This is a genomic window from Pseudoxanthomonas suwonensis, assembly GCF_010093235.1.
Taxonomy (GTDB): Bacteria; Pseudomonadota; Gammaproteobacteria; order Xanthomonadales; family Xanthomonadaceae; genus Pseudoxanthomonas; species Pseudoxanthomonas suwonensis.
Window position 1 is genome coordinate 1 of sequence record NZ_PDWP01000005.1, and the last position, 114,172, is coordinate 114,172.

97 protein-coding genes, 1 tRNA gene and 1 pseudogene (1 of these 99 cut by a window edge) are annotated in these 114,172 nt (G+C 70.1%); 41 read left to right on the plus strand and 58 right to left on the minus strand.

Annotation, left to right across the window (positions count from 1 at the left end; genetic code table 11):
• Positions 1-480: 480 nt before the first annotated feature.
• Positions 481-2,211, minus strand: coding sequence for a M28 family metallopeptidase (locus tag CSC68_RS03150; RefSeq protein ID WP_162202051.1), 1,731 nt, complete (start codon positions 2,209-2,211; stop codon positions 481-483).
• A gap of 72 nt (positions 2,212-2,283) precedes the next feature.
• Entirely contained in the window at positions 2,284-2,946 is a 663-nt protein-coding gene (locus CSC68_RS03155) for a DUF4097 family beta strand repeat-containing protein (protein WP_162202052.1), read from the minus strand.
• A gap of 161 nt (positions 2,947-3,107) precedes the next feature.
• Here CSC68_RS03155 and CSC68_RS03160 point away from each other — a divergent pair, with 161 nt between their 5' ends.
• Positions 3,108-4,310, plus strand: coding sequence for a murein hydrolase activator EnvC family protein (locus CSC68_RS03160; RefSeq protein WP_162202053.1), 1,203 nt, complete (start codon positions 3,108-3,110; stop codon positions 4,308-4,310).
• Between the two features lie 77 nt (positions 4,311-4,387).
• The gene (locus CSC68_RS03165; protein ID WP_246193429.1) at positions 4,388-5,803 is read left to right on the plus strand and encodes a S41 family peptidase; all 1,416 of its coding nucleotides are present in this window, start codon (positions 4,388-4,390) and stop codon (positions 5,801-5,803) included.
• A 15-nt stretch (positions 5,804-5,818) separates the two neighbouring features.
• Here the strand turns inward: CSC68_RS03165 and CSC68_RS03170 are convergent, their stop codons facing one another.
• Both CSC68_RS03170 and CSC68_RS03175 read right to left on the minus strand, forming a co-directional pair.
• Positions 5,819-6,139 (minus strand): DUF1820 family protein, encoded by a 321-nt coding sequence (locus tag CSC68_RS03170; RefSeq protein ID WP_162202054.1) that lies wholly within the window; start codon positions 6,137-6,139, stop codon positions 5,819-5,821.
• A gap of 66 nt (positions 6,140-6,205) precedes the next feature.
• On the minus strand, positions 6,206-6,910 hold the full coding sequence (locus tag CSC68_RS03175) for a rhomboid family intramembrane serine protease (protein ID WP_162202055.1): 705 nt from the start codon (positions 6,908-6,910) through the stop codon (positions 6,206-6,208).
• Positions 6,911-7,119: 209 nt separating this feature from the next.
• Between CSC68_RS03175 and CSC68_RS03180 the strand changes: the two genes are divergently transcribed.
• Positions 7,120-8,571, plus strand: coding sequence for an outer membrane protein transport protein (locus CSC68_RS03180; protein ID WP_162202056.1), 1,452 nt, complete (start codon positions 7,120-7,122; stop codon positions 8,569-8,571).
• A 74-nt stretch (positions 8,572-8,645) separates the two neighbouring features.
• Here the strand turns inward: CSC68_RS03180 and CSC68_RS03185 are convergent, their stop codons facing one another.
• From CSC68_RS03185 to ttcA, 4 genes are all read right to left on the minus strand, one after another.
• On the minus strand, positions 8,646-9,695 hold the full coding sequence (locus tag CSC68_RS03185) for an SMP-30/gluconolactonase/LRE family protein (protein WP_162202057.1): 1,050 nt from the start codon (positions 9,693-9,695) through the stop codon (positions 8,646-8,648).
• Positions 9,696-9,769: 74 nt separating this feature from the next.
• A complete protein-coding gene (locus tag CSC68_RS03190; RefSeq protein WP_162202058.1) occupies positions 9,770-10,555 on the minus strand; it encodes a M48 family metallopeptidase in 786 nt (261 codons plus the stop codon).
• A gap of 52 nt (positions 10,556-10,607) precedes the next feature.
• Positions 10,608-11,513 carry a recombination-associated protein RdgC gene (locus CSC68_RS03195; protein WP_162202059.1) on the minus strand — a complete coding sequence of 302 codons (906 nt, stop codon included), beginning with the start codon at positions 11,511-11,513 and terminating at the stop codon, positions 10,608-10,610.
• An 83-nt stretch (positions 11,514-11,596) separates the two neighbouring features.
• Complete coding sequence (gene ttcA, locus CSC68_RS03200) at positions 11,597-12,517, minus strand: tRNA 2-thiocytidine(32) synthetase TtcA (protein WP_162202060.1); 921 nt, start codon at positions 12,515-12,517, stop codon at positions 11,597-11,599.
• 52 nt (positions 12,518-12,569) lie between these two features.
• Between ttcA and CSC68_RS03205 the strand changes: the two genes are divergently transcribed.
• Positions 12,570-12,773 carry a YdcH family protein gene (locus tag CSC68_RS03205; RefSeq protein WP_162202061.1) on the plus strand — a complete coding sequence of 68 codons (204 nt, stop codon included), beginning with the start codon at positions 12,570-12,572 and terminating at the stop codon, positions 12,771-12,773.
• A 25-nt stretch (positions 12,774-12,798) separates the two neighbouring features.
• Here CSC68_RS03205 and CSC68_RS03210 read toward each other — a convergent pair whose 3' ends face one another.
• From CSC68_RS03210 to CSC68_RS03235, 6 genes are all read right to left on the minus strand, one after another.
• Entirely contained in the window at positions 12,799-15,525 is a 2,727-nt protein-coding gene (locus CSC68_RS03210; RefSeq protein ID WP_162202062.1) for a protein kinase domain-containing protein, read from the minus strand.
• A gap of 573 nt (positions 15,526-16,098) precedes the next feature.
• Entirely contained in the window at positions 16,099-18,747 is a 2,649-nt protein-coding gene (gene plsB, locus CSC68_RS03215; protein WP_162202063.1) for a glycerol-3-phosphate 1-O-acyltransferase PlsB, read from the minus strand.
• Positions 18,748-18,754: 7 nt separating this feature from the next.
• Positions 18,755-19,699, minus strand: a complete 945-nt coding sequence (locus CSC68_RS03220; RefSeq protein ID WP_162202064.1) for a hypothetical protein — start codon at positions 19,697-19,699, stop codon at positions 18,755-18,757.
• Between the two features lie 224 nt (positions 19,700-19,923).
• Positions 19,924-20,643 carry an orotidine-5'-phosphate decarboxylase gene (gene pyrF / locus CSC68_RS03225; protein ID WP_162202065.1) on the minus strand — a complete coding sequence of 240 codons (720 nt, stop codon included), beginning with the start codon at positions 20,641-20,643 and terminating at the stop codon, positions 19,924-19,926.
• Complete coding sequence (locus tag CSC68_RS03230; protein WP_162202151.1) at positions 20,640-21,518, minus strand: 5'-nucleotidase, lipoprotein e(P4) family; 879 nt, start codon at positions 21,516-21,518, stop codon at positions 20,640-20,642. Before CSC68_RS03230 ends, pyrF begins: the two co-directional genes overlap by 4 nt.
• 51 nt (positions 21,519-21,569) lie before the next feature.
• Positions 21,570-22,100, minus strand: a complete 531-nt coding sequence (locus CSC68_RS03235; protein WP_125112010.1) for a DinB family protein — start codon at positions 22,098-22,100, stop codon at positions 21,570-21,572.
• Between the two features lie 378 nt (positions 22,101-22,478).
• Between CSC68_RS03235 and xylB the strand changes: the two genes are divergently transcribed.
• The 3 genes from xylB (at position 22,479) to CSC68_RS03250 (ending at position 26,889) form a co-directional block, all read left to right on the plus strand.
• On the plus strand, positions 22,479-23,969 hold the full coding sequence (gene xylB / locus CSC68_RS03240) for a xylulokinase (RefSeq protein WP_162202066.1): 1,491 nt from the start codon (positions 22,479-22,481) through the stop codon (positions 23,967-23,969).
• Positions 23,970-24,009: 40 nt separating this feature from the next.
• Entirely contained in the window at positions 24,010-25,344 is a 1,335-nt protein-coding gene (xylA, locus tag CSC68_RS03245; protein WP_162202067.1) for a xylose isomerase, read from the plus strand.
• 99 nt (positions 25,345-25,443) lie between these two features.
• Positions 25,444-26,889 (plus strand): sugar porter family MFS transporter, encoded by a 1,446-nt coding sequence (locus CSC68_RS03250; RefSeq protein ID WP_162202068.1) that lies wholly within the window; start codon positions 25,444-25,446, stop codon positions 26,887-26,889.
• Positions 26,890-26,912: 23 nt separating this feature from the next.
• Here CSC68_RS03250 and CSC68_RS03255 read toward each other — a convergent pair whose 3' ends face one another.
• Positions 26,913-27,974 (minus strand): LacI family DNA-binding transcriptional regulator, encoded by a 1,062-nt coding sequence (locus tag CSC68_RS03255; RefSeq protein WP_162202069.1) that lies wholly within the window; start codon positions 27,972-27,974, stop codon positions 26,913-26,915.
• Positions 27,975-28,144: 170 nt separating this feature from the next.
• Here CSC68_RS03255 and CSC68_RS03260 point away from each other — a divergent pair, with 170 nt between their 5' ends.
• From CSC68_RS03260 to CSC68_RS03305, 10 genes are all read left to right on the plus strand, one after another.
• Positions 28,145-30,286 (plus strand): alpha-glucuronidase family glycosyl hydrolase, encoded by a 2,142-nt coding sequence (locus tag CSC68_RS03260; protein WP_162202152.1) that lies wholly within the window; start codon positions 28,145-28,147, stop codon positions 30,284-30,286.
• Positions 30,283-32,262 (plus strand): sialate O-acetylesterase, encoded by a 1,980-nt coding sequence (locus CSC68_RS03265; RefSeq protein WP_162202070.1) that lies wholly within the window; start codon positions 30,283-30,285, stop codon positions 32,260-32,262. The genes CSC68_RS03260 and CSC68_RS03265 overlap by 4 nt, the downstream gene beginning before the upstream one ends.
• A gap of 9 nt (positions 32,263-32,271) precedes the next feature.
• Positions 32,272-33,528 (plus strand): D-mannonate dehydratase ManD, encoded by a 1,257-nt coding sequence (gene manD / locus CSC68_RS03270; RefSeq protein ID WP_162202071.1) that lies wholly within the window; start codon positions 32,272-32,274, stop codon positions 33,526-33,528.
• Positions 33,529-33,554: 26 nt separating this feature from the next.
• On the plus strand, positions 33,555-35,294 hold the full coding sequence (locus CSC68_RS03275) for a glycoside hydrolase family 43 protein (protein ID WP_162202072.1): 1,740 nt from the start codon (positions 33,555-33,557) through the stop codon (positions 35,292-35,294).
• A gap of 131 nt (positions 35,295-35,425) precedes the next feature.
• Positions 35,426-38,107 carry a glycoside hydrolase family 3 protein gene (locus CSC68_RS03280; RefSeq protein WP_246193432.1) on the plus strand — a complete coding sequence of 894 codons (2,682 nt, stop codon included), beginning with the start codon at positions 35,426-35,428 and terminating at the stop codon, positions 38,105-38,107.
• Between the two features lie 151 nt (positions 38,108-38,258).
• Entirely contained in the window at positions 38,259-39,731 is a 1,473-nt protein-coding gene (locus tag CSC68_RS03285) for a mannitol dehydrogenase family protein (RefSeq protein WP_162202073.1), read from the plus strand.
• A 39-nt stretch (positions 39,732-39,770) separates the two neighbouring features.
• Positions 39,771-40,589, plus strand: a complete 819-nt coding sequence (locus tag CSC68_RS03290) for a fumarylacetoacetate hydrolase family protein (protein ID WP_162202074.1) — start codon at positions 39,771-39,773, stop codon at positions 40,587-40,589.
• Positions 40,586-42,184: an aldehyde dehydrogenase family protein gene (locus CSC68_RS03295; RefSeq protein WP_162202075.1), complete on the plus strand. Its 1,599-nt coding sequence runs from the start codon at positions 40,586-40,588 to the stop codon at positions 42,182-42,184. The genes CSC68_RS03290 and CSC68_RS03295 overlap by 4 nt, the downstream gene beginning before the upstream one ends.
• Before the next feature lie 8 nt (positions 42,185-42,192).
• Positions 42,193-44,199 (plus strand): YjhG/YagF family D-xylonate dehydratase, encoded by a 2,007-nt coding sequence (locus tag CSC68_RS03300; RefSeq protein WP_162202076.1) that lies wholly within the window; start codon positions 42,193-42,195, stop codon positions 44,197-44,199.
• A gap of 75 nt (positions 44,200-44,274) precedes the next feature.
• A complete protein-coding gene (locus CSC68_RS03305; RefSeq protein WP_162202077.1) occupies positions 44,275-45,588 on the plus strand; it encodes a gluconate:H+ symporter in 1,314 nt (437 codons plus the stop codon).
• Positions 45,589-45,627: 39 nt separating this feature from the next.
• Here the strand turns inward: CSC68_RS03305 and CSC68_RS03310 are convergent, their stop codons facing one another.
• From CSC68_RS03310 to CSC68_RS03325, 4 genes are all read right to left on the minus strand, one after another.
• A complete protein-coding gene (locus CSC68_RS03310; RefSeq protein ID WP_162202078.1) occupies positions 45,628-46,623 on the minus strand; it encodes a type VI immunity family protein in 996 nt (331 codons plus the stop codon).
• An 82-nt stretch (positions 46,624-46,705) separates the two neighbouring features.
• Positions 46,706-48,388, minus strand: coding sequence for an NAD(P)/FAD-dependent oxidoreductase (locus tag CSC68_RS03315; protein ID WP_162202079.1), 1,683 nt, complete (start codon positions 48,386-48,388; stop codon positions 46,706-46,708).
• Positions 48,389-48,457: 69 nt separating this feature from the next.
• Positions 48,458-49,324, minus strand: coding sequence for a ribonuclease H-like domain-containing protein (locus tag CSC68_RS03320; protein ID WP_162202080.1), 867 nt, complete (start codon positions 49,322-49,324; stop codon positions 48,458-48,460).
• Positions 49,321-51,732 carry a DEAD/DEAH box helicase gene (locus CSC68_RS03325; RefSeq protein ID WP_162202081.1) on the minus strand — a complete coding sequence of 804 codons (2,412 nt, stop codon included), beginning with the start codon at positions 51,730-51,732 and terminating at the stop codon, positions 49,321-49,323. The genes CSC68_RS03320 and CSC68_RS03325 overlap by 4 nt, the downstream gene beginning before the upstream one ends.
• Before the next feature lie 159 nt (positions 51,733-51,891).
• Here CSC68_RS03325 and CSC68_RS03330 point away from each other — a divergent pair, with 159 nt between their 5' ends.
• Positions 51,892-52,314, plus strand: a complete 423-nt coding sequence (locus tag CSC68_RS03330) for a hypothetical protein (RefSeq protein WP_162202082.1) — start codon at positions 51,892-51,894, stop codon at positions 52,312-52,314.
• A 13-nt stretch (positions 52,315-52,327) separates the two neighbouring features.
• On the opposite strand, the gene CSC68_RS03335 is transcribed toward CSC68_RS03330, so the two are convergent.
• From CSC68_RS03335 to CSC68_RS03355, 5 genes are all read right to left on the minus strand, one after another.
• Positions 52,328-53,470, minus strand: coding sequence for an endo-1,4-beta-xylanase (locus CSC68_RS03335; protein WP_162202083.1), 1,143 nt, complete (start codon positions 53,468-53,470; stop codon positions 52,328-52,330).
• A 76-nt stretch (positions 53,471-53,546) separates the two neighbouring features.
• The gene (galB, locus tag CSC68_RS03340; RefSeq protein WP_162202084.1) at positions 53,547-56,315 is read right to left on the minus strand and encodes a beta-galactosidase GalB; all 2,769 of its coding nucleotides are present in this window, start codon (positions 56,313-56,315) and stop codon (positions 53,547-53,549) included.
• 48 nt (positions 56,316-56,363) lie between these two features.
• Positions 56,364-57,788 carry a glucuronate isomerase gene (gene uxaC / locus CSC68_RS03345; protein WP_162202085.1) on the minus strand — a complete coding sequence of 475 codons (1,425 nt, stop codon included), beginning with the start codon at positions 57,786-57,788 and terminating at the stop codon, positions 56,364-56,366.
• A gap of 45 nt (positions 57,789-57,833) precedes the next feature.
• Positions 57,834-60,692 carry a glycosyl hydrolase 115 family protein gene (locus tag CSC68_RS03350; protein WP_162202086.1) on the minus strand — a complete coding sequence of 953 codons (2,859 nt, stop codon included), beginning with the start codon at positions 60,690-60,692 and terminating at the stop codon, positions 57,834-57,836.
• Between the two features lie 74 nt (positions 60,693-60,766).
• Positions 60,767-62,059 carry an MFS transporter gene (locus tag CSC68_RS03355; protein WP_162202154.1) on the minus strand — a complete coding sequence of 431 codons (1,293 nt, stop codon included), beginning with the start codon at positions 62,057-62,059 and terminating at the stop codon, positions 60,767-60,769.
• Between the two features lie 430 nt (positions 62,060-62,489).
• Here CSC68_RS03355 and CSC68_RS03360 point away from each other — a divergent pair, with 430 nt between their 5' ends.
• The 4 genes from CSC68_RS03360 (at position 62,490) to CSC68_RS03375 (ending at position 69,016) form a co-directional block, all read left to right on the plus strand.
• Complete coding sequence (locus CSC68_RS03360) at positions 62,490-65,369, plus strand: TonB-dependent receptor (protein ID WP_162202087.1); 2,880 nt, start codon at positions 62,490-62,492, stop codon at positions 65,367-65,369.
• A gap of 288 nt (positions 65,370-65,657) precedes the next feature.
• A complete protein-coding gene (locus CSC68_RS03365) occupies positions 65,658-67,139 on the plus strand; it encodes an MFS transporter (protein ID WP_162202088.1) in 1,482 nt (493 codons plus the stop codon).
• Between the two features lie 37 nt (positions 67,140-67,176).
• On the plus strand, positions 67,177-68,196 hold the full coding sequence (locus CSC68_RS03370; protein ID WP_162202089.1) for a glycoside hydrolase family 43 protein: 1,020 nt from the start codon (positions 67,177-67,179) through the stop codon (positions 68,194-68,196).
• The gene (locus CSC68_RS03375) at positions 68,186-69,016 is read left to right on the plus strand and encodes an aldose 1-epimerase (RefSeq protein WP_162202155.1); all 831 of its coding nucleotides are present in this window, start codon (positions 68,186-68,188) and stop codon (positions 69,014-69,016) included. The genes CSC68_RS03370 and CSC68_RS03375 overlap by 11 nt, the downstream gene beginning before the upstream one ends.
• Positions 69,017-69,031: 15 nt before the next feature.
• Here CSC68_RS03375 and CSC68_RS03380 read toward each other — a convergent pair whose 3' ends face one another.
• Complete coding sequence (locus CSC68_RS03380) at positions 69,032-71,005, minus strand: UvrD-helicase domain-containing protein (protein WP_162202090.1); 1,974 nt, start codon at positions 71,003-71,005, stop codon at positions 69,032-69,034.
• 132 nt (positions 71,006-71,137) lie between these two features.
• Here CSC68_RS03380 and CSC68_RS03385 point away from each other — a divergent pair, with 132 nt between their 5' ends.
• Positions 71,138-71,758: a thymidine kinase gene (locus tag CSC68_RS03385; RefSeq protein ID WP_162202091.1), complete on the plus strand. Its 621-nt coding sequence runs from the start codon at positions 71,138-71,140 to the stop codon at positions 71,756-71,758.
• Here the strand turns inward: CSC68_RS03385 and CSC68_RS03390 are convergent.
• The 5 genes from CSC68_RS03390 to CSC68_RS03410 all read right to left on the minus strand — a co-directional run bounded on the left by CSC68_RS03390 (position 71,674) and on the right by CSC68_RS03410 (position 77,756).
• The gene (locus CSC68_RS03390) at positions 71,674-72,030 is read right to left on the minus strand and encodes a hypothetical protein (RefSeq protein WP_162202092.1); all 357 of its coding nucleotides are present in this window, start codon (positions 72,028-72,030) and stop codon (positions 71,674-71,676) included. The genes CSC68_RS03385 and CSC68_RS03390 overlap by 85 nt on opposite strands.
• 74 nt (positions 72,031-72,104) lie before the next feature.
• Positions 72,105-73,232, minus strand: a complete 1,128-nt coding sequence (locus tag CSC68_RS03395) for a hybrid sensor histidine kinase/response regulator (RefSeq protein WP_162202093.1) — start codon at positions 73,230-73,232, stop codon at positions 72,105-72,107.
• Positions 73,229-73,816, minus strand: coding sequence for a chemotaxis protein CheB (locus CSC68_RS03400; protein ID WP_162202094.1), 588 nt, complete (start codon positions 73,814-73,816; stop codon positions 73,229-73,231). The genes CSC68_RS03395 and CSC68_RS03400 overlap by 4 nt, the downstream gene beginning before the upstream one ends.
• Entirely contained in the window at positions 73,813-74,637 is an 825-nt protein-coding gene (locus CSC68_RS03405; RefSeq protein WP_162202095.1) for a CheR family methyltransferase, read from the minus strand. Before CSC68_RS03405 ends, CSC68_RS03400 begins: the two co-directional genes overlap by 4 nt.
• On the minus strand, positions 74,634-77,756 hold the full coding sequence (locus CSC68_RS03410; RefSeq protein ID WP_162202096.1) for a response regulator: 3,123 nt from the start codon (positions 77,754-77,756) through the stop codon (positions 74,634-74,636). The genes CSC68_RS03405 and CSC68_RS03410 overlap by 4 nt, the downstream gene beginning before the upstream one ends.
• A 175-nt stretch (positions 77,757-77,931) precedes the next feature.
• Here CSC68_RS03410 and CSC68_RS03415 point away from each other — a divergent pair, with 175 nt between their 5' ends.
• Positions 77,932-78,300: a response regulator gene (locus CSC68_RS03415; protein WP_162202097.1), complete on the plus strand. Its 369-nt coding sequence runs from the start codon at positions 77,932-77,934 to the stop codon at positions 78,298-78,300.
• Between the two features lie 37 nt (positions 78,301-78,337).
• Here CSC68_RS03415 and CSC68_RS03420 read toward each other — a convergent pair whose 3' ends face one another.
• The 3 genes and pseudogenes from CSC68_RS03420 to CSC68_RS03430 all read right to left on the minus strand — a co-directional run bounded on the left by CSC68_RS03420 (position 78,338) and on the right by CSC68_RS03430 (position 81,765).
• Entirely contained in the window at positions 78,338-79,927 is a 1,590-nt protein-coding gene (locus CSC68_RS03420) for an OpgD/OpgG family glucan biosynthesis protein (protein ID WP_162202098.1), read from the minus strand.
• A gap of 182 nt (positions 79,928-80,109) precedes the next feature.
• Positions 80,110-80,922, minus strand: a pseudogene (gene mutM, locus CSC68_RS03425) (bifunctional DNA-formamidopyrimidine glycosylase/DNA-(apurinic or apyrimidinic site) lyase); the annotation flags it as partial.
• Positions 80,923-80,925: 3 nt separating this feature from the next.
• Positions 80,926-81,765 carry an ABC transporter ATP-binding protein gene (locus CSC68_RS03430; RefSeq protein ID WP_211365679.1) on the minus strand — a complete coding sequence of 280 codons (840 nt, stop codon included), beginning with the start codon at positions 81,763-81,765 and terminating at the stop codon, positions 80,926-80,928.
• 136 nt (positions 81,766-81,901) lie between these two features.
• Between CSC68_RS03430 and CSC68_RS03435 the strand changes: the two genes are divergently transcribed.
• Positions 81,902-83,101, plus strand: a complete 1,200-nt coding sequence (locus CSC68_RS03435; RefSeq protein ID WP_162202099.1) for a DesA family fatty acid desaturase — start codon at positions 81,902-81,904, stop codon at positions 83,099-83,101.
• Between the two features lie 44 nt (positions 83,102-83,145).
• Positions 83,146-83,478, plus strand: coding sequence for an EF-hand domain-containing protein (locus tag CSC68_RS16010; protein ID WP_425501196.1), 333 nt, complete (start codon positions 83,146-83,148; stop codon positions 83,476-83,478).
• Between the two features lie 10 nt (positions 83,479-83,488).
• Here CSC68_RS16010 and CSC68_RS03445 read toward each other — a convergent pair whose 3' ends face one another.
• A complete protein-coding gene (locus tag CSC68_RS03445; protein ID WP_211365680.1) occupies positions 83,489-84,319 on the minus strand; it encodes a glycosyltransferase family 2 protein in 831 nt (276 codons plus the stop codon).
• A gap of 97 nt (positions 84,320-84,416) precedes the next feature.
• Here CSC68_RS03445 and CSC68_RS03450 point away from each other — a divergent pair, with 97 nt between their 5' ends.
• Entirely contained in the window at positions 84,417-85,448 is a 1,032-nt protein-coding gene (locus CSC68_RS03450; protein ID WP_162202101.1) for a CDP-glycerol glycerophosphotransferase family protein, read from the plus strand.
• A gap of 12 nt (positions 85,449-85,460) precedes the next feature.
• Here CSC68_RS03450 and CSC68_RS03455 read toward each other — a convergent pair whose 3' ends face one another.
• The 3 genes from CSC68_RS03455 to CSC68_RS03465 form a co-directional block, all read right to left on the minus strand.
• Positions 85,461-86,963, minus strand: a complete 1,503-nt coding sequence (locus tag CSC68_RS03455; RefSeq protein ID WP_162202102.1) for a PH domain-containing protein — start codon at positions 86,961-86,963, stop codon at positions 85,461-85,463.
• Positions 86,960-87,481, minus strand: coding sequence for a PH domain-containing protein (locus CSC68_RS03460; protein ID WP_162202103.1), 522 nt, complete (start codon positions 87,479-87,481; stop codon positions 86,960-86,962). The genes CSC68_RS03455 and CSC68_RS03460 overlap by 4 nt, the downstream gene beginning before the upstream one ends.
• Before the next feature lie 77 nt (positions 87,482-87,558).
• Positions 87,559-88,458, minus strand: a complete 900-nt coding sequence (locus tag CSC68_RS03465; RefSeq protein WP_162202104.1) for a lauroyl acyltransferase — start codon at positions 88,456-88,458, stop codon at positions 87,559-87,561.
• A 103-nt stretch (positions 88,459-88,561) separates the two neighbouring features.
• Here CSC68_RS03465 and dtd point away from each other — a divergent pair, with 103 nt between their 5' ends.
• A complete protein-coding gene (gene dtd, locus CSC68_RS03470) occupies positions 88,562-89,002 on the plus strand; it encodes a D-aminoacyl-tRNA deacylase (protein WP_162202105.1) in 441 nt (146 codons plus the stop codon).
• A 122-nt stretch (positions 89,003-89,124) separates the two neighbouring features.
• The gene (rpoD, locus tag CSC68_RS03475) at positions 89,125-90,984 is read left to right on the plus strand and encodes an RNA polymerase sigma factor RpoD (RefSeq protein ID WP_162202106.1); all 1,860 of its coding nucleotides are present in this window, start codon (positions 89,125-89,127) and stop codon (positions 90,982-90,984) included.
• Positions 90,985-91,294: 310 nt separating this feature from the next.
• Here rpoD and CSC68_RS03480 read toward each other — a convergent pair whose 3' ends face one another.
• The 13 genes from CSC68_RS03480 to CSC68_RS03540 form a co-directional block, all read right to left on the minus strand.
• Entirely contained in the window at positions 91,295-94,369 is a 3,075-nt protein-coding gene (locus CSC68_RS03480; RefSeq protein ID WP_162202107.1) for a tape measure protein, read from the minus strand.
• Between the two features lie 2 nt (positions 94,370-94,371).
• Positions 94,372-94,944: a hypothetical protein gene (locus CSC68_RS03485; protein WP_162202108.1), complete on the minus strand. Its 573-nt coding sequence runs from the start codon at positions 94,942-94,944 to the stop codon at positions 94,372-94,374.
• Positions 94,941-95,387, minus strand: a complete 447-nt coding sequence (locus tag CSC68_RS03490) for a hypothetical protein (protein ID WP_162202109.1) — start codon at positions 95,385-95,387, stop codon at positions 94,941-94,943. Before CSC68_RS03490 ends, CSC68_RS03485 begins: the two co-directional genes overlap by 4 nt.
• A 335-nt stretch (positions 95,388-95,722) precedes the next feature.
• A complete protein-coding gene (locus tag CSC68_RS03495) occupies positions 95,723-96,913 on the minus strand; it encodes a phage major capsid protein (RefSeq protein WP_162202110.1) in 1,191 nt (396 codons plus the stop codon).
• Between the two features lie 226 nt (positions 96,914-97,139).
• Complete coding sequence (locus CSC68_RS03500; protein WP_162202111.1) at positions 97,140-97,367, minus strand: hypothetical protein; 228 nt, start codon at positions 97,365-97,367, stop codon at positions 97,140-97,142.
• 9 nt (positions 97,368-97,376) lie between these two features.
• Positions 97,377-97,643, minus strand: a complete 267-nt coding sequence (locus tag CSC68_RS03505; RefSeq protein ID WP_162202112.1) for a hypothetical protein — start codon at positions 97,641-97,643, stop codon at positions 97,377-97,379.
• Positions 97,640-97,780 carry a hypothetical protein gene (locus CSC68_RS03510; RefSeq protein ID WP_162202113.1) on the minus strand — a complete coding sequence of 47 codons (141 nt, stop codon included), beginning with the start codon at positions 97,778-97,780 and terminating at the stop codon, positions 97,640-97,642. The genes CSC68_RS03505 and CSC68_RS03510 overlap by 4 nt, the downstream gene beginning before the upstream one ends.
• Before the next feature lie 155 nt (positions 97,781-97,935).
• Positions 97,936-98,787: a helix-turn-helix domain-containing protein gene (locus CSC68_RS03515; RefSeq protein ID WP_162202114.1), complete on the minus strand. Its 852-nt coding sequence runs from the start codon at positions 98,785-98,787 to the stop codon at positions 97,936-97,938.
• Positions 98,777-98,977 carry a hypothetical protein gene (locus CSC68_RS03520; protein ID WP_162202115.1) on the minus strand — a complete coding sequence of 67 codons (201 nt, stop codon included), beginning with the start codon at positions 98,975-98,977 and terminating at the stop codon, positions 98,777-98,779. Before CSC68_RS03520 ends, CSC68_RS03515 begins: the two co-directional genes overlap by 11 nt.
• Entirely contained in the window at positions 98,974-99,240 is a 267-nt protein-coding gene (locus CSC68_RS03525; RefSeq protein WP_162202116.1) for a hypothetical protein, read from the minus strand. Before CSC68_RS03525 ends, CSC68_RS03520 begins: the two co-directional genes overlap by 4 nt.
• A 35-nt stretch (positions 99,241-99,275) precedes the next feature.
• Entirely contained in the window at positions 99,276-99,506 is a 231-nt protein-coding gene (locus CSC68_RS03530; protein ID WP_162202117.1) for a hypothetical protein, read from the minus strand.
• A complete protein-coding gene (locus tag CSC68_RS03535; protein ID WP_162202118.1) occupies positions 99,503-99,721 on the minus strand; it encodes a hypothetical protein in 219 nt (72 codons plus the stop codon). The genes CSC68_RS03530 and CSC68_RS03535 overlap by 4 nt, the downstream gene beginning before the upstream one ends.
• Before the next feature lie 69 nt (positions 99,722-99,790).
• A complete protein-coding gene (locus CSC68_RS03540; RefSeq protein ID WP_162202119.1) occupies positions 99,791-99,997 on the minus strand; it encodes a helix-turn-helix transcriptional regulator in 207 nt (68 codons plus the stop codon).
• 106 nt (positions 99,998-100,103) lie between these two features.
• Here CSC68_RS03540 and CSC68_RS03545 point away from each other — a divergent pair, with 106 nt between their 5' ends.
• The 3 genes from CSC68_RS03545 to CSC68_RS03555 all read left to right on the plus strand — a co-directional run bounded on the left by CSC68_RS03545 (position 100,104) and on the right by CSC68_RS03555 (position 101,778).
• Positions 100,104-100,532, plus strand: coding sequence for an Arc family DNA-binding protein (locus CSC68_RS03545; RefSeq protein ID WP_162202120.1), 429 nt, complete (start codon positions 100,104-100,106; stop codon positions 100,530-100,532).
• On the plus strand, positions 100,529-101,692 hold the full coding sequence (locus CSC68_RS03550) for a tyrosine-type recombinase/integrase (RefSeq protein WP_162202121.1): 1,164 nt from the start codon (positions 100,529-100,531) through the stop codon (positions 101,690-101,692). Before CSC68_RS03545 ends, CSC68_RS03550 begins: the two co-directional genes overlap by 4 nt.
• A 10-nt stretch (positions 101,693-101,702) precedes the next feature.
• Positions 101,703-101,778, plus strand: a tRNA-Ile gene (locus CSC68_RS03555).
• Here CSC68_RS03555 and CSC68_RS16125 read toward each other — a convergent pair.
• A complete protein-coding gene (locus tag CSC68_RS16125) occupies positions 101,735-102,205 on the minus strand; it encodes a helix-turn-helix transcriptional regulator (protein ID WP_425501199.1) in 471 nt (156 codons plus the stop codon). The two genes, CSC68_RS03555 and CSC68_RS16125, sit on opposite strands and share 44 nt — an antisense overlap.
• A gap of 655 nt (positions 102,206-102,860) precedes the next feature.
• On the minus strand, positions 102,861-103,592 hold the full coding sequence (gene arsH, locus CSC68_RS03565) for an arsenical resistance protein ArsH (RefSeq protein ID WP_162202122.1): 732 nt from the start codon (positions 103,590-103,592) through the stop codon (positions 102,861-102,863).
• A gap of 17 nt (positions 103,593-103,609) precedes the next feature.
• Between arsH and CSC68_RS03570 the strand changes: the two genes are divergently transcribed.
• Genes CSC68_RS03570 through CSC68_RS15885 form a run of 4 tightly spaced genes read left to right on the plus strand, consistent with a single transcriptional unit; the run spans position 103,610 to position 105,777 of the window.
• Positions 103,610-103,942: an ArsR/SmtB family transcription factor gene (locus tag CSC68_RS03570; RefSeq protein ID WP_162202123.1), complete on the plus strand. Its 333-nt coding sequence runs from the start codon at positions 103,610-103,612 to the stop codon at positions 103,940-103,942.
• Between the two features lie 54 nt (positions 103,943-103,996).
• The gene (locus tag CSC68_RS03575) at positions 103,997-104,509 is read left to right on the plus strand and encodes an arsenate reductase ArsC (protein WP_162202124.1); all 513 of its coding nucleotides are present in this window, start codon (positions 103,997-103,999) and stop codon (positions 104,507-104,509) included.
• A 13-nt stretch (positions 104,510-104,522) separates the two neighbouring features.
• Positions 104,523-105,560, plus strand: coding sequence for an ACR3 family arsenite efflux transporter (gene arsB / locus CSC68_RS03580; RefSeq protein WP_162202159.1), 1,038 nt, complete (start codon positions 104,523-104,525; stop codon positions 105,558-105,560).
• 22 nt (positions 105,561-105,582) lie between these two features.
• On the plus strand, positions 105,583-105,777 hold the full coding sequence (locus tag CSC68_RS15885) for an ATP-binding protein (RefSeq protein ID WP_281353784.1): 195 nt from the start codon (positions 105,583-105,585) through the stop codon (positions 105,775-105,777).
• A gap of 1,044 nt (positions 105,778-106,821) precedes the next feature.
• Here CSC68_RS15885 and CSC68_RS03585 read toward each other — a convergent pair.
• The 3 genes from CSC68_RS03585 to CSC68_RS16015 all read right to left on the minus strand — a co-directional run bounded on the left by CSC68_RS03585 (position 106,822) and on the right by CSC68_RS16015 (position 109,455).
• Positions 106,822-107,487, minus strand: coding sequence for a hypothetical protein (locus CSC68_RS03585; protein WP_162202125.1), 666 nt, complete (start codon positions 107,485-107,487; stop codon positions 106,822-106,824).
• Positions 107,488-107,701: 214 nt separating this feature from the next.
• The gene (locus tag CSC68_RS03590) at positions 107,702-108,082 is read right to left on the minus strand and encodes a response regulator (protein WP_162202126.1); all 381 of its coding nucleotides are present in this window, start codon (positions 108,080-108,082) and stop codon (positions 107,702-107,704) included.
• Complete coding sequence (locus CSC68_RS16015) at positions 108,079-109,455, minus strand: sensor histidine kinase (RefSeq protein WP_162202127.1); 1,377 nt, start codon at positions 109,453-109,455, stop codon at positions 108,079-108,081. Before CSC68_RS16015 ends, CSC68_RS03590 begins: the two co-directional genes overlap by 4 nt.
• 213 nt (positions 109,456-109,668) lie before the next feature.
• Between CSC68_RS16015 and CSC68_RS03600 the strand changes: the two genes are divergently transcribed.
• Entirely contained in the window at positions 109,669-110,187 is a 519-nt protein-coding gene (locus CSC68_RS03600) for a ferritin-like domain-containing protein (RefSeq protein WP_162202128.1), read from the plus strand.
• A gap of 38 nt (positions 110,188-110,225) precedes the next feature.
• Complete coding sequence (locus CSC68_RS03605) at positions 110,226-111,122, plus strand: manganese catalase family protein (RefSeq protein WP_162202129.1); 897 nt, start codon at positions 110,226-110,228, stop codon at positions 111,120-111,122.
• A gap of 66 nt (positions 111,123-111,188) precedes the next feature.
• On the opposite strand, the gene CSC68_RS03610 is transcribed toward CSC68_RS03605, so the two are convergent.
• From CSC68_RS03610 to CSC68_RS03615, 3 genes are read right to left on the minus strand one after another with little or no spacing between them, the layout of a single operon-like run.
• Positions 111,189-111,767, minus strand: a complete 579-nt coding sequence (locus CSC68_RS03610; RefSeq protein ID WP_162202130.1) for a cysteine hydrolase family protein — start codon at positions 111,765-111,767, stop codon at positions 111,189-111,191.
• Positions 111,748-111,921 (minus strand): hypothetical protein, encoded by a 174-nt coding sequence (locus CSC68_RS15775; protein ID WP_170296330.1) that lies wholly within the window; start codon positions 111,919-111,921, stop codon positions 111,748-111,750. Before CSC68_RS15775 ends, CSC68_RS03610 begins: the two co-directional genes overlap by 20 nt.
• Positions 111,918-112,085, minus strand: coding sequence for a hypothetical protein (locus CSC68_RS03615; protein WP_162202131.1), 168 nt, complete (start codon positions 112,083-112,085; stop codon positions 111,918-111,920). The genes CSC68_RS15775 and CSC68_RS03615 overlap by 4 nt, the downstream gene beginning before the upstream one ends.
• A 179-nt stretch (positions 112,086-112,264) precedes the next feature.
• Here CSC68_RS03615 and CSC68_RS03620 point away from each other — a divergent pair, with 179 nt between their 5' ends.
• The 3 genes from CSC68_RS03620 to CSC68_RS03630 all read left to right on the plus strand — a co-directional run.
• Positions 112,265-112,567, plus strand: a complete 303-nt coding sequence (locus CSC68_RS03620) for a hypothetical protein (protein WP_162202132.1) — start codon at positions 112,265-112,267, stop codon at positions 112,565-112,567.
• Positions 112,568-112,676: 109 nt separating this feature from the next.
• Positions 112,677-113,993: a sigma-54-dependent transcriptional regulator gene (locus CSC68_RS03625; RefSeq protein WP_162202133.1), complete on the plus strand. Its 1,317-nt coding sequence runs from the start codon at positions 112,677-112,679 to the stop codon at positions 113,991-113,993.
• 133 nt (positions 113,994-114,126) lie between these two features.
• Positions 114,127-114,172, plus strand: partial view of an FAD-dependent oxidoreductase gene (locus tag CSC68_RS03630; protein WP_162202134.1) — the 5' portion only. 1,481 nt of this gene lie beyond the right edge of the window; the window shows 46 of its 1,527 coding nt (coding positions 1-46); it begins with the start codon at positions 114,127-114,129; its stop codon lies off the right edge, out of view.

Here is a 114,172-nt window from a genome sequence, read left to right on the forward strand (position 1 = left end):
CGCAGCTCCCGGGGCGAACAGGAACGGATGCGTAGCCCGGACAAGGCCACATCCGCGGAAGGCCACGTCCCCGAGTCCGCTGGAGATGCCGCAGCGCGTGGCAACGCGCCGCGCTCCTGCACCGCCCCGGTACCACGACGTTCGAACCGGGTCGACCACGGCTCCGCGTTCAACCGCGTTTTCCCTGCACCCCGATGGAGGGAGTGCCGTAGCCCGGATAAGGCCGCAGGCCGCATCCGGGAAAGGCCACGAGGCGCCCGGGCGAAAACAGCGCGTGGCAGTGAGCCGCCCGCCAGCAGCCGGCCGCCGCAGCGAATGGTGCGCTCCACCCGCCCGGCGACGCACCCATCGGGAATGTCGGTCGCATGGGCGCCTTCTTACCAATCACCAATCACCAATCACGAATCACGCATCACCACGACAGCAAAAGGCCGGCCGCTTGCGCGGCCGGCCTTCTGTTTTCCTGTCCCGTCGGAGCAGTTACTGCGCCGCTGCCGGTGCCGTAGCAGGCTGGCGGGCCTGCATCATGCGGTCGCGGGTCGCCTTGAACGGATTGCCTTCGTACCAGTTCGGCCAGCGGTCGCCACCGGCAAGCTCGCGGCCGACCGCGTGCAGCGCTTCCAGGTCCTCGACCACGCCGTCGAGGTTCCAGGACGGATCGAACTCGTCCGACGGCTGGTGGTAGTTGCCGGCATAGGCTTCCGAGGCAGCCTTGCCTGCCGCCTTGCCGCCCTCCACCAGGTCGTTGCCGCCCTTGGCGTACAGGGCAGGCACGCCGGCCTTGGCGAAGTTGAAGTGGTCGGAACGGAAGTAGAAGCCGCTCTGCACCGAGGCCTCGCCCTCCAGGCGGCGTCCCTGCATGGCAGCGATGGGCTTGAGGATGTCCTCCAGCTCCGAGCTGCCGATGCCGGTCACGACGAAATCGCGCGAGCGGCCGGCCACCGACATGGCGTCGAGGTTGATCACGCCCGCGATCTTCTCCAGCGGGAAGGTCGGGTGGGCGACGTAGTACCGGGAGCCCAGCAGGCCGGATTCCTCCAGGGTCACGGCCAGGAACACCACCGAGCGCTCGGGGCGCTGCTCCTGGCTGGCGAAGGCCTCGGCGATCTCGAGGATGCCGGCCACGCCGGTGGCGTTGTCGACGGCACCGTTGTAGATGGTGTCGCCTTCGCCCTCGTGCTTGCCCAGGTGGTCCCAGTGGGCCATGTACAGCACCGCCTCGTCGGCGCGGCTGGCGCCGGGCAGCACGCCGACCACGTTGCGCGAGGTCTTGCGGGTGGTGGTGCTGTTGAGGTCGACCGACAGCGTGGCCTTCAGCGGCACCGGCTTGAAGCCCGGCTTGCCGGCCTTGCGGTAGGCCTCGTCCAGATCCAGGCCCGCCGAGGCGAACAGCTTGCGGGCCACGTCGGCGGTGATCCAGCCCTGTACCGGCAGGCGCGGATCGGGATCGTCGCTGGTCGGCAGGTCGTACTGCGGGCCGGACCAGGAGTTCCTCACCACTTCCCAGCCGTAGCTGGCGCCGGGGGTGTCGTGCACGATCAGGGCCGCGGCGGCGCCCTTGCGGGCGGCCTCCTCGAACTTGTAGGTCCAGCGGCCGTAGTAGGTCATCTTGCGGCCGTCGAACAGCTTCTCGTCGTTGCTGTGGAAGCCGGGGTCGTTGACGAACATCACCACGGTCTTGCCGGTCCAGTCCTGGCCGGCATAGTCGTTCCAGCCGCGCTCGGGCGCGTCCACGCCGTAGCCCACGAACACCATCTCGCTGTCGCGGACGGAAACCCGGGGCTCGCCGGTGCGGGTGCCCACCACCATGTCGCTGCCGAAGGCCAGGTCCAGGGTCTGGTCGCCGGTCTTGATGGACAGACGGGTAGCCGCGTCGGCGGTGGTCTCCACCATCGGCACTTCCTGGAAGTAGCTGTCGCCGTTGCCGGGCTGCAGGCCGATGCGCTGCATCTGCGCGCGGATGTACTCGACAGTACGCTCCTCGCCGACCGAGCCCGGGCCACGGCCCTCGAACTCGTCGGAAGCCAGGGTGCGGGTCAGCTCGGCGAAGTCGGCCGCGGTGATCGCCGGGTCGAACGCATGGTCGGATGCGGGCGCCGGGACGGTGGCGGAGGCATCGGGGGCGGTTGCGGTGGGTGCCTCGGCCTGCTTGCCGCAGCCGGCCAGCAGCAACGCACCAACGGCAACGCCGATCATGGATTTGCGGTACATCGGGACTCCGTAGCGGACGGCGGAGTCCCGATTCTATAAGCAAGCGCGCCGCGGCGAGGGCGGCGGGGCGGATCAGTCCTGCGGCGCGGTGTCGGTATCGAACACGACCGGCTCGGCGCCGGTGATCTTGCCGGTGCGGGCGCTGCGGTGCACGTACAGGCGCACCTCGCGCTCGAACTCCAGCGGACCATGCACCACCGCGCGCGGGCCGATCACCACCCGCGGCTTGCGGCGCGGCGTGCTCTGGAACCAGCCGGAGGCGCGGCTGATGGTGATGCCACCCCCGACGACCGAGCCGATGCCCACGGTGACATCGCCGTTGACGGTCTCGATGTCGCCGCTGACCTGGGTCTCGACCAGGCCGATGGCGCCGTTGACCGTTTCGATGCCGCCGCCGATGGTGCTGCCGCGGTCGACGAAGATGCTGCCGTTGACGGTCTCGATGCCGCCACTGGTCTGCACGCCGCGCTCGAGGCGGATGGCGCCGTTGACGGTTTCCAGGCTTCCCACGCGGGCGCCGGCGCCCACCTTGATGCCGCCGTTGACGGTGCTCGCGTCGCCGGTCTGCGCCCGTTCGCCGATCGAGATACCGCCGTTGACCGTATCCAGGTCGCCATAGGCCTTGCCTGCGGAGACCTCGATGCTGCCGTTGACCTTGCTGATGTCCTCTGCCCAGGCCGCGGGTGCGGCGAGCAGCAGGGACAGCGCGATGGCTGGGAAAGGAAAACGGGCCATGGCGGGCTCCTTGGACGTCTGTACGCGCCATGGGACCACGCTTGGCTACAATCCGCACCTGTCTGAAGTCACTGGATCCCCCAGGCGTGCCCCAACCGCGCGAGCGTCGCCAGTCCACCGGGCCCGGGCCCCGGCCCAGTCGCTGGGCATGGCGCCTGTCGTTGGCGGTCCTGGTGGCGCTGGCCTGTGGCGCCATCGGGGCCCAGGAGCGCCGCGACCCGGGCGCGGCCGAGCGCGAACTGCGCAAGGTTCGCGCCGAACTGCAGGAAATCTCCCGTGAACGCCGCAGGCTGGAAGGCCAGCGCGGCCAGGCCGAGACGCGCCTGCGCCGGGCCGAGGGCCAGCTGCGCCGTGCCGAGCGCGAACTGGCCGGGACCGAGGAGGCGCTGCAGCGCGAAACGCAGGCCCTGGCTGGGCTGGAACGGCGCCGCGACCAGCTGCGGGCCGAGCAGGCCGGCAGCCGCGAGCGCCTGGCCCGGCTGCTGCGCGCGTCCTACACCCTGGGTGGCCAAGCCCCGCTGAAGCTGCTGCTGGCGCAGGACCGCGCCGCCGACGCCCAGCGCGCCCTGGCCTACCACCGCTATGCCCAGCGCGAACACGCCCGCCAGGTGCGGGCGCTGTCGGAATCGCTGGCGGAGCTTTCCGCGGTCGAGGAAGGCATCGCCCAGCGTCGTGCCGAACTGGAATCGCTGCGCGCCAGGCAGCAGGAGACGCTGGCGGAGCTGCAGCGGGACCGTGGCCAGCGCCTGGCCCTGCTGTGGGACCTGGACAGCCGGTACCAGGACCGCCAGCAGCGCGAGAAGGCGCTGGGCAAGGATGCGCAGGCGCTGGAGCAGCTGCTGAAGACCCTGCGCGCCGCCGCCGCGAGGGCCGCGGCCGAGAAGCGGGCCGCCGAGCAGCGTGCCCGCGAGCAGGCGCAGGCATCGCGCGGAGAGCCCGCGAAGCCGCGTGGCCCGGTTGCCGCCGCCACGCCGCCGCCCAAGGTCGGCGGCCTCGGCTGGCCCGCCAGCGGCGACCTGCTGGCGCGCTACGGCGGCAAGCTGCCCGACGGACGCACCAGCAGTGGCGTGCTGATCGGCACCGCCGCCGGCGCGCCGGTGACTGCGGTGGCCGACGGCACCGTGGTGTTCTCCGAGTGGATGACCGGCTACGGCCTGATCCTGATCGTCGACCATGGCAACGGCTACATGAGCCTCTACGCGCACAACGACGCGCTGTTGCGGAAGGTCGGCGAACGCGTGCGCAAGGGCGACACGCTGGCGCGCGTGGGGACTTCGGGCGGACATGGGCGCCCGGCGCTGTACTTCGAGCTGCGCCGCGACGGCAAGCCGGTGGATCCGGCGGGGTGGCTGCAGCGGCGCTGAGCGCGGTTCAAGCCGCATTTACAACGCGGTGCAGCATAATCGACCGACGCGCACCGTCCGCGCGTCCGGAGTCGTCGATGCGTCCTGCCCCCGTCCTGCTGCCCTTCCTGCTGCTGCTCGCCATGCCGCTTGCCGGCCTGGCCCAGGTTGCCCCGCAGGAACCGCCACTGCCCGCGCCGCAGGCGGAGCCGGCCGAAGACGGGGAAGAACCGCACGGGCATCCGCAGGAGGGCGACGACGCCGCGCCGGTGCCCGCCACCGATGATCCCGACGCGGCCGATGCCAGTGGTTCGAAGATCCCGCTGGCCGAGATCCAGCGCTACGTTGCCGTGTACCGCGCGATCAGGGAGGCCTACGTCGATCCGGTCGACGACCGCTTCCTGATGCAGTCGGCGATCGAAGGCCTGCTGCTGGACCTGGACCCGCACAGCGCCTACCTCAACCGAGACGAGGCCGAGTCCTTCGACGAACAGACCACCGGCGCCTACGAGGGCATCGGCGTGGAGCTGCAGCAGCAGCAGGACCGCACGCTGAAGGTGGTCGCGCCGATCGACGGCACCCCTGCCGCGCGCGCCGGCGTCCTGGCGGGCGACGTGATCGTGGCGATCGACGGCAAGCCGATCGCCCAGGTCGAAGGCAGCGAGCCGCTGCGCGGCGCCGCAGGGACCAAGGTCACCATCACCATCGTGCGCGAGGGCCGCGAGCGGCCGTTCGACGTGGAGATCCGGCGCGAGACCATCCGCGTCACCAGCGTCCGCAGCCGCATGCTCGAGCCCGGTTACGGCTACGTGCGGGTGAGCACCTTCCAGGCGGATACCGGCGCCGACTTCCGCAAGCACCTGGACGACCTGCAGGCCCAGGCCGGCGGCAGGCTGCGCGGCCTGGTGCTGGACCTGCGCAGCAACCCTGGCGGCCTGCTGACCGCTGCGGTGCAGGTGGCCGACGAGCTGCTGGACAGCGGCGCCATCGTCAGCACCCGCGGCCGCGCGCCGGCCAGCGATACCCGCTTCGATGCGACCGCCGGCGACCGCCTGCACGGTGCCCCGGTCGTGGTGCTGGTGGATGCAGGCTCGGCCAGCGCGGCCGAGGTCCTCGCCGGAGCGCTGCGCGACAACGACCGCGCCCGCGTGGTCGGCAGCCGCACCTTCGGCAAGGGTTCGGTGCAGACCCTGCTGCCGCTGGGCAACGGCGATTCGGTCAAGCTCACCACCGCGCGCTACTACACGCCCAGCGGGCGCTCCATCCAGGCCAGCGGCATCGTCCCGGACGTGGAGCTGCAGCCGGACGCGAAGCTGACCGGCGCCACCGTGCCTGCCACCGCCATCCGCGCCGTCACCGAGGCGGCACTGCCGGGCCACCTGCGCGGCGACGAGGAAGGCGACGAGTACCAGCCGGGCTCGCCGCTGCCGGGCGATGCGCCGATCACGGCCGCGCTGGCGGAGCTGAAGAAACTGGCCGGCGTCGCATCCGCGCCGGCGCCGCGCCGGGATTGAGCCGCCGGGCCGCGCTCAGCGCGGCTTGGCGGGCAGCGGGAATGGCGTCACCACCTTCTCGCCGGTGGCGGCGTCGCGGATGGCCGACTGGCCTTTCCGCTCGACTTCCTCGACCCGGATGATGCTCTGCATCGGCAGGTGCAGCACCTTCGTGTTGCCGAACTCGTCGCGCAGGCGCTCCTCGGTCGGGTCCACCACCACGCCTTCGTGCAGGTCGAAGACCAGCTCGCCCACCTCGGTGAAGCCCCACAGCGAGCTGCCGCCGACGTGGCGGGCATAAAGCTCGTAGACCTTTCCGTGGTTGAGGAAGGTGACCTTGTACAGCGGCTTGGCCATGGAAGTGCGTTGCTGTTGGGACGGCTGCAGGATGGGGGCGGCGCGTGTTTTTCCAAGGGCCGCCGGTCAGTAGCCCTTCTGCCGCCGCATCCGCCGGGCGATGCCCGCGCGCACCAGCAGGGCGAACAGCACGCCGAACAGGAAGCCGGTCACGTGCGCGGCCCAGGCCACCGCGCCGAACGCCGGGCCGATATAGGCGAACACCACCTGCAGCGCCGCCCAGATCCCGATCAGCAGGAACGCCGGCGCGCGCACGAATTCCAGGAACAGCCCCAGCGGCAGCACCACGCCCAGTCGCGCGCCGGGGAACAGGGCGAGGTAGGCGCCGATCACCGCCGAAACCGCGCCACTGGCACCGATCACCGCGCGGTACGGGTCGTCGATCGCCACCACCGCGGCGAGGTTGGCGATCGCGCCACCGGCCAGGAACAGCAGCAGGAACCGCCAGGCGCCCATCGCCCGCTCCGCGGGCAGGCCGAAGATCAGCAGGAACACCAGGTTGCCCAGCAGGTGGGCCCAGTCGGCGTGCAGGAAGAGTGCGGTGAACAGCCTCAATACGCTACCGTCCTGAAGCGCTCCCACCCACGCGTCCCACGCATTCGTGCCGCCGGCGAGCCCACGCCCGAGGGCGCCCCAGGCCAGCCAGAGGCTGCGCCGCGCCTCGTCCGGACGCCCCAGCATCCAAAGGAATGCCAGCCACAACGCCGCGAAAAGCAGCGGCGTCGCCCAGCGCATCGAGGGTTTGCGGCGTGACGGCAGTGAAACGAACATGCAGCAACTATCGCCTATTGGTACCAAGCGTGTCCGCTGCAGCGCGGCAATTTTTCCGCAGTGCAGCGTTATTTCCGGGTTAAAGGCGTGCTTATATTCCAGTACGGCGTCGTATGTCGGGAAGGGAGTTCGACCGCCGGCAGACCGGGGGGTGCTGCCGCCGACGCTGCGAACAACAACAACCAACGTCTTTCCGGAGAAAGCGCAACATGCATTACGCCCACAGCATCACCCGCATTTCCGTGCTGGCCCTCGGCATCGCCGGCGCGCTGGCCTGCGGCAACGCCCACGCTGCCGCCTTCCAGCTGAAGGAGAACAGTGCCAAGGGCCTGGGCCGCGCCTTCGCCGGCTCGACCAGCGCCGAGGGCGACGCCTCGGTCGTGGCGACCAACCCGGCCTCCATGCGCCTGCTCGACGGCCGCCAGTTCCAGGCGGACCTGGCCGCGATCAGCTTCTCGGCCGAGTTCGACAAGTCCAGCGCTCGCTACAACGGCGCCGCCGGCCCGGGCACCGGCGCCGAAGTCGGTGGCGGCAACGGCGGCGACGCCGGCATGATCGCCCCGGTCCCGGCGGCCTACTTCCACGTGCCGTTCGGCGAGAACGACAACATGCACTTCGGCCTGTCGCTGCAGGTGCCGTTCGGCTTCAAGACCGAGTACGACTCCAACTGGGTGGGCCGTTACCACGGCATCAAGACCGACCTGAAGGCGATCGACCTGGGCGCTTCGTTCTCCTACGACGTCAACCCGTACGTGTCCTTCGGCGCCAGCGTGTTCGTCGAGCACCTGACCATCGAGCTGAGCAGCGCGATCGATTTCGGCACCGCGATCAACGGCGCCGCCCAGCAGCAGGCCGCGGCCCTCGCCCTGGCCGGTGGCGCTACCCCGCAGCAGGCCGCCCTGGCCGCGCAGCAGGCCGCCCTGACCATGGCCCAGATGGGCTTCGTCCCGGGCTCGGCCGATGGCCGCATGACCATCTCCGGCGACAACAACGCCATCGGTTACGTGCTGGGCGGTACCTTCAGCCCGACCGACCACACCCACATCGCCCTGAGCTACCGCTCCAAGGTCGAGCACAAGATCACCGGCGGCGACGCCGAGTTCGACGTGCCGGCCAACGCCGCCGCGGTGCTGTCCCAGTCCGCTCCGGGCCAGTACATCGACACCTCCGGCCGCGCGACCGTGACACTGCCGGCTTCGGCCAGCCTGAGCGTGACCCACAAGGTCAACGACCAGTGGACGATCATGGCCGACATCAGCCGCACCGCCTGGGCCAGCGCGTTCGACCAGGTGACCGTGGACTTCGGCTCCAACCAGGCCGACGCGGTGCTGGAGTTCTCGTACAACGACACCACCTTCGGCTCGATCGGCACCGAGTACCGCCTGTCCGATACCGTCACCCTGCGCGGCGGCATCGCCTACGACGAGACCCCGACCAGCTACGCCCACCGCGACGTGCGCGTGCCGGACGTGACCCGCAAGTGGCTGTCGTTCGGCATCGGCTGGACCCCGTCGAAGAAGGTGGAATACAACTTCGGCTACACCCACCTGTTCACCAACGACCCGGCCATCAGCCTCGTCTCGCCCACCGGCAGCACCCTGCAGGGCAAGTACGACGTCGGCGGCGACATCCTGGCTGCCTCGATCAACTACAAGTTCTGATCGGACGCACCACGCAGCAAAGAAAAGCCCCCGCATCCGCGGGGGCTTTTTCTTTTGCGTGGATGGAGCGCCGCTCAGTAGGGCAGGCCGGCCACGTCCAGTTCGATCGACCACACCGCGCCGGCGCCGGTCAGGTAGAGCGTGCGGCGCTGCGGGCCGCCGAACGCGGCGTTGGTGACGTTGGCGTCCACCCCGATGGTGGCCAGCGCCTCGCCCTGGGGCGACAGCACGCGCACGCGGCGGCGCTCGTGCTCGGTCAGGTAGATGTTGCCCAGGCAGTCGACCGCCATGCCATCCGGAACCTCGGTACTGGCCAGGTCGCGGCCGGCGCCGGCCTGGCCGGAGGCATCCAGCGGATACGCGCGCAGCACGCCCTGGTCGCCGCCACCGGCCACGTACAGGGTGCGGCCATCGGGCGACAGGGCGATGCCGTTGGGATTGGCGATGCCGTCATCGACCACGGAGACCACGCCGTCGGTGCCGACGCGGTAGACGCGGGTCTTCGGCTGCCCGCCCGGGGCGGCCGCGCGCTGGAAATCCGGGTCGGTGAACCAGATCGTGCCGTCGCGGCCGATCACCAGGTCGTTGGGCGAATTGAACGGCTGGCCCTCGAACTCGCCGACGATGCGCATGCGTGAGCCGTCGCCGAGGTCGTAGCGGGACAGCTCCTTGCGGTCGTGGGTGGCGGCCACCAGCGCACCGTCGCTGCCCAGTGCCAGGCCGTTGCTGCCGCTGTCCTCGATCACCGTCTCCACGGTGCCGTCGGCGTTGAGCCGGCGGATGCGCGATGGAAAGCCCTCGCTGAAGCGGAAGTCGGAGAAGTACAACGCCTGCCCATTCCACACCGGGCCCTCGTAAAGGCCGTTGGCGCCGTCGCCATTGGCGCCGGGGATGCGTTGCGCGACCAGCTCGCCGGACGGCGCGGTCCCGGCCTCGCCGCTGCAGTAGGGATTGGACGCGGCCGCGGTGGCCGGCGCATCCGCATCGACGTCCGTCGCCTCCGCACCGCTGGCAGGGGTAGGGGGCGTATCTGCGGCAGGCGCGGCGTCTTCGCCGCGCTGGCAGGCGCCCAGCACGAGCGCGAGCACGGCGGCGGAAAGGACGGTACGGGTCGGCTGGATCATGGCGGCTCCGGTCTGGATGTCCGCTGCATCCTAGCCGTCCCCGGGCGTGCCCGGGATCGCCGGCGTATGGAGCCTCAGCCGAGCAGGCCGCGCAGGCGCGCCTTCAGTCGCCTTCCCTCGCGGTGGAAGTACTCGCGTTCCTCGCGCCAGGCCGGGAAGCGCTGCTCGACCTCGCGCCAGAACGCGGGTGAATGGTTGGCCTGCAGCAGGTGGCACAGCTCGTGGACCAGCACGTACTCGAAGGCCGAAGGCCGTCCGAGCACGAGGGCGATATCCAGCGCCATGCTGCCGTCCGGGGCCAGCGAGCCCCACAGCGAGGACAGGACCTTGAGCCGGATCGTGCGTGGCGGGCGCGGAAGCCCCGGCAGGTAGGCCGGCAGCCAGCGGCCGATGTCGGCGCGCGCCTCGGCCTCGTAGAACGCGCGCAGCGCGCGGGCCAGCGACGCCGCCGACGGCGCACGCGGCGGAAGCTGCACGTGGACGCCATCCTCGCGGCGCTCGATGCGCAGGTAGCGGCCCTCGCTCCAGTGCAGCGGCACGTCCTCGCCGCGCAGGGGCAGATGGGTGCTGGTGGCCGGATCCAGCGGGCCGCAATCGCCGGCCGGCTGGTGCCGCGCCAGCTGCGCCTGCAGCCAGCCGCGGTGCTCGGCCAGGAAGCGTTCGCCGGCGACGAGGCTGGCACGCGGCGGCAGGGTCAGGCGCGGGCCGCGCTCGTCGATGCTCAGCTTCAGCCGTCGCGCGCGCGGATCGCGCACGCGCTGCACGGTGATGCTGCTGCCGTCGTCCAGCGCCAGGTCGACCGTGTCGCGCTCAACGCGCTGCGGGGCGCGGGCGATCAGGCGGCGTGGCGAGGCAGGCATGGAGTCATTCTACGCCGGTGGCCGCGGACGCCCGCGCCCATCGCGGCCAGGCTCAGGCCTCGGCCCTGGAGATCTTCAGCGCCGATTCCAGCACCAGGAACAGGCGGCGGGCCTCGCCGGCCATCAGGGTGAAGCGCGCATCCAGTTCGGCGCGCAGGTCGTCGCGCTCGGTGCTTTCGAGCTGGTCGACCGCGCCTTCCAGGAACTTCAGCTTGCGCACGATCAGGTCCTCGCCGAGTACGAAGGACAGGTGGTCGTCCAGGTTCAGCGCCAGCTTGGTCACCTGCTTGCCGGACTCCAGGTGCTTGGCGATCTCGTCGCTGACCAGCTCCTGGTTCTGTGCCTTGACCACCGCGCCGCCGTCCATCGCGTCCTTCAGCTCGCACTCCTCGCCCAGCGACATGCCTTCCGGCAGCGGCTCGCCGGCGATCCAGCCGGTCAGCACGCTGCGCGGGGCCACTTCCGCGTTCGGCGGGATCGCGGGGAAGCTGCCGAGCGCGCGGCGGATCTCGGAGGCAACCATCTCGGCGGTCTTGCGCGAGGAGGCGTCCACGGCGAGGAAGCCGTGTTCCAGGTCCAGCAGGGCATCGGTGCGTGAGGTCTTCACGAAGGCGCGCGGCAGCAGTTCGTGCAGCAGGTCGTCCTTGAGCCGCTTGCGCGCCTTGCCGCCGAGCTTGCGGCCTTCCTTCTCCTCGATCTCGGCCACCTTCTGCGCCAGCAGTTCGTTGACCACCGAGCCGGGCAGGATCTTGTTCTCGCTGCCCACCGCCAGCCAGATCGCGTTGCCGACGCGGTGCGACAGCGCCTCCTCGCCGCGGCCAAAGGGCGAGATGAAGCCGATGGAGTTCATTTCCAGCGGACCGACCGGCTTGAGCGCGGCCTCGGGCAGGAGTTCGTCGAGCTGGGAGAAATCGTGGGAGGCAGGAAAGCGGAAGAACGTCAGGTTGCGGAAGAACATGCGGTTGCTCGGTGCGTGACGGCGGCGCGGGCGCGCGCCGTGCAGGAGATCAGGAGGCGGTCGCAAGCACTGCGACCGCGAGGTCAGGTTGCCGCGGACGGCGGCTCGGCTGCGGCCTCGCCGTGCGGCTCGCCGGCCAGCCAGGCGTGGGCGTCGGCGCGGGCCGCGCCCTCGCGGTGGCCCAGGGAGGCGAAGTCGAACAGCTTCGGGTCGGCCAGCTGCGAGGGACGGATGTCGGCCATGGCGCGGGCGATCTGCTCGATCCGGCCCGGGTGCTCCTTCTCCCACTGTTTGAGCATCAGCCCGACCTGGCGGCGCTGCAGGTTCTCCTGGCTGCCGCACAGGTTGCAGGGAATGATCGGGAACTGGCGCGCGGCCGCGTACTGCACGATGTCCTCCTCGCGCACGTAGGCCAGCGGCCGGATCACCACGTGGCGGCCGTCGTCGGACAGCAGCTTGGGTGGCATGCCCGAGATCTTGGCGTGGTGGAACAGGTTCATGAAGAACGTGGCCACCATGTCGTCGCGGTGGTGGCCCAGCGCGATCTTGGTGAAGCCGTGCTCGGCCGCGTAGGAGTACAGCGCGCCGCGGCGCAGGCGCGAGCACAGCGAGCACATGGTCTTGCCCTCGGGCACCACGCGCGTGACCACCGAATAGGTGTCCTGCTCGATGATGTGGAACGGCACGCCCAGGCCGCGCAGGTACTCCGGCAACACGTGCTCGGGGAAGCCCGGCTGCTTCTGGTCCAGGTTCACCGCCACCAGCTCGAAGCGCACCGGCGCCTTCTTCTGCAGCTGCAGCAGGATGTCCAGCAGGGTGTAGCTGTCCTTGCCGCCGGACAGGCAGACCATCACCTTGTCGCCGTCCTCGATCATGGCGTAGTCGGCGATCGCCTGGCCGACCTGGCGGCGCAGGCGCTTGGCCAGCTTGGCCTGTTCGCGCTGGGCCACGCGCGGATCGGTGCGGCGGGAGGCGGGGTCGGGGAGGGGCAGGACGGCGTTCATAGGGGCGCCATTCTACCTTCGGGCGCCCGGTCGCCCGCGTTATGCTTGGGCGGTGGATACGACCAGCCCGTCCGAACTGGCCCTGAAACTGGCGGAACTGCGCCAGCAGCACCGCATGCTGGACGAGCGCATCGCGCAGCTGGCGGCCAATGCCGGCGACGAGCTGGAGACCAAGCGGCTGAAGAAGCGCAAGCTGCAGCTGAAGGATTGCATCGCCAGGCTGGAAAGCCTGCTGATCCCCGACGAGCCGGCCTGACGACGGCCCCGGGGCGCCCCGCGGTTCAGCGCGTGGACGCGCCGGCTGCCGCGCCGCGGGTCGCCTGCAGGTGCTGCAGGCGCGGGTCGGTGGGGGCGTAATAGCGCGCCATGCCGGCCTGGCAGGCCACGACGCGTTCCCGCGCCCCGGCCGCCTCGCCGAGCAGCGCCCGTTCCGCATGCAGGCACTGCGCCTCGCTCCGCAGTGGATGCGGAGCGGGCAGGTCCGTGGCCAGGTCCTCGTCGAACAGTTCCAGCAGCTCGCCGGCGCGATCCAGCTCGCCCAGGGCCAGTGCCACCCGTGCCCAGCGCAGGGTGCGCCACGCGCTGGGACGCGCGGCCCCCGCCGGCACCGGATCGCCGCGGCGCGGCACGGTGGCCAGCGCCGCGGCCGCCTCGGCGGTGCGGCCTGCCATGGCGTCGGCCCAGGCCAGGCTGGCGCTGATCCGCTGCTGCTGGGCGTGCCCGGGTGGCAGGCGGCCATCCCAGGCCTGGCGGATGCCTCGCAGGATCGCGGCAGCCTCGTCCCACTGCCCGCGCATCAGCCGGATCTCCGCGCGCCAGGCTTCGGGCATCCGGGTCTCGTTCTGGTCCTCGCCCTGGGTGCGGGCGAACACTTCGCGCGAGCGCAGCAGCATGGCGTCGGCGCGGTCGTATTCGCCGGTCTCCACCAGCACGCTGCCCAGCGAGTTGTAGGCCCAGCCCAGCCACGAGGTTTCCTCGCCCATGGCCCTGGCCACCTCCATCAGGCGTTCGAAATGCGCGCGCGCTGCCGGATGGTCGCCACGGGCGCGTTCGGCCAGGCCCAGCGCCCAGTACAGCTCGCCCTCGAGCCGGGGATTGCCGTCCAGCGCGCCGCTTTCCTGCAACGGCGTGAGCAGCTCCAGGCTTTCCCGGTAGCGCCCCTGCTCGCCGCGCAGCTGGCCGAGCTTGAGCGTGGCCAGGTGCCTGGCGGCCTCGCCGGCGCGGCGCGCGTGCGTGACCGCGCTGGCGCAGGCGCTTTCAGCCGCATCCAGGCGGCCGCCGATGCGGTGCACGTCGCACAGCGTGGTTTCGATCCTGACCAGCCCATCAGGATCGGCGATGCCGCCGGCCAGTGCGTACGCGCGCGCCTTCTCCAGGTGGGCGATCGCGCGGTCGTGGGCGTCCTGGGCGAAGTAGATGCTGCCGAGCATGCCGTGCACTGCCGCCGCGGCCAGTGGATCGGCCTGCAGCCGGCTGTCCACGCGCGCGGCCGCGCGGTCGACCGCGGCGCGGGTCCCACCGGCGGCCGCCCCGGTGCTGCGGCTGTCGTATGGATCGGCCTGGCCGAGGATGTCGCGGGTGACGAAGGCCAGCATCGCGTCACGCTGCGCGATCGCGGTCTCGGCCTGCTGCCGGCGGTGCTCGGTGTGCAGGTACATGCCGCCGGTGGCCAGCAGGGCGGCGGCGAGCGCCAGGGTGACGCCCAGTCCGATCCGTCGCCTGCGCAGCTCGCGCCGGCGGCGCCAGGCCTGCTTGCGCGACTGCAATGCCTGTTCGCGCGCATTGCGGCGCGCCGCGCGCCGCGGCTCCAGATCGCGCAGGGCGGTGGCGAGGGAGCGGGCGTCGAGGCTGCGCTGCCGTGGATCGATCGCCGCTGCCCGGGCAATGTCCTCGCGCAGCAGCGGGTCGTCGATGCGTGATTCCCAGCCGGGGCCAAGTGCGCCGCGCAGGTCGCCGGCCATCAGCTGGAACACCAGCACCCCCAGGGCGTAGACGTCCGAACGCTGGGTCGCCGCTTCGCCGGCGATCACTTCCGGGGCGATGTACAACAGGCTGCCGGCCGCCGGACTTTGCCCGGTCCCCGCCACCAGGGTCATGTCCAGCGCCGGCGCGATGCCGGCCAGCTGCGGCGACAGCACGGTACCGCCGGCGCCGAGGTCGGCCAGCACGATCCGGCAGTGGCCGCCCTGGACCACCGGGTACAGGTTCTCGGGCTTGAGGTCGCGGTGGATGATGCCCAGGTCGTGGATCGCCGCCACCGCGTCGCACAGGGCCACGCACAGCTCCAGGCGGGTGGCCCTGTCCAGCGCGCCGGGCACGCCGCGGGCGCGGATCCACTCGTGCAGGTTGCCGCCCGGGAAGTAAGGCAGTCCCAGGTAGCAGGGCGGTTCCTCCAGGTTCCAGCCCAGGACCGGCGCCACGTGCTGCTGCCCCGGCATGGCGCTTTCGATGTACCGGGCCAGCTCGATTTCCCGGCGCAGGCTGCGGAGCCCGGCCTCGTCGTGGGCCAGTTTCACCACCCGCTCCCCCAGGCTGGACGAACGGGCGAGGAAGGTGACGCCGGTGCCGCCTTCGCCCAGATGGCGCACGAGGGTCCAGGCCGCCTCGCCGGGGAGGGTGTCGCCGACCTCCGGGGGCCGCGGGGGGGCGGACGTCGCCGGGGACGGAGCCGCGGATGGCTCGAAGTGCGCCGGGCAGGCCAGCCGGTAGCCATAGCCGTGGACCGCGCGGATGCCGGCGGCGTTGCCCAGCGCCGCCCGCAGGCGGCCGATCGCCTTGGCCAGCGAATTCTCGGCGACCACCCGGCCGGGCCAGCCGGCCTCCAGCAGCTCGTCCTTGGTGACGACCTCACCGGAGTGCTGCAGGAGCAGGCGCAGCACCTGCAGGCTGCTGTGGTCCAGGGGACGGATCTGGCCTCCGACCCGGAGCCGGCCTTCCCCTTCCAGCAGTTCCGCCTCGCCGAACCTCCACGTGCCGGGAGCCACGGTCCTGCGTTCGACTTGCGGCATTGTGGCTACCTCTACGTCCGGCCGATTGCCGCAACCATCTGTTTCTGCGGCACCAACCCGGTGCACTTTAGCTTCCGGTTCATAACTTTTCAGGATTTTTCCACCGCCGGCAAAGACGCCGCAGGGGGGGCGCGGCAAGGTGGCGGGGTACAGCGCGGCCTCGCGGCCGCTTCTGCCCGGAAGCCGGTGTGGGGGCATCGGCGGGCAGACGGCTCAGGCCCGTGGGGGACGGGCAGGAGCCGGCGGACAAGGAGGTCGGGACGACGCCCGTGCGAGGTCTCGCACGGGCGTCGTGCCTTTTCGGGTACCCGCATCCCGTCCCGCAGCCGCGCACCGGCCGGCCTGTCCGGCGCCGGATGGCGCTCCCGCAAAGTCCAGGCAACCGTTTGGAGCGGTCTGGCACGGCCGCGGTCGCGCAGCTGCCGGCCGTGCACAGGCATCGCCGCTGGCAGCGGCTGTGGCCGCAGATACGCGCGGATGAAGCTGGCTACGGGTGGGCCTGCCTGGCCCGCCGGGAACGCCTGCCTGGAAGGGGCGGATGACCGGCAGGCCGGCCATCCGGCGCACCGCCGGTCAGTCCGCCGGCGGCACCTCCGCCTCGGCGGGCTGCACCGCTTCCGGGCTGACGCGCTCGATGGTGTGGCGCAGCTCGCGGCCGAGGATCAGCTTGGCGTCCTTGGCCCAGGCATCCAGCCGCTCGTCGAACAGCAGCTTGCTGTTCTGGTCCGGCCACACCAGGCGCATCTCGCGCAGCTTCTGGATGAAGCCGCGGAACAGGCTCTTGTCGAAGAACTCCGGTGCCGCCGGCGCGTACAGCAGGCTCAGCCGCTGCGCCGCCAGCTGGCACAGGCTCTCCAGCTCGGCCGCGCCCAGCGTGCCGGGGCCGTTCTTCACCAGCACCGAGATGGCGATGTAGTAGCGCTCGAACGCCTGCTGCAGGGTGTGGCCGATCGCGCGCAGGCGGAACACCTCGTCGCTCTGGCCCGGGCTGCGCTGCAGGATGCCGCCTTCCTCGTCGCTGGCCTGGGACAGCAGGCCCTCGCGCACGAACACGTCGGCGATCCGCTCGATCCGCGCGGCGAACTCGTCCTCGTCCCACGGCAGGAACAACTCGGCCTGCAGGAACGGATACACGGTGCGGCCCAGCCGCACCAGGGTGCGCCGGCTCATGCGCCGGTTGTGCTGGAAGCAGCAGGCGATCCACGACGAGGGGGTGAACAGGTGCGCCACGTTGTTGCGGAAGTACGACAGCAGCACCGCGGTGTCGTCGTCCACGCTCAGCACGTCGCCCAGCGGATGCGGGATCCGCCGCAGCACGCCGATCTCCTCGCCGTGGGCGATGATCTCCTCCGGCGTGTGCGGGGTGACCGTGGTGCGGTCCGAATACGGCAGCTCCGCCAGCAGGGTCTTGGACAGGGCGATCTGCGCCAGCAGGTCGCGCTCGCCCATGGCGTGCTTGGGCGTGGACAGCAGGGCCAGCGCCAGCAGGTTGATCGGGTTGACGTCGGCGGCGCCGTTGATGCGCACCTGGATGCGCTGGGCCAGGGCGTCGACGGTGTCGGCCAGCCACGACGGCTTCTCGTCCTCCGCCAGCGGGCGGCCGTCCCATTCCGGGGCGTGGCTGGACAGCACCTCGCCCAGCCGGATCGGCTCGCCGAAGTTCACCACCACCTGGCCGTAGTTGCTGCGCAGCACCTTGGGAATGCCCATCAGCAGCGACCAGATCGACTCCTTCTCCTTGGGCTTGCCCGACAGCTCGTCCAGGTAGCTGTTGCCCTCCATCAGCTTCTCGTAGCCGATGTACACCGGCTGGAACAGCACCGGGCGGGTGGGCTGGCGCAGGTAGGCACGCACGGTCATCGCGATCATGCCGCCCTTGGGCTGCAGCAGGCGGCCGGTGCGCGAGCGCCCGCCCTCGATGAAGTACTCCAGCGAGTAGCCGCCGGACACCAGCTGCGCCACGTATTCGGTGAACACCGCCGAGTACAGCGGGTTGCCGCGGAAGCTGCGGCGCATGAAGAAGGCGCCGCCCTTGCGCAGGATGGTGCCGACCACCGGCAGGTTGAGGTTGATGCCGGCGGCGATGTGCGGCGGCACGATGCCACGTTCGTACAGCAGGTACGACAGCAGCAGGTAGTCCATGTGGCTGCGGTGGCAGGGCACGTAGACCACTTCGTGGCCCGGCGCTGCCTCCTTGAGCCGGTCGAGGTGGTGCACCAGCACGCCGCGGTAGATCTTGTTCCACACCGGGGTGAGGATGAAGCTGGCCGAGCGCACCACCGGGTGCGAGTAGTCGGCGGCGATCTCCCAGGCGTAGGCGTGGGCCTTCTTCCAGGCCTCGGCCGGGCGGGTGCCGTCGCGGCGCGCCTGGTCGGCGATCGCCTCACGCACGGTGTCGGCGGCCAGCACCTTGTCCACCAGCAGGCGCCGGGTGGACAGGTCCGGGCCGATCACCGCGGCACGGATGCGGCGGAAGTGGGCGCGCAGCACGCGCTGCAGCTTGCGCACGGTGCGCTCCGGCGGCAGGCCCTCGTCCACGCTCTCGCGCAGCGAGATCGGATCGGCGAAGCGCACCAGGGTGTCGCGGCCGTTGAGCAGCAGCGCCAGCAGGCGGCGGAAGCGGCCGACGATGGCCCAGTTCTCCGAGAACAGCACCGAGAACCAGCCGCTCTGCCGGTCCGGGGCGCGGCCGACGAAGATCGACACCGGCACCAGGCGCACGTCCATCGCCGGGTCGGCGCGGTGGGCCTGCAGCAGCCGGGCCAGCGAGTCCGAATGGGTACGCGAGCCCGGGCGCTGGTCGGGGATCAGCGGGGTGACGTTGCGCCGGGACAGGGCCACGTAGGCACGGCGGCGGCCCAGCGGGTCGCCCGCCAGGGGGACCAGCGGCGAGGGCAGGCCGGCCTGGCGGCAGGCCTTGTCCAGGATCAGCGCATTGGAAAGGCCGTAGTTCTCCAGCACGTAGCAGATCGGCCGCGGGTCATCCTGCGGCTGCTGCGCCGGTTCGAGCTTCAGCTCCAGCCACGGATCGACCACCCGGCCCAGCAGGCGCGCCCACAGGGGCCGGCGGGCAGTGGCGGCCGGCCGCGGGGCGGGCGGGATGCGCGGCGGTTCGCCGTCCGGGAGGCCGTGGCCGGGCTGGCCGGGTTGCGGCGACGCCTGGCCGGCGGCGGGACCCTCGGCACCGGGGGCCGGGAAAGGCAGCGGGTTCTGTTCTGGCATTGGGCGATTATCGCCCACCCGGACCGGCAGGGGCGGCGGGCGGCTCCGGCAGGTCCCCGGCCGGGGTTGCGGCGGCCAGCACCCGCGCGGCCTCCTCCAGGTAGCCGTCCAGGTACCAGTGGCCGCGGATCCGGGTCAGGCGCAGGGTGGTGTCGATCTCGCGGCCGCCCAGCGGGTAGTGCAGCAGCACGGTGGCCTGGTCGCCGTCCTCCTGGACCAGGCCGGTGCGCAGGTCGGCCAGGCTCTGGTCCAGGTCCAGGCCGTAGTCGGCGGTGGTGGCCTTCACCGCGGCCAGGAACGGCCCCAGCCGACGCAGGCTGTCCTCCATGCCGGCCTCGCGCAGGTCCTCGTCGCTGGCCAGCCCGGTCTGGCGCGCGGCCGCGGCCAGGCGGTCGATCGCCGCATGGCCCAGCTCGCGGTCGCCCAGCGGGGCCTGGCCGGCCCAGGCGCCCAGCGCCTCGACCGTCTGCACGTAGTGGGCGCGCTCCTCGTCGGTGTAATGCGCCTGCTGGCGCAGGTACTGCACGCCGAACAGGGAAAGCGAACGTGCCGCGTCGCGCAGGGCGGTGTCCTGCCCGGCCAGCTGGTGGTCGAAGCGGCGGCGCAGCTCGGCCTCGGCGCCCGGCCCGCCCAGGCTCGCCAGCAGCGAGGGCAGCTGGTCGTCCAGCGGCAGCTCGGTGAGCGGCCAGCGGCTCTGGTCGCGCCGCCAGGCTTCGGCCAGGGCCGCGTGCGTGTCCGGCGGCAGGGCGTCGCGGGCGAAGGCGACCAGGTCGTTGTCCTGCAGGTGCCCGGCCAGCTGGCGCACGGCGCCGGCCGGTTCGCTCCCCGCGCCGGGCAGCTCGCCGGGCGCGGAAGCATCCCGGCTGCAGGCGGCCAGCAACAGCAGCGCGGCCGGAAGCAGCACGCACAGGCGTGCGCGGGTGATGGATCGGGCGAGGCTCGATCGGTACATGCGGTCTTGGTCCTGGGGCCCCCTGCCCCTGAGTGTGGCCGCTGGGGGGTTGCCACGGCAACGACCCCCGACACAAAACGGGGAGGCCAAGGCCTCCCCCAATCCGGCAGGTGCCGGAGGACATCGTGTTGTGGCACGGCGCCGGCAAGGCCGGCTGCGGGCGACTCTAGCCCGCCCGTGAATCTAATGCAATACGTTAGGTTACATATTGCAAGCGACTGATTTTATTTGAGCGAATCGCGGATCTGCTGCTGGATCAGCGCGGCGGCGGCCGCCGGATCGGCGGCATTGCGGATCGGGCGGCCGACCACGATCGCGTCGGCACCGGCGGCGAAGGCCTCGGCCACGCCCACGCTGCGCTTCTGGTCGTCGCCACCGCCGCCATCGGGGCGGATGCCCGGGCAGACGATCGAGAAGCCGGCGCCGGTGGCGCGGCGGATCGGCCCGGCCTCGCGCCCGGAGGCGATCACCCCGTCGATGCCGGCGGCCTGGGCGGCCAGCGCGCGCTGGACCACCACCTGTTCGGGCTCGCCGCCTATGCCCATGGCGCGCAGGTCGGCCCCGTCCATCGAGGTCAGCACGGTCACTGCCAGCAGGCGCATGTCGCCCTGGTTGGCCTCGGCGGCGGCCTGCATCATCGCCGGGTGCCAGCCGTGGATGGTGCAGTAGTCCACCTTCCAGCGGCCCAGGCCGCGGATCACCCCGGCCACGGTGGCCGGGATGTCGAAGAACTTCAGGTCCACGAACACGCGCTTGCCGCGCTGGCCCAGCAGGTCCAGCACCTGGAAGTACTCGCCGGAGGCCAGCAGTTCCATGCCGATCTTGTAGAAGCGCACGCTGTTGCCGAGGCGGTCGATCCACTCGACGGCCTCGGCGCGGCCGGGCACGTCCAGGGCGAAGATCAGGCGCTCCTCTGGCGCCAGCGGCAGCGGGGCGCGGCTCACGGCGCGGTCTCCAGGGCGGCGCGCTTGGCGGCGCGCCGGGCCTCGCGCGGCTGCTTCCAGTTGTTGTCGAACAGCGCAGGTTCCCAGCCGCCGTAGGTCGGGTTGGGCAGGATCCACCAGCGGCTGCCGAACCAGTCGCGATGGCGCTCGAGCAGGGCCTGGTGCCGGGCCGGGGTGTTGTCCCCGATCCTGACGAAGTCGCCGAGCTGGTCGCCGAACTGCATCAGTACCCGGTACTTGCGGCTGGCCAGGATGCGGCGGCAGTCCTTCTCGCTGCCGTGCTGCTCGCAGCCGGGCACCTTCAGGCCCAGGCCCAGGAACACGTCCTCGCCCTCGACCGGCAGGCCTTCCGCGCGCAGGTTGTCCAGGGTGGCCTCGGTCAGGTGCACGGCGCGGTTGGAGATGTAGACCAGGGTGATGCCGCGGGCGTTGGCGGCGCGGGCGAACTCGACCACGCCGGGCACGGCGCGGGCCTTGCGCTCCTCGACCCAGGCGTCCCAGGACGGATCGCTGTACTCGCCGCCGTCGCGCACCAGGCGCGCCTGGTAGGGCGAGTTGTCGAGCACGGTCTCGTCGATGTCCAGCACCACCGCCGGCTTCAGCCCGGCGCCATCACCCTCGCGTTCGCCTTCCACCAGGGCGTTCCACTGCGGATCGGCCAGCGCCGCGTCCAGCTTGTCGGTGGCGGCGCGGTAGGCCTGCTCCAGCAGGGCGCGGTACTCGGCCGAGCGCTGCACCCACAACACCGCATTGAGGTTGTCATCGGCAGGAACGGCGGCGGTGGCCGCCGCGGCGGGCGGGGCATCGGGCCGCACGGGCTGGCAGGCGGCAAGCGCCAGCACGAGCATGGTGGCGCAGATCGGGGCAGGGCGCATGGAACGGTCTCGCAACGGCAAACGCGCATTCTAGCGGCTCGCCGGGCGGGCTCATGCCGCCGGCAGGCGCAGCAGCAGGTCGGTCGGACCCACGTCCACGCCCAGCTGGTGGAACAGGGTGGTGGCCTGGCCGCGGTGGTGGGCCTGGTGGTTGAAGAAGTGCAGCAGCAGGTGCGACAGCCGACGCCGGTGCGCCTGGCCGGCCATGTTGCGGTATTCCAGGATGCGTTCCGGATCGCCGGGCTGCAGGGTTCGGATCCACGCGGAGATCGCCTGGTCCAGCAGCTGGCGGCGAACCCACCAGGCGTCCAGGTCCGCGCACGCGGCTTCGTCGAGGCGGCGCGGCGGCGGCAGGGCGGCGACCGCCCGCAGTGGCTGCCAGTGCCCAGGGTCGTTGGCGGCGAAGCGTTGCAGCCAGATCGTGTCGGCCACCACCAGGTGGTTCAGCGTGCCCAGGATCGAGCCGAAGAACGCGCCGCGCGGCTCGACCAGCGCATCCGCGCCGAGCTGGCCGGCGGCGGCGTGCAGGGACGTGTTCATCCACTGGTTGTAATCGGCCAGCAGGGCGAAGTGGTCGCGCACGTCAGGAGCAGCCAGCGACAGGGGATCCGAAGCTTCGCATGGCGCGCCGGCTCCGGGGTCGAACCTGAACAGGCAGGGGGGCAGGTTCCCGCCGCTGTGGAGGGTGAACGGCGTCGCGGTGCGTGCGCACCCGCAGCATGCGCGCGTGGGCTGATCATGGTAGAAAGCGCAAAATGATACCGCTAACTTGGCGCCCGGACGGGGCGTAGGACCCGCCCGGGCCAGGTCGTGGCCGAAGCATTTGTTGCGGTGCAACAACCTTTGGCTGGCGGGACCTTGGCGAAGTTTCCGCGCAACGGAGCGCTCCATGAGCAAAGCCCCTGCAAGCTGTCCAACCCCGCGGCCGCAACGCCGCGCGTCCGCGCACGGGGTGCGCGCATGAGCCTGTACGTCGGCCTGGATGTAGGCACCCAGAGCGTCAAGCTGGTCGCCTACGACCCGGAAGCGCGCCAGGTCGCGGCCACCATCGGCCATGCCCTGGAGCTGGCCGCCGGCGACGACGGCAGCCGCGAGCAGCGCGCCGAGTGGTGGATCGAGGCGATCCGCAGCTGCTTCGCGCGGCTGGATCCGGCCCTGCGCGAGCGCGTGGTCGCCATCGGCGTGTCCGGCCAGCAGCACGGCTTCGTGCCGCTGGACCGCGACGGCAACGTGCTGGCCCCGGCCAAGCTGTGGTGCGACACCAGCACCGCGGCCGAGTGCGACCTGATCATGGACGCCGTCGGCGGCGCCGCCCGCAGCATCGAGCTGGCCGGCAACCCGATCCTGGTGGGCTACACCGCCTCCAAGCTGCCGTGGACCCGCAAGCACCGCTCGCAGGCCTATGCGCAACTGGCCTCGATCATGTTGCCGCACGACTACGTCAACTTCTGGCTGACCGGCGAGCGCTGGATGGAGTGCGGCGACGCCTCCGGCACCGGCTGGCTGGACGTGCGCAACCGCCGCTGGTCGGCGGAGATGCTGCGCGCCACCGATCCGGACCGCGACCTGGCCGCGCTGCTGCCGCCGCTGGTCGAGGCCGACGCCACCTTCCCGATCGCCGCGCACATCGCCGACGCCCTGGGCCTGCCGCGCAACGTGCGCGTGTCGGCCGGCGGCGGCGACAACATGATGGCCGCCATCGGCACCGGCAACGTGACCCCGGGCGTGCTGAGCATGAGCCTGGGCACCTCCGGCACGCTGTTCGCCTACTCCGACCGCGCCATGGTGGACGCGGCCGGCCGCTGGGCCGCGTTCTGTGATTCCACCGGCGGCTGGCTGCCGCTGATCTGCACCATGAACTGCACCGTCGCCACCGAGGCGGTGGGCAAGCTGTGCAGCTTCTCGACCAAGGAGGGCGACGCCCTGCTGTCCGGCACCCGCCCGGGCGCCGACGGCCTGCTGATGCTGCCGTTCCTCAACGGCGAGCGCACCCCGAACCTGCCCAACGGCCGCGGCAGCCTGTTCGGCATGACCGCCACCAACTTCACCGTGGCCAACCTCTATCGCGCGGCGATGGAAGGCGCGGTGTACAGCCTCAAGAACGGCTACGACGCCTTCGTCGATGCCGGCATGCGCTTCGAGGCCATCCGCCTGACAGGCGGTGGCAGCCACAGCGCGGTATGGCGGCAGATGGTCGCCGATGTGTTCGGCCTGCCGGTGGACGTGCCCGAGCAGGCCGAGGGCGCTGCCTTCGGCGCCGCCCTGCAGGCCCTGTGGGCCACCGGTCGTGCCCAGGGCGGAAGCTCCGACCTGGCCGCGCTGGCGGCCGCGCACGTGCGCCTGGAGCCGCGCCTGTCGGCGCACCCGCACGCCGAGGCAACGGCCGCCTACGCGGCGCAGTACGCCCGATTCCTTTCCCACCTCGACGCGATCCGGCCGCTGTACGCCTGACGCATCCCAGCTGCACGAACTCCCAAACGGAACCCCGAAAATGAGCAAGCCTTTCATCGGCGCCACCGAATACTTCCCCGGCATCGGCGCGATCCCCTACGAAGGTCCGGAATCGGACAACCCGCTGGCGTTCAAGGTCTACGACGCCAACAAGGTGATCGGCGGCAAGACCATGCGCGACCACCTGCGCTTCGCGGTCTGCTACTGGCACACCTTCTGCAACGCCGGCGCCGACCCGTTCGGCCCGGGCACCCGCCGCTTCCCGTGGGAGAAGGGCGATGCGATGGCCACCGCCGAGGCCAAGGTCGACGCCGCGTTCGAGTTCTTCACCAAGCTGGGCGTGCCGTACTGGTGCTTCCATGACGTCGACCTGGCGCCGGACGCCGACGACATCGGCACCTACGAGAAGAACCTCAAGCACCTGGTCGGCCTGGCCAAGGAGCGCCAGAACGCCACCGGCATGAAGCTGCTGTGGGGCACCGCCAACCTGTTCTCGCACCCGCGCTACATGAACGGCGCGTCCACCAACCCGGACTTCGCCGTCGTCGCGCGCGCCGCGGTGCAGGTGAAGAACGTGCTGGACGCGGTGGTCGAGCTGGGCGGCGAGCACTACGTGTTCTGGGGTGGCCGCGAGGGCTACGCGACCCTGCACAACACCAACATGAAGCGCGAGCTGGCGCACTTCGCCCGCTTCCTGACCGCCGCCCGCGACTACGGCCGCAGCATCGGCTTCAAGGGCCAGTTCTTCATCGAGCCCAAGCCGATGGAGCCGATGAAGCACCAGTACGACTTCGACAGCGCCACCGTCGCCGGCTTCCTCAAGGAGCACGGCCTGGAGAAGGACTTCTCGCTGAACATCGAGGCCAACCACGCCACCCTGTCCGGCCACACCTTCGAGCACGACCTGCAGGTGGCTTCGGACCACGGCCTGCTGGGCAGCATCGACGCCAACCGCGGCAACGCGCAGAACGGCTGGGATACCGACCAGTTCCCGACCGACCTGTACGACACCGTCGGCGCCATGATGGTGGTGCTGCGCCAGGGCGGCCTGGTCGGCGGCCTGAACTTCGACGCCAAGCCGCGCCGCGAGTCCACCGACATGGAGGACCTGTTCATCGCCCACATCGGTGGCATGGACGCTTTCGCCAAGGGCCTGGAAGTGGCCCACGCGCTGCTCAACGATTCGCCGTGGGAGCAGTGGCGCAAGGAGCGTTACGCCAGCTTCGACTCCGGCGATGGCAAGGCCTTCGAGGAGGGCAAGCTGGGCCTGGCCGACCTGGCCTCGCTGGCGGCGAAGATCGGCGAGCCGAAGCAGACCAGCGGCAAGCAGGAGCGCTACGAGAACCTGCTGAACCAGTACCTGCTGCGTCGCTGACCCAGCCAGCGCCGGGGCGCGTGGTGCGCCCCGGCGACCGCACCGTGCCCGCCAGCCGTTCGCCGGCGGGCGCACGGATTCTCGAGGGAGGGGCCCCCGATGGCGGTTGTAGAGACCACGCAGCCTGGCGCGACGAGCATCGAAGCGGCCGGCGGCGAGAACACGCGTTTCATCATCCTGATCAGCCTGGTGGCCACGATCGGTGGCTTCCTGTTCGGCTACGACAGTGGCGTGATCAACGGCACGGTCGATGGCTTGACCGCGGCGTTCCAGTCCGACGCGGCGGTGACCGGCTTCAACGTGGCCTCGATGCTGCTGGGCTGCGCGGTCGGCGCCTGGTTCGCCGGCACCCTGGCCGACCGCTACGGCCGGCGCACGATGCAGCTGTGGGCGGCGGTGTTCTTCATCGTATCGGCCTGGGGCTCGGGCATCGCCACCTCCTCGGCCGAGTTCGTGGTGTACCGGGTGATCGGCGGCTTCGCCGTGGGCGCGGCCAGCGTGCTGTCGCCGGCGTACATCGCCGAGGTGGCGCCGGCGCGCTACCGCGGCCGGCTGGCGACGCTGCAGCAGATCGCGATCATCTCCGGCCTGTTCTTCTCGTTCCTGAGCAACTGGTGGCTGGCGCGGCACGCCGGCGCGTCCACCGAGGTGCTGTGGTGGGACTACGAGGCCTGGCGCTGGATGTTCTGGGCCGAGCTGGTGCCGGCGTTGCTGTTCCTGGTGGCGCTGTTCTTCATCCCGGAGAGCCCGCGCTACCTGGTGGCGCGCGGCCTGAAGGAGAAGGCAGGCAAGGTGCTGGCGCGGCTGTACGGCGAGCAGGGCGGGGCGCGCAAGCTGGCGGAGATCGACGCCTCGCTGGCGACCGACCACCACCGTCCGCGGCTGTCGGACCTGATCAGCAAGGCCACCGGCAAGGTGCGGCCGATCGTGTGGGTAGGCATCGGCCTGGCCACGTTCCAGCAGCTGGTGGGCATCAACGTGGTCTTCTACTACGGCGCGGTGCTGTGGCAGGCGGTGGGCTTCTCGGAGAACGACGCGCTGCTGATCAACGTGCTGTCCGGCGCGCTGAGCATCGGCGCCTGCCTGGTGACGATCGTCCTGGTGGACAAGGTCGGTCGCAAGCCGCTGCTGTGGGTGGGTTCGGCGGGCATGGCGGTGACCCTGGGCATCGTGGCCTGGGCGTTCTCGACCGGGACCCTGGATGCGGCCGGCAAGCTGCAGCTGCCGGGGCAGATGGGCCTGGTGGCGCTGGTGGCGGCCAACGCCTACGTGGTGTTCTTCAACGCCTCGTGGGGCCCGGTGATGTGGGTGATGCTGGGCGAGATGTTCCCCAACCAGATCCGTGGTTCGGGCCTGGCGGTGGCGGGGCTGGCGCAGTGGGTGGCGAACTTCGTCATCACCTGGACCTTCCCGATGCTGCTGGCGGGCATCGGCCTGGCGGCGGCCTACGGGCTGTATGCGGCGGCGGCGGTGCTGTCGGGGTTCTTCGTGCTGCGGTTCGTGCGCGAGACCCGCGGCCGCGAGCTGGAGCAGATGGAAGGATGATCCTGCCGGGACCCAAGCCCGTTTCAGCTCCCGGCGACGGGCGGGGCCACCGAGTCCCGCTTGACCAGTTCGTGGGCGACGACGTGGTCGACCACCATGTGCACGTCCTTTTCCCTGCGGTTGATCGCGCGCACCAGAATGTCCATGGCCGAGTCGGCCATGGCGGCGATCGGCTGCCGCACCGTGGTCAGTTCCGGCCACACGGTGGTGGCCGCGGAGGTGTCGTCGTAGCCCACCACCGACAGGTCGCGCGGGACGTCGAGCCCGCGCCGGTGCGCGACCGAGACCACCGCGGCGGCCATGTCGTCGTTGCTGGCGAAGATCGCCGTCGGCGGCTTCTTGCGCGACAGCAGCTTCTCGGCTGCCTCCAGGCCGGAGCGGTAGGTGAAGTAGCCCTGCTGCACCAGTCCGCTGTCCTGGGCGATGCCGGCCGCGGCCAGCGCCGCCTGGAAGCCTTCGTAGCGCCGGGCGCTGGCGGTCTGGTTGGGATGGCCCTTGATGTAGCCGATGCGGGTGTGTCCCAGCGCGATCAGGTGTTCGGTGATCTCGCGGCTGGCGCGGAAATCGTCGATGCGCACGTGCGAGACGTCGTCGCCGAAGCGGGCCGAGGCCAGTGCGACCACCGGCACGTCGGCGGCCACCAGTTCTGCCACCACGCCCTTGGATTCGCACAGCGGCGGCGGCAGCAGCACGCCGGCCACGCTGCGTCCGAGGGCGCGCGCGGCGGCGCGTTCGGCCTCGGCATTGAGTCCATCCCAGCTGTCGACCACCAGCTGGACGGCCGAGCGCGCCGCGCCGCGCAGCGCGCCGACCAGCAGCTCGCTGAGGTAGGCGCCGGAGGGATTGGTGTAGATCAGCGCGATCCGCGTGCCCTGCGCCGCGGCCAGCGAACGGGCGGCAAGGTTCGGGGTGTAGCCCAGCTCGCGCACCGCGCGCATGACCTGTTCGCGGGTCTCCGGGCGCACGTTGGCGTTGCCGTTGATCACCCGCGACACGGTCATCGGCGAGACCGCGGCCGCCGCGGCCACCTCGTGGATCGTTACCGCCCGTCCCTTGCGGCGTGCGGACTTGCTGGTGGTGGCCAAAAGCGTTCCCTCCCCATGGACTGCGGCGCCGCCGCGCTCTGTGGCTTCACCCCTGCGCCCGGACTGGGCGCAGGCACGGGCCATGGCCCGCGAAACCCGGGTATTCAAGAGTGATATCGATAGCACGATCCGCGTTCGCAAAACATCCCGCGCGCCGCGTGGGCCTGCACATGCTGGTGCTCCTGCTGCTGTCCTGGGGGGCCGCGCTGCCGGCCATGGCCGAGGACGGCTACGACCTGTGGCTGCGCTACCGCCCGCTGCCGGCGCCCGTGCTCAAGCAGTACCGGGACCTGGGCGGACAGGTCGTGGCGCCGGCCCAGACCGGTCCCCAGCGCGCCACGCGGGACGAGCTCGTCCGTGGCCTGGCCGGGCTGCTGGGTCGCGAGCCGGGGCAGGCCGCACGGGTGCAGCGCAACGGTGCGATCGTGGTCGGCACTCCGGCCTCCGTGCCGCAACTTTCCGCGCTGCAGGGCGACCTGGAAGGCCTCGGCGAGGAGGGCTACCTGATCCGCAGCACCCGCCTCGACGGGCGCGCGGCCACGGTGGTGGCCGCCAACAGCGACATCGGCGCGCTCTACGGCACCTTCCACCTGCTGCGCCTGCTCCAGGCGGGCGAGCCGCTGGCCGGCCTGGACCTGCGCGAGGCGCCAAAGGTGAAGGTCCGCGTGCTCAACCACTGGGACAACCTGGACCGTTACGTCGAGCGCGGCTACGCCGGCGAGTCGATCTGGGACTGGCACAAGCTGCCGGACTGGCTGGACCCGCGCTACACCGACTACGCGCGTGCCAATGCCTCGATCGGCATCAACGGCACCGTGCTCAACAACGTCAATACAAGCGCCCAAGCATTGACACCGATGTACCTGGAGAAGGCGGCGGCGCTGGCCTCCGTGTTCCGCCCGTATGGCATCAAGGTGTCCCTGAGCCCCCGCTTCAGCGCGCCGATCGAGATCGGCGGCCTTCCGACCGCCGATCCGCTGGATCCGGCCGTGCGCCGGTGGTGGAAGGACAAGGCGGACGAGATCTACCGCACCATCCCGGACTTCGGCGGTTTCCTGGTCAAGGCCAACTCCGAGGGCCAGCCCGGACCGCAGGACTACGGCCGCAGCCACGCCGACGGCGCGAACATGCTGGCCGAGGCGCTGGCGCCGCATGGCGGCATCGTGATGTGGCGTGCCTTCGTGTACTCGCACGAGGAACCGGACGACCGTGCAAAGCAGGCCTACACCGAGTTCGCGCCGCATGACGGGGCGTTCGCGGACAACGTGCTGGTGCAGGTGAAGAACGGCGCGATCGACTTCCAGCCGCGCGAGCCCTTCCATCCGCTGTTCGGCGCCATGCCGAAGACGCCGCTGATGATGGAGTTCCAGATCACCAAGGAGTACCTGGGCTTCGCCACCCACCTGGTGTACCTGGGCCCGATGTACGAGGAGGTGCTGCGCGCCGATACCCACGCGCGCGGCCCCGGCTCGACCGTGGCGAAGATCGTCGACGGTTCGCTGGAAGGGCACGCGCTGACCGGCATGGCCGGCGTGGCCAACATCGGCGTGGACCGCAACTGGAGCGGTTCGCACTTCGACCAGGCCAACTGGTACGTCTTCGGCCGCATGGCCTGGGATCCGCACGCCAGCGCCGAGACCATCGCCCGCGACTGGGCGCGCATGACCTTCTCCACCGATCCGGCCGTGGTCGAGCCGGTGGTGGCGATGATGATGGGCTCGCACCAGGCGGTGGTCGACTACATGACCCCGATGGGCCTGCACCACCTGATGGGGCGTGGCCACCATTACGGTCCCGGCCCGTGGGTCGAAGGTGGCCCGCGCGCGGACTGGACCTCGGTCTACTACCACCGTGCCGACGCGCGCGGCATCGGCTTCGACCGCAGCGCCACCGGCAGCAACGCCGTGGCCCAGTACGCGCCACCGGTGGCGGAACAGTTCGGCAGCATCGATACCGTGCCGGAGGAATTCCTGCTGTGGTTCCACCACGTGCCCTGGGACCACCGCATGCCTTCCGGCCGCAGCCTGTGGGACGAGCTGGTCGTGCGTTACGGCCGTGGCGTGGACTACGTGCGCGGCATGCGCCGCACCTGGGCCGGCCTCGAGGGCAAGGTCGATCCGGAACGGCACCACCAGGTCTCGGTGTTCCTCGGCGTCCAGGAGAAGGAAGCGCAGTGGTGGCGCGACGCCAGCATCGCCTACTTCCAGACCTTCTCGCAGCGTCCGTTGCCGGCCGGCGAAGCGCCGCCGCCGCATGACGTGGAGTACTACAAGTCCCTGCAGTTCCCGTTCGCACCCGGAGACGGCAAGTGAAGCAACGCAAGCTGATCCATCTCGCCGCCGCGCTGGGCCTGGCCCTGGCGCCGCTGGCCCAGGCCCAGGACGCCACGGCGCCGGCCACGCCGCTGCTGCATTCGATGTTCCAGGACCACGCCGTGCTGCAGCGCGACCAGCCGCTGCGGGTGTGGGGTCGCGCCGAGCCCGGCGTGCAGGTGCAGGTGGAGATCGCCGGCAAGCGCGCACGCGTGCGCGCCGGCGGCGACGGCTACTGGGAGGCCAGCCTGCCGGCGATGAAGGCCGGCGGCCCCTACGTGCTCACCGCACGGGCCGGCCAGGCCAGCCAGCGCGTGTCAGACGTGATGGTCGGCGACGTGTGGTTGTGCTCGGGCCAGTCGAACATGGAGCTGCAGGTGTGGCGTTCGCTGGACGCGCGCGCCGAGCTCGCCGGCGCCGGCAACGACCGCATCCGCCTGTTGACCGTGCCGCAGGTGGCGCAGGTCGAGCCGCAGCGCGAGTTCACCCAGCCGGTGGCATGGAACCCGGTCGATACCGAATCGGTCCGCGACTTCTCCGCCGCCTGCTATTTCTTCGCCCGCGAGCTGCAGAAGACCGTGGACGTGCCCATGGGCCTGGTCAACGCTTCCTGGGGCGGATCGAAGATCCAGCCCTGGATCAGCGCCGATGGGCTGAAGGCGCTGTCCTGGTACGACGGCGAGCTGGCGGTGCTGGACACCTATGGCAAGGACGAGCTGGCCGGCCTGGGCCAGTGGGGCAGCTTCTGGCAGGACTGGTGGAGCCGCGCCGCCGGCAGCGAGGCCGCCGAGCAGCCCTGGACGGGCGAGGGCGGTGGCTGGACGCCGGCCCCGGCGCAGCTGGGGCCGTGGGAGCACTGGGGCGTGCCGGCCCTGGCCGAGTACAACGGCATGGTCTGGTACCGCACCACCGTGACCCTCAGCGAGGCGCGGGCCGCGCAGGACGCCGTGCTCGAGCTGGGTCCGGCCGACGAGGTCGACATGACCTGGGTCAACGGCCAGGCCGTGGGCAGCACCTATGGCGCCGGTGGCGGCCGCGAATACCGCCTGCCGCCCGGCCTGCTGAAGCCCGGCCGGAATACGGTGGTGGTGAACGTGCTGGATACCTACCGCGAAGGCGGGCTGTCCGGCCCGGCCTCGATCCACGCCGTGCGCCTGGCCGATGGCACGCGCCTGCAGCTGGATGCGCGCTGGAGCTACCGCATCGCGCCGGCAGGCATCGCCGAGCCGCCGCGCGCGCCGTGGCAGAGCGCCGCGGGCATGACCACCCTGTACAACGGCATGATCGCGCCGCTCGGCAGGCATGGCTTCAAGGGCGCGCTGTGGTACCAGGGCGAGTCCAACACCGGCGAGCCGGAGCGCTACGCGGACCTGCTGCGTGCCCTGCGCGACGACTGGCGCCGCCAGTTCGGCAAGGACCTGGGTTTCCTGGTGGTGCAGCTGGCCAACTACGGCCCCGCACCGACTCGTCCCACCGAGAGTGGCTGGGCCGGCGTGCGCGAGGCCCAGCGCCTGGTGGCGGCCGAGGACGCGCGTTCCGGCCTGGCCGTGGCGATCGACATCGGCGACCGCTACGACATCCATCCGGCCAACAAGCAGCAGGTCGGCAAGCGCCTGGCACGTGCCGCACGCAAGGCGGTGTACGGCGAACGCATCGCGGCATCCGGTCCGGTGCCGCGCTCGGCCAAGCGCGAAGGCGAGGCCGTGGTCGTCGAGTTCGGCGACGCCACCGGTGGCCTGGTGGCCTACAGCGCCGAGTTCCCGATCGGATTCGAACTGTGCGGCGCCGATGCCGGCAGCTGCCAGTACGCGCGCGCGGAGATACGCGGCGAGCGCGTGGCCCTGCAGGCATCCAACGCGGCGCAGGCCACGCGCGTGCGCTACTGCTGGGCCGACAGCCCGGTATGCACCCTGTTCGACGCCGACGGCATGCCCGCCGGCCCCTTCGAAATCCCCGTTGCCCCGCAGGCGAAGTGACGAGCACCCATGAGCACCCAGATCCCCACTGAAACCAATACCCACGGTTCGAAGAACGATCGCGAGATCGTCGACGCCAAGGTCATCGTCACCTGCCCGGGACGCAACTTCGTCACCCTGAAGATCACCACCCGCTCGGGCGTGTACGGCCTGGGCGATGCGACCCTCAACGGCCGCGAGCTGGCCGTGGCCTCCTACCTGCAGGACCACGTGGTGCCCAACCTGATCGGCCGCGACGCCGGTCGCATCGAGGACATCTGGCAGTTCCTGTACCGCGGCGCGTACTGGCGCCGCGGGCCGGTCACGATGAGCGCGATCGCCGCGGTCGACGTGGCGCTGTGGGACATCCTGGGCAAGATGGCCGGGCTGCCGGTGTACCAGCTGCTGGGCGGCCGCTCGCGCGAGGGCGCGCTGGTCTACGGCCATGCCAATGGCCGCGACATCGCCGAGGCCTCCGACGCGGTGGGCCGCTTCATCGAGCAGGGCTTCCTGGCGGTGCGCGCGCAGTGCGGCGTGCCCGGCGTGAAGAAGGCCTACGGCATTTCCAGCGGCAAGGCCTACGAGCCGGCCGAGAGCGAACTGCCGGCGGAGACCGTGTGGAACACCCCGCGCTACCTGGACGTGGTGCCGAAGCTGTTCGAGCAGCTGCGCCGCGACCACGGCCCGGACGTGGAGCTGCTGCACGACGTGCACCACCGCCTGACCCCGATCGAGGCCGCGCGCCTGGCCAAGTCGCTCGAGCCCTACCGCCTGTTCTGGCTGGAGGACGCGACCCCGGCCGAGAACCAGAAGTCGTTCGAGCTGATCCGCAAGCACTCGGTCACCGCGCTGGCGGTGGGCGAGGTGTTCAACTCGATCTGGGACTGCAAGCACCTGATCGAGAACCAGCTGATCGACTACATCCGCACCACCATCGTCCATGGCGGCGGCATCACCCACCTGCGCCGCCTGGCCGACTTCGCCGCCCTGCACCAGGTGCGTACCGGCTTCCACGGCGCCACCGACCTGTCGCCGGTGACCATGGGCGCGGCGCTGCACTTCGATACCTGGGTGCCCAACTTCGGCATCCAGGAGTACATGTTCCATACCGACGAGACCGACGCGGTGTTCCCGCACGACTACGTGCTGCGCAACGGCCGCCTCTACGTGGGCGACACCCCGGGCATCGGCGTGGACATCGACGAGAAGCTGGCGGCCAGGTACCCGTACTCGCCCAAGCAGCTGCCGATCGCCCGCCTGGAAGACGGCTCGATGTGGGACTGGTAAGAAACAGGACGAAAAGGGAGCAGACGATGAGCAAGCGCAGCGCCGGCCGTACCGGCACCACCTTCCGCCTCCTGGCCACCGGCGTCGTGGCCGCGCTTGCGCTGGCCGCCTGCGGCCGCGGGCCTGCCGGCGAGGCCGCCACGGCCGACGGCCCCGCCGCGCCGGTGTACTTCGACTGGTTCGAGTACACCGGCCGCGATGCCGCGTTCGAGGCGCCGCTGCCGGAAGGCCACTTCCGCAACCCGGTGCTGGCCGGTTTCCATTCCGATCCCAGCGTCACCGCGGCCAATGGCAAGTTCTACCTGGTGGCCTCGACCTTCGCCTTCTTCCCCGGCATCCCGGTGTTCGAGAGCGAGGACCTGGTGCACTGGAAGCAGGTGGGCAGTGCCATCCACCGCCCCGGCCAGCTGGATTTCGACGGGCTGGGCATGTCGCGCGGCGTGTTCGCGCCGGCGATCGAGTACCACGACGGCACCTTCTACGTGGTCAACACCTCGGTCGACGCCGGCGGCAATTTCTTCGTCACCGCCAAGGACCCCGCCGGCCCGTGGTCGGACCCGGTTTGGCTGCCGACCATCGGTGGCATCGATCCGTCGCTGTTCTTCGACGACGACGGCAAGGTCTACATCCTCAACAACGACGAACCGGAAGTGCCGGTGCGCTACGACGGCCACCGCGCGATCTGGATCCAGGAGATCGACATCGCCAACGGCAAGCCGTTCGGTCCGCGCAAGGTGCTGATCGACGGCGGCGTGAAGCCGGAAGAGAACCCGATCTGGATCGAAGGCCCGCACATCTACAAGGTCGATGGCTGGTACTACCTCAGCGATGCCGAGGGCGGCACCGGCCCGCAGCACTCGCAGGTGGTGCTGCGCAGCCGCAACGTCTGGGGCCCCTACGAGCCCTATGCCGACAACCCGATCCTCACCCAGCGCGACCTCGATCCCAAGCGCGAGCTGCCGATCACCAACGCCGGCCATGCAGACCTGGTGCAGGGACCGGACGGCAGCTGGTGGGCAACCTTCCTGGCCAGCCGCAACTACGGCGTGGACCACTACAACACCGGCCGCGAGGCGTTCCTGCTGCCGGTGACCTGGAAGGACGGCTGGCCGGTGATCCTGCCGCACGGCGAGAAGATCCCGTACGTGCTGCCGGGCCCGTCCTTCATGAAGAAGCCGGTCGACCAGGCGCCGATGACCGGCAACTTCACCTGGCGCGACGAGTTCGACACGGTCGAATTGGGCAAGGGCTGGATGACCCCGCGCGTGCCGAAGACCGAGTGGTACGACGGCAGCTCGCGACCGGGCTGGCTGGCGGTCACGCCGCTGCCGGAGCGCCTGGACGCCAGGACCAACATGGCCTTCTACGCGCGCCGCCAGCAGCACTTGGTGTTCGAGGCCAGCACCGCGCTGGAGCTGCCGGCGCCGGGGGTGGCCGCCGGCCTGGCCGCGTTCCAGGGCGACGACCACTGGTACTTCCTGGGCGTGCGCCGCGGCGGCGACCAGGGCGTGGAGGTGTTCCTGGAGAAGAAGGCCGGGGGCGAGGTCGAGGTCGTGGCCAGCCAGCCGGCGCAGGAAGTCGAACTGCTGACCCTGCACATCAAGGGCAACGAGGGCAGCTACGGCTTCGGCTTCGATGCCGGCAACGGCGAGGGGGTGACGTGGCTGGTGGAGGATGCCGACGGCACCATCCTCAGCACCGACGTGGCCGGCGGCTTCATCGGCGCCACCCTCGGTCCGCATGCCCGCCTGGAAACCACGCGCTGACACCCGTACCCATCACCCGCACGACCACCAGTCCGCCAGCAGGCGGGGAGGAGCGAACGATGCACGTCGACAAGCGAACTGCCCGGAACGTCCGAACCGCCACCCAGGCGCACGCCGGCCTGCGCCGGCGCATGCTCGCCCGCGGCTGCGCCCTGGCCCTGCTGGTCGCGCTGCCGGGCGTCCACGCCCAGGCCGACGATGCGCGGCCCTGGCTGGACACCTCGCTTGGCTTCGAGGAGCGCGCCGCCGCGCTGGTCTCGCGGATGACGCTGGAGGAGAAGGCGGCGCAGATGCAGAACGACTCGCCGGCGATCGAGCGCCTCGGCCTGCCGGCCTACGACTGGTGGAACGAGGCGCTGCACGGCGTCGCCCGCGCCGGCGGCGCCACCGTGTTCCCGCAGGCGATCGGCATGGCCGCGAGCTTCGACGTGCCGCTGATGGACCAGGTGTCGGCGGCGATCAGCGACGAGGCCCGCGCCAAGCACCACGAGTTCCTGCGCAAGGGCGAGCATGGCCGCTACCAGGGCCTGACCTTCTGGTCGCCGAACATCAACATCTTCCGCGACCCGCGCTGGGGCCGCGGCCAGGAGACCTACGGCGAGGATCCATTCCTGACCACGCGCATGGGCGTGTCCTTCGTGCGCGGCCTGCAGGGCATGGACCCGCGGACCGGGCAGCCGCTGGATCCGAAGTACCGCAAGCTCGACGCCACCGCCAAGCACTTCGCCGTGCACAGCGGCCCGGAAGCCGACCGCCACACCTTCGACGTGCATCCGTCGAAGCGGGACCTTTACGACACCTACCTGCCGGCGTTCGAGGCACTGGTGAAGGAAGGCGACGTGTACGCGGTGATGGGCGCGTACAACCGCGTCTACGGCGAGTCGGCCAGCGGGTCGAAGTTCCTGCTGCAGGACACCCTGCGCCGCGACTGGGGTTTCGACGGCTACGTGATGTCCGACTGCTGGGCGATCGTGGACATCTGGAAGAACCACAAGATCGTGGAGACCCCGGAGGAGGCCGCCGCGCTGGCGGTCAGGAACGGCACCGAGCTCAACTGCGGCAGCACCTACGCCGGCAACCTGCCGGTGGCGGTGAAGAAGGGCCTGATCAGCGAGGCCGAGCTGGACGAGGCCCTGACCCGGTTGTTCGTCGCGCGCATGGAACTGGGCATGTTCGACCCGCCGGAGCAGGTGCGCTGGGCACAGGTGCCGTATTCGGTGAACCAATCGGCCGAGCACGACGCGCTGGCGCGGAAGATGGCCCAGGAATCGCTGGTGCTGCTGAAGAACGACGGGGTGCTTCCGCTGTCCAAGGACATCCGCCGCCTGGCGGTGGTCGGCCCCACCGCCGACGACACCATGGCGCTGCTGGGCAACTACTACGGCACCCCGGCCGATCCGGTGACCATCCTGCGCGGCATCCGCGAGGCGGCGCCCGATGTCGACGTGGTCTACGCGCGCGGCGTCGACCTGGTCGAGGGCCGCGACGACCCGGCCGCCACCCCGCTGATCGAACCGCAGTACCTGCGCCCGGAGGCCGGCTCCACCGAGCGCGGCCTGCGTGGCGAATACTTCCGCAACAAGGACCTGTCCGGGGAGCCGGTGCTGGTGCGCGTGGACCAGCAGATCGCGTTCCGCTGGGATCGCGGCTCGCCCACCGACAACCTGATGGCCCGAGGCGAGGCTGGCCCGGACAACGCCGTGCCCAACGACGGCTTCAGCATCCGCTGGAGCGGGCAGCTGCTGCCGCCGGTGAGCGGCCGCTACCGGATCGAGGCCGCGGCCAACGACGGCATGCGCCTGTACGTGAACGGCAAGCTGGTGCTCGACCATTGGGAGGACGCCGAGCGCCTGCGCGCCGACAGCGTGAGCCTGGACCTGGAGGGCGGCCGCGCCTACGACATCCGCCTGGAGTACTACGAGAACGAGCGCGACGCCGCGGTGCGCCTGGCCTGGGAACGGCCCGGCGCGCAGCCGCCGTTCGAACAGGCGCTGGAGGCCGCGCGCAGCGCCGACGCGGTGGTGTTTGTCGGTGGCCTGACCGGCGACGTGGAAGGCGAGGAGATGCGGGTCGACTACCCGGGTTTCGCCGGTGGCGACCGCACCGACATCCGCCTGCCTTCCACCCAGCAGAAGCTGCTGGAGGCGGTGCACGCCACCGGCAAGCCGGTGGTGCTGGTGCTGACCACCGGCTCGGCGCTGGGCATCGACTGGGCGAAGCAGAACGTGCCGGGCATCCTCCTGGCCTGGTACCCGGGCCAGCGCGGCGGCAACGCCGTGGCCGACGTGCTGTTCGGCGACTACAACCCGGCCGGCCGCCTCCCGGTGACCTTCTACAGCGCCGACGAGAAGCTGCCGCCGTTCGACGACTACGCGATGAAGGGGCGCACCTACCGCTACTTCACCGGCAAGCCGCTGTTCCCGTTCGGACACGGCCTGTCCTACACCAGCTTCGGCTATTCCGGGCTGAAGCTGGACCGCAGGCGCGCCGCGGCCGGCGACGAGGTCACCGTCAGCGTCACCGTGAAGAACCACGGCAAGCGTGCCGGCGACGAGGTGGTGCAGCTTTACCTGGCGCCGGTGAAGCCGCAGCGCGAGCGCGCGCTGAAGGAGCTGCGCGGCTTCCAGCGCGTGCACCTGCAGCCGGGCGAATCGCGCACGCTCAGCTTCACCGTGGTTCCGGAACGCGACCTGCGCGTGTACGACGAGGCGGCCGGGCGCTACACCGTGGATCCGGGCCGCTACGAAGTGCAGGTCGGCGCCTCCAGCGCTGACATCCGTGCCAGCGTACCGCTGGAGGTCGCCACGCGCTGACCGTCTTGTGCCCGCCGCCTTCTCTCTCCGCTGGCGTCGGGCACGGGGCGGCGGGACCGGTGCGACCTCCCAGGACACCGGTCCCGCCAGTCCCATTCCTTTCCGCGCGCGGCCATGCCCGCGCGGGCCTTATTCCCCCACCGGCAAGCAGATGAGTTCCACCGAAACCCCACGCCTTTCCCCCGCCACGCTGGGCCGGATCCCGGCCAATGTCGCGACTCCGGCCTACGACCGCGCGGCCACCCGCATCGGCATCGTCCATCTCGGCCCGGGCGCGTTCCATCGCGCCCACCAGGCGGTCTACCTGGACGACCTGCTGGCGATCGATCCGTCCTGGGCGATCAGTGCGGTGTCGCTGCACAGCGCCGGCGTGCGCGACGCGCTGGCGCCACAGGACGGTCTGTACACCCTGGTGCTGCTGGGCGAGCAGCCGCGGCTGCGGGTGATCGGTTCGATCCGCGAGGTGCTGTGCGCGCCGCGCCAGCGCGAGGCGGTGGCCACGCGCCTGGCCGATGCCGACGTGCGCCTGGTGACGCTGACCATCACCGAGAAGGGCTACTGCCTGTCCGCCGATGGCGTGGATGCCGCCCACCCCGACATCGCCCACGACCTGGCCCATCCGCGCGAGCCGGCCAGCGCGATCGGCTGGCTGGTCGAGGGCCTGCGCCTGCGTCGCGAGCGTGGCCTGCCGGCCTACACCGTGCTCAGCTGCGACAACCTGGCCGACAACGGCGGCCGCCTGCGCCGCGCGGTGCTGGACTACGCCGGACGCATCGATCCGGAGCTGGCGGCGTGGATCGGGCGCGAGGTCGGCTTCCCGCGCTCGATGGTCGACAGCATCACCCCGGCTACCGACGACGGCGTGCGCGCGCAGGTGCAGTCCGCGCTGGGCGTGGCCGACGCCTGGCCGGTGCAGCGCGAGCCGTACACACAGTGGGTGGTGGAGGACGATTCCCGCACCGGCCGCCCGCCGCTGGAACGCGCCGGCGTGGTGATGAGCGGCGACATCGCCGGCTACGACCGCGCCAAGCTGCGCCTGCTCAATGCGCCGCATTCGGCGCTGGCCTACCTCGGCTCGCTGATGGAGCTGGAGAGCGTGGCCGATGCCATGCGCGATCCGGTGCTGGCCGGCTTCGTCGAGCGCCTGATGCGGGAGGACATCGTGCCCTCGCTGCAGGTGCCGGAAGGCTTCGACCCGCACGCCTATGTCGGCGCCATCCTCGAGCGCTTCCGCAATCCCGCCATCCGCCACCTGCTGGCGCAGATCGCCTGGGACGGATCGCAGAAGATCCCGGTGCGCCTGCTGGGCACCATCGCCGAGGCGTTGGCTGCCGGCCGGCCGATCGACCGCCTGTGCCTGCCGGTGGCCGGCTGGCTGCAGTTCGTGCGCCGCCAGGCCGGACGTGGCGTGGCCATCCCCGATCCGCTGGCGACCGGGCTGGCGCGTATCGGCGCGGCCTGCAGCGGCGATGCAGCCCAGGACGTGAACGCGTTCCTCGCACTGGACGGCGTGTTCGGTACGCTGGCCGGCGATGCGCGCTTCGTCGCGGCGCTGCGCGATGCCTACGCCGCGCTCGACCCGGCCACGCCCGACCACCTGCGCCAAGTACTTGCCGCGGCCTGACCGGCCCGTTTCCCCCAACCGTCGAACAGTGGAGTGACCATGACCGCCAGTCTTACCCGCCACGCCACCGCCGATGGTCCCCGCTGGGCCCTGGACGGCCGCTACCTGCCCGCGGGCTTCAGCCTCGCCGCCTGGCTGGCCCTGCCGGCTGCGGCGGCGAAGGCGGCGCTGGAAGGAGCGGCCACCGACGAGCCCGCCAATGGCCCGCTGCTGGCGCCGATCGAGGATGTCCAGGAGGCCTGGGCCAGCGGCGTCACCTACCTCAGCAGCCGCATGGCGCGCGAGGCCGAATCGCAGAGCGCGGACGTCTACCAGAAGGTGTACGCCGCGCCGCGCCCGGAGCTGTTCTTCAAGGCCGCCGGCTGGCGCACCGTCGGCCATGGCCAGCCGATCCGGGTGCGGGCCGACAGCCACTGGAACGTGCCCGAGCCGGAGCTGGTGCTGCTGGTCGACACGGCCGGCGCGATCCGCGGCTACAGCGTGGGCGACGACGTGTCCTCGCGCAGCATCGAGGGCGAGAACCCGCTTTACCTGCCGCAGGCCAAGGTCTACGACGGTTCCTGCGCGATCGGCCCGGCGATCCGCCTGTGCCCGGCCACGGCCATGAACGACCTGGCGATCGGCCTGCAGATCCTGCGCGATGGCGCGGTCGCCTTCTCCGGCCAGACCCGCACCTCGCAGATCAAGCGCGGCCTGGACGAGCTGGCCGGCTACCTGTTCCGCGAACTGTCGTTCCCGTTTGGCGCCTTCCTGTTCACCGGTACCGGCATCGTGCCGGACGAATCCTTCACCCTGCAGTCCGGCGACGTGGTGCGCATCGAGATCGACGGCCTGGTCCTGGAGAACCCCGTGCAATGAGCAAGTCCAACCTGCAACCCATCCTGCTCGACGGCCGCTGGGCCGCGGCCGACTCCCCGGCCGGAAGCTTCCGCGCCTGGAATCCCTCCCAGAAGCTGGAACTCGACAGCCACGATTTCCCGGTCTCCGGCTGGGAAGACCTCGACGCCATGCTCGAAGCCGGCAAGCGCGCGGCTGTCGAACTGGCGCGACTGCCCGGCGAACGCATCGCGGAATTCCTCGAGGCCTTCGCCGCCGGCATCGAGGCGCGCGCCGAGGCGCTGATCGAATCCGCGCACCGCGAAACCGGGCTGCCGGCCGAGCCGCGCCTGCGCAAGGCCGAGCTGCCGCGCACCACCGGCCAGCTGCGCCAGGCCGCGCAGGCGGCGCGTGACGGCAGCTGGGCGCGCCCGACCATCGACACCGCCAACAACCTGCGCTCCATGCATGGTCCGCTGGGTGGCCCGGTGGTGGTGTTCGGCCCCAACAACTTCCCGTTCGCCTTCAACGGCGTGTCCGGCGGCGACTTCGCCGCGGCCATTGCCGCGGGCAACCCGGTGATCGCCAAGGCGCATCCGGCGCATCCGTACACCTCGCTGCTGCTGGCCCAGGCCGCGGCCGAGGCGGTGCAGGCCAGCGGGCTGCCCTCGGGCACGGTGCAGATGTTCTTCCACACCAGCAACGAGCTGGGCCTGCGCCTGGTCGCCGACCCGCGGACCGCGGCCATCGCGTTCACCGGCAGCCGCCCGGCAGGCATGGCGATCAAGGCCGCGGCCGATGCCGCCGGCAAGCCGGCCTACCTGGAGATGTCCTCGGTCAACCCGGTGTTCGTGCTGCCCGGCGCGCTGCGCGAGCGCGGCGCGGCGATCGCCGGCGAGCTCGCCGCTTCCTGCGCGATGGGCGCGGGCCAGTTCTGCACCCGCCCGGGTGTCACCGTGCTGCCGCCGGGCGAGCACACCGAAGCCTTCGTACAGGAGATGCAGCGCCTGACCGCGGCCACGCCGGCCGGCGTGCTGCTGACCTCGCGCGCGCCGGAGTCGGTGGCCGGAGCGGTGGCCTCGCTGCGCGCGGCCGGCGCCGAACTGCTGGCCGGTGGCGGCATCGCCGAGGACGCCGCCGGCTTCGCTTTCCAGCCGACCCTGCTGCGCGTGTCCGGCAAGCGGTTCCTGGAAGCCCCGCACGAGCTGCAGAACGAGGCCTTCGGCCAGGTATGCCTGCTGGTGCTGGCCGAGTCGGAAGAGCAGATGCTGCAGGTCGCGCATGCGCTGGAGGGCAACCTGACCGGTACCATCTACAGCGACACCGCCGGCTCGGACGATGCGCAGTACGACGTGATCGCGCCGGTGCTGCGCACCCGCGTCGGCCGCCTGATCAACGACCGCATGCCCACCGGCGTGGCGGTGTCGCCGGCGCAGAACCACGGCGGCCCGTATCCGGCCACTGGCCATCCGGCGTTCACCGCGGTCGGCATCCCGGCCTCGCTGCTGCGCTTTTCCGCATTGCACAGCTACGACAACGTGCGCCCGCACCGGCTGCCGCCGGCGCTGCGCGATGCCAATCCCACCGGCACCCTGTGGCGCCTGGTGGATGGCAAGTGGACCACCGCCGACGCATGAGGTGAACGATGCAGGCTGATGCCCTCGACGCGATCCTCGGCGACGGAACCGCCCTGGCGGAAACCCGTACCTCCGGCGAGGGTCCGCCCGGGCGCCTGCCGATCGACGACGCGACCCTGCGCCAGGCGCCCAGCGGCCACCTGTTCGGCATGACCCAGAATGCCGGCATGGGCTGGCGCGCCAGCGAGATCGCGCGCGATCCGTACCTGATCGTCAGCACCCAGGGCGGACTGCGCGCCGGGGACGGCCAGCCGGTCGCACTCGGCCTGCATACCGGCCACTGGGAGATCGACCGCCTGGTGCGCGCCGCCGCGGAAACGTTCGCCGGCCACGGCGGCCTGCCGTTCTCGGTGATGTGCTCGGATCCGTGCGATGGCCGCACCCAGGGCACGACCGGCATGTTCGACAGCCTGCCGGACCGCAACGACGCCGCGATGACCATGCGCCGCCTGGTGCGCTCGCTGCCCACGCGCCGCGGCGTGCTGGGCATCACCACCTGCGACAAGGGCCTGCCGGCAATGATGCTGGCCCTGGCCGGCTGCGGCGACCTGCCCAGCGTGATCGTGCCCGGCGGCGTGACCCTGCCGGCGCGCGGCGCCGAGGACACGGCCAAGGTGCAGACCATCGGCGCGCGCTATGCGCATGGCCTGATCGACCTCGAACACGCCGCGGCCATGGGCTGCCGCGCCTGCGGATCGCCCGGTGGCGGCTGCCAGTTCCTCGGTACCGCCGCGACCTCGCAGGTGATCGCCGAGGCGCTGGGCATCGCCCTGCCACACAGTGCGCTGGCACCTTCCGGCGAGCCGGTATGGCTGGACATGGCGCGGCGCTCGGCGCTGGCCCTGATGCGGCTGGCCCAGGCCGGCACGCCGCTGTCGGCCATCCTGACCCGCAAGGCAGTGGAGAACGCGCTGGTCGTGCATGCGGCCTTCGGCGGTTCCACCAACCTGCTGCTGCACGTGCCGGCGATCGCGCGTGCCGCCGGACTTGCCGCGCCGACGGTGGCCGACTGGACCGCCGCCAACCGCGCCACCCCGCGCCTGGTCGACGCCCTGCCCAACGGCCCGCGCCACCATCCCACGGTGCAGGTGTTCATGGCCGGCGGCGTGCCCGAGGTGATGCTGCACCTGCGCGACATGGGACTGCTGCATCTGGACATCCCCACGGTCAGCGGCCGCACGGTCGGCGAGAACCTGGAATGGTGGGAGCACAGCCAGGCACGCCGCATCGCGCGGCAGCGGCTGCGCGAGCTCGATGGCGTCGATCCCGGCAACGTGATCATGGGTCCGGACGCGGCCCGTGCCGCCGGGTTGACGTCTGCACTGGTGTTCCCGGTCGGCAACCTCGCGCCCGACGGCTCGGTGATCAAGGCCACCTCGATCGATCCTTCGGTGGTCGACGCGGACAACGTCTACCGCCACACCGGCAGGGCGCGGGTGTTCGCCAGCGAGCACGAGGCCATCGCCGCGATCAAGGCCAAGGGCGAGGGCGCGGTGGTGGCCGGTGACGTCGTCGTGCTGGCCGGCTGCGGCCCGGCGGGTACCGGCATGGAGGAGACCTACCAGCTCACCTCCGCGCTCAAGTACCTGCCCTGGGGCAAGCACGTGCCGGTGCTGACCGATGCGCGTTTCTCCGGCGTTTCCACCGGCGCCTGCATCGGCCATGTCGGGCCGGAGGCGCTGGCCGGCGGACCGATCGGCCGGCTGCGCGATGGCGACCTGGTGCGGATCGTGATCGATCGCAACACGCTGCAGGGGAGCATCGACTTCATCGGCACCGACGAGGCGAACCCGTTGTCGCCGGCGGAAGCTGCGCAGGTGCTGGCGTCGCGCCCGCTGCACCCGGCCATCGCCCCGCATCCGAAGCTGCCGGCCGACACCCGCCTGTGGGCCGCGCTGCAGGAAGCCAGCGGGGGCACCTGGGGCGGTTGCGTCTACGACGTGGATGCCATCGTCGAGACCCTGCGCGCCGGCCGCGAGGCGCTGGCGCAGCGTCGCGCGGCAACGGAGGGCTGATCCCGCGCACCCGCACGAACTGATCGCGCCGGCCGTGGCCGGACGTCGTACCACTCACTCCCGGGGAGTTGCTGGATGGTCACGTTCCTCATCATCGCCGCCGCCATCGCGCTGCAGATCTTCCTCACCGCGCGCAAGCTGAGCCCGTTCCTGTCGCTGCTGGTGGTGGCGATCCCGCTGGGCCTGGCGTTGGGGATCGCGCCGCAGGACCTGGTGAAGACCATCGACACCGGCGTGGGCAGCACGCTGGCCGGGCTGGCACTGGTGATCGTGCTCGGCGCGATCCTGGGCAAGGTGCTGGAGGAAAGCGGCGCGGCGGAGAAGATCGCCACCACCCTGATCGGCGCCTTCGGCGAGCGCAACATCCAGTGGGCGCTGCTGCTGACCGGCTTCCTGGTCGGCATCCCGCTGTACTTCAATGCCGGCTTCATCATCCTGGTGCCGCTGATCTTCTCGCTGGCGCGACGCACCGGCCTGCCGATCCTGCTGCTGGCCATCCCCACCGTGGCCTCGCTGAGCACCACCCACTGCTTCCTGCCGCCGCATCCGGGACCAGTGGTGCTGGTGAACGCCTTCGGCGCGGACATGGGCCGCACCCTGCTGTACGGCTTGGTGATGGCGGTGCCGGCGGTGGGGATTGCAGGCCCCTGGCTGTCGCGCGGGCTGAAATCGATCAACCCGCCGCTGCCGGACCTGTTCAACGGTCCGGAAGATGGTGCGCGCGGCGAGCTGCCGGGCGCGGCATGCTCGTTCCTGATCGCGCTGTCGCCGGTGCTGCTGATCAGCGTCTCGGTGGTTGCCGACGGCGTGCTGCCGGAAGGCCTGGTGCGCACCGCGCTGCTGTTCCTTGGAAACCCGACCGTGGCCCTGCTGCTGTCGACCCTGCTTGCGTTCTGGTTCCTCGGCCATCGCCGCGGCGTCGGCCTGGAGCAGCAGACACGCTGGCTCAATGCCGCCATCGGCGGCATCGCCGTGATCCTGCTGATCATCACCGCGGGCGGCGTGTTCAAGCAGGTGCTGGTCGACAGCGGCGTGGGCGCGACCATCGCCGCCCTGGCCGGGCAGTGGCAGATGCCACCGCTGCTGTTCGCCTGGCTGGCCACCGCGCTGCTGCGGGTGATGATCGGTTCCTCCACCGTGGCGGTGATCACCGCCGCCGGCGTGGTCGGCCCGCTGGTCGAGACCACCGGCGTGTCGCCGGAGCTGATGGTGCTGGCGGTGGGCGCCGGCAGCGTGTTCGGCTCCCACGTCAACGACTCGGCCTTCTGGATGTTCAAGGAATTCTTCAACCTGTCCATGGCGCAGACCTTCCGCTCATGGACGGTGATGGAATCCACCATCTCCGTGGTCGGCCTGGCCGGCGTGCTGCTGCTGGACCTGGTGGCCTGACGATGCGGCTGGCACGACCTTGGGACAGTGGTCCAGGGCTCAGTCCAGTCGCGCCAGCCAGGCGTTGGTGAGCGCGGTACTGTCGCCGGCCGCTGGACCGGGGGACCTGAGCAAGGACCAGCCGTCCGGGTACTGCATGCGCAGCGGCCGGAGCTTCCACGACAGCTGCTGGTAGGCCGCGGGAACTTCGTCGAGTTCGCGGTCACCCAGCTCCGGCATCGCGCCGGCCTGGACCAGGACGCCGCCGTCGTACTCGTGCAGCCCGAACCCGGCCCCCAGGTCGTCGAGCACGGTCGCGCGTCCCCCCAGCGCCCGCAGGACCTCATCGTCCAGCGCGGTCAGCCAGTTGGCGCTCTTGAGCTTCAGCGGCGGGCCGCAGCGGCGTGCCATCGAGGCCACGGACGAGGCATGGTCCACGTCCAGCCCCGGGAAGCGTTCGGCCACCATCGTGGCCAGGTAGCCGCTGCGCCGGAATTCGGCCTGGTCCAGGCTGGGCAGGGCCGCGTAGCCGGCGTAGCCATGGAACGGACTGAGCAGGGTGCACCAGTGGTGGACCAGCCGGGCGAACGCCTCCAGTCCGCCGCGCTCGCGCCACCAGCCCAGCGGGAACGTAGCGCGGAAGAAGGCCGGACGCGTGTGCAGGGGCGCGGCCTGGCTGCTTGCGGCGCCGAACTCCAGGTCGAAATGGCTGGCTATCCGTGGCTCCCTCTCGCCGTAAAACACACCACCGAAGGAATGGTTGTCGACGTCGTCGCCTGCGGCGATCGCCTCGGCCAGCCGCACGTCACCGGGACGGTAATCGCCAAGGGACGCATTGCGGACCGAGTCCATGCCGCTGGCAATCCGCCCGCCCACCAGGTCCAGGTAGTGGTCGGCGCAGCGGGCCAGCGCCAGCCGCGTCCGCGGGCACTGCGGATCGCGCATGTACAGGCTGCAGCCCAGCCCCATGCGCAGGCGCACATCCGGCTTGCGGTCCAGGGGGTTGGCCAGTTCGAACTCGTCCATGTGCTGGACGAGGAAATCCCGGGTGATCAATGCAGGCGTCCTTGCTGTGGCAGTGCGGACCCGTGCGGCGGTCACCGCCGGAGAGGGCTGGCCGCATTCTGCACCAGGAGGCTCAGGCTTCGGCGGCCGCCGGCGCGGCTTCCTCGAGCGGCGCGAACCAGTGCGGCGGCAGCATCGCCGGATGGGCGTCGATGTCATGCCCCGCCAGCAGCGCGTCCAGGCCATGATCGCCGATATCCGTGAAGGCATCGCGGGCCAGGGCCAGCACCTCGGCCGCCAGCTGGCGCATGCCCGCCACCCAGCGTGCGGTGCGGGCGACATAGGCGTCGTCGTCCAGCTCGTCGGCCAGCGCGCCATTCATTTCCCGGCACCACTCCACCTCGTACTGGTCGTAGGCGCGGGCCTGGGTGAGGTCGGGCGTGCTGTCACGCGTGCCCCACTCGCGCATCAGGTGCTGCATGGCGAGATTCAGTGCACGTCCTTCGGCGAAATGGGGTTTGAGCCGCGAGAGGATCACCAGGTCCGCCTGGCGCCGGCTGAAGAACAGCGGCGCCAGCAGCGCCCAGTAGAAGACGTAGTCCCACAGCACCTTGATCGGCATCACCTGCGGGTGGCCGAAGATCGGGTACTGGTCCTGGTAGAGGGTCAGCGTGTTCTCGTAGAACGAGAAGTACAGCTGCTGGTAGAAATCGGCATACGGGCCGATGCGCGTGCCGGCGCGGTCCAGCTCCACCAGCTCGCACACGTAGGTGTTGCTGATGGCGATGAAATCGCTGCCCGGGGAGTAGAACGGATCCAGGAACAGCCCGGCCTCGCCAGTCAGCGCCCAGCGGTGTTCGGAATAGACCTGCTTGCAGCCATGGGAGAAGTGGCGCAGGAACAGGAAGTCCTGCAGCTCGAATACGGGATTGTCCAGCGCCTCGTGCACGCGCGGCTGGTGCCGGCGCAGCCATTCCATCGCCCTGGCGTGGGTGTTCATCGTCTCCAGCGGATGCATCTTCGCGTCGCAGACGATGCCCAGCGAATGCGAGCCGGAGGCCAGCGGGATCAGCCAGAACCAGTAGCCCGGCCCGCACATGTGGTTGGTGGAGTTGATCCGGCGCGCAGGCTGGAAGCGCTGGCGCCACCATGGATCGTCCGACCACTGGTCCAGGTCGGTCTGCCCGTTGATCCGCCACCACACCGCGTTGGCGTCATGGTCGTTGGGCTGTGCCAGGTCGAGCTTGCGCTTGATCAGGCCGGCGCGGCCGGAGGCATCGACCACGAAGCGCGCCGCGAGCGTCTGCGACTGCCCATCGTGGTCGAACTTCACCAGGTGTGGCGCATCGGACTCCGACAGTTCCAGGGTGCGCACCACGGCCTGGTCGAGGAACTCGACGCCGGCCTCGCGCACCCTGTCGCCAAGGAAGTTCTCGAAGCGGCCACGATCCAGCTGCCAGGAGGGCGTGGGCAGCAGGTGGCTGACGCCCATCTCGCTGCAGTCCTCGACCCGGTGCTGGCCATCGCTGAAGAAGTAGCGCAGGCCGTACTTGCGCAGCTGCTCGCTTTCCAGGTGCTCGCGCAGGCCAAGCACATCGGCGAAGTAGTGCGCGCCGATCTCGACCGTGGATTCGCCGACCTTGTACGCCGCCTCGCGCACGGGATGTGCGCGGCGCTCGACCACGGTCACCGAAAGGTCCGGATCGCGCTGGCGCAGTTGCAGGGCAAGCGTGAGGCCGGCCAGGCCGCCACCCAGGATCACCACGTCCCTGTACTGCGGCCCGTCACCGGCGGATTCCTTCCCTTCAGTGTCCATTCGTCCAGCTCCCGGGCGCCGGTAGCGCCAATGCCTGCACTATGCCGTCAGCGTGGAGCCGGCGGCAATTTACCGACCCGCGCCTGCTTCACGCGCGGGTAACAACAATCCCTCGGTGGTGCCCACTCCCGACAGGCTGGCCAGCAGCCGCGACAGGGTGATCACGTCCTGGCGGTTGTGCGCCAGCACCCGGCGCAGCAGGCCGCTGCCGCCGCCACGGATATAGCTGAGCCAGGCCGCCGGCGCTTCCGATCCGGGCAGGTCGTCCTCGCGCACGATCTTCAGCACCTGGCGCTCGATCGTGGCCAAGCGGCAGTTCTCGTACACGCCGCGGTAGCTGCGGCGGGTCGGGTAGAGCAGGTCGACATGGCGCAGACCGGCCAGCGGACTGCCGCGACGGGCCAGGCGGTAGCGGGTGGCGAGCAGCGGGGCGTCGTAGCACTTGCCGTTGTAGCTGCACAGGATGCTGCGGGGCTGCAACCAGCTGGCGAAGACGTCGAGCATCGCCGCCTCGGCGCGCATGCTGGCCAGGGTCAGCTGGCGGATGCGCAACTGGCCGCCGCACCAGTCGGCCGCGCCGATCATGAAGGCGCGGGTGCCGGTGCCGCCGGCCAGGCCGGTGGTCTCGGTGTCGAAGAACAGCACCTCGCCGGTGGGAATGGGTTCGCCGCGGTCGAACGTGCCATCGAGAAGTTCCGGCACCTCCGGCGCCGGCAGGAACCCTTCCACCAGGAACAGTCCCCTGGCGATCTCGGTGCCGGGCAGGCTGCGGTCGCCGCCGACCGGCGCCGCCAGGGGACGCGCACGCACCCGCAGCAGCCGGCGCAGCTGGTCCAGGTCGGTGGCCGCTGGCGCGGCAGGCGATGCCGCGCGCTGTGGCGTGCTGGCGCCGGCCTGGCGCTTGAGCTGCTGCAGCTTGGCCAGGGTCAGGCTCATGCCGCCTCCAGCGCGCCAAGCACGCGCAGCGCCAGCGCCTTGGGCGTGGTCTCCTCGTCCTCCTGCGCGGCCAGCACCGGGCCGACGCAGGCCGGGCAGCCGGCACGGCAGTCGCAGCGTTCGACCAGTTCGCGGGCGCTTACCACCAGCTCGCGCTGGCGCTTCCACAGCGGCTCGCTCTGGCCCATGCCTCCGGGGTAGTTGTCGTAGAGGTAGACGGTAGGCACGAAGCTGTCGTGGCGGTCGGGATCGACCATGCTGCCGTCCAGTGCACGCAGCTGGCCGCGTCCGCGACCGTCGCCGCTGGCGAACCAGGCGCCATCGCCGCTGCCCACGGCCTTCTGCAGGTCGGCCGACTCGGCCATCACCGCCACCTTGGCCACCACGTGCAGGGCGTAGCCGGCGCCGAGGAAGCCATCCAGCGCGTCCTGGCGGCCGGCGAAGCGCGCCTCCAGCTCGGCCTGCGGTAGTTGCCACCACAGGGCAGAGGTATGCAGCTCCTGGTCCGGCAGGTTCACCGGGCCGTAGCCGATGTTCTCGTGGGTGTAGTAGCGGATCTTCTTGTAGCCGGACACGCGCCTCACCACGTGCACCTCGCCGTGGTGGCAGGTGCCGGTACCGGCGATCACGCCGTCGAAGCGCTCCAGCACCTTGAGCCTGGTGTAGTCGATCGCGTCGGTGTAGTAGTCGACGTGGGTGCGGGTGACGTAGGCCTTGCGCCCTTCCCAGTCCAGCCGCTCGACCTGGTAGGGCACGGACTGGACCATGTGGATCGCGCCTTCGTAGAGCATCAGCGGCGCGGAGCTGAAGTCGACCTCGGCGATGATCACCTGGCGGCCATCGGTGCGGTCGACCACCACGAAGTTGCCGTCGGCCACCGAGCGCAGGCTCACCGCGTTGGCCGGGTAGCTGTCGGCGATCCACTCCCAGCGCCCGCCATCCGGATGCACCACGCCGTCCTCGGCCAGCAGCTGCAGGTAGACCTCCGGTTCGACGTTGCCGAAGCGCTCGCCCTGCAGGAACGGCAGCTCGAACGCGGCGCAGCGGATGTGGTCGAGCAGGATCACCGGCTGGTCCGGGGCGATGCGTGCGTGCTCCGGCGGCGAGGCGGAGAAGAACTCCGGGTGGCGCACCATGTACTGGTCCAGCGGATCGGAGCTGGCCACCATCACCCCAAGCGAGGCCTGCTGGCGGCGGCCGGCGCGGCCGAAGCGCTGCCAGGTCGCCGCCACCGAGCCCGGGTAGCCGTTGAGCACCACCAGGTCCAGGCTGCCGATATCCACGCCCAGTTCCAGCGCCGAGGTGGAGACGATGCAGTCGATGCGCCCGGCGCGCATGGCCTGCTCGGCCTCGCGCCGTTCGGTGGGCAGGTAGCCGCCGCGGTAGGCGCGCACCCGCGCCGGCTTGCGCGGATCGCTGTCGAACACGTCCTTCAGGTACTTGGTGAGCACCTCGACCATGGTCCGCGACTGCGCGAACACCAGGGTCTTGAGCCCGGCCTTGAGCGCGGCGCGTGCGATGCGGTTGGACTGCGAGCGCGCCGAGGCGCGCAGGCCCAGGTCCGGATTCACCACCGGCGGGTTCCACAGCAGCACGTGGCGGTCGCCGCTGGGCGCGCCTGACTCGGTGATCGCGCGCACCTCGTCCTCCAGCAGGGCCTCCGCATGCTCCTTCGGATTGCCGATGGTGGCCGAGCACAGGATGAACTGCGGCTTCGACCCGTAGAACGCGCACACGCGCTTCAGCCGGCGCAGGACGTTGGCCAGGTGCGAGCCGAACACGCCGCGGTAGGTGTGGATCTCGTCGATCACCACGTACTCCAGCCCCTCGAAGAACTGCGCCCATTTGGTGTGGTGCGGCAGGATCCCCTGGTGGAGCATGTCCGGGTTGGAAACGACGATGTCGCCATTGAGGCGGATGGCCTGGCGCTGGTCGCCGGGCGTGTCGCCGTCGAAAGTGGCCGGCTTCAGGCCGAGGTCGCCGGCGCGGTTGAGCTCCAGCAGCTCGGCCACCTGGTCCTGCGACAGGGCCTTGGTCGGGAACAGGTACAGCGCCTTGGCCTTGCGCGTCATGACCGCGCTGACCACCGGCAGGGTGTAGCACAGCGACTTGCCCGAGGCGGTGGGCGTGGCCAGCACCACGTTGCCGCCGGCGGTCACCGCATCCCAGGCCTCGGCCTGGTGCGCGTAGAGCTGCTCGACCCCACGCGCGCGCAGGGCCGCGGCCAGGCGCGGCGGCAGGCCGTCCGGCAGCGGCGCATAGCGGCCTTCGCGGCCGGGCTGGACGAAATGGCCGGTGACGCGGCCCTGGTACTTGCCCGCCAGGCGCAGGGCGAAGCTGGCGCCGTCCGGCGCGGGAATGGGCAGCGCGGGACGGTCGAACGCGGTCAGGGGGGCGAGTGCAGGCATGGGTGCTCCATCGTGGAGCGCCGGGTTGTACGCGGTTGGTGTCTCAATGTGTGCGACGCGATGCCCGGTTGCCTGTCTGCTTCAGGCTGGCGATCGCGGGCGTGGCAGGGCACCATCGGGTTCCGGGCCCTTGGGGAAGGGCAGGGAATGGGGACGCGGATGCGGAAGTCGATGCGCGCGCTGTGCGTGCTGGCGCTGGGCATGGCCTGCGCACATGCGCAGGCGGAGACCTGGCGCTGCTTCAACGACGTGGAAGTGGCCTGCACCTGGGATGGCTGCAGCATCGCCGCCGACGGCGGGCTCACGCCGATGGACCTGGCCTTCTCCAGCGAGGGCGGCGTGTCGCTGTGCGCCTATACCGGCTGCTGGGACGGCAGCGGTGACGTGGTGGCGCGGCTGCCGTTCCTGGTGATCGCCGCCCGCCAGCTGCCATGGTCGGATCCGCATGGCGGCCCGGATCGCGAGCGCGACGTGCTCATCGCCTTCGATCCATCCGACCGGGTCGCGCTGGTCAAGGCCGGCGCCTGGGCGCTTCCGTTGCACTGCAGGCCGGGCGACGACGGCGGGGAAGGCACCGACTGAGGGCGCCGGCGGCTCACCTGTCGCGGGGCACCTGCAGCACTGCGTCGAACGCCGGCTTGGGCTGGCGCTGGCGGTCGAACAGCAGCGGGTAGTTGGTGCGGCCGGGAACCGGGTAACCGTTCTTCCAGGACATGTCGTCGGCCACGCCCCATACCGCCACCCGCGCCAGCCTGTCGCGCTTGCGGTGGAACAGCGCGAACAGCTCGGCGTAGCGGTCGGCCAGCTGGCGCTGTACTTCGTCGGGCAAACCGTCGCGGTACGGATCCAGGAAGCGCTTGAACTCGGGCAGCTGGAACTGCGGATGCAGCATGCCCTGGCCGATGACCTGGCCTTCCTTCGTCAGCGGCAGCACGTCCACGTCCAGCTCGGTGACCATCACCTTGACCCCGGCGGCGTGATAGGCATCGATCGCCGCCTCGATGTCGGCCAGCGCCGGATAGTTGAGGCCCCAGTGGCCCTGGATGCCGACCCCGTCGATGCGGATGCCATGTCCCTTGAGCATCCCGACCATGCGCACGATGCCGGCGACCTTTTCCGGCCGCCAGGCGTTGAAATCGTTGTAGTACAGCTCGGCATCGGGCGCGGCCTCGGCGGCGAAGCGGAAGGCGTCGCGCATCAGCGCATCGCCGTCGCCGCCGTAGGCGCGGACCCAGGTGGTGTCGCGGTACCGGCCGTCCTCGCCGATCTGCTCGTTGACCACGTCCCAGGCCTGCACCTTGCCGGCATAGCGCCCGGCCACGGTGTGGATGTACTGGCGCAGGCGCTCGCGCATCGCTTCCGTGCCGGCCGGCGCGCCGTCGGCATCCTGGAAGAACCAGGCCGGAGTCTGGTTGTGCCAGACCAGGGTGTGGCCGACCAGGAACATGCCGTGCCTGCGGCCGAACTCGACGAATGCGTCGGCACGCCCGAAATCCCACTTGCCCGGCTCCGGGTGGAGCACCTCGACCTTCATCGAGTTCTCCAGGGTGATGGCATTGAAATGCTGGACGGCCAGCGCCTGCTGCGCGGCGTCCTCGCCGCTGACGATGGCGTCGTTGACCGCGGTGCCCAGCAGGAAGTCCTCGCGGTAGGCCTCCCTGAGCGTCTGCGGAGCCGCGAACGCGCTGCCACAGGCCAGGGCGAGGGTGGCAAGCAGGACGGTGCGGGAACGGATCATGGGTTACCTCCGGCTTCGATCTGCGGGTTCGCGCACCAGGGCACGCGTCGGGTGGGGGCCACGGCGTGCGTGGCCATCAATGTGCATCGGCGCCCTGCTCCACGCGCAGCTCCAGCGTGGCGCCTTCCAGGCCGTCGGCCTCCACGCGCACGCGCGCCGGTCCCTCGTGCCCGGGCAGGCCGCGGACGATGGCCAGGGCCATCCCGCTGAAGGCATTGCGCTCCGCGGAGGGGAAGGGCACAAGGTCGCGCGGGTCGCCGTTGTCGGTGGCCACCAGTTCCGCGGTGCCTTCCACCTGGAAGCGTACGCGGGTATCGGCATCGGGGACCGGGCGCCCCGACGCATCGACCACGCGCAGGGTGACGAAGGACAGGTCGCGGCCATCGTTGCCGATCCGCGCGCGGTCGGCCTCCAGCGCCAGTCGCGCGGGTGCGCCGGTGGTCTCCACCGTGGCCGACGCCCAGGGCTTGCCATCGCGCCAGGCCTGCACGCGCAGCGTTCCCGGCTGGTAGACCACCTCGTCCCAGCGCAGGCGGTACTCGTAGGCCCCCTTCTTCTTCCTGCCCTGGGAGACGCCGTTGACGAACAGCTCGGCCTCGTCGCCGGAAGTGAACACGTGGACCGGCGTGACCTGGCCCTCGCGTCCCGGCCAGTTCCAGTGCGGCAGCACGTGGACCATCGGCAGCTCCGGGCGCCAGCGCGACTGGTACAGCCAGTAGCGGTCCTTGGGGAATCCGGCCAGGTCGATGATGCCGCTGTAGGAACTGCGCGATTCGTAGTACGGGGTCGGCTCGCCCAGGTAGTCGAAGCCGTTCCACACGAACTCGCCGGCCACGTAGGGATGCCGGTCGAGGGTGGCGAACACCTTGTCGGCACTGGAGCCGAAATCGACCGCGTGCAACTCATAGGCGCTGACCAGGCGTCGCTGCGAGTCGCCGCCGCCGTTCCGGACGCGGACCGGCGCGCTCAGCGCCGCGGTCACCGGGAACAGGTAGGTCCCGCGCGTGCTCAGCGCCGAGGCGGTCTCGCTGCCGAAGACCACCTTGTCCGGGAAGGCGGCACGGAACGCGGGATACGAGGGCGGCGTGCGGATGCGCTCGGTGCCCTCGAACTCCGGCTCCTGGCGGATGCCTTCGCCCTGGTAGTTGAGGTTGACCACGTCGAAGGCGGCGGGGAACGGCATGTCGGCCTTGGCCCAGTTCATCGAGGCGGTCGCCGGGCGGGTCGGATCCTCCTCGCGTACGATCCGGACCAGGCGCCGCCCGATCGCGGCACCGTCCTCGCCGTCGTACTGCTCGCCGACCTCGTTGCCCACGCTCCACAGGATCACGGACGGGTGGTTGCGGTCTCGGCGCAGCATCGCGCGCAGGTCGGCCTCGTGCCATTCCGGGAACACGAGGTGGAAGTCCAGCGGGGTCTTCTTCTTCTCCCAGGAATCGAAGATCTCGTCGACCACCAGGAAGCCCATCGCGTCGGCCAGCTCCAGCAGCTGCGGGTCGGGCGGGTTGTGCGCCAGGCGGATGGCATTGGCGCCCATGGCGCGCAGGATCTCCAGCTGCCGTCGCGCGGCGCGGACATTGAACGCGGCGCCGAGGGCGCCGAGGTCGTGGTGCTGGTTCACGCCCTTGAGCACGATGTGCTCGCCGTTGACCACCACGCCGCGGTCCGGATCCCATTCGACCTGGCGGATGCCGAAGCGGGTCTCGTAACGATCGACGACCTTCCCCTCCTGGCGCACCGTGGTCACCGCGACATAACGGTGCGGTTGCTGGCTCGGCGGGGGTCCCCACAGGCGCGGATGGGCGATGCGGGTGCCGGAGGTCGCGGCGCTGCTGCCGCCCGGCACGATCTGGAAGCCGATCGGCGCGATCCGCGCCACCGGTTCAGCGCCGTGCGTGCCATCCGCATCCAGCGCGTAGAACTCGCTCTCCACGGCGACCCGCACGAGGTCGTTGGTGGTGTTGTCCACCTCGACCCGCAGGTGCACCTCGGCCGATTCCGCCGAAACGCGCGGCGTGGTGACCGTCGTGCCCCACTGCGCCACGTGCACCGGCGCGGTGCTGAGCAGCCAGACGTCGCGGTACAGGCCGCCACCCGGATACCAGCGCGCCGATTCGGGCGGGTTGTCCAGGCGGATCGCCAGCGTGTTGTCGCCGCCGAACGCCACATGGGGCGTGAGGTCCACGCGCCAGCTGTTGTAGCCATAGGGCCAACCGCCGACCAGCTGGCCATTGAGCCAGACCGTGGCGTAGGACATGGCGCCGTCCAGGTCCAGGAAGATGCGGCGGCCGCGCTGGTCGGCGGGGATGTCGAGCTGCCGGCGGTACCAGCCCACGCCCCAGCTGGGCAGGCGGCCCATGCCGCCATAGGGGCCTTCGGCGAGGAATGGTCCGGCGATGGCCCAGTCGTGCGGCAGGGTGACCTGCTGCCAGGCCGAGTCGTCGTAGTCCGCGCGCAGGAACGGGATGTTCCCGACGTCCGGCCGGGCGGCCGGCCGCGCGTGGCGCTGCGCGGGGTCGCGGATGAAGCGGTTGGCCGTGGGCAGGATCCAAGGCTTGAGCACCGGACGGTCGGCGCGCACGCGCACCGCTTCGTCGGGGCGGCTGTCGGCGTCCTTGCCGTCGGCGCTGGCCTGCACCTGCGGGCGCACGTCGTAGTCCAGGCGCCCGTCCACCCCCGGCGGATCGCCCCGGTGGAAACGCCAGCCCTGGTCCAGGCGGATGCGCTCGCGCGGGGTCTCCGCGGCCACCAGTGGCAGGCCGGCGGCCAGGGAGGCCAGGCCCAGCAGGAGCGCGGCGATGCGGCGGGCGCGATGCCGCGCGGGCGGCAGGGACTCGGTCGTCATGCAGGCGATTCCACGGCGGCGGGCGCGGGGGATCCGCGTCCGCGGGGGTTACAGCTTGTAGGCGCGCTTGGGCAGGTTGTAGGCCAGGTCCACGGCGACTTCGGCGGCCTCGTCCTCTTCCAGACGGTGCTCGGCGACCAGCTTCGCCAGCACCGCGCAGTCGATGCGGCGGGCGACGTCGTGGCGCGCGGGGATGGAAAGGAAGGCGCGGGTGTCGTCGTTGAAGCCGACGGTGTTGTAGAAGCCGGCCGTGCTGAGGGTCTGCTCGCGGAAGCGCCACATGCCCTCGGGCGAATCGTGGAACCACCACGCCGGGCCCAGGTAGAGGCACGGATAGTGGCCAGCCATCGGCCCCAGCTCGCGCGAATAGGTGCTTTCGTCCAGGGTGAACAGGATGAAGGTGAAGCCCGGTTCGTTGCCGAAGCGGTCCAGCAGCGGCTTGAGGGCATGCACGTAGTCGGTGGCCAGCGGCAGGTCGGCGCCGACGTTGCGGCCATGACGGGCGAACAGCAGCGGGTTGTGGTTGCGATGGCAGCCCGGGTGCAGCTGCATCACCAGGCCATCGTCCAGGCTCATGGCCGCCATCTCGGTCAGCACCTGGCCACGGAACAACGCCGCTTCCTCGCGGCTGAAGCCGCCCTTGAGGATCTTCGCGAACAGGCGCGCGGCCTCGGCCTGCGACAGGTCCGCAGTCAGCGCGCTCTCGTGGCCGTGGTCGGTCGAGGTCGCGCCCAGCGACTTGAAGAAGGCGCGGCGGTTGCGGTGCGCGCGCAGGTAGCCGTCCCAGCTGTACACGTCCTCGCCGGTGATCCCGCCGAACCGCTCAAGTGCCGCCGCGAAGGCCTCGTGCTCCGGATCGACCACCTCGTCGGGGCGGTAGGCGGTCACCACCTTGCCCTTCCAGCCGCTGTCGCGGATGGACTGGTGGTGGACCAGCGGATCCAGCGGGCCTTCGGTGGTGGCGATCACCTCGATGTCGAAGCGCTCGAACAGGGCGCGCGGGCGGTAGGCCTCGGTCTGCAGCGCGGCGGTGATGGTGTCGTAGTACTGGTCTGCGGTGTCGGCGTCCAGGCGCACGCGCAGCCCGAACACGTCATGGAACACGTGGTTGAGCCACATCGACGAGGGCGTACCGCGGAACAGGTGGAAGTTCCGGGCGAACACCCGCCAGGCCTCGCGCGGGTCGACGGCGGCGCGGCTGCCGTCGGCATGCGGGATGCCCAGCGCGTCCAGACCGATGCCCTGGCTGTAGAGCATGCGGAACACGTAGTGGTCCGGCACCAGCAGCAGCTCGGTGGCGTTGGCGAAGTTGGCGTTGCTGGCGAACCAGGACGGGTCGGTGTGCCCGTGCGGGCTGACGATCGGCAGCCCCTCCACCTGCGCATAGAGGCGTCGCGCGATCGCGCGCTGGGTCGGATCGGACGGGAACAGGCGGTCCTGGTGCAGGTGGAGCGGGCGGCCGGTGGTGCTCATCGGGTCTTCCATGTAATTGCGTGCGGTCGGGGATAGCGCGTGCCTTCAGCGGCGCACGCTCTCCTCCGGGCCGAGGGTGGTCGGGGTGGCGCGGCGCACGAGCTCGATGCGCTGGAATACCAGCGCCGGATCGACCAGCCACAGCTTGACGGTGTTGGCGCCGGCGCGGACGCGATGGCGCGAGCGGGCCACGTGGACGTTGTCGATCACCGCCGCTTCCCAGGCGGTGAAGTCGGGATCACCGGGGGTGGGATCCAGGCGGATGTTGCCCAGCCGCGGCGCCTCGTCGTTGACCGAGACCGCGTAGCGCAGGCCGCCGCGATGGCGGATGTCCAGGGTCGGCGAGACCAGCACGCGCAGCTCGACTTCGCCTTCCTCATGCATCACCACCGGATATTCCAGGCGCGCGCCATCTCCGCCGGGCACCAGCGGCTCGCCGGTGGCGGGCCACGCCGTGACCGCCGACAGGGTGCGGCCCAGGTTCGGGATCACCTGCCACTGGCCCCCGGGCGGCGGCACGGCGCGGCTGTAATGCTCGGCCTCGATCGCGACCACGCCATTGCCCTCGACGAAGCCGCGCGCGCCGCGGTGGCGGGGGGGCTTGTTCACCGGCACGGTCACATAGACCTCGGTCCAGTCCTGGCCGCGGATGTAGATCACGCCTTCATGCCGGCCTTCCGGCAGGGCATCCCAGTCGATCTCCAGCCTGAGCGGCTGCTCGTCGGCAACCTCGCCGGCGGCCGGCGAGACCTTCAGCCACGGGGCGCGGCTGGTGGCGGTGAACGGAATCGGCGCCTGGCCACGGTTGAACACCACCACCTCGCGGGTCGGGGCGGCCACCGGATCCAGCTCCGGCAGCCGCGGCGCGCGCAGGCTCGCCGGCCAGCCGGTGGGATCGCCTTCGATCGCCACGCCCGTCACGCCCTTCTCCGGGGCATCGACACTCACCAGCGCCGGCAGGATGTTGCGCGGCGGCGACTGCCAGTGGGTATAGCCGATGCGCGGCTGGCTCATCATGTGCACCCACTTGCCGCCGGCGATGTCCTGCTCGTACACGCGCTGCAGCTCGGCATCACGCGCGAACAGTTCGCGCGCCTTCGTCGCCCAGGCATTGGCCGGGGCCCGGCCCTGCGCCGCGTACAGGCGGTTGCGGGCCACGGCCACGTGCAGGTGGTTGAGGTTGGCGCTGGCCAGCACCGGGTACTCGACCAGCTGGTACCAGGCGTCGCGGTGGCTGGCCGGGATCTTCGGTGCCAGCGCCTGTACCTTGGCGACCAGCGCATCCCATTCGGCCAGCACGCGATCGGCCTCGCGGTCGTGGACCAGGCTCCAGGTGGAGGCGTCGATCAGTTCCGGCTTGCGCCGCGCGTTGAGCCTCGTGTAGCCGGTGAGGATGTCGCCGATCGCCTGCGCGTGCACCGCTCCGAACTGCTCGGCCGCCCAGCGCGACGGATAGGCCTTGATCCATTCCAGGTCGGCCGCGTCCGGATCCCAGGCCTGGTCGAGGAAGGCGCTGATCGGCAGTTCCTGCGGCTTGATGTCGCCGACGTTGACCACCCACAGCCGCTCCACGCCGTGGGCCCAGGCCAGGCGCATCTGCTCCCAGGCGCGCTCGACCTGGGTGGTGTTGATCCACTTGTAGTTGCGCGGGCCGCCGACGTAGTCGAAGTGGTAGTACACGCCGTAGCCGCCGGGGCGCCGGTCGGCCGGGTCGGGCAGGCGGCGGATGTTGCCCCAGTTGTCGTCGGCGAACAGCAGGGTCACGTCGTCGGGCACGCGCATGCCCTTGTCGTAGTAGTCCTGCACTTCCTTGTAGAGCGCCCACACCTGCGGGGTCTGCTCGACGGGCTTTCCGGTGACCTCGCCGATGATGCGGCGCTGATCGGCCACGATCTGCTCCAGCAGGGCGGTGGCGGTCTCCTCGCTCATCGGCTCGTCGCCGTCGCCGCGCATGCCCAGGGTGACCACGGCCTCGCGACCCTGCAGCCGCTCCATGCCGCCGCGCCAGAACTCCTGCAGCGTCTTCGCGTTGCGGCGGTAGTCCCAGGGGCCTTTGCCGTAGCGCGACCACTCGTCGTGCGCGCGCATCATCGGCTCGTGGTGGCTGGTGCCGATGACCACGCCGTAGGCATCGGCGACCTCGGCGTTCTTCGGATCGTCGTCGTAGAACGCGCGCGGCAGCCACATTGCCGGCCACAGGTAGTTGGCCTTGTGGCGCATGATCAGCTGGAACACGCGCTCGTAGAAGCGGTGGTTGGTGCCGCCGAAGGTCGCCTTGCTCCAGCCACCGAGCGCCGGGTCCTCGTCGTTGATGAAGATGCCGCGGTAGCGCACCTTCGGCGCGTCGACGAAGCGGCCCGGGGCGATGTACAGGCTCGCATGCCTTGCCGGCGGCACGTCGGCCCACCAGGTCCACGGCGAGACGCCGATCCGGCGCGACAGTTCGTACAGGCCGTAGGCGGTGCCGCGGCGGTCGGCACCGACCACCAGCAGGGCGCGGTCGATGCCGGGCTCCGGCTTGTCCACGACCTGCAGCAGGTACGCTTCCCACACGCCCTCTACGCCACCGGTATCAATCCGACGATCGCGGACGATGCGGTCGATGCGCGGGCTGTGGCCCAGGGTTCCGGCGATGATCGCCAGCTTCGGCTGCGCCGTCGCCGCGTCCTTGCCGGCGACCGCGGCCAGGTCGGCGCGCAACGCATCGGCCGCCAGCTTCACCGCCTCGAAGTCGGCCTCGTCCACCAGCACGGGCAGCGGAACGCCGCGCTCGATCAGCGGCAGGCTGCCGGAGGTGCGGGCTTCGCATACGGTGGCGGGGCTGCGGCAGTCCGGCCGCGCCAGCGCGATCCCCGGCAGCAGGAACGCGGCGCCCAGCAGCAGGGCAAGGTGTCGCTTGGTCATCATCGGTCTCTCGCAATGGCGGCCACGGCCGGCACGCATGGCGCGGCCGTGGCGTCAGTGAGGCGCACGCCGGCTCAGGAGCCGTGCGCGCGCGGCAGTTCGAAACGGGCAGGATCCAGGCGCGGCGCCAGCAGGTGCACCACCAGCAGCGCGACCACGTAGGCCGATCCGGCGATCAGGAAGATCGTCCCGTAGCTGCCGGTGGCCTGGAGCTGGGCACCGGCGAACAGCGACATGGCCATGCCGCCGACCGCGCCGGCGAAGCCGCCGATGCCCACCACCGAAGCCACCGCCTGGCGCGGGAACATGTCCGAGGGCAGGGTGAACACGTTGGCCGACCAGCCCTGGTGGCCGGCCATGGCCAGGCCGATCAGGCCCACCGCCAGCCACAGGTTGTCGACCTGCGTCACCAGCACCACCGGTGCCACGCACAGCGCGCACACCAGCATCGCGGCCTTGCGCGCGCGGTTGAGGCTCCAGCCCAGGCGCATGAAGCGCCCGGCCAGCCAGCCGCCGGCGATGCTGCCGACGTCGGCCATCAGGTACACGACGATCATCGGCGGGCCGATCGTCGCAAGCGACAGTCCGTACTCGGAGGCGAGGAACTTGCCGAGCCAGAACAGGAACAGCCACCACACCGGGTCGGTGATGAACTTGGCCGCCACGAACGACCAGGCCTGGCGGTGCCGCAGCAACTGCAGCCAGGGCACCTTGACCGTGCTTTCCGGCGGATCGGAGCGGATATGGGCCAGCTCCGCGGCCGAGAGCCTGGGCTGCTGCTCCGGCGGGCGGTAGCGCGTGAGCCACAGCGCCAGCCAGATCGCGCTGAGCACGCCAGTGCACAGGAAGGCCGCCTGCCAGCCCCAGGCCGCGGCGACGACCGGCACGATCAACGGCGCGGCGATCGCGCCGATGTTGGATCCGGCATTGAAGATGCCTACCGCCAGCGCGCGCTCGCGCTTTGGGAACCATTCGGCCACGGTCTTGACCGCGGCCGGGAAGTTGCCCGCTTCGCCCAGCCCCAGGGCGAAGCGCGCGATGATGAAGCCGATCACGCTGGCGGCCAGTGCGTGGCCCATCGCCGCCAGCGACCAGATGCCGATCGCCAGCGCGTAGCCGATGCGCGTGCCGAAACGGTCGATCACCGCGCCGGCGCACAGCAGGCCGATCGCGTAGGCGGCCTGGAAGGCCGTCACGATGTAGCCGTACTCGATCTCGCTCCAGCCGATCTCGTCCTGCAGGAACGGCGCGAGCACGCCCAGCACCTGGCGGTCGATGTAGTTGATCGTGGTGGCGGCCAGCAGCATGGCGCACACGCGCCAGCGGTACCTGCCGACCTTGCCGGCGACCGGTGCCGGAGTCGCCATGTTCACCGGTTACCTCCGCGCGCGGCTGCGCTGCAGCGCAACATAAATACGCGATTATCGCAGTGCAGCATAAGCTCCCTTCCCGAGGTGCGTTGCTTTGATATCGGTATCATTAACACAGCACGATACTCGCCACCACCTCGAGCGCGAGTAATACCAGCGATGTCAGCGCTGTCATCCGCGAGTGCGGATCCCCCTTGAAATACAGGCTTTTTCATCGTGCAGCGCAACATGCGGCACCGCATTGAAATGCGGGTTGCGCATGCTTTTCTGTGAGCGCTACCATCGCCGCCGCTTGTGGGACCGGTGTCGCTCCATGAAAACAGCGATATCGCCCGGCAGCGAAATCACATACCAACAGCCAGAGACACCGGTGGACGTAACGCTCGCACGACGCGGCGCCCTGTCCACCAGAACGGGAGGGAATACGGTGAACAGGAAGCCTTGCAAGACAGAACTGTCGCGCGCATTGGGCCTGCTGTGCCTGGCGATCGCCAGCGGCAGCGCGTTCGCGCAGGAAACGGAGGCCGGGCAGGACGGCGACCAGGCGGTCCAGCTCGATACGGTGACCGTCCGCGGTTTCCGGCAGAGCCTGCAGTACTCGACCGAAGCCAAGCGTGACTCCACCGGCTTCACCGACTCGATCTTCGCCGAGGACATCGGCAAGTTCCCGGACACCAACATCGCCGAGTCGCTGGCGCGCGTGCCGGGCATCCAGCTCAACCGCGACGTCAACGGCGAAGGCCTGAACATCGCCATCCGCGGCCTGCCCAACAGCTTCACCAAGACCACCATCAACGGCGCCTCGGTGGCGACCGCCTCGATCGGCCTGGATGCGACCAACCAGAACCGCGAGGTCGACCTCAACATCTTCCCGACCGAGTTCTTCAACCAGCTGACGGTCTACAAGTCGCCGACCGCCAAGCTGCCGGAAGGCGGCGCCGCCGGCGTGGTCGACATGCGCAACATGCGCCCGTTCGACATGCCGGGCTCCCACCTGACCTACTCGCTGCAGGCCGACTACAACGACAACAGCGAGAAGACCAGCCCGCGCGGCACCGTGATCGGGTCCTGGACCAACGCGGACGGCACCTTCGGCGTGCTGGCCGGCGTGACCTCGCAGCGCGGCAAGCTGGGCGTGGAAGGCTACGAGACCATCGGCTGGACCAACCCGAACCTGACCAACGCCCAGTGCGGCAACGGCGGCGCCCCGGACGGCTGCCCGGCCCTGGGCCAGCCCTGCAATGTCACCGGTGGCAACGGCTGGCGCATCCCGGACAGCGTTCCGAACAACGGCTCGACCATCGCCGCCGGCCTGACCCCGGGCCAGGCGATCGACGCCGCGTGGCTGGAGGCCAACAACCCGGGCCTGTCCGCCGCGCAGATCGGCGAAGCGCTGATCCCGCGCCTGGGCCGTCCGGTGCACATGTCCGGCGACCGCGACCGCGATGCCTTCCTGGCTTCGGTGCAGTGGCGTCCGAACGACAGCGTCGAGGCCTACGTCGACGTGCTGTACACCGACGTACACCGCACCAACCAGCGCCTGGACATGAACCTGGTGGGCCGCAACGGCGCGATCATCCCGCTGGACATGCAGCTGGACGCGAACAACGTCGTCACCAGCGCCACCTTCACCAACGCCCAGTTCTTCCTGGAAGCGCGTCCGTACGTGGAGGACGTCAAGTACTGGCACGTGACCCCGGGCGCGACCTTCTGGTTCGGCGCCGACCAGAACATCAAGCTGGACGTGCAGGCCAACGCCAGCCGCAGCTGGATGTTCCGCGAGTCGCCGACCATCCTGTTCAACTCGCCGTTCACCACCCTGCAGTACACCAACAACGGTGACGTCCCGAGCTGGACCACCGGCATCGACCTGAACGACCCCAATCTGGGCTGGACCTGGGAAGGCGGCCGCGTGTGGGCGCAGAACGAGAAGCGCGTCACCGAGACCAGCGGCTTCCGCGCCGACCTGCAGCTGGGCGACGACCGCAACAACCTGACCGTCGGCGTGGCCTGGGACAACAACCAGCGCCGCATCCAGGGCTTCGGCGACACCGGCAGCGGCTGGCAGCCGTATGCGTTCGACCTGGTCGACGACGCCAGGCTGGCCGACTACATCGTGCCGGGCCCGGCGGGCTTCGTCTCGGTGGACTACAAGCGCTTCATGCGCGACACCAACTACGCCCAGTACCGCGACGCGGCGGACGAGGCGGGCGGCCCGAACACCGGCGGCTCCACCGGCGGCTTCGACGAGACCAGCAAGGCCGCCTACATCATGGTCAACGGCGAGTCGGACATCCTGGGCCGCGGCCTGCGCTACAACTTCGGCGTGCGCTACGTGACCACCGACCAGGAGGTCAGCGGGCCGGTGACCATCGGCGGCAACCGCGTCTGGCAGACCCTGGAGGGCGACTACTCCGAGTGGCTGCCGTCGTTCAGCGCGGCGTGGGACGTGACCGACAACGTGGTGCTGCGCACCTCGGCCTCGCGCACCATGACCCGCCCGAACCCGAGCTCGATGCTGCCGGCGACCACCTTCACCGACATCTCGGCGCAGGTGGCCAACCAGGGCAACCCGGACCTCACCCCGTACATCTCCACCAACTTCGACATCGGTGGCGAGTGGTACACCGGCGGCGAGGGCTTCGTCGGCCTGACCCTGTTCAACAAGCGCGTCGAGGGTTACACCTACCAGGGCGTGACCACCCGTCCGTTCCGCAGCCTGGGCATCCCGTTCGAGGGCCTGGTCGACTCGCAGCAGCGGGCGATCAACTCGCGCGGCGGCCCGGACGTGGCCACGGTCAACGTGCAGCAGCAGGTCAACGCCGACGCCGAGCTGGAGATCCGCGGCTGGGAGGCGATCTGGGTGCAGCCGCTGAGCGTGGTGCTGGAAGGCCTGGGCTTCATGGCCAACTACACCAAGCTGGACATCAAGACCCTGGGCCGCGACGCCGAAGCGCTGGCCGGCAACGTCTACGGCGTCGCCCCGTCGCTGTGGAACGCCACCACCTACTGGGAAAACGACGTCGCCTCGGTGCGCCTGTCCTACACCTGGACGGAGGGCGCCACCGGCACCGGTCCGAACCAGCAGGGCATCCCGTTCGCGCAGATCTACGGCGAGGACCGTGGCCAGCTCGACCTGTCGGCCAGCTACACGCTGAAGAACATCCGTTCGCAGCCGCAGCTGACCTTCAACGTGCTGAACATCACCGGCGAGGAGCGTCGTTCCTACTTCGCCTACCCGAACGCGGTGAACGACCTGTACGACCCGGGCCGGACCGTCACCGTGGGTATCCGCGGCACGTTCTGATTGCTGCACTGCAGTAAGGATTGCGGCCCACCCGGCGCTTCGGCGTCGGCGTGGGCCGCGTTCTTTTGGGGGCAAAAACCCCTGAAAAACAGCTATTCCGGCACCGCACGCGGCGCGCGCGGATGAATCGCTCACGCCCGTCCGGTGGCCGCGTATTTCGACGCCGCGCTTGGGGTATGCTTCGGGGCCGATGGTAGCGGTAACCTGCGTCCCGTCCGCGTGGCGGGGCATCATCGGACACCGTCCGGGAACGGACTGCCATTCCACCAAGCATCCAGCCGGGGACGCATGAGCAGCAGCAACAGCGAGATCCTTTCCGTACGCGAGAAGGTCGGTTACAGCCTGGGTGACCTGTCGGCGAACCTGATCTTCCAGACGTTGATGACGTTCCTGGCGTACTTCTACACCGACATCTACCGCATCCCCGCCGCCACCGCGGCCACCATCATCTTCGTGGTCGGCCTGCTGGGTGCGTTCGTATTCACCCCGCTGGTGGCGGTGCTGGCCGACCGCACCCACTCCCGCTGGGGCAAGTTCCGGCCGTGGATCCTGTGGACCGCGGTGCCGTTCGGCGTGCTCTCGCTGCTGGCCTTCAGCACCCCGGACCTGGGCCCGCAGGGCAAGGTGATCTACGCGGCGACCACCTACACCCTGCTGGTGCTGGTGTACGCGGCCAACAACCTGCCGTACTCGGCGCTCAGCGGCGTGCTCACCGGCAACATGGGCGAGCGCAACAGCCTGTCGTCCTACCGTTTCGTGGCGGTGATGGTGGCCCAGCTGGTAGTGCAGGCCCTGCTGCTGCCGCTGGTCAACATCCTCGGCGACGGCGACCGCGTGCAGGGCTTCCGCAACACGATGCTGCTGTTCGCGGTGGTCGGCACCGTGTTCTTCCTGATCACGTTCTTCACCACCCGCGAGCGCGTGGTGCCGGCACAGGAGCAGAAGTCCAGCATCGGACGGGACCTCGCCGACCTGGCCGGCAACCGGCCCTGGCTGATCATGCTGCTGGTGACCATCCTGGTGTTCACCACCCTGGCGCTGAAGGGCGGTACCTACGTCTACTACTTCGAGAACTATCTGCAGGAGCCGGCGATGGCCCGCTTCCTGGACTCGATCGGCTTCTACAGCATCCTGGGGGGCATCAACTCGGCCCTGGTCGGCATGGGCCTGGCCGGCTTCGAACTGCCCGAGGATGCCACCACCTCCGCTTTCGGCCTGTTCAATGCCGGCGGCATCATCCTGATGGTGGTGGGTATCGGCTTCTCGCGGAAGCTGGCCGACCGGTTCGGCAAGCGCGACGTGTTCGGCGTGTTCCTGGTCATCTCGACCCTGTTCATGCTCGCCTTCTACGTCATCCCGCCGGATCGCATCGGCCTGGTGTTCGGTGCGCAGATCCTGCACGGCTTCTTCTACGGCATCACCATCCCGCTGCTGTGGGCGATGGTGGCCGACGTGGCCGACTACTCCGAATGGAAGAACCACCGCCGCGCCACCGCCATCATCTTCTCCGCGATCCTGTGCGGCCTGAAGGTCGGCCTGAGCGTGGGCGGTGCCCTGGTCGCCGGCATCCTCGCCCATTACGGCTACGACGCCGACCTGCAGGCGCAGTCGCCGGACACGATCAACGGCATCCGCCTGGCGGTGAGCCTGTACTGCTCGGTGCCGTTCCTGGTCGCCGCGGCCCTGCTGTTCTTCTACAAGATCAACAAGCCGATGGAATCGCAGATCGAGCGCGACCTGGCCGCGCGCCGCGTCGCCCAGCCGGCCTGAGGCATCAGCAAAGCAATCCCCGAGGAATCCCGATCCCATGGCAGACCGTGAATACACCCAGGCCGAGCTCGAAGAGATCGCCACCAAGGCCATCTCCAGACCGCTGGTGACCCACATCTACACCGCCGACCCCTCGGCGCACGTGTTCGAGGGCAAGCTGTACATCTATCCCTCGCACGACATCGAGACAGGCGCTGCGTTCGACGACGACGGCGGCCACTTCCAGATGGAGGACTACCACGTCTTCCGCCAGGACTCGCCCGACAGCCCGGCCGAGGACTGCGGCGTGGCCCTGCACGTGAAGGACGTGCCGTGGGCGGCCAGGCAGATGTGGGCCCCGGACGCGGCATGCAAGGACGGCAGGTACTACTTCTACTTCCCGGCCAAGCGCGCCGACGGCATCTTCCAGATCGGCGTCGCCATCGGCGACCGCCCGGAAGGTCCGTTCAAGGCCGAGCCGGAGGCGATCGAGGGCAGCTATTCGATCGACCCGGCCGTGTTCGGCGACGACGACGGCGAGCACTACATGTATTTCGGCGGCCTGTGGGGCGGCCAGCTGCAGAAGTACCGCGACAACCGCTACGACCCGGCCCACGAGGAGCCGGGCGACGACGAGCCGGCGCTGGGCGCCCGCGTGGCGCGCCTGTCGGCGGACATGAAGCGGTTCGCCGAGGCGCCGCGCGAGGTCGTGATCCTCGACGAGTCCGGGCAGCCGCTGAAGGCCGGCGACCATGCGCGGCGCTATTTCGAGGGCCCCTGGATGCACAAGTACCAGGGCACGTACTACCTCTCGTACTCGACCGGCAACACCCACCAGCTGTGCTACGCCACGGCCGACAACCCGTATGGCCCGTTCACCTACCGCGGCGTGATCCTCACCCCGGTGGTGGGCTGGACCACCCACCACTCGATCGTCGAGTTCGGCGGCAAGTGGTGGCTGTACTACCACGACTCGGTGCTGTCCGGCGGGGTGACCCACCTGCGGTCGATCAAGGTCACCGAGCTGCACTACGAAGCCGATGGCAGCATCCGCACCCTGCACCCGTATGGAGCGTGAGGTCGCGCTGCCGGGCGCGCTCGACGAGCTGCCGCCGGGCCCGCTGCTGACCCTGTCCGAAGGCGCCGTGGCGATCGACGTGGCGCCGGAGGCCGGTGGCCGCATCGCCCAGATCCGGGTCGACGGGATCGAGCAGCTCGTGGGCTACGGCGAGTACGGCTCGGATGCGGCCATCGCCTGGGGTTCGTATCCGATGGTGCCGTGGTGCGGCCGCATCCGCGACGGCCGCTTCGCCTTCGCCGGACAGGCGCACCAGCTGCCACGCAACCTCGGCGGCCACGCGATCCACGGCGTCGGTTTCGTCCTGCCCTGGCAGGTGGTCGAGCGTTCGCAGCGCGAGCTGGAGCTGGCGCTGGAACTGCCGGAGGACGGCCGCTGGCCGTTCGGCGGACGTGCCCGCCAGCGCATCGTGCTGGAGCCGCGCGGCCTGCTGCTGGAGCTGGCGGTCACCGCCGGGGAGAGGGCCATGCCGCTGACCTTCGGCTGGCATCCGTGGTTCCGCAAGCCGGAACGGCTGGAGTTCTCGCCCACCGCGATGTATCCGCGCGACGAGAGCCATGTCGCCACCCTGCCGCTGGTCCCGCCGGGGCCGGGGCCGTGGGACGACTGCTTCGTCAACACCGCGCCGGTGGTGCTGCACCGCGCCGGCCAGGTGCTGCGCCTGACCTCCGGATGCGACCACTGGGTGGTTTACGACGGCACCGCGCACGCGACCTGCGTGGAGCCGCAGACAGGCCCGGCCGATGCCTTCAACCTCGGCTCGCCGGAACTGCAGCCCGGGCAGGAGGCCTCGGCCTGGTACCGGATGGAGTGGGACTGAGGACCGGACCGGGCCTCAGTCGTCCAGCAGCGCCTGGATCGCGGCGAAGCCCGCGCTGGCGCGTTCCTTCTTGCGTTCGGCGTCGGCCACCGGGTCGGCGCCGTCGCGCTGCAGCTCGGCCGCGGGCAGTTCGTCCAGGAAGCGGCTGGGCTTGAGCCGCACCTTCTCGCGGAAGCGCCGGGTCTCGCGGCTGTAGCTCAGCCACAGGCGCTGCTTGGCGCGGGTGATGCCCACGTACATCAGCCGGCGCTCTTCCTCCAGCGAGCCTTCCTCCATGGCCGCATCGTGCGGCAGGGTGCCGTCCTCGCAGCCGATGATGAAGACATAGCCGAACTCCAGGCCCTTGGCCGCGTGCAGGCTCATCAGCCGCACCTGGTTGCCGCCGTCGTCCTTGTCGTTGCGCGACAGCAGTGCAAGCTGCGCGGCCAGGTCGCCGGCGGTGGCGCCGCGCGGACCGCCCTCGAACCACTCGGCCAGTTCGTCCAGGTTGGCCTTGCGGCGCTGGAACGAGGCCTCGTCCTTGCACTGCGCGCGCAGCTCGTTGAGCAGGCCGGACTTCTCGGCCAGGCGCCGCACCAGGTCCGCGGCGCTCAGCTTCGTGGCGTGCTCGCGCAGGTCGGCGATGGCGTCGTTGAACGCGCCCAGGCCGTTGGCCGCGCGCGGCGGCAGCTGCTGCAGGGCGCCGATCGACTGCGCCGCGCGCGACAGCGGCATGTGCTTGCTGGCGGCCAGCTCGGCCAGGCGCGCCAGCGAGGTCGCGCCGACCTCGCGCTTGGGCGACTGCACCGCGCGCAGGAAGGCCGCGTCGTCGTCCGGGTTGGCGATCACCCGCAGCCAGGAAAGCGCGTCCTTCACTTCCTGGCGTTCCAGGAAGGCGGTGCCGCCGGTGAGGTGGTAGGGCACGCGCAGCAGCTGCAGCGCCTTCTCCAGCGGCCGCGACTGGTGGTTGCTGCGGAACAGGATGCAGAACTCGCTCCACGGGACCTGCTTGGCCTCGTGCAGGAACGCGATCTCGCCGGCGACCTTCTCCGCCTCGTGCTCGTTGTCGCGGCACTCCCACACGCGGATGCGCTCGCCGTCGGCCTGGTCCGACCACAGGGTCTTGAGGTGCTTGTGCGGGTTGCGCGCGATCAGCGCGTTGGCCGCGCGCAGCACGCGGTTGGAGCAGCGGTAGTTCTGCTCCAGCTTGATCACCTGCAGGTTCGGGTAGTCCTGGCCCATCTGGTCCAGGTTCTCCGGGTTGGCGCCACGCCAGGCATAGATGCTCTGGTCGTCGTCGCCCACGCAGGTGAAGTTGCCGGCCGGGCCGGCGATGGCGCGCAGCAGCCGGTACTGGGCGTCGTTGGTGTCCTGGCACTCGTCGACCAGGAGGTAGCCGATGCGCTCGCGCCAGGCCCTGACCACGTCCTCGTTGCTCTCCAGTATCTGCAGCGGCAGGCGGATCAGGTCGTCGAAGTCGACCGCATTGAAGGTCTGCAGCCGCGCCTGGTAGCGCGCGTACAGCCTGGCCGCCTCCATCTCGCGGGTGGAGCGGGCCACGGCCAGGGCCTGCTCCGGCGACAGGCCGGCGTTCTTGGCGCGGGAGATCAGGTTGCGCGCGTCCTCGACCGAGTCCGGCTTGGCGCCGGGCATCAGGTCCTTGACCTGGGCGGCGGCGTCGTCGGCGTCGAAGATCGAAAAGCCGCGCTTGAGCCCGGCGGCCTCGTGCTCGATCTGCAGGAACTTCAGGCCCAGGGCGTGGAAGGTGCAGATGGTCAGGCCGTCGGCCGCGTCGCCCCTGATGCGCTTGGCCACGCGCTCGCGCATTTCCTTCGCCGACTTGTTGGTGAAGGTGATGGCCGCGATGCGCCGCGCCGGGTAGCGCCCGGTGGCGATCAGGTGGGCGATCTTCTCGACGATGACGCGGGTCTTGCCGCTGCCGGCGCCCGCAAGCACAAGCAGCGGGCCCTGGTCATGCAGTACGGCGGCGCGTTGCTGGGGATTGAGCACGGCGGGACGGATGGAACGGGCGGGCCATTCTACCCGCTGCGGCGGGCCTGCCGGCCGGGTCCGGTCCGCCGCGGACGCGCCTGGCGGCCCCGGGCCTCGGCCCCGGGGGGGGCGCTGCCGTAAAATCCCGCGATGGCCAAGCTCTACTTCTACTACTCGGCGATGAACGCCGGGAAGACCCCCACGCTGCTGCAGTCGGCGTACAACTACCGCGAACGCGGCATGCGCACGCTGATCCTGACGCCGCGCCTGGACGACCGCGGCGGTCGCGGCGGGGTGGTCGCCTCGCGCATCGGCCTGCGCGCCGAGGGTACGGCCTTCGACCGGGACACCGACCTGGAGTGGCTGGTGGAGCAGGACATCGCCGCCCACGGGAAACTGGGCTGCGTGCTGGTCGACGAGGCCCAGTTCCTGTCCCGGGCCCAGGTCTGGCAGCTGAGCGAGGTCGTCGACCGCCTGCGCATCCCGGTGCTGTGCTACGGCCTGCGCACCGACTTCCGCGGCGAGCTGTTCGAGGGCAGCCAGTACCTGCTGGCCTGGGCCGACGAGCTTCAGGAGATCAAGACCATCTGCCACAGCGGCAAGAAGGCGACCATGAACGTGCGCGTCGACGCCCAGGGCCGCGCCGTGCAGGACGGCCCGCAGGTGGAGATCGGCGGCAACGAGCGCTACGTCTCGGTCAGCCGGCCCGAGTTCAAGAAGGTCATGCGTGGCGAGGGCCTGATCGAGCCGCTGCAGGCGCCGCTCCTGTAGCCGCCCGCTGCGGCGGGTGCACGCCCGCGCCTTCCGTCGTTCCCGCGATCCTTCGCCCGCAGGGGCAGTCGTCCGGTGAGCGCGTAACAGCCGAACAGGTAGAGCCCGTAAAGCGCGCCGACGGCCACCGCCAGCTGCAGGGCGTCCACGGTTCCTGCGGAGAGCAGGCGCAGGACAGTGCGGGCGATCGCCCAGACCCCCGCGAGCGCCAGCACGCCGCTGGCGAGGCGGGTAACGATGCGCGCATCGGCGATCCCGTTCCCGTGCTTCATTGGCCGCTCCTGGCAGGCATCCGTGCCAGCGCAATCTATCGCCGCGCGGCGGCGCCCGCCACCCGGCGGCGACCTCAGCCTCGGCCGGCGACTGAAGGCAGCCAGACCTCGAAATGGACCTGTTCGTCGCGGTTGACGGCGTCCAGCCGCCCGCCATGGGCCAGGACGAACTGCTGGGCGATGAACAGGCCCAGGCCCAGGCCATGGCTGGAGCGGAACGAGCCCTTGAACGGCTCGAACAGGCGCGGCATCAACGCATCGTCGATCCGCCCGGGGTTGGACACCCGCAGCAGCACGCCGTCCGTACCGGCGGCCGCCGCGGCCACCTCCACCTGGCCGCCGCTGCCGTGCAGCACGGCGTTGCCGACCAGGTTGGCGACCACCTGTGCCAGCCGGTCCGGATCGCCGGTCAGCGGCAGCGGGCCGGACACCTGCAGCCCGATCCGGGCGTCCGGATGGGCGCGCCGCATCTCGCCCGCCGCGCCGGCGAGCAGGTCGCCGAGTTCCAGGGGTTGCGGCTGCAGGTGCAGCCCGCCGCTGCGGATGCGCGAGAAGTCCAGCAGCTGCTCGACCATCCGCGCCATGCGCCAGCCGCTGTTCTCCAGGTGCGCCAGCGTGCGCTGCACGCGGGCGTCGTCCGGCAGCTGCATCGCCAGCTTCTCCGCGCATACCAGCATCGCCGACAGCGGCGTGCGCAGGTCGTGGGTAAGCACGGCCATCATCGTCTCGTTGAGCTGGAGCGCGCGCTCGAGAGTGTCGGCGCGCTCCCGCAGCAGGCGGCGCTGCTGGAACAGCTCGACGAACACCTTGACCTTGCCGGCGATCACCTGCGGCTCCACCGGCTTGTGCAGGAAATCCACGGCGCCGGCCTCGTAGCCCTTGAAGGCGCGCCGCGGGTCGCTGGGCGAGGCGGTGAGGAAGATGATCGGCACTTCGCGGCTGCGCGACGCGCCGCGCATGAGCTCGGCCAGCGAGAATCCGTCCATTTCCGGCATGTGCACGTCCAGCAGCGCCACGGCGACCTCGTTCGCCAGCAGCAGCTCGAGTGCCTCGGTGCCGGACCCGGCGCACAGCACCTCCACGTCGTCGCGCTGCAGCAGCGCGCGCATGGCCACCAGGTTCTCGGCCACGTCGTCCACGACCAGGACGTTGGCCTTGCCCGGGGAGGGGCTGGCCGCGGGGGCGGAAAGACTGACGTTCATGGCTGGAAACCCCGCAATCGTTCGCGAATCTGGCCGAGGGTGAGGACCTCGTCGGCGCCGGCGTGGGCCAGCGCGGAGGCCGGCATCATCGAGGAGACGGCTTCGTCCGGGCACTGGATCCAGGCCACCCCGCCGGCCTCGCGCACCGCCGCGATGCCCTGGCTGCCGTCGCTGGAGGCCCCGGTCAGCAGCAGCGCCAGCAGGCGCCGGCCGAAGACCGCGGCGGCGCTCTCGAACAGTGGGTCGATCGCCGGGCGCGAGAACATCACCGGCTCGTCCTGCGAAAGCGCGAGCGTCTCCCGGTCCTCGACCAGCAGGTGGTAGTCGGGCGGGGCGACCCAGACCGTGCCCGGGCGCAGCCGCGCCTTGTCCTCCGCCTCGGCCACCGGCAGCGGGCAGCCGTGGCCGAACAGCTCCGCAAGCTGGCTGGGCCGGTCCCGCGGCAGGTGCTGCACCACCAGCACCGGCCCCGGAAGCCCGGCAGGCAGCGCGTCCAGCAGCATCCGCAACGCGGACACGCCGCCGGAGGAGGCGCCCACCACGATGGCGTCGAAGCGGCGGGACAGGGACGTCGCCTTGCTCATGCGACCTTCCGGTACAGCCGGTGTTCGCGCGAGCAGGCCTCGAACCGGTCCGCGTGCGCGCCGAACTGCAGCGATTCCTTGCTGCCCAGGCCGAGGAAGCCGCGGTGCACCAGGGCGTCGTGGAACAGGCCCACCGCACGGTCCTGCAGGGCACGCCTGAAGTAGATCAGCACGTTGCGGCACGACACCAGGTGGACTTCGGAGAACACCTCGTCCGTGGCCAGGCTGTGGTCGGCGAATACCACGTTGCGCCTGAGGCGGCGGTCGAACAGCGCGCCGTCGTAGCCGGTGGTGTAGTAGTCCGACAGCGAGGCGCGGCCGCCGGCGGCCAGGTAGTTGCGGCTGAAGCCGGCCATGCGGTCGATCGGGAACACGCCGGCCTCGGCCGCCTCCAGCGCCTCGGGATTGATGTCGGTGGCGTAGAGCAGGGTCCGGTCGAGCAGGCCTTCCTCGTGCAGCAGGATGGCCAGCGACCACACCTCCTCGCCCGTGCTGCAGCCGGCCACCCAGACCTTGCACGAGGGATAGGTCTGCAGCACCGGCACGACCTGCTCGCGCAGGGTGCGGAAATAGCCGGGGTCGCGGAACATCTCCGAGACCTGCACGGTGAAGTACTGCATCGCCTCGGTGAACAGGGCCGGTTCGTGCAGCAGGCGGTGCTGGAACGCGGCCACCGAGTCGCAGCCGAAGCGTTCCATCGCCTGGCGCACGCGCCGGCGCAGCGACGAGGCCGCGTAGTCACGGAAGTCGTAGTGGTAGCGCCGGTAGACCGCTTCCAGCAGCACGCCCAGCTCCAGGTCGAACAGCTCGGCCGCGTTCATCGCCGCGCGCACCATACCCGGCACAGCGAGATCAGCTTGTCCACGTCCACCGGCTTGGCGATGTAGTCGTTGGCGCCGGCCGCCAGGCAGTTCTCGCGGTCGTCGGCCATGGCCTTGGCGGTCAGGGCGATGATCGGCAGGTCCTGCCACGAGGGGTTGCGGCGGATCTCGCGCATCGCGGCCAGGCCGTCCATCTCCGGCATCATGATGTCCATCAGCACCAGGTCGAACTCGCGCCCGCCGCCCAGCGTCTCCAGCGCCTCGCGGCCGTTGCGCGCGATCTCCAGGCGCACGCCCAGCGGCTCGAGCACGCTGGACAGGGCGAAGACGTTGCGCACGTCGTCCTCCACCAGCAGCACCGCGCGGCCGTCGAGCACAGCGTCGCGCCGGCGCGCCTCGCGCAGCAGGCGCTGCTGGTCGCCGGGCAGCGAGGCCTCCACGCTGTGCAGGAACAGGGTGACCTCGTCCAGCAGCCGCTCCGGCGAGCGCGCGCCCTTGATGATGATGCTCTTGGAATAACGCCGCAGGCGCTGCTCTTCGTCGCGGGTGAGCGCCCGGCCGGTGTACACGATCACCGGCGGGAAGGCGCCGGCGGCGCCGTTGGACATCCGCTCCAGCAGGTCGTAGCCGCTGCCGTCGGGGAGGGACAGGTCGGTGACCATGCAGTCGAAGGTGCTCTGCCCGAGCTGGGCTAGCGCCTCGGCGATGGTGCCCACCGCCACGATCTCCAGCTGGTCGCGGGCCAGCAGCAACTGCAGGTTCGCGCGCAGTTCGCGGTCGTCCTCGACGATGAGCAGGCGGCGCATGTCGCGGGCGTGGGTTTCCTCGAGCTGGTGGAAGGCCGAGGCCAGGCGCTCGCGCGTCGCCGGCTTGATCAGATAGCCCACCGCGCCCAGTTCCATCGCCACCTGGCTGCGTTCCAGGGCCGAGACCACGTGCACCGGGATGTGGCGGGTGGCAGGGTCACGCTTGAGGCGTTCCAGAACGCTGAGCCCGGAGACGTCCGGGAGGCCGATATCGAGCAGGATGCCGCTGGGTCGATGCTCCGCCGCCAGGGCCAGCCCTTCCTCGGCCGTGGTCGCGACCACGCAGTCGAAGTCCAGCTCGTGCGCCAGCGCGACCAGCGCCTCGGCGAAGCGGGCGTCGTCCTCGATGGCCAGGATCAGGCGGCCGGGATGGCGGCGCTGCCCGCGGTCGTCTGCAACGCGCGCCGGGACGGCCCCGGCCGGCTGCGCGCTGCCTGCGTCCTGCGCCCGTGCGACGACCGCGGCCGATACCGGCGCGGCCGGCCGTGCTTCCGCCTGCACCGCGGCTCCTGCCTCCGCTTCGGCGGCGGGCGCACCGTCGACCGGGAGCTCGAGGGTGAAGCAGCTGCCGCGGCCCGGCTCGCTCTCCACGACCAGGGTGCCGCCCATGCGTTGCGCCAGGTCGCGCGAGATGGCCAGGCCCAGGCCGGTGCCGCCGAAGCGCCGGCTGGTGCTGCCATCGGCCTGGCGGAACGCCTCGAAGATCACCTCGGTCTGTTCCCGGGCGATGCCGATGCCGGTGTCGCTCACCGAGAAGCGCATGCGCCGCTCGCCGCAGGCCTCGATCTTCAGCGATACCGAGCCGTGCTCGGTGAACTTGACCGCGTTGGCCAGCAGGTTCTTCAGGATCTGCTGCAGGCGCTGGCCGTCGGCCACGAACTGCGCCGGCGCGTCCGCGGCCGCTTCCATGCGCAACTCCAGGCCCTTCTGTTGCGCCAGCGGCTCGAAGGTCTCGCGCAGGCGGGCGAGCACGGTGCCGGTGTGCAGGGTCTCGTCGACCAGCTCCACGTGGCCGGCCTCGATCCGTGACAGGTCGAGGATGTCGTTGATCAGCGCAAGCAGGTCGTTGTTGGCCGAATGGATCGCCCGCGCGTACTTGACCTGCTCGTCGGTCAGCGTGCCTTCGCGGTTCTCGGCCAGCAGGCGGGCCAGGATCAGCGCGCTGTTGAGCGGGGTGCGCAGCTCGTGCGACATGTTGGCCAGGAATTCGGACTTGTAGCGGGATGCCGCGGCCAGTTCGGCGCGGCTGCGCAGCAGGTCGTCCTGGGCCGCGATCAGGTACTGGCGCTGCGCCTCCAGCTCGTGGGTGCGTTCCTCCAGTTGGACGTTGGTCGCCTCCAGCTCGGCCTGCTGCGCCTCGAGGTTGGCCTGCGACTGCTGCAAGGTGCGGCTCTGCTCTTCCAGCTCCTCGTTGGCGACCCGCAGTTCCTCCTGCTGCGCCTGCAGTTCCTCGCTCTGGCGCTGGGTTTCCTCCAGCAGCGCGATGAGGTCGGCGCGCAGGCGCGCGGTGCGCAGGGCCACGCCGATCTTCTCGGCGCAGCGGCGCAGCAGCTCCAGGGCCAGCTCCTGGTTGGCGGTGTCCGTGGTGCGGCCCAGTTCCAGCGCACCATTGACCGCCCCGTCGGCGGTGACCGGGGAGACCAGGACCGCGCGCGCGGGGCTGTCGCCCAGTGCCGACTCGACCGCCACGTGCGCGGCCGCCAGGCCCCGCACCAGGCGCGGTTCGGGCCGGGCCACGGTCTCCCAGAGCTGGCCGCTGCCGGCGGGGATGCGCGCGGGGGCCTGCCTGGCCAGGGCCACTCCGCCCACCAGGGCGAGCTGCTCCTGCTCCAGCTGGTAGAGCACGCCGGTCTGCGCGCCGCACAGGCGGCACAGTTCGCGCAGTGCATGCTCGGCCACGCGGTCCGGGGTGAGGTCGCCCTGCAGGGCCAGGGCGACGGCGTTCTCCGCCTGCTGCAGCCACAGTGCGCGCTCGGCCTGCTGCCGCGCGCGGATCGCCTGCACCACGATCAGCGCGGTGGTGGCGAAGCAGATCGCGCCTATGGAGCGGTTGACGACGGAGAAGGCCGAGTTGTCGCTGGGCGGCGCGAGGTTGAAGCCGAGCACCAGCAGCACGCAGGCCAGCCCCGCGATCGCCAATGGGACCCAGGCACGGCGCTGGAAGATGGTCGTGCCGATGGCCAGGAAATACAGCAGCCAGACCGTGTAGCCGAGGGGAACCACCAGTTCAAGGCCGATGGTCGCAGCGGCCAGCACCACCGCGACGGCGAGAATGCCGGAATCACGCCCGGTCACGATCCCCTGTTTGTCCATCCCCCTGCCCGGCTCCGTTCAGTGAAAGCGCGAGATGGTAACGACCGCGTTGTCGACGCCGTCTTCACGCGCCATTCCCAACCTGTGCAGGTTTTGTGCAGCCCACAGGGGGAAGGATGGAAGTCGGAATGGAGCGCGCGTCGCCCGCGCGCGGGACCGTGCCCGGAGGCACGGCATGAGCGCGGCGCCGAAGGTGCTGCTGGTGGAGGACCAGTTCGAGCTGAGGGACCTGCTGTGCGACGTGCTGCAGGACATGGGCATGGACGTGCGCACCGCGGACGACGGCCAGGCCGCGATGCGGATCCTGGAGACCTGGTCCTGCGACGTGCTTTTCAGCGACATCCACATGCCGGGACCGGTCGACGGCATCGGACTGGCCGCGCACCTGCTGGCCGCGCGTCCGCTGGCGCGGGTGATCCTGGCCTCGGGGCATCCCCGCACCCAGCTGCCGGCCCTGCCGGCCGGAGTCCGTTTCCTGCAGAAGCCGTTCCGCCTGGTGCAGTTCACCGAGCTGATCCGGGAGGCGCAGCTGGCGTCGGCCTGAGCCGGTTCCGCGCGGGAACCGGCTGCGGGCGGATGCGTCAGTACACCACCCGCTGCGCCGGCGGGGGCGGATTCCACTGGTACAGCCAGGTCTCGGTCAGGGGCCGGCCCTTGTGGCGCAGGTACAGGCGGATGTCGATCTGGGTGGTGGAGTCGTCCGGCGGCACCACGTCGAACATCGCTCGATAGCCCTTGATCGGGTGCAGCGGGCGGGCGGAGACCGTCTCCAGCCGGCCGCGGCTGGTTTCCACCACCGCCTCGACCTCGGCGTTGGCCGCGGCCAGCGCCGCCAGTTCGCCGCCGGCGAAGTCCACCGCGAAGCGCCAGGAAAAGTACTCGCGCTTCCTGCCGACCACGCCGCCCAGGCCGGTGCGGGTGGCCACGCACTCGGCCAGCTGCGGGCGCGCCGGGGCATGCTCGCCCCAGAACAGGCGGTAGCCGAACAGCAGTTCCTGGCCCGGCTGCGGCTTCGCTTCCGGGTTCCAGAACGCGACGATGTTGTCGAAGGTCTCGTCGACGGTGGGGATCTCCACCAGCTGCACCGAGCCTTTGCCCCAGCCGTGCTTGGGCTCGACCCACAGGCTCGGGCGCTTCTCGTAGAAGACGCCGTCGTCCTGGTAGTGGTCGAAGTCGCGGTCGCGCTGCAGCAGGCCGAAGCCGCGCGGGTTGTCGTCGGCGAAGGCGTTGAAGCGCAGGTGCTCGGGATTGCCCAGCGGCCGCCAGATCCACTCGCCGTTGCCGGTGTGCATGGCCAGGCCGTCGGTGTCGTGGATCTCCGGGCGCCAGTCCCAGGCCATGCGGCGGTCGTTCTCGCCGACCTGGTACATGCTGGTGGCCGGGGCGATGCCCAGGCGCTCGATCTGCTTGCGCGGGTACAGCGCGGCGTCCACGTCCATCACCAGCGGCTCGCCCCTGGTGATCGCGAAGCGGTAGGCGCCGGCGACGCTGGGCGAATCCAGCAGGGCGTAGACCACCAGGGTCTCCGAGCCCGGCTGCGGGCGCTCCAGCCAGAACGCGGTGAAGTCCGGGAATTCCTCCGGGCGCGGCATGCCGGTGTCGATCGCCAGGCCGCGCGCGGACAGGCCGTACTGCATGCTCGAGCCGACCGCGCGGAAATAGCTGGCGCCCAGGAACGCCGCCCAGTCGCGGCGCACGTCGTCCGGGGAGTTCAGGCGGAAGCCGGCAAAGCCCAGGTCCTTCGGCAGGCGCTTGCCGTTGATGCCGCTGCGCCCGTAGTCGAACATGCCCGGGTCGTAGGCCAGCTCCTGCGCCTGCCCGCCGGCGACCTCGAACATGCGCACGGCGCGCTTGAAGTACAGGCCCAGGTGGAAGAACTTGGCCTGGAACCTCGAGCCGGGCAGGTCGCCCCACAGCGCGTGGTCCTGGCGGAAGCCGATCGACTGGTACTGGTCCCAGTCCAGCGACGCGACCGATGGCGGCAGCGACTCGCTGCGCGGCTGGTACGGACGTCCGGCCATGGCACGGGCGTGGCCCTTGAGCCAGGCATAGTCGAAGGGATGGCGGTTGCCCAGCGGGACAGGGGCTGCGGCGGCGGTGAACAGCGGAAGCGGCAGGCCCGCGGCGGCGAGAGCGGCGGCCGTGCGGGCCAGGAACTGGCGTCGGTGCATGGGCGCGATCGGATAGGGGAGGGGCGCGTCATCTTAAGCACCCCGCGCACGGCACGCGCGCCGGGGAGCCCGGGGACATCTCCCTGTTCAGCAAACGGAACGGTGGAGCCGGGGGCTCCCCGCCGCCGCGGGCACGGCCGCTGCCGTCGTCCGGGGCCGGCTGCCGGCTCCGTCCCGCCCTGCCGTTGGCAGCGCGGGCACCAGGTGCGGGTGCGCTGGCCGATGCTGGCCTCGCGCAACGGGGTCCCGCAGGCCGGGCAGGGCAGGCCGCCGCGGCCGTAGACCGCCAGTTCCTGCTCGAAGTAGCCGGGCGCACCGTCGGGGTTGAGGAAGTCGCGCAGGGTGGTGCCGCCGCGGGTGATGGCGTAACCGAGGATCTCCTTCACCGCCTCGGCCAGGGCGATGTAGCGGGCGCGGGAGACCTTGCCGGCCGCGCGCAGCGGCGAGATGCCGGCGCGAAACAGGCTTTCAGCGGCGTAGATGTTGCCCACGCCGACCACGATCCGCTGGTCCATCAGGAACGCCTTCACCGGCGCGCTGCGGCCGCGGCTGCGGGCGAACAGCCAGTGGCCGTCGAAGTCGTCCGACAACGGCTCCGGGCCCAGGTCCTGCAGCAGCTCGTGGATGGTGCCGGCCGGCTGCCACAGCAGGCAGCCAAAGCGCCGCGGATCGGTGAAGCGCAGCACCCGTCCCGAGTCCAGGGCAATGTCGACGTGATCGTGGGCGTTCACCGGCGTTTGCGGCGGCAGGACACGCAGCATCCCGGACATGCCCAGGTGCAGCAGGGCGCTGTCGCCCGCTTCGGTGTCCAGCAGCAGGTACTTGGCGCGGCGGCGGACCGCCGCGATGCGGCGCCCGGGCAGCTTGCGGGCGACCTCAGGCGGGATGGGCCAGCGCAGGTCGGGCCGGCGCAGGATCACGGCGGTGACCCGTCGCCCCTCCACGTGCGGCGCCAGGCCGCGCCGGGTGGTCTCGACCTCGGGCAGCTCGGGCATGCCTCAGCCCGCCGCGGCGAGGTAACGGATCCCGCCGTCCAGCGGTTCCTGCCAGACCCGCACCGGGCCGCCGAAGGTCTGCGACAGCCGCTCGCCGGTGAGCATGTCCGCCGGGGTGCCGTCGCCGAGGACGCGCCCGCCCTGCATCAGCACCACGCGGCCGATCTCCGGGACGATCTCCTCCACATGGTGGGTGACCAGGACCAGGGTCACGCCCCCGCGGGCCAGGGCGCGCAGGCGCTCCAGCAGGTGGCCGCGGGCGACCACGTCCAGCGCGGTGCTGGGTTCGTCCAGCAGCAGGGCCTGCGGGCGGTTCACCAGGGCGCGGGCGATCAACACCCGGCGCTGCTCGCCGGCCGACAGCTGGGCGTAGTAACGGTGGCGCAGGGGCAGGGCGCCGGCGCGCTCCAAGGCCTCGGCGGCGCGCTCGCGCTGGCTGTCGTCGATTTCCCTGAACGGCGGCAGGGCGAAACTGGCAAACAGGCCGCCCAGCACCGCGTCCTCCGCGGTGAGGCCCTCCAGCCCGGCCAGGGTGGCGCCGAAGTCGCCGGTGACGATGCCCAGCTGCGAGCGCAGCCGGTCCACCTGCCAGCGGGCCTGGCCCAGCACCCGCACCGGGGCCTCGCCGGCCCGGGCCAGCGGGTAGAGCTCGCGGGTAATGAGCTTGATCAGGGTCGACTTGCCGCAGCCGTTGGGGCCGAGGATGGCCGTGTGCTGGCCCTGGTCGATGCGCAGGCAAAGCTCGTCCAGGACCCGGACCTGGCCGCGCACAACGCTGGCGCGATCCAGTTCGATCAGGGGCGGCGGGGTGGCCGGTTCGGCCAGGGGGGAGGGTGACGACATGGGAAAGTTTCCTGAACGGCGGCAGCCGCCAGGATCCATACCGTGCGGTGCAGGATGAAGTTTGCCGGAGCAGGGCCCATCATGTCCTTACCCGGACCCCGGTCCGGACCGTTCCGCTACCGAGCCTGTTCCGGCAATGTCCGATTCCGTTATCCAGTTCCTCACCTCCGGCGTTGCCGGCCTCGGCTGGCTTGGCCTGCTGGCCGTGCTGCTGGTCTTCACCCAGCTGACGATCTTCTCCGTCACCCTCTACCTGCACCGCAGCCAGGCCCACCGCGGCGTGGACTTCCACCCCGTGGTCTCGCACTTCTTCCGCTTCTGGACCTGGCTGACCACCTCGATGATCACCCGCGAGTGGGTGGCCATCCACCGCAAGCACCACGCCAAGGTCGAGACCGAGGAAGACCCGCACAGCCCGCAGACCCGCGGCATCGGCAAGGTCTTCTGGCAGGGCGTGGAGCTGTACCGCGAGGCCCGCGCCGACCGCGCCAGCATCGAGCAGTACGGCAAGGGCGCGCCGGACGACTGGCTCGAGCGCCACGTCTACACCCCGCACGCCAACCTCGGCCCGACCCTGCTGCTGCTGGTGAACTTCACCCTGTTCGGCCTGCCGGGCGTGGCCATGTGGGCGATCCAGATGGCGTGGATCCCGTTCTGGGCCGCCGGCGTGGTCAACGGCCTCGGCCACTGGTGGGGCTACCGCAACTTCGAATCCTCCGACACCTCGACCAACCTCACCCCGTGGGCGTTCTGGATCGGCGGCGAGGAGCTGCACAACAACCACCACGCCTTCCCGTCCTCGGCACGCTTCTCGATGCGCCGCTGGGAGTTCGACATCGGCTGGGTGGCGATCAAGGCGATGGAGAAGGTCGGCCTGGCCAAGGTGCTGCGCGTCGCGCCGAGCCTGGACATCCGCCCGAACATCGCCGCGCCGGACACCGAGACCCTGCGCGCGCTGCTGTCGCACCGCTTCCAGGCCATGACCGACTACCGCCGCAACGTGCTGATGCCGGCCCTGCGCGAGGAAGCCGCCGCCGCCGGCGCGCGCATGCGCGAGCTGCTGCCGCGGCGCATGCGCCGTGGCCTGGTCGACGACGGCCGCTGGCTCAAGCCCGATGCCCGCGAGCAGCTGCAGCAGTGGGTGCAGCAGCGGCCCCGGATCAAGGCCCTGGTCGAGCACCGCGCGCGCCTTGCCGCGCTGCTGGAGGCGCGCAGCAACGATGCCCAGGAGCGCCTGCGACAGCTGCAGGCCTGGTGCCAGGAGGCCGAGGCTTCCGGCATCCGCGCGCTGCAGGAGTACTCGATGCGCCTGAAGGGCTACGCGCTGGCGCACTGATGCAACGCCAGTCCCCTTGCCGTATCCCGCACGGGCCCGGACGCTTGCGTCCGGGCCTGCTGCTGTTGGCCCTGCTGGCCTGCGCCGGCAGCGCCGCCGCACAGGTCGAGCACACCTCCGACTACCTGGCGCGCATGGACACCGATGGCGACGGCCGGGTCTCGCAGGAGGAGTACGTGGCCTGGATGGGCTACGCCTTCGAGCGCATGGACCGTGATGGCGATGGGGTGCTCTCGCCGGACGAGCAGCCCGGCGGCAAGGGGCGTCCGCTCAGCCTCCAGGAGCATCGCCGCCGCCTGGCCGAGCGCTTCGTGCGCCAGGACGCCAACGGCGACGGCTACCTCGACGCGCGCGAGCTGGCGGCCCCGCCGCGCTGACGATCATGCCTCAGGGCGAGCGCCGCGGCGGATCCACCAGTGGCTGCCCGTGCTGCAGCAGCCACAGCATGATGGTCTTCTGGCGGACGTAGTTGGCGCTGACGAAGGATTCGATCAGCCCGGGCCAGCCGTCCAGGAAGCCGGCCTTCAGCACGTAGCCGCGGAGGAAACGCCACGCCGGCGCCAGCAGCAGCTTGCCCAGGGTGGCGCGCTTGCCGCGCGCGAAGTCGTGCTCGGCCATCATCCGGGCATAGCGCTGCTTCTTGTCCAGCAGCTGCATGAACGAGCGGTACGGGAAGTGGAGCAGGTCGCCCGGCAGCAGCGCGACCTCGCCGTCCACCGACACCGCCTCGTGGATCTCGCGGCCGCCCCGCCAGCCGCCGCGGCGGCGGTCGAACAGGCGCAGCACCCGGTCCGGGTACGCCGTGCCGTGGCGCAGGAAGCGGCCGTAGTACTCGGACATGCGCGCGAACCGGTAGCCGGCGGCGCGGACGAAGCCGGCGTCACGCTCGGCCTCGATCGCCGCGCGCAGGCGCGCGTCCACGCGTTCGTCCGCGTCCAGGCACAGGACCCAGTCGTGCGCGCACTGCTCCACGGCGAACTGCTTCTGGCTGCGGAAACCGTCGAACGGGCGCTCCAGGACGCGGGCGCCGGCGGCGCGTGCCACCTCGCGGGTGCCGTCGGTCGAGCCGGAGTCCACCACCACGATCTCGTCGCAGAAGGCGAGCGAGGCCAGGCAGTCGCCGATCCGGTCGGCCTCGTTGAAGGCGATGATGCAGGCCGACAGCGGCACCCGGCCGGTGCCGGAGGTATCGGGATCGGACAATGTGCTGGCGGGCATCGGGGCGTCGCGGACCGTTCGGAAGGGGGGGCGGGGAGGCATCGCGCCGCGGGCCGCGGTGCGATAATCGCGCACCCTACCAACGCCCGGAGGCGACGTGCCGAAACATTACCTGCTGTACGGATCGGAGCGCTATGCCCTGGCCATCCTGCGTCCCATCCAGGAAGCCATCCGTGCGCGCGGCGATGAGACCGCATGGTTCTTCGACGGCCCCGGCGCCGCCGACCTGCGTCCGGACGAGAAGCTGCTGACGGTGGAGGAAGTCCGCGCCTGGAAGCCCTACGCCGTCATCACCTCCAGCAACGCGGTGCCGCATTTCTTCCCCGGGGTGAAGGTCGAGACCTTCCATGGCTTCGATGCCGGCAAGCCGCGCCACATCTACATCCGCGGCTTCTTCGACCTGTACTGCACCACCGGGCCGCGCGACACGGCCGCCTTCGGCGCCCTGGCCGCGAAGCTGGGCCACTTCTCGGTGGCCGAGACCGGCTTCCCCAAGATCGACCCGTTCATGGCCTCGCTCGGGGACGAGCCGGAGCCGGTGCGCAACCCACCGGTGGTCCTCTACCACTCCACGTTCTCGCCGTCCTGGAGCGCCGCCCCGGTGCTGTACGACGAGATCGCCCGCCTGTCGCGCACCGGCGAGTGGCGCTGGATCGTCACCTTCCATCCGAAGATGGATCCGGCGATGGTCGCCAAGTACAAGGCGCTGCAGAACGAGTACCTGACCTTCGCCGAGAACGACAACATCCTCGAGCTGTTCCCGCAGGCCGACGTGATGTGCTCGGACACCTCCTCGGCACTCAACGAGTTCCTGCTGACCTACAAGCCGGTGGTGACCTTCAAGAACCGTCGCCCCGGGCCGCAGCTGATCGACATCGACGACCCGGCGCAGTTCGAGCCGGCGATCCGGCGCGCGCTGTCGCGGCCGCCGGAGCTGATGGCGGCGATCCGCCAGTTCGCCGACCAGCTGCACCCCTACCGCGACGGCCGCTCCAGCGAACGCGTGCTCGATGCGATCGATGCCTTCGTGGCCCAGGGCGGGCGCAACCGCAAGCCCAAGCCGATGAACCTGTGGCGCAAGCTCAAGATCCGCAAGCGGATCGGCTACTGGGGTCCGGCGGCCTGGTAACGGCCGCCATCCTCACCAGCGCAGCTGGCGCGTGGCCAGCATCCGTCCCAGGCGCGCGTGCAGTTCGCGCGCCTCGGCCTCGGGCAGGAAGCGGATCCGCAGCGGCGGCGACATCGCGCCGGCGCCGGCGGTGTCCATCAGCAGGCTGGCCGTGCCCAGCCAGCGGTCCAGCGGCGAGCGCTGCAGGCGCAGGGCCTGGATCTTGTCGACCTCGGCAAGTCGCCACCAGCGCGACCACCAGCCGCCGCGCACGGCGACCTGGCGCGAACTGACCGCGTAACCCATCCAGCCGGCCTGGCGCCGCGCCGCGTAAGCCGACCACGGCAGCCACAGCAGGGCCAGCAGGCCCCAGGGCCCGAAGTGCCAGCACAGCACCGCGGCCACCAGCACGTTCCACGGCACGCTGGCGGCGAACAGGCGCCACCAGCTGCGTCGCGGCAGCGGCCGCCACTGCGGTGGCCATTCCAGCTGCGGGACCAGGTGCCGCAGCAGCCCGTCGCACGCCTCCGGCGTGGCGATGGGCGCCAGCTCGCGCAGCCTGCGCGGATCGTTCTCCTGGCCGCCCACCGCGGTGTCGATGCGCAGTGCGCGGCGGCCGAACCAGCGGTGCAGCAGGGTCTCCTCCAGGTGCCAGGCCTGGATGCGGCGCGGCGCCACGCTGGTGCGCACGCGCGCCAGCAGGCCGCGCTCGACGGTCAGCCGGCGCTGGTCCTCGACCAGGCGGAAGCCGTGGTACTGGACCAGGGCCAGGGCCACCGACAGCAGCCGCAGCACGGACACGAACACGGCAGCCAGCGCCAGCGCCCCCGTGGCCACCGCCAGCCAACCCAGGTGCATCCCGCCGGCATAGCCCACCGCGCTGCGGAACCATTCCTGCAGCAGGCCGGCCACCGCCTTTTCCGGGAACACCTGCCACACCAGGCCAAAGCCGGCGGCGAACACGATCATGCCGCGGTTGGAGACCAGGCCCAGGCGCACCACTTCCGCGGTCGACAGGGACAGCAGCGGTGGGTTGGCGGGGGCGGCCTCCGCACCGGTGGCCGGCGCCGCGCCGCGGTCGCGCACCAGGCGCTCAAGTTCCAGCGCCTGCGACAGGCCCAGCACGCGCATCTGCGCTTCCGGCTTCCGCCCGCCGGCCGCTTCCAGGCGCACCTCGGCCACGCCGAAGATCCGGTGCAGCAGGCTCTGGTGCAGCACCACGTTGTGGATGCGCGCGAACGGGATCTGGCGCAGGTTCCGCTGCAGCAGGCCGCTGCGCACGCTGATGCCGTCGGCGCCGACGCTGTAGCGGTAGGTGAAGTACTGCAGGACCGAGATCGCGACCAGGACGACGATGCCGAGCAGCGGGGCGTACTCGGCGTATTCCCACGGGCCGCTCTCGCGCCGCCCGGCCACCAGCAGCGCCAGCAGCGGCACCACGAACTGGCGCAGCTGCTGCAGCAGCACGAACAGCCAGGACCAGGGATGCAGCCGCTGGTCGGGCACGGTCCCGGCGACGGCCTCGTGGCTGCTCACAGCGCGTCGCCGGCTTCGACCTGCCGCGCCAGCCGGTCGCGCAGCACCTCGGCGTCCTCCAGCGCCAGCAGCGGCAGCCTCACCGCGGCCATGCGCGTGCCGGCGGTATGCACCACCAGCGTGGCCAGGCCCAGCCGGCGCTCCAGCGGGCCGCGTTCCAGGTCCAGGTGCTGCACGCGCGAGACCGGCACCAGGGTTTCCATCCGCCAGAGGCCGCCGCGACGGGTGGCGAACCCGTCATCGTCCAGCCTCCAGCCGATGCGACGGTGGCGCAGCAGGCCGATCGATCCGCCCAGCAGCACGCCCAGCACGGCGGCGGCCGCGGCGGGGAGCCAGCGCGGGACGTCGAGCAGGACGGGACCGATCATCGCCGCGGCGACCGTCCCCGGCAGCGCCACCGATACCGCGGCGCTACCCGCATACAGCACCGCGCCCCGGCGTGGCAGGGGCTGCCACCTCCCCGTCGCCGGGACGGCGGGCGGGGTGGGCGGCTCGAACTCGGTCACGGACTCGGTCACGGCGGTTCTTCGCGGTCGCGGGAAGCCGATCGTAAGCGTTCGCCATGGCGGATGGGTCGGGGCGGACCCTGGAACGGCTACCCGTAGGGGTTCGGCTCGCCGCTGCCCGGCGGGCGCAGGGTGTATCGCTTGTACGTCCACTGGTACTGGGCGAGCGAGCGCCGGGCGATGCGCTCGACCTCGGCGTTGAGGCAGGCCACCGCCTTCTGCGGATCCGGATCGCCGATCGCCGCCGGCGCCGGCTCCACGTGCAGCTCGAACTGCGGCCCCTCGCCCACGCGCTCGCACCAGGCGAACAGCACCGGCGCGCCGTTGCGCTCGGCCAGCCGCGACAGCAGGGTCATGGTCAGCGCCTGCTTGCCGAAGAACGGGGCGAACTCGCCGTCGCCGGCCTTGGGCTGCTGGTCGGGCAGGATGCCGACCGCGCCGCCTTCCTTGAGCACCTTCCACAGCTGGCGCACGGCCGGGCCTTCGGCACGCACCTGGCGTACGTTGTCCACGCCGCGCACGATCTGCAGGAAGGCGTCGCCGGTGGGCCACTCCGGCGGCCGGTACACGACGGCGATCTGTCCGCGCGAGGCCAGCCACTGGTTCAGCAGCTCCCAGTTGCCGAAATGCGGCGCGGCCACGATCACGCCCTTGCCGGCGGCCAGGGCGGCGTCGTACAGCGCCTCGCCATGCCGGGCGCGCAGCAGCCGGAGGTTCTCCGCGGGCGGGCGCGTCCACAGCTTGATGGTTTCCAGGGCCTGGCGCGCGGTGGTGCGCAGGATCCGCCGGTGCAGCGCAGCGCGTTCCGGTGCGTCCAGCTCCGGGAAGGCCAGTTCCAGGTTGCGCCGGGCCACCCGGCTCTCGCGCACGTCGCGCCAGCGCCACAGCGCGGCCACGCCGTCGCCGAGGCGGTACAGCAGCGGCCAGGGGAGCCAGCCCACGAGCGAGGCGAGGGCGTAGAGGAAGCGGGCACGGCGTTGCGCGGACATCCGCCAAGTCTAGCCGGTCGCCGGTGCCGGCCGTCCGGCGGGTGACAGCGGATCGCTCAGGGTCGATGCTTGCGCTGCCAGTCCCAATGGAGAACCGCACCGCATGCTTGCCCTGATCCAGCGCGTCACCCGTGCCTCGGTCGAGGTCGAGGGGGAAGTGGTCGGCCAGACCGGCCCGGGCCTGCTGGCCCTGGTGGGAGTGCAGCCGGGGGATGGCGATGCGACGGTGGCGCGGATGGCGCAGCGGCTGCTCGGTTATCGCGTTTTCGCCGACGATGCCGGCAGGATGAACCGCTCCCTGCTCGACTCCGGTGGCGGCCTGCTGCTGGTGAGCCAGTTCACGCTGGCTGCCGATACCGATTCGGGGATGCGGCCCAGCTTCAGCACCGCGGCCCCGCCGGCGGAGGCTGAACGCGTGTTCAACCAGCTGGTCGAAGCCTGTGGCCGGCAGCTCCCCGGCAGGGTGGAAACCGGCCGCTTCGGGGCCCATATGGTGGTGAGCCTGGTCAACGACGGGCCGGTCACCTTCCTCCTGAAGGCCTGAAAACGGCTGAACGGAAGCGGTCGCAAGTCGTTGATGTGAAAGGCCGGGAGGGTCACGGACCCCTCGGCCTGTTATAATGCTAGGTTCACTTCACCCCCTTCCAGAGACCGGTGGCGCCGCACATGGCCAACGAACGTCCAGCCCAATCCGAAATCAAGCAGCTCATCAGCAAGGGCCTGGAGCAGGGCTACCTGACCTATGCCGAGGTCAATGACCACCTGCCCGATGACCTGGTCGATCCGGAACAGATCGAAGACATCATCGGCATGATCAACGGCATGGGCATCGACGTCCATGAGGTTGCGCCGGATGTCGAGACCCTGCTGCTCAACGACGGCAACACCGGCAACCGCGAGATCGACGATACCGCGGCCGAGGAAGCCGCCGCCGCGCTGACCGCGCTGGATTCGGAAGGCGGCCGCACCACCGACCCGGTGCGCATGTACATGCGCGAGATGGGCACGGTCGAGCTGCTGACCCGCGAGGGCGAGATCGCCATCGCCAAGCGCATCGAGGAAGGCCTGGGCCAGGTCCAGGCCGCGCTCGGCGCCGTGCCGGCGACGATCGAGGCCCTGCTGGAGGAGTACGAGCTGCACAAGGCCGGCAAGAAGCGCCTGGCCGAGGTGGTGGTCGGCTTCAACGACCTGCTCGACGAGACCCCCGAGCCGCCGGCGGCGGTGGAGGAGGCCGTCGACGCCGATGCCGACGACGTGGACGACGACGAGGAAGATGTCGCCACCGACGACGAGGCCGATGCCGGCCCGACCGGCCCGGATCCGGCCGAGGTCGCCCGCCGCATGGAGCAGCTGGCCGCCGACTACGCCAAGTTCAAGAAGGCCCACGCCAAGGGCGGCGCCCAGGACAAGAAGGTGATCAAGCTGCGCGCCGACATGGCCGAGCAGTTCGTCACCTTCAAGCTGCCGCTGCCGCTGACCGACATGCTGGTCCGGAAGCTGCGCGACGTGCTCACCGAGATCAAGGAGCGCGAGCGCCGCGTGCTGCACCTGGCCACCAACGTGGCCCGCATGCCGCGCAAGGACTTCATCCGCGCCTGGGAAGGCAACCAGGTCAACCTGGAGTGGGTGGACGAGGTCCTCAAGCGCAAGCAGAAGTGGTCTTCGGCCCTGCGCGACGTCAAGGACCAGATCATCGCCGAGCAGCAGGCCACCATCGCCATCGAGCAGGCCATGTGCCTGGACCTGGCCGACATCCGCGAGATCGGCCGCCAGCTCGCCTACGGCGAGGCCAAGGCGCGCAAGGCCAAGAAGGAGATGGTCGAGGCCAACCTGCGCCTGGTGATCTCCATCGCCAAGAAGTACACCAACCGCGGCCTGCAGTTCCTGGACCTGATCCAGGAGGGCAACATCGGCCTGATGAAGGCGGTCGACAAGTTCGAATACCGCCGCGGCTACAAGTTCTCGACCTATGCCACCTGGTGGATCCGCCAAGCGATCACCCGCTCGATCGCCGACCAGGCGCGCACCATCCGCATCCCGGTGCACATGATCGAGACGATCAACAAGCTCAACCGCATCTCCCGCCAGATGCTCCAGCAGTACGGCCGCGAGGCCACGCCGGAGGAGCTGGCCAAGGAGATGGACATGCCCGAGGACAAGATCCGCAAGGTCATGAAGATCGCCAAGGAGCCGATCTCCATGGAGACCCCGATCGGCGACGACGAGGACTCGCACCTGGGCGACTTCATCGAGGACACCAACGTGGAGTCCCCGATCGACTCGACCACCAACACCAACCTGATGGAGACGGTGCGCGACGTGCTCGCGGGCCTGACCCCGAGGGAGGCGAAGGTGCTGCGCATGCGCTTCGGCATCGACATGAACACCGACCACACCCTCGAGGAAGTGGGCAAGCAGTTCGACGTCACCCGCGAGCGCATCCGCCAGATCGAGGCCAAGGCGCTGCGCAAGCTGCGCCACCCGAGCCGCTCCGAGCAGCTGCGTTCGTTCCTCGACATCGACTGACGGGCGCGCGGTCTCACCGGCACGACGAAGGCCCCCCTGGCGGGGCCTTCGTTTTTTCCGTCCGGCAGATCCGGCGACTGGCCGCGCGCCGCGGCCCTCCTCTACACTCCGCAGGCTTCGGGGGCCTATAGCTCAACGGTTAGAGCAGGGGACTCATAATCCGATCGCGGCGGGTTTCCGGTGGTTTCCGGGAATAGCCAGAAGCCGCTAAAACAAAGGGTTTGCGGCCATTCCGTGGCCTTGAACGTGTCCCTTCGTACCCCCCTGTTTCCGGGTTTTTCCGGCACGCTTACACCGGAATTACACCCGCTCAACCGGTCGGAACGCCCCTCGGGCGCAGGCCGAACCGCCCCTGCATTACCCCATCCAGCTCGCCACTCGCTGCCAGACCGCGCACCGTGTCGCGGATCATGATCTTCAGGTTCAGGCCGCCGCCCGGGGCCTGGCTCGACTCGACTCGATCCTCGTTCGCGCCCTTGACGATCTGCACGTTGATCTTGGGCTGCTGCGCGCCGACAGCGCCGGTGCCCCCACCCTTGGCGTTCATCAGCGGCGAAACCATGCCGCCCTGGGCGCCCATGATCAGGACGTTGCGGCCGCCGTAGGACAGGATCTCCGGCTGGCCGTGCTCGGCGATGTCGTACGCCTTGAACGCCTCCACCCGCCCGCCGCCGGCGCGACCGCCGCTGGTCTGCATGGCGCCGCCGATGCCCCGGATCAGGTTGCCCCACGTGCCAGTGCCGCCGTAGCCGGCCAGCGCCCCGCCGAGCGCGCTCAGCACCTGCGAAGCCGCAAGCTCCGCAGCCATGCGCTTGAGCATGTTGGCGAAGCTGTCGCCGATGTCGTCGAAGCGGCCGTCCAGGATGCTGTAGAGCGTGTCGCCCAGAGCGCTCTGGATGTTTCGCCCCGCCTGCTCCGCGTACACCGTCATGCGGTCCACCTGCTCCGTGACGGCCTTCGCGTGGTCCGCGCGGATCTGGGCCACCGCTTCCTCGTGCGCCGCGATCTCGTCCAGCTGGTCCAGCCAGGCGGCCTGCTCTAGGAGGACGGCCTTCTGGGTCTCGCTGAACTGCTGCAGGGCGCCGTGCGCCAGGTCATAGGCGAGCTGCGCCGCGCGGCCGGTCTGGCCGTACAGCTCGATCTCGCGCCGCTGGGATGCCTCGAGGTCCGCGTAGCGCTCGGCGAGCTGGTCCGCTGCTCGCTTGGTTTCGTCCATCCGGCGCTTCGCCTCAGCCTCCGCGGCGGAAGCCGCCTTGGTGGAGCGCTCGTATGCTTCCTGCGCGGCGACCAGCTTCTGGGTCCACTCCACGTTCTGGCGGGCCTCGTCCATGATCTGGCGCAGCGCCTCGTTCGGCCGGCCTGCCCGGGTGTACGCGCCGCGGCCGGAGGCAATGGCCGCCTCCACCATCTCGTTGCCGTCCATGCGCGCGATCTCCACCGGCGACTTGCCGATGCGGGCGATCTGGCCCGGCATGCTCGCCAAGGCCTGCTGGATCCGCTTCCTGGCCTCGTCAGCCGCGCTGCCGGCGTCGCGCAGGGCAGAGGCCTGGCCGCGCACCGAGGCCGCGGAGCTGTCCGCAGCGGCCGCCAGCCGGTCATTCTGGCCGGTCAGGGCGCCCATCTTGGCGTTGTTCTCGTCCAGCCGGCGGGAGGTGTCGCCGATGGTCTCTGCGTATCGGATGAGGCCGCGGCGCTGCACCTCCTCGATCTGGCCCGTAGCGGCGAGCTCGTCGGCCATCTTGGCGACCGCGTTGGAGAACTCGTCTGCACCCATCCGGCCGGCCATGAAAGCCCGCTCCAGCTGCTGCAGGCCGGGGCCGAACGTGCCAGCCAGGTCGGTGAAGTCGGCCTCGTTCGCCATCAGCCGCAGGGTCTCGCTGATCTTCCGGCGGTCCTCCTCGATCTTGTCGCTCAGGGTCAGCATGGCGCCGGCCTGCTGAGCCCGGTTGAGCGTCACGTACTTGGCGATCGTCTCGTCCAGCGTGGCGTTGAGGTCGATCAGCGCCTCGCGGGTCTCGTCGGTATTGTCGCGGAACAGGAGCCAGCCAGCCGCCACGGTGCCGATCGTCAGCGCCAGGCCACCCGGGCCGCCCACCAGCGCCAGCAGGCCCCGGCCAGCAGCTGCCAGGCGATTGGTGGCGGCGGTCGCCGCGAGCTCGGCATTGCGCAGCTGGTCGACGGTGAGTTGATGGGCCTTTGTGGCGGCGGCGGCGCGTTCTGCGGCGCGCTCGTACCGGGTCGTGGCGTAGGTCAGTTCCTGCTTCGTGGCTGCCGTCGCCATCATGCTGGCGTAGAGCCGGCGCTGGTTGATCAGCGTCTGCTTCTGGATGGCGGCTTCGACCACCGCCTCGCGCGCATCCCGGACTCGGGCCTCAGTCAGCGCGACCTGCGCACGCTGGGCCTGCATGAAGCCCTGGGCGGCCTCCACAGCGCCCTTGCCAGCCATGACCATCTTGCTGCCCAGGACGCCGAGGCCGGCGCTGATCGCCAGCGTGGCTACCTCATCGATGTGCCGCGTCAGCAGGTCCAGGCCCCGCACCAGCAGACCGGTGGCGCCGGTGGCCTCGTTCGTGCCGCCGGCCCAGCGCTGCAGGCCGTCCAGGAGCCGGTTGGTGGCGTCCTGCACGGTGGTGGGCATGCGGTCCACCTCCTCGCGCAGGGTGCCCATCTGCGAGGTCAGCGCAGGCAGAACGCGGGAGATGAGCAGCTCGCCGTCCGTCGCCATCTGCTGCAGCTCGGCCGTGGACTTCCCGAGGCCATCGGACAACGCCTGCACCACCCGGGGGGTCTGCAGCAGTAGGGTCTGGAACTGGTCCGTGGCGATCTTCCCCTGGACCACGCTCTTGGCCCAGGCATCTTGCGCCGCGGCGCCGCGCTGGGCATTGCTTCCACCGGCCACCAGGGCCAGGCCGAGCGCCTCTGCGGCGTCCAGCGTGTCGCGCGTGGCGAAGCCCAGCTCCCGCATGGGGCGTGCGGTGGCCGCGAACTGGTCCGCCGCCTCGCTGTACCGCCGGAAGGTCCGGTTGGCGATCTCCTCCAGCCGGCTCTGCACCTCCCCGAAGTCCTCGCCCGCGCCGGCCGCCTGCCGGATCCGCGCGTTGAGCTGGCCCCAGTCGTCGGCCATGCCGATCAACTCCCTGACTCCGAGGGCGCCCGCCACCGCCGTCGCGTACCGGCCCAGGGCCTGCGTGCTGGCCTCCATGGCGGTCGCGTGGCTGCGTACCGCGGCGCTCTGCATGTCCCATGCCCGGACCGCCTGGGGCGCGGTCTGCTGGACCGTGCGGCCGAAGTCCGTGGCCATCCGCCCCGCGCGCTGCATCTCGCTCTGGTAGCGGGTGGTGTCGGCCGTCACCGAGACGACGAGTTCACGTAGGGACGATGCCATGGCTACTCCTCCAGAGATCCGTAATCACGGATCGTCAGTTCGCGAGGGCGGATGTCGGCGATCCAGAAGCTCCCGCCGATCGGTTCGCCAGGGTGCGACAGGCGTTGGCGCCGGACCTGCTCACGCGCGCAGGCCAGCATCTTTGAGGGGTGGTCGATCACCGGCGCGGTTTCAGCATCCCAGCCGGTGTTCGGGCCGATGGCGGTGCCGATCGGGCGCATGACATCGCCGCCGTCCCACTGGGCGCCGACCATGCGCCGCTTTGCGGCAGACCAGCCAACCACGGTCAGCTCAGTGGGCGTGCCCCTGGCCGCTTCTCGTCCCAGGCCCGGCAGTACCTCGATGATCAGGTCAACGGTCAGTGTTTGGGTGCCGCGGTGCAGGCGATGAACCACGTGGGTAAGGGCGTGTCCTTCCCCGCGGACCGCGATCACCGTCATGGCGTGAATGAAGGGAAACAGCTTGCTTGCCCTGACCGGCATGGGCCGCCCGTTGGGTTCCGCGATGACATGGGCCGCGGTGTCGACGCCAACGATTGCGTGCAGGTCCGACAGGTGGACGTTGACGATGCTCATACCCCCGGCTCCAGGACCAGCGAAGGGAGTGCGCGCGACCCCAGCATCTGCACGCCGGCGATTGCCGCGTAGGCGGCAGAACCCGACAGGCCGAACACGGTTCCGCCAGTGCCCACGGCTGCCAGCGCAGCGCCCGCCCACCACGCAACCGCGAGCATCACGACCGCGCCGACGATCCGCTTGACGCTGCCGCCCTGCAGCGCGCCGACGCAGTAGGCGTGCACCCTTTTGCCGGCGCGCGGGCGCACTTGTGCCCACAACCTGCGCGGGACCGCGCGCCCCTCGATCTCGACGATCACATCGTCGGCGATGTCGCACCCGCCGAGCCCGCCCAGCTCCAGCACGGCGCGCAGCATCTGCTCGATGGTCTGGCCGGCGCGCACGGGGACCGTCAGCGGCCGGGTGAACTCGTGCGGAGTGACGGCTAGGTTGATCGTGGTCATGGGGGGGGCTCCTAGCTGAAATTCGGATTTCTGCTCATAAATTCGGGGCGGGCCACGAAACAGGGCTATTCAAAAAGGCCGGAATCCCTTGTGGGACAGGCGATTCGGGCTGAAATCGCTGCCAATTTGAATTCCGTGGGACAGAAAAAAACCCCTGCGTGAGGGGGCGGGCGGTTTCCGGTCCGGGCGCCCCTGAGGTTTCGACCCACCCCCCGGCCGTGAGGCCGGGGATGGGGCCAGGTCATGTCCCGAGGTTCTCCACGAGGTCGGTCCACCCTGGCTGCCGCGGTTGTTTCGACGATCGCCGGACACTCACGGCTTGTCCGGTCTGCGCGTTACTCCGAGGACGACGGGGGCACCGGCGCGTCGTCTTCGACCAGGTCGAACGAGCGGACCGCCTTGACGTCCAGGATCTCCAGGCCGGCGCGCAGCTCACCGAGGATGGCGACCAGGTTCCGGGTGAAGTAGTCCTTGTGGGTGTTCGTGGCCAGCACGCTCATCTGCTCGCGGTCCAGCACGGTCACGAAGCTGGTGTCGATCACCAGCGCGGTGCCGGCGGCGAGGCTCGAGGGCGTCACGATGCGGGTGTTCCACAGCGACGGCGGGACCGGCATGGTCGGCGAGCCGAAGACGTACTCGTCGTCCTCCTCGTTCTTCCGGGTCAGCTGGATGCTGAACCAGTCCAGCGGGTTCAGCAGCACCAGGTTGGGCGAGTAGCCCTCGTTGGCCATGGTGACGAGGGCCTCGCCGATGCGGTCCGCCGGGGTGGTGCCGATCAGCGGGGTGAAGGCGGTCGCCTGGTTCAGGAGGCCATTGATCTTCCCGTCGCCGCCGGGGCCGTTGATGATCTGGTTCTCCAGGCGTGCGAACACCTTCTGGCGGATCACGCCGTCGATCTGCTGGCGCAGCGCGGAGACGTCGGCCAGGACCTGCTTCGATGCCGTGGTGTGGCCGGCGATGGTGATGATGTTGGCGGTCTTCAGGACGCCGCTGAACTCCAGCTCCGCCTTCTCGTCGCCTTCGAGGATCTGCTCCTCGGCATCGCCGGTGGCGTTGAGCTGCACGAACTCCACCGAGTTGCTGTTGGTCTGACGATGCGGCAGGACGCTGAGCAGGCGCAGGGGCGCCAGTACGGGCCCGACGATGCCGCGGCGGTCCGGGGTGCTGGGCACGGAGGTGTCGCCTTCCTGGCCCAGGCCTTCGTTGGACAGCGCCGCGCGGATCGAGGTGTCCACGTTGATGCGCGCCGAGAACTGGCTCGGCTTCATGCCGCGGCCGGCGCTCTCCGCCGCAGCTGCGAAGGACGGATCCTCTTGGAACTTGGCCGCCGCGCTCTCGCCCACACCCGGCCCCGGGCCGTAGGTGTGCCCACCTGCGGCGCTCATGGCCACGTGCTGCTCCAGGTTCTGGAGTTGCGCCTGCATGCCGTCGAGGCGCTGGTCGGTGGAATCGCGGTAGGACTTGATCTTCTCGCTCACCTTGTCGAGCGAGGCGTTGATCTGGGAAACAGCGTCGGTGCCGCTCATGCTTTGGGTCTCCGTGTCGGCGTTGTCTTTGGCTTGCAGGCGTGCTCGGGCGGCGAGGATCTGCTGGATCGTGTCGTCGTCGACCCCTTGGGCGCGCATGTTTCGCGCGAGGGCGGCGTTGGTGATCGTGATCATCGTCGTGGGCTTCCCAGGAACCTGAGGCCCGTTGTACGCCGCGCGCGGACGCGGAGAAATGCCGTGGCGTTACGAAAGCGGGGGTTTCGTATCACGCCACTCTGTGGTCTTCGTCGGACCAGTCGATCGCCGGCGCCAGCTGCATGTTGAGCAGCTCAAGGCGCGTCAGCGCACCTACCAAGATCTGCCTGATGCGCGCGGCCTTCTGCCGGCACCGGTTGCTGCAGTACAGCCGGGGGCGCCCCACCGGCGAGATGGCCACGGGCGCCTGGCAGACCGCGCAGCGCTGGGAGATCGGCTCGATCTTCAGGGCGCCCATGGCCGGCCCTCAGTTGGGTGCGCCGCAGGGGATCGTCATGATCCGGCGGAACTTCTCGTAGTCATCGACCGAGGCCCACCAGATGCTCGGCCTGGCCGGGTCCATCTCCAGGGCCACCACCATGCGCTCCCCGCGCTCCAGCGCCTGCGCCACCTTCGCCGCCAGCTCCGGCTCGTCCTTCTCCAGCTTGCCCAGCATGGCCAGCGCCAGCTCGCTCGCTGCCTCGTTGAAGGCCCGCGCCGCGCGGTCAATGCGGGCCGTGATCTCGTCGCTCATCGTGCGTTCTCCGGTTGGGTTGCCACCTTCCAGGCGATCTCCGCCCGGTTCTTCTCGCTCAGGCGCTGCCAGCGCTGCTTCTGGGTCAGGCGGGCGACCTCCGTCTCGGCGGTCTTCCGCGTCAGGCCGGCACGCATGAACTGCTTCTCCAGCGCGCGCTTCGTCAGGGCAGCGCGCAGGCTCTCGTGCCTCGTCTTCCGAATTGTGGATGCGGGTGCTCTCGGTGGCGGCCGGTGTCCGGCTCCGGGGTCGGGAGCTTTGGCCCTCTCCCCCCGGGGGTGTGGTTGCGTGGTCATGCGACAAGCCTCGGCAGTCGGTTGGGATCGCGCGTCGAGCTGATGTTGGTCTCGTGGAGGCGGTCGGCCTGCTTCCCCTGCGTGGTGAGCTGGTACTGCCCGCTGTCATCGATCCACCACAGGCGATACCAGTTGTCCTCTGCAGCTCGGCGGAAGGTCGCCAGCCAGTCCGCCTGCCGCTTGCTGTCGGTCTCGTGCTTCGCCTGGAAGACGCACCAGCAGAGGTGGAGGAACTCGATCGGCAATCCCACCCGCTGGGCATAGCGGAAGACGTGGTGACCCTCGGGGACCGCCTGTTGGTCATCAGGGATGGTCTGCATCCATTCAGCGAAGGTCAGCTTCTGGCTCCTGATCCTGGTGACCTTCCTCTTCGGAGACGGGCTCTCTTCTTTTCCTAGGTCTTGGATAGGTAAAGCTAGGTCAGTGGACACTGTGCCCGGTGCATCTGTCGCCAATGTCCGGTGCAAGTGCTCTGAATGTCCGGTAGAAGCTGGATCACTACCGGGCAAGGTGTCCGGTACATCAGTGGTTCTACAGGGCACTGTGTCCGCTGCATCTGGGATGGTGAGGGTGTAGCCAAACTGCTTCCATCCCTTCTGGGAGCGCCGGTGGCTTCTGGTGAACCAGCCGAGTTCGTCGAGTTCCTCCATGCATCGGCGTACCGTCCGCTCGTTGACGGATGCCTTCTCGGCGATGCTCGCCATGGCGGGCCAGCAGTTCCCGCCATCGGCATCCGCCCACTCAGCTAGCACCAGCAGGCACAGCTTCTGGGTCGCTGTCAGGGGGGCATTGAGCACGGCCGACCGCCATCGCAGGACGAACGGTCGGTCGCGCGCTTCAGGCGGCATCCTGGGCCTCCTGGATGAGCGCCTGGCGCAGCTGGAGGGCCAGCGTGCGGGCGCCCTCCAGCTCGATCGCCATGCGCTCTGCGCGCTCCGGGGTAGGGCACCGGTGAAGCTCCAGCAGCTGGGCCGCGGTCCTCTCGCTGATGTCCGGCAGGAGGCGCCGGAGCGCCTCTGCGTGCATGGTGGCCGTCATGCGCGGAGCCTCCATGGCTTGCGCAGCGCGCGGACCATCATCCGGTCGGCGTCTGCCAGCTCGCGCACGCCGGTGGCCAGGAGCTGGCGCCACTCGGATACCTGCTGCTGCAGCTCCACGACGTGCTGCCGGCCTTCGGGCGTGGCCACGTAGGCGTTGAGGGTGGTCTGCCCCATGCTGCGCACCACGTCCACGGCGCGCTTCATCACGTTGAGCTGGGCGCGCATCGCCGCGCGCGCTTCGGGGCCTGCGGGGTCGGTCATCTGTTCGGTCCTCGGATTCTTAGGTTCGCGGTCGATCATTTTTTCCGGCCCCTCCAGGCCTCGATGGCCTCGCGGTTGATGTCGTCCAGCATCAGGGTCATGCCGAAGGTCCAGGCGCTGAGGCTCGCGTGCGTGGTTCCGCCTGTCTGCTCGAAGGACTCAGGCGCCATCGCCAGCACTTCCTGCAGGAAGCGAATCCGCGTCTGCAGGCGCTCGATGGGCGCCTCATCGTTGTGGGTGTACGGGGGCAGGGGTTGAGCGCTCATGCCAGCCCCCTCGCGTCGCGGTAGGCGCGCACCCACCGGTACGCCGTGGCCCGGGCCAGGCCGAAACGGGCGATTGCCTTCTCCGCTGTCAGCTGGCGCTGGGAGTCCGCCCAGTCGATGAAGCGGATCGCCGCCTCAAATCCGGTGGCGGCGTGCATCGCCTCCATGGTGTCGCAGCGGGCGCTATCGCCCTGGTGTAGCATCTCGGTTGCCATTACTCGTTCTCCAGACGGGGTTGGTCACTACGGCTCGTCCAGTTCGCACCTGGGCGGGCCGTTTCTTTTTCAGGCGGCACGGCTGTCGGCGGTCTCCACCACCGAGCGCTCGAGGTAAGCGTCCAGGTCGCTGAGCCGGTAGAAGACCCGGCCGCCGACCTTCATGTAGCGCGGTCCCCGGCCTTCGTGCCTCATCTTTTCGAGCGTGCTTATGCTGATCCCCAGGTACCTTGCGGCCTCGGGCCCGTTGACCCGGGCGTTGGCAGTTGCGGACATCCTCTTTTCTCCTTTGGGCCATTGATGACCATCAGTGGGCCATCGGCGGGCACTGTTTCACACCTGATTCTTGCCGTCAAGGCCCAAATTGGGTCATGCTTCGCCAATGAACGCAGATATCCCGCATTTCAAGATTCGGCTACCCAGAGACCTGAAGGCCAAGCTCGAGGAGGCCGCGAAGTCCCATGGGCGCTCACTCACTGCCGAGATCGTTCGGCGGTTGGAAGCGAGCTTCAGTTTCGAGATACCGAGCGGCCTGATGGTGTTGTTGCAGGCGGAGGCGAGAGCTGCGGGTCGATCTCTTAACGCTGAGATCATTCAGCGCCTAATGGGAGCTGGTGCGCCGCTGCCTGCACAGGTGAAGCAGAAGGCGGTCCTGGACGCGCTGGTGGATGCGGCAGGCGAGGTTGTCCGGTGGCATGACGCGCTGAGCGACCACCCTGATGCGACGGAGTACAAGGAGGCTTTCGATAGCGCGATGGATGACCTCGCCGCGTGGCATACCCGGCTAGGGCGCCTGAACCGCGGCAAATGAGCGCCTTCTTGAAACTGGTTCGGCCACGCATGCGCGCGCTGGCCGCTGGTGAGTCGCTGAGCGAGCGCGGCATCACGTACACGCGCCTGGCCAACGGCGACGGCCGGTGGTCGGTCAACGTCATGGTCAACCGGCGCCGGCACCACCAGGTTGTGGGTCTCGAGTCGGAGGGCTATACCCGCACCCAGGCCGAGGCGCTCGTGGCGTCCCTCAGGGCGACGAAGCGGGCATCCGCGCATGGGGTGGCAGGCAGTCGCCACAACGCCGCCCAGACGGTTTCTCAGGCTGCGGATGAGTACCTGCAGTACCTGGCCGGCCATGACGGCCGGGACCTGGACACAAAGGCGCGCCGCTTCCGTGACCACCTGAAGCCCCACCTCGGGCAGAAGCAGGTCGCCCGCCTGACGGACGACGACTGGCTGGCCTACGTGGCGAAGCGGAAGGCGGAAGGGGCGAGCCCGGCCACGATCAACCGGGAGCGGTCTGCGCTGTTGCACATGCTCAACACCATGCGCCGCCGGAAGCTGCTGGCCGCGGTGCCGGTGCTGGCACGCCAGGCCGAGCCGGAGGGGAAGCTGGTGTACCTGACGCCGGAGGAGTCCCAGCGTCTCCTGGACGCGGCCCTCGTCGACCAGTCCCCGCTGGCGCACCCGTTCGTGATGGTCACGCTGTTCACCGGGCTGCGGCACTCTGCCGCGCTGAACCTGCGCGCCGGCGACGTCGACGCCGATCGGCGCATCCTATGGATCCGGGAGGACAAGGCCGGCCGCCGCGAGCAGCCCATGCCCCAGATCCTGGCCGACTACCTGGCCGAGCTGGTCAGCGGGATGGAGCCGGAGGCCTTCATCTTCGCGTCGCCGCGGGCGAAGTCGGGCAGGGCCTACCAGATGAACGCCATCTTCGCCCGCTGCGTGAAGCGCGCCGGCATCGCCAAGCACTGCACCCCGCACACCATGCGGCACACCGCGGCCACCAACGCCGCGCACGCCGGCCTGGACGCGGCGACGATCCAGACCATGGGCGGATGGAAGACGCGGGCGATGGCCGAACGGTACACTCACGCCGCCTCGATGCGGGACGCCATGGATGCACTCCAAGGCCGCCTGACCAGCCGCCCGGTTACACCGGAATTACCACGACCGGTCTCCAAACCCGCCTGAAACCCTTACAGGGCCTATAGCTCAACGGTTAGAGCAGGGGACTCATAATCCCTTGGTTCCAGGTTCGAATCCTGGTGGGCCCACCATGTAGATCAATAACTTAGGCCGCCTTCGGGTGGCCTTCGTTGTTATTGGGCGTCTCTCGTGGCCGTTCTGTGGCCGTTCTGTGGCCGTTCGTGCTGAGCTGCTCCGGTGATCCTGGATCTGCACAGCTGTGCTGCCGATCTGCGCAACGGGGCATCCAAGCGCCCATTCCTGCACCTCATGCTCAAGCCAGCCCACCGCCCTGGGGCTCAGCTTGCGCTGCTTGGGGAAAGCTCCGGTTTCGACCATCCGGTAGATCGTCGGGTTCGACAGGCCGGTGATGTCCATCACTTGGGGGAGACGGAGGAGGCGCGGGGTGGGGCGGAGGTAGTAGGGGGCATCCTTCTCTGTACGCATGGCAGGGGGTCTCCATCGCCCATAAGCAAACGCGCCCACCCCCCCAGGGGGGTAAGCGCGCGCTGTGGGCATATCGAGGGTGGCTGACAGTTTTTTGCAGAAATCCTGGGAGCTCCTTGGGGAGCTCTCAGGTCGACTATGGGTGCTGCTTTGCCTCGCCTGGGTGGAGAGGCCTGGGGGTGGGCCTCACGTAGGCGTAGGGCTCTTCTGGTTGTTGCCTGAGGGTCGTTGTTGCCGGTGGGCGGTCTTGCTTGCGTTCGCCCTGTCTGCCTGGTCCCTTGGACGTTGGTGGCCGGGCTTGTCTAGTAGTGGCTTTGTTTTGTGTGATCGGAAGCAGTGGCTTGCTCCTCGTAAAGGCTGCCTCTCAGGCCGCCCCATATTGGGGGCTTTACACCCTAGCCACCCCCGGGAGGGATCGGCCTCTGGAGCGCTTCTGCGGGGCTTCTGGAGGCCTTCCTTGGGCTGGCCAACCGTTGCCCTCCAGGTCGAAAAAAACCGGAAAGCCCCCTTGCGGGACTCTCCGGTAGACGGTCGGGGATAGTCCCCACGGGTGACGCTTGAGTGGGTCTGCTGCAGGTGGCTAACTAGACCGTAAGGTTGAGTGCCCCTTACTGGACTCTCCTCTGCGGTTGCAGGCCTGGTACAAACAGCCAGTTGGACGCCGCCACCAGATGAACTGGAAACGGTCTCCAGCGAGTTGGACACCTGGGAGGGATTGATTCTGGGCCTACTCAGCCACGCTTGCAGCGGCTGAGACTCGGCGTGCCTCTTCGGCGCCTCGCCGCTCGCTGTAGCGGTCTACCAAGTAGTCGCTGCGCCCGCGCACCAGCAGGGTGAACTTCATCAGCTCCTCCATCACGTCCACCACGCGGTCGTAGTAGGACGAGGGCTTCATGCGGCCGTTGTCGTCGAACTCCTGCCAGGCCTTGGCGACCGACGACTGGTTCGGGATGGTGACCATGCGCATCCAGCGGCCCAGCACCCGCAGGGTGTTGACCACGTTGAAGGACTGCGAGCCGCCGTTGACCTGCATCACCGCCAAGGTCTTACCCTGGGTCGGTCGCACGCTGCCATCTTCCAGCGGCAGCCAGTCGATCTGGTTCTTGAACACGCCGGTGATCGTGCCGTGGCGCTCGGGCGACACCCAGACCTGGCCCTCCGACCACTGCGACCACTCGCGCAGCTGCTGCACCTTCGGGTGGCTTTTGTCGACGCTGTCCAATACCGGCAGGTCATGCGGGTCGAACACCCGGGTCTCGGCGCCGAGGTGCTGCAGGATGCGCTCGGCTTCCAGCGCTAGCTTTCGACTGAAGGACTGCGGCCGCAACGAGCCGTACAGCAGCAGGATGCGAGGTGGATGCATGTCGCCGTCGCCCAGCACCTCGTGCGCGGGCGTAGGGAGCAGGCCCACGTCCAAGTGGGTGGGAAGGCTGAAGGGGGATTGTTCTGGCTTATTCATTCCACTATTCTAGAAAAATGGAAACGAAAGATGCAATCGCCTCCCTGACCGCCTTGGGCCATGCGACCCGCCTAGCTGCTTACCGTCTGCTGGTCGAAGCCGGCCCTGCAGGCCGCATGGCTGGTGACATCGGTGAGGCGCTGGGCGTTCCCGGCGCGACGCTGTCCTTCCATCTGAAGGAGTTGGTGCATGCCGGTCTGGTGGAGGGTGAGAGCCAAGGTCGCTACGTCTGCTATCGCGCCAACTTCCAGGCAATGAACGGCTTGATCGAGTACCTCACCCACAACTGCTGCTCCGGTTCGAGCAACGCCGAATGTACGCAGGTGAACGATCCCGCCTGCGGCTGCTGATCCGGCGCCGTTCTCCTGCAAGCGCCCCGCTTTCCTCCACATGACAACCTCGCCATGACCCACAACGTTCTTTTCCTCTGCACCGGCAACAGTGCCCGTAGCGTCCTGGCCGAGGCCACACTACGTGCGTGGGCCGGCAACCGCTTCAAAGTGTTTAGCGCTGGCAGCCAGCCCACCGGCACCGTGAACCCGTTCGCCCTGGCCCAGCTGCAGGCCGAGGGGATTTCCACCGCCGGGTTGCGCAGCAAGTCCTGGGACGAATTCACCACGCCGGAGGCCCCGCGCATGGACCTGGTCGTGACCGTGTGCGACTCGGCGGCAGCAGAGACTTGCCCGGTGGTGTTCGGGGATTTCCTACGCACCCATTGGGGTTTGCCTGACCCCGCAGCAGCAGCCGGCAGCGATGACGACAAGCGTGCGGCGTTCAGGCAGGCCCATCGTGTCATCCAGGCCCGACTGATGGCCTTCCTGGCACTTCCCTCGTCGGCCTGGGAAGACCGTGCGCAGCTCAAGACCGCCCTGGACAAGATTGGCTTTGTCGAGGCCGAGGAGGAAACCGGTGAGTGATGCAGCACCACGCATGGGTTTCTTCGAGCGCTATCTGACCCTTTGGGTAGCACTGTGCATCGTGGTGGGAACGCTGGTGGGCCACCGATGGCCGGCCGCCTTCGAGCGCCTTGGAAGCATCGAGTGGGCGCAGGTAAACCTGCCCGTGGCCGTGCTTATCTGGGTGATGATCGTGCCGATGCTGATGAAGATCGACTTCGGCGCGCTGCGTCAGGTCGGTCAGCACTGGCGCGGCATCGGTACCACGCTGTTCATCAACTGGGCGGTGAAGCCATTTTCGATGGCTTTGCTGGGATGGTTCTTCCTACGCCACGTCTTCGGGCCTTGGCTGCCGGCTGATCAGGTGGACTCCTACATCGCCGGCCTCATCCTGCTGGCGGCCGCGCCGTGCACCGCGATGGTGTTCGTGTGGAGCAACCTGTGCCGTGGGGATGCGGCTTTTACGCTCAGCCAGGTGGCCTTGAACGACGCCATCATGGTGGTGGCGTTCGCCCCTCTGGTCGCGCTGCTGCTCGGCATCTCCTCCATCACCGTCCCCTGGGCCACGCTGGTCATCTCCGTAGGGCTCTACATCGTGGTGCCTGTGATCATCGCTACGGGCGTGCGCGCCTGGGTGATGCGAAATGGTGGACAGGCCAGGCTCGACGGCTGGCTGGCCCGGCTCGGCCCGCTTTCTCTGGCGGCTTTGCTGCTGATGCTGGTGCTGCTGTTCGGCTTCCAGGGCCAGCAGATCCTGGCGCAGCCACTGGTCATCGCCATGCTGGCCGTGCCCATCCTCATCCAGGTCTATTTCAACTCCGGACTGGCCTACCTACTGAACCGCAAACTGGGCGTGGCTCACTGCGTTGCCGGTCCCTCGGCCTTAATTGGCGCCAGCAACTTCTTCGAACTCGCCGTAGCCACGGCGGTAAGTGTTTTTGGTGTCCACTCAGGAGCTGCACTTGCGACGGTTGTCGGCGTGCTGATCGAGGTGCCGGTGATGCTATCGGTGGTTCGCATCGTCAACCGAAGCCGCAGCTGGTACGAGCGACCTCAAGCCGGCGGCATCTGACACTCCTCCTGCTGCCTAGTAGATGCCTGAGCATCGAGCACATGATCCGGGATCAGGCGCTCACGCCTATGGCTACTCAGCACGCTGCCCCCATTTCCATGCCTTCATCCATGATCCCGCGCTGGTAGATGCGATCTTGGATCGCTTGATCTACAGCAGCCATAAGCTGGAACTGAAAGGCGAGTCGATGCGGAAAAGAAAGATTCGGACAGCCTAGTCTCGGGGTGTCTAACAACGCTGTCGGCGGTGTCCAACTACTTGGCGTTTAATACCTGGCTCGCTGGAGCTCATGGGCTCGACAGCGGGGTGCCGAGGGCTGGTGCTTTGAGTCTCCCCGGAGGCGATAGATGGAGGCGGGCTCCCCCGTCGCTGCACTCTTGGTTGAGCTTCATGCCCTTGAGTTGGGCGTAGGTCAGCCTTGCCATCTTCGGCTTCCTGGAAAAGAAAAAGACAGATGGCTGCAAGTGTAGAAGTGGTACGAGCTGCCTGTAAAACTCTCGTGGCCGTTTGGTGGCCGTTTGTCGTTTTGATAGGGGGACTTTGCTATTTCTGGATTAATCCCTTTTCTATCAATTATTTAGCATCTATTGCCGCTCTTCTTGAGACGAGCTAAAACCCTTTGAAACCCACTTTTAAGGGCCTCATAATCCCTTGGTTCCAGGTTCGAATCCTGGTGGGCCCACCACGTCCGTCGCACGCACGGCCCTGGAGCCTGGCCGGCCTGGCGTCCGTGCTGCGCCTCACTGGTCTGTCGGTCTGCTGGCGCCGGACAGGACTGCGCAGTCGCGGCGTGCCGGCGGGACCGCGATGGCCGCCAGCGCTGCGCCCGGGCTCCACGGCCAGACAGCCGCGCCCGTATGCCTGCGACCAGACTCTGGCCCCCCGCGCGGCGTCCGTCACATGGAACAGTCCATCGTGAGGCGATGTCAGGTTTTTCCTTACAGAAGTGCGGAGTAGCCCGACAGCGCCGGGCCGGCCCGTTCAGGATAATGTACGGACCAGCGTGCACGGCGTCCGGCCATACCCTCCGGCGCCGAATCCCCTGCACTCCCAGGCGACCCCCTTCGCCGGGAAAGCTGGTCCCGGACCAAGACGGACCGGGGATGGAGATATGCGCGGCATCCCCAGCTGCGCACACCGGACGCCACCACCGGGTGCATCGCACCGGAAGTGGCGTGGACGCCCGCAAGGCTCGTCGTGACCGGTTTTGTTTTCTCCTCTCTACTCCACACGCACGTCGCCGGCCCGCCTGGCCGGACGCCTACTTGCGCTTGCCTGCGCCTGGCTTCGCATTGCCATCGGCGTCCGCGTCGGGCTTGCCGTCGCCGTGGTGCTCGTAGGTGCGCCACGCTTCGCCGGTAGCACCCTCCGGACCCGGGCCGTAGTCGCGCAGCTCGCGCGAGCGGTCCTCGTAGCCGCCCGGGCCGCGGCCGTGTTCCACCTGGCCGTGCCGCTTGGCATTGCCGTTCGCGTCCCAGTCGCGCGGCGGCCAGGTGCCGCCGTCGGCATCGGTGTCGCTCCTGCGTGATTCCTCCATTCCGGCGCCGTACTCGGACTGGCGGTCATCCGTCGTCGCCCGTTCCTCGCCGCGTCGCCCGCCGGCGCGCCCCGGTCCATGCCTGTCGCCGGTGTCGGCAGCATGGTGGGTGCCGCTTGCCGGGCCTTGGCCCTCGTGGCCACGATCGGCCGCCGCCGGCAGCGAGTCCGCTCCGCCGGCGCGTGCGCGCGCCGTGTCGTGGTCGCCGGCAACCGGGTTCTTCCCGCCTGCGGGCTGTGGGCCGCTGGTCTGCCTGTCGCGATTGGCCATTGCATTGCTCCCTGCGTCGTCTGTGCGTCGCGTGTCGTGTGGGTTGCGGGTCGCCGGGTGCAGCAGGTCGATGACCACCGCCTTCAGTTCGGCGACGCCGGTAGCGGTTTCGTCCGCCATGGGATACCTCCGGGCGCGTGGGCGCCGTTTGCGGCGACGTGGACATGGTGGGCGGTGCGGACGTCGTGCGCCGTGAATTCCGGCGGCCGCGTCGATGCGCGGTCAGCCCGGGAACAGGAAGCGATGCCGAATGCGCCGATTGCAGGACCGGTGCAGGCATTGCACGACCAGGCAGGCGATGGCCGGCCGCGACGGCACGGCAGGCCGGCCACGATCAGCGCGTGGCCATGCGCTGTCCGCACAGCATGGCCAGTGCCCGTGCCAGGTCGTCGCGCCCGAAGGGCTTGCCGAGCACCGGCAGCGCGGCGAAGCGCGGCGGCAGGCTGCCGCTGCCATACCCGGTAATGAACAGCGTGGGGATGCCGGCGGCGAGCAGCTCGTCCACCGCTTCGTAGGAGCGCTCCCCGCCCAGGTTCACGTCGACCAGGGCCACGTCGAAATTCGCGGGCGATTTCGCGGCGGCGAGCGCGCCCTCGAGCGAACGCGCACGCGCGGTCACCTCGACTCCAAGGTCGGGCAGGAGGTCCTCGAGCAGGGCCAGGAGCAGGAATTCGTCCTCGACCACCAGGGCGCGCACGGGGCTCTCGTCGCTCATCGTCCAGCCTCCTCGGCCAGCGGCACATCGATGAGACAGCTTACGCCAGCAGGCTCGAATGCAAGTTCCACCTCGCCATCGAGGTCATGGCTGAGGCCGCGCTCCACCAGCCGAGTGCCGAAACCACGGCGCGTCGGCGCGACCACGCGGGGGCCGCCGGTTTCCCGCCATTCCAGGCGCAGGCGACCCTGGCCGGTGCGCCAGCGGATCGCGATCTCCCCTTCCGGCACCGAAAGCGAGCCGTACTTGAGCGCGTTGGTGCACAGCTCGTGCAGCGCCATCGAGAGCGCGAGCGACGGCCGCGGGCCAAGCCGCACCGGCGGGCCGTCGATCCGGAAGCGCTCCAGCCCATGGCCCATGCCGGGGCTGATCGCGGTTTCCACCACGTCGCGCAGCCAGGTGCCGCTCCAGCTGGAGGCCGTGAGCAGGTCGTGCGCCTTGGCCAGCGCCAGCAGCCGCGCCTGGAAGCGTTCGACACCCGCCGGGCCGCCGTCGGCGCCGCCGAGGGTCTGCACCGCGATGGACTGAACGACGGCCAGCGTGTTCTTGACCCGGTGGTTCAGCTCGTCGATCAGGAGCCGGCGATGCGCTTCCTCCTGGCGACGGTCGTCCACGTCGGTGGTGGCGCCGACCCATTCCTGCACGACGCCGTCGTCGCCGCGTACCGGCACCACGCGCGATGCCAGCCAGTGGTAGCTTCCGTCGCCGCGCAGCCAGCGGTACTCGGCCTCGAATACCGTTGTTTCCTCGCGGGCCCTGTCCACCGCGCGCGCGACCCGGACCTGGTCGTCCGGATGCAGGCGTGCGTGCCGCAGCTCCGCCAGCGACAGCGGCGGGGGGTTCTCCACGCCGGGACCGACCAGGATCTGCACCCGCGACCATTCCGGGTCCAGGCGGTAGATCACGCTGGAACTGGCGCTGGCGATCGCGCGCAGGCGGCGCTCGTTGCGGCGTGCCATGTCCTCGTGCGCGGTGCGCTCGGTGACGTCGCGGATGGTGGCGGCCACCGCTTCCACGCTGCCGTCGGCGGCCCGCACCGGCGCGAGGATGTAGTCGAGGATGCGTTCCCCGCATGGCCCCTTGACCGGGACATCGCCGCGGACGGGCTTGCCGGTGGCGAATACCCGGTCGACCGCCGAACCGTGCAGCGTCACCAGCAGCGCCGCGCAATCCAGTTCGGCCAGGTTCCGTCCCAGCACCTCCCCCGCAGGCCGGCCAACGGCCTCGAGCATCGCGCGGTTGGCGTAGACGCAGCGATGGCTCCGGTCGACCAGGCAGGCGAGGTCGGGGGTCGAGTCCAGCACCGCCTCGCAGAACAGCCGTTCCGCGACGGGCGCGGGCGCGTTGTACAGGATCGAACCTTCCATTGGCATCGACGCGACTCCGTGTGAGCGATGCGTGAAGTCCCGCGCCCACGATAGCCAAGCCGGCGTTCTGGTGGATGCAGTCAGCCTCGACTTCTTGCACTTCGTCACAAAGTCCATGCACTGAAAAGCCTGCACGCACGGACCACGAACCCTGCACCCCCGCGGGCGCAGGGTCGAATGCCGCGGCCGGTACGCCGCACGACGCGAAGGGAAACAGGAATGGCAAGCACACGATCGACCACCGAGCGGCTCCTCATGTGGCTGCAGGACGCCTACGCGATGGAACAGGAAGCCGAGACCATGCTCAAGGCGATGGCCGGTCGGCTCGAGCATTACCCGGAGCTGCGCGCCCGCATCCAGGCGCACGTGGAGGAAACGCGGCAGCAGTCATCGCAGCTGGAGACCTGCATCGCCCGGCTGGACGGCTCGGTGCCGGCCGCGCGCGGCATGCTCGCCGACGCCATGGCCGCCATGCACGCGGCAGGCAACTCGATGATGAGCGACGAGGTCGCCAAGGGCGTGGGCATCAGCTATGCGTTCGAGCACATGGAGATCGCGTCGTACCGCGCGCTGGTGATCGCCGCGCGCGAGGCCGGCCACGAAGACATCGCCGCGGTCTGCAGCCGGCTCCTCGCCGAGGGGGAGGCGATGGCTCAGTGGCTGCTGGAGCACCACGAGTCCGTGATCCTCGCGTTCCTCGCCCGCGAGACCACCGAAGGCGTCACCGCGAAGCGCTGACCCGCCGCACCCCCAGCCAGGCTCCCACGGAGATCCCCATGTTCATCCACAACAAGCGCCTGATGTACACCGTACGCGTCGCCCGTCCCGATCCGGACCTGGCCACGCTCATGCTCGAGCAGTTTGGCGGTCCGCAGGGCGAGCTGGCCGCCGCCATGCGCTACTTCACCCAGGCACTGGGCGACAACGATCCCGGGCGCAAGGACATGCTTTACGACATCGCCACCGAGGAGCTGAGCCACCTGGAGATCATCGGCTCGATCATCGCGATGCTCAACAGCGGCCCGAAGGCCGTGCTGTCGGAAGGGATGGAGGAGGCGATGGAGATGCGCACCCTCACCCAGAACAGCCCCAGCCACACCCAGCAGATCCTCTACGGCGGCGGACCGGCGCTGGTGAACTCCAGCGGCGTGCCGTGGACCGCGGCCTACGTCGACACGATCGGCGAACCGATGGCCGACATGCGATCGAACATCGCCGCCGAGGCGCGCGCCAAGATCGTGTACGAGCGGCTGATCAACGTCACCGACGACCCGGGCATCAAGGACGCGCTCACCTTCCTGATGACCCGGGAGATCGCGCACCAGAAGTCCTTCGAGAAGGCGCTGTACTCGATCCAGGACAACTTCCCGGCGGGCAAGCTGCCGGGCGATCCGCGCTTCACCGATATCTACTTCGACATGTCGCAGGGCGCAGGCGACGCCCAGGGGCCGTGGAACAGCGGCCCGCAGTGGGAGGTGGTGTCCGATCGCGAGCAACAGGCGGCGGTGGATGGTGGCGACGGCGAGGCCACGGTCAAGCTGACGGCCACGCAGAAGGCGGCGATGAAAGCGCTGGTGGAGCGCACCGCGTCGCATCCGGATTCCGATCCGGTGACCGGCGCCGACCTTGGCGCAGGTCCCGGTGCCGGCACCACCACGCCGGTGGCGAAGTAGCCGGGAACTGGAACGGGAAAGGGAACGGGAACGGCCGCGCGACGCGTCCGTTTTCTCTTGGGGGGGCTAGGCGGGGAACAGCCCATGCACGCGGCGGCTGGCCTGCGTCCGCGCGTTGAGCGAGCGCCCCAGCAGCGACAGCGCCTCGCGCTTGCGCTGCGTCTGGCGCGAGGCCACGCAGTCGCTGGGCACCCAGGTCTCGTATTCGGCCATGTTGGCATCCTGGGCGGTGGCCAGCACGCAGGAATCGGCGGCGATGCCGGTGATCACCAGGCGGCGCACGCCGAGCTTGGCCAGCAGCACGGGCAGTGCGCTGCTGGCGAAGGCCGAATGCTTGGGCTTGAGCACGTGGTAGTGATGCGGTTGCGGAGCCAGGCGCGTGGCGATCTCGGCGGGAATGCCGCCGGCGTCGATGCACGACGCGACCAGCTCGCGGAACTCGCCGCGCCACTGCGCGAAGTTGTCGTTGACGTGGATGACCGGTGCACCGGCACGGTCGAAGCGGTCGCGCAGGCGTACCAGGGCCGGCGTGATCCGGCGCGCGGCGGTGGCCATCTGCGATCGGCCGGGGAAGTCGAACAGGTTGATCATGTCCACCAGCAGCAGGGCAGGGGACTTCCGCCGCCTATCCTTCGCCAGGTCCACGCGGAGGCTCCGGATTCACGTAGGGAGGCTCCTTGCGGCCGGTGCGCGCGCCCGGCTGCACTTCCGGATCGTTGCGGTCGCGGCTCTCGTGCTTGCCGGGCTGCTCGCCACGGTGTGCCTCGTCGTCGCGGTCGGCGGACTTGTCGTGGCTCATCGCGCGCCCTCCGTGCCGAGGCGTTCGGGAATGTCGGGCCCCGTGGGACGAGCGGGCTGCGGCGAAGGATCCGGGACGAAGTGCTGCAACAGCTCGGGCAGGTGGCGGCGCAGCCGGGCCAGGTCGGGCGTGCCGGGGCGGGCGTGCGGATGCTGGTTTGGCATGGTCGATCAACGGTACGCGGCGTCGGTGCCGGAGCGGGCACTTTCGGCCGCGCCTCGTGCACGCCACGTAAAGCGCAACCCCTGCGTTCATCCCCGATGCAGCGGGACGTTCACGCCGGCCAAAGCCCCGTGGGGTTTTCATGCACCTGCCGCACGTGCGGCCTCCGTGGAGGAATGCCATGCGAATCCCCCTGCTTTGCGCTGTGCTCGTACTGGGCGTCGCCGCCTGTGATCGCCGCGATGAACCGGCCGTCGATCCGGCGACCACCGGTACGGTGCAGCCTGCCGACACCACCGTTCCCGCCGATACCACGACGGCGCCCGATCCGACGATGACCGATCCGTCGATGCCGCCCGCTTCGCCGGTGGATCCGAACTCGCCAGCGGTTCCGTGCGCGGACAACGATCCCAACTGCGTGCAGCCCACGACCGAGCCTGCGCCCGATCCGACCGCCCCACCGCCGACCCAGCCGACCGAGTAACGGCCCGGGCGCGGCGCGCGGCGTCACGTTTTGACGTGGCCGTGCGATCGCGCCCACCTGCGCTTAACCGGTGGGGGTCGATGCTGCCTTCATTCCCCCGAGGTAGCAGATGACCCCCACCGTCCTGATCGTCGACGACGACACCGGCTTTGCGCGTGCCGCGGGCAAGCTCGCGGCCGACGAGGGCTGCGGCGTGCAGCTGGCGGGCACGCTCGCCGAGGCGCGGGCCTTCGTGCGCGAGCACGCCACCGACCTGATCCTGCTCGACCTGACCCTTCCGGACGGCAACGGCATGGACCTGCTCGACGGACTGGACCTTGCCCGCCATGGCCAGATCGTCGTCGCCACCGGCCGGCCCAGCGTGGATACGGCGGTGCGTGCGATCGCGTCGCCGGTGGTGGAGTACCTGGTCAAGCCTTTTCGCCCCGAGCAGCTGCAGGCCGTGCTCAGGCGCATCGCCCGGTGCAGCTGGCCCGGCATCGGCGATGGGCCAGGCGCGGTCGAACTCGCCGGCGCCTCGGGCGCCATGCGCAGGCTTTCGCACATGGCGATGCGGGTGGCTGCCTGCGATGCTCCCGTGCTGGTTGCCGGCGAGCCTGGCAGCGGGCGCACGGCGGTGGCGCGCGCCATACACGCGGCCAGCGGCCGCGGCGGCGCCTTCGTCGTGGTCGATTGCGACACGCTGCCTGCGGCACGCATCGAGTCGGCGCTGTTCGGCGACGACGGGGATCCGGCGGCGTCGGCCTTCGCGCGCGCCGCCGGGGGAACGCTCTTGGTCAACGGCATCGAACGCCTGCCCCACCATGTGCAGGCCAGGCTGCTGGCGATCGTAGAGGGACGCGCATCCAGCGCCGGTCCCGCCGACGCGGGGGCGCCGCGCCTGCTGTTCTGCATCGCCGGGGATCCGCTGCGCAGCGTGGCCGACGGCCAGCTCCGGCAGGACTTCCATTACGGGATCTCCGCGCTGGCACTGCGCGTCCCGCCGCTGCGCGAGCGCGGCGAGGACGTGGTCGCACTGGCCGACCTGCTGATCCACCACCTCAATGGCCAGTACGGCCAGGAGAAACGGCTCGCGCCCGGCGCCGACCGCGCGCTGTTACGCCATGCATGGCCCGGCAACGTGCGCGAGCTGCGTGCAGCCGTGCAATCCACCTACCTGCTGCAGCGCTCGCCCCTGCTGCACGTGGAGCCGGCAGGTACCGCGCCGGTTCCCGCGCACGGCGATGGTGCACGCCTGGTCTTCGAGATCGGGACGATGACCCTGGCCGAACTCGAGACGCGCGCCGTGGACGCCGCCCTGGCCCATTTCGGCAACGACAAGGCCGCCGCCGCGCGTGCACTCGGCATCAGCGTGCGCACCATCTACAACCACCTTGCGCGCCGCGACGACGAACGGAGCGGTGCCAGCCACGCGACAGGCCACTGACCAGGCGTGGTTCCGGCGGCGTGCCGCCTTGAAGCCTGGAGACAACGGTTTCACGCCTGCTGCCGGAAGGTGCGGTCGACGGCCACAAGCCCCGCGCCGGCGGCGCGGGGCGATTCATGCAAAAGGAGCCCGCATGTCCACTGCACTCACCATTCCCGTCTGGGCACCGATCGGCGACG

Coding starts and splice junctions, on each gene's coding strand:
- CSC68_RS03510 (WP_162202113.1), bottom strand. CDS start 97,780: ATGCGTGCCGGCCTGACGCGGAAGACCGCCGAGACGGAGGTCGCCCGC.
- CSC68_RS03375 (WP_162202155.1), top strand. CDS start 68,186: ATGGAGCGTGAGGTCGCGCTGCCGGGCGCGCTCGACGAGCTGCCGCCG.
- CSC68_RS03165 (WP_246193429.1), top strand. CDS start 4,388: ATGCGTCCTGCCCCCGTCCTGCTGCCCTTCCTGCTGCTGCTCGCCATG.
- xylA (WP_162202067.1), top strand. CDS start 24,010: ATGAGCAAGCCTTTCATCGGCGCCACCGAATACTTCCCCGGCATCGGC.
- CSC68_RS03585 (WP_162202125.1), bottom strand. CDS start 107,487: ATGGCGGACGAAACCGCTACCGGCGTCGCCGAACTGAAGGCGGTGGTC.
- CSC68_RS03170 (WP_162202054.1), bottom strand. CDS start 6,139: ATGGCCAAGCCGCTGTACAAGGTCACCTTCCTCAACCACGGAAAGGTC.
- CSC68_RS03295 (WP_162202075.1), top strand. CDS start 40,586: ATGAGCAAGTCCAACCTGCAACCCATCCTGCTCGACGGCCGCTGGGCC.
- CSC68_RS03465 (WP_162202104.1), bottom strand. CDS start 88,458: ATGTCCGCGCAACGCCGTGCCCGCTTCCTCTACGCCCTCGCCTCGCTC.
- CSC68_RS03275 (WP_162202072.1), top strand. CDS start 33,555: ATGAGCAAGCGCAGCGCCGGCCGTACCGGCACCACCTTCCGCCTCCTG.
- CSC68_RS03325 (WP_162202081.1), bottom strand. CDS start 51,732: ATGCCTGCACTCGCCCCCCTGACCGCGTTCGACCGTCCCGCGCTGCCC.
- CSC68_RS03330 (WP_162202082.1), top strand. CDS start 51,892: ATGCGGAAGTCGATGCGCGCGCTGTGCGTGCTGGCGCTGGGCATGGCC.
- CSC68_RS03365 (WP_162202088.1), top strand. CDS start 65,658: ATGAGCAGCAGCAACAGCGAGATCCTTTCCGTACGCGAGAAGGTCGGT.
- CSC68_RS03195 (WP_162202059.1), bottom strand. CDS start 11,513: ATGTTCTTCCGCAACCTGACGTTCTTCCGCTTTCCTGCCTCCCACGAT.
- CSC68_RS03400 (WP_162202094.1), bottom strand. CDS start 73,816: ATGAGCAAGGCGACGTCCCTGTCCCGCCGCTTCGACGCCATCGTGGTG.
- CSC68_RS03480 (WP_162202107.1), bottom strand. CDS start 94,369: ATGGCATCGTCCCTACGTGAACTCGTCGTCTCGGTGACGGCCGACACC.
- CSC68_RS03600 (WP_162202128.1), top strand. CDS start 109,669: ATGGCAAGCACACGATCGACCACCGAGCGGCTCCTCATGTGGCTGCAG.
- uxaC (WP_162202085.1), bottom strand. CDS start 57,788: ATGAGCACCACCGGCCGCCCGCTCCACCTGCACCAGGACCGCCTGTTC.
- ttcA (WP_162202060.1), bottom strand. CDS start 12,517: ATGAACGCCGTCCTGCCCCTCCCCGACCCCGCCTCCCGCCGCACCGAT.
- CSC68_RS03540 (WP_162202119.1), bottom strand. CDS start 99,997: ATGTCCGCAACTGCCAACGCCCGGGTCAACGGGCCCGAGGCCGCAAGG.
- CSC68_RS03420 (WP_162202098.1), bottom strand. CDS start 79,927: ATGCACCGACGCCAGTTCCTGGCCCGCACGGCCGCCGCTCTCGCCGCC.
- CSC68_RS16125 (WP_425501199.1), bottom strand. CDS start 102,205: ATGCCCACAGCGCGCGCTTACCCCCCTGGGGGGGTGGGCGCGTTTGCT.
- CSC68_RS03525 (WP_162202116.1), bottom strand. CDS start 99,240: ATGACCGACCCCGCAGGCCCCGAAGCGCGCGCGGCGATGCGCGCCCAG.
- CSC68_RS03445 (WP_211365680.1), bottom strand. CDS start 84,319: ATGCCCGCCAGCACATTGTCCGATCCCGATACCTCCGGCACCGGCCGG.
- plsB (WP_162202063.1), bottom strand. CDS start 18,747: ATGCCAGAACAGAACCCGCTGCCTTTCCCGGCCCCCGGTGCCGAGGGT.
- CSC68_RS03390 (WP_162202092.1), bottom strand. CDS start 72,030: ATGAAGCACGGGAACGGGATCGCCGATGCGCGCATCGTTACCCGCCTC.
- arsB (WP_162202159.1), top strand. CDS start 104,523: ATGGGTTTCTTCGAGCGCTATCTGACCCTTTGGGTAGCACTGTGCATC.
- CSC68_RS03220 (WP_162202064.1), bottom strand. CDS start 19,699: ATGTACCGATCGAGCCTCGCCCGATCCATCACCCGCGCACGCCTGTGC.
- CSC68_RS03335 (WP_162202083.1), bottom strand. CDS start 53,470: ATGATCCGTTCCCGCACCGTCCTGCTTGCCACCCTCGCCCTGGCCTGT.
- CSC68_RS03505 (WP_162202112.1), bottom strand. CDS start 97,643: ATGAGCGACGAGATCACGGCCCGCATTGACCGCGCGGCGCGGGCCTTC.
- CSC68_RS03570 (WP_162202123.1), top strand. CDS start 103,610: ATGGAAACGAAAGATGCAATCGCCTCCCTGACCGCCTTGGGCCATGCG.
- CSC68_RS03315 (WP_162202079.1), bottom strand. CDS start 48,388: ATGGACACTGAAGGGAAGGAATCCGCCGGTGACGGGCCGCAGTACAGG.
- CSC68_RS03290 (WP_162202074.1), top strand. CDS start 39,771: ATGACCGCCAGTCTTACCCGCCACGCCACCGCCGATGGTCCCCGCTGG.
- CSC68_RS03485 (WP_162202108.1), bottom strand. CDS start 94,944: ATGAGCATCGTCAACGTCCACCTGTCGGACCTGCACGCAATCGTTGGC.
- CSC68_RS03150 (WP_162202051.1), bottom strand. CDS start 2,211: ATGTACCGCAAATCCATGATCGGCGTTGCCGTTGGTGCGTTGCTGCTG.
- CSC68_RS03625 (WP_162202133.1), top strand. CDS start 112,677: ATGACCCCCACCGTCCTGATCGTCGACGACGACACCGGCTTTGCGCGT.
- CSC68_RS03410 (WP_162202096.1), bottom strand. CDS start 77,756: ATGGACAAACAGGGGATCGTGACCGGGCGTGATTCCGGCATTCTCGCC.
- dtd (WP_162202105.1), top strand. CDS start 88,562: ATGCTTGCCCTGATCCAGCGCGTCACCCGTGCCTCGGTCGAGGTCGAG.
- CSC68_RS03250 (WP_162202068.1), top strand. CDS start 25,444: ATGGCGGTTGTAGAGACCACGCAGCCTGGCGCGACGAGCATCGAAGCG.
- CSC68_RS03435 (WP_162202099.1), top strand. CDS start 81,902: ATGTCCGATTCCGTTATCCAGTTCCTCACCTCCGGCGTTGCCGGCCTC.
- CSC68_RS03280 (WP_246193432.1), top strand. CDS start 35,426: ATGCTCGCCCGCGGCTGCGCCCTGGCCCTGCTGGTCGCGCTGCCGGGC.
- manD (WP_162202071.1), top strand. CDS start 32,272: ATGAGCACCCAGATCCCCACTGAAACCAATACCCACGGTTCGAAGAAC.
- CSC68_RS16015 (WP_162202127.1), bottom strand. CDS start 109,455: ATGCCAATGGAAGGTTCGATCCTGTACAACGCGCCCGCGCCCGTCGCG.
- CSC68_RS03515 (WP_162202114.1), bottom strand. CDS start 98,787: ATGCCGCCTGAAGCGCGCGACCGACCGTTCGTCCTGCGATGGCGGTCG.
- CSC68_RS03285 (WP_162202073.1), top strand. CDS start 38,259: ATGAGTTCCACCGAAACCCCACGCCTTTCCCCCGCCACGCTGGGCCGG.
- CSC68_RS03500 (WP_162202111.1), bottom strand. CDS start 97,367: ATGGGCGCCCTGAAGATCGAGCCGATCTCCCAGCGCTGCGCGGTCTGC.
- CSC68_RS15775 (WP_170296330.1), bottom strand. CDS start 111,921: ATGAGCCACGACAAGTCCGCCGACCGCGACGACGAGGCACACCGTGGC.
- CSC68_RS03320 (WP_162202080.1), bottom strand. CDS start 49,324: ATGAGCCTGACCCTGGCCAAGCTGCAGCAGCTCAAGCGCCAGGCCGGC.
- CSC68_RS03405 (WP_162202095.1), bottom strand. CDS start 74,637: ATGAACGCGGCCGAGCTGTTCGACCTGGAGCTGGGCGTGCTGCTGGAA.
- CSC68_RS03545 (WP_162202120.1), top strand. CDS start 100,104: ATGAACGCAGATATCCCGCATTTCAAGATTCGGCTACCCAGAGACCTG.
- CSC68_RS03520 (WP_162202115.1), bottom strand. CDS start 98,977: ATGACGGCCACCATGCACGCAGAGGCGCTCCGGCGCCTCCTGCCGGAC.
- CSC68_RS03180 (WP_162202056.1), top strand. CDS start 7,120: ATGCATTACGCCCACAGCATCACCCGCATTTCCGTGCTGGCCCTCGGC.
- xylB (WP_162202066.1), top strand. CDS start 22,479: ATGAGCCTGTACGTCGGCCTGGATGTAGGCACCCAGAGCGTCAAGCTG.
- arsH (WP_162202122.1), bottom strand. CDS start 103,592: ATGAATAAGCCAGAACAATCCCCCTTCAGCCTTCCCACCCACTTGGAC.
- CSC68_RS03385 (WP_162202091.1), top strand. CDS start 71,138: ATGGCCAAGCTCTACTTCTACTACTCGGCGATGAACGCCGGGAAGACC.
- CSC68_RS03370 (WP_162202089.1), top strand. CDS start 67,177: ATGGCAGACCGTGAATACACCCAGGCCGAGCTCGAAGAGATCGCCACC.
- CSC68_RS03350 (WP_162202086.1), bottom strand. CDS start 60,692: ATGACCAAGCGACACCTTGCCCTGCTGCTGGGCGCCGCGTTCCTGCTG.
- CSC68_RS03155 (WP_162202052.1), bottom strand. CDS start 2,946: ATGGCCCGTTTTCCTTTCCCAGCCATCGCGCTGTCCCTGCTGCTCGCC.
- CSC68_RS03620 (WP_162202132.1), top strand. CDS start 112,265: ATGCGAATCCCCCTGCTTTGCGCTGTGCTCGTACTGGGCGTCGCCGCC.
- CSC68_RS03175 (WP_162202055.1), bottom strand. CDS start 6,910: ATGTTCGTTTCACTGCCGTCACGCCGCAAACCCTCGATGCGCTGGGCG.
- CSC68_RS03305 (WP_162202077.1), top strand. CDS start 44,275: ATGGTCACGTTCCTCATCATCGCCGCCGCCATCGCGCTGCAGATCTTC.
- CSC68_RS03300 (WP_162202076.1), top strand. CDS start 42,193: ATGCAGGCTGATGCCCTCGACGCGATCCTCGGCGACGGAACCGCCCTG.
- CSC68_RS03575 (WP_162202124.1), top strand. CDS start 103,997: ATGACCCACAACGTTCTTTTCCTCTGCACCGGCAACAGTGCCCGTAGC.
- CSC68_RS15885 (WP_281353784.1), top strand. CDS start 105,583: ATGCCTGAGCATCGAGCACATGATCCGGGATCAGGCGCTCACGCCTAT.
- CSC68_RS03415 (WP_162202097.1), top strand. CDS start 77,932: ATGAGCGCGGCGCCGAAGGTGCTGCTGGTGGAGGACCAGTTCGAGCTG.
- galB (WP_162202084.1), bottom strand. CDS start 56,315: ATGACGACCGAGTCCCTGCCGCCCGCGCGGCATCGCGCCCGCCGCATC.
- rpoD (WP_162202106.1), top strand. CDS start 89,125: ATGGCCAACGAACGTCCAGCCCAATCCGAAATCAAGCAGCTCATCAGC.
- CSC68_RS03495 (WP_162202110.1), bottom strand. CDS start 96,913: ATGAGCGGCACCGACGCTGTTTCCCAGATCAACGCCTCGCTCGACAAG.
- CSC68_RS03430 (WP_211365679.1), bottom strand. CDS start 81,765: ATGTCGTCACCCTCCCCCCTGGCCGAACCGGCCACCCCGCCGCCCCTG.
- CSC68_RS03590 (WP_162202126.1), bottom strand. CDS start 108,082: ATGAGCGACGAGAGCCCCGTGCGCGCCCTGGTGGTCGAGGACGAATTC.
- CSC68_RS03550 (WP_162202121.1), top strand. CDS start 100,529: ATGAGCGCCTTCTTGAAACTGGTTCGGCCACGCATGCGCGCGCTGGCC.
- CSC68_RS03615 (WP_162202131.1), bottom strand. CDS start 112,085: ATGCCAAACCAGCATCCGCACGCCCGCCCCGGCACGCCCGACCTGGCC.
- CSC68_RS03260 (WP_162202152.1), top strand. CDS start 28,145: ATGCTGGTGCTCCTGCTGCTGTCCTGGGGGGCCGCGCTGCCGGCCATG.
- CSC68_RS03535 (WP_162202118.1), bottom strand. CDS start 99,721: ATGGCAACCGAGATGCTACACCAGGGCGATAGCGCCCGCTGCGACACC.
- CSC68_RS03210 (WP_162202062.1), bottom strand. CDS start 15,525: ATGCCGCAAGTCGAACGCAGGACCGTGGCTCCCGGCACGTGGAGGTTC.
- CSC68_RS03605 (WP_162202129.1), top strand. CDS start 110,226: ATGTTCATCCACAACAAGCGCCTGATGTACACCGTACGCGTCGCCCGT.
- CSC68_RS03185 (WP_162202057.1), bottom strand. CDS start 9,695: ATGATCCAGCCGACCCGTACCGTCCTTTCCGCCGCCGTGCTCGCGCTC.
- CSC68_RS03490 (WP_162202109.1), bottom strand. CDS start 95,387: ATGACCACGATCAACCTAGCCGTCACTCCGCACGAGTTCACCCGGCCG.
- CSC68_RS03190 (WP_162202058.1), bottom strand. CDS start 10,555: ATGCCTGCCTCGCCACGCCGCCTGATCGCCCGCGCCCCGCAGCGCGTT.
- CSC68_RS03230 (WP_162202151.1), bottom strand. CDS start 21,518: ATGCGCCCTGCCCCGATCTGCGCCACCATGCTCGTGCTGGCGCTTGCC.
- CSC68_RS03530 (WP_162202117.1), bottom strand. CDS start 99,506: ATGAGCGCTCAACCCCTGCCCCCGTACACCCACAACGATGAGGCGCCC.
- CSC68_RS03355 (WP_162202154.1), bottom strand. CDS start 62,059: ATGGCGACTCCGGCACCGGTCGCCGGCAAGGTCGGCAGGTACCGCTGG.
- CSC68_RS03395 (WP_162202093.1), bottom strand. CDS start 73,232: ATGAACGTCAGTCTTTCCGCCCCCGCGGCCAGCCCCTCCCCGGGCAAG.